The 115,343-nt window shown below is 50.5% G+C and carries 107 protein-coding genes and 1 tRNA gene (1 of these 108 running past the window's edge); 36 read left to right on the forward strand and 72 right to left on the reverse strand.

Annotated features, from left to right (window positions below):
• Positions 1-143 precede the first annotated feature (143 nt).
• From PsAD46_RS25775 to PsAD46_RS25785, 3 genes are all read right to left on the reverse strand, one after another.
• Positions 144-431: a GIY-YIG nuclease family protein gene (locus PsAD46_RS25775; protein WP_063291036.1), complete on the reverse strand. Its 288-nt coding sequence runs from the start codon at positions 429-431 to the stop codon at positions 144-146.
• A 272-nt stretch (positions 432-703) separates the two neighbouring features.
• Positions 704-1,270, reverse strand: a complete 567-nt coding sequence (locus tag PsAD46_RS25780; protein WP_063308195.1) for a hypothetical protein — start codon at positions 1,268-1,270, stop codon at positions 704-706.
• On the reverse strand, positions 1,270-2,049 hold the full coding sequence (locus tag PsAD46_RS25785) for a hypothetical protein (RefSeq protein WP_063308196.1): 780 nt from the start codon (positions 2,047-2,049) through the stop codon (positions 1,270-1,272). Before PsAD46_RS25785 ends, PsAD46_RS25780 begins: the two co-directional genes overlap by 1 nt.
• A 303-nt stretch (positions 2,050-2,352) precedes the next feature.
• Between PsAD46_RS25785 and PsAD46_RS25790 the strand changes: the two genes are divergently transcribed.
• On the forward strand, positions 2,353-3,351 hold the full coding sequence (locus tag PsAD46_RS25790; RefSeq protein ID WP_057462010.1) for a hypothetical protein: 999 nt from the start codon (positions 2,353-2,355) through the stop codon (positions 3,349-3,351).
• 3 nt (positions 3,352-3,354) lie between these two features.
• On the forward strand, positions 3,355-4,389 hold the full coding sequence (locus PsAD46_RS25795) for a peptidoglycan -binding protein (protein WP_057462011.1): 1,035 nt from the start codon (positions 3,355-3,357) through the stop codon (positions 4,387-4,389).
• Positions 4,390-4,743: 354 nt separating this feature from the next.
• Here the strand turns inward: PsAD46_RS25795 and PsAD46_RS25800 are convergent, their stop codons facing one another.
• The gene (locus PsAD46_RS25800; protein WP_063291039.1) at positions 4,744-5,853 is read right to left on the reverse strand and encodes an NADH:flavin oxidoreductase; all 1,110 of its coding nucleotides are present in this window, start codon (positions 5,851-5,853) and stop codon (positions 4,744-4,746) included.
• A 97-nt stretch (positions 5,854-5,950) separates the two neighbouring features.
• Here PsAD46_RS25800 and PsAD46_RS25805 point away from each other — a divergent pair, with 97 nt between their 5' ends.
• Complete coding sequence (locus tag PsAD46_RS25805; protein WP_063291040.1) at positions 5,951-6,853, forward strand: LysR family transcriptional regulator; 903 nt, start codon at positions 5,951-5,953, stop codon at positions 6,851-6,853.
• A gap of 442 nt (positions 6,854-7,295) precedes the next feature.
• Here the strand turns inward: PsAD46_RS25805 and PsAD46_RS28225 are convergent, their stop codons facing one another.
• The 4 genes from PsAD46_RS28225 to PsAD46_RS25825 form a co-directional block, all read right to left on the reverse strand.
• Entirely contained in the window at positions 7,296-7,451 is a 156-nt protein-coding gene (locus tag PsAD46_RS28225) for a hypothetical protein (protein ID WP_193776997.1), read from the reverse strand.
• Entirely contained in the window at positions 7,445-7,834 is a 390-nt protein-coding gene (locus tag PsAD46_RS25815; RefSeq protein WP_063308197.1) for a hypothetical protein, read from the reverse strand. Before PsAD46_RS25815 ends, PsAD46_RS28225 begins: the two co-directional genes overlap by 7 nt.
• Positions 7,835-8,188: 354 nt before the next feature.
• Positions 8,189-8,908, reverse strand: a complete 720-nt coding sequence (locus tag PsAD46_RS25820) for a cell cycle transcriptional regulator TrcR (protein ID WP_057462016.1) — start codon at positions 8,906-8,908, stop codon at positions 8,189-8,191.
• Positions 8,909-9,093: 185 nt separating this feature from the next.
• Entirely contained in the window at positions 9,094-10,101 is a 1,008-nt protein-coding gene (locus tag PsAD46_RS25825; RefSeq protein ID WP_063308198.1) for an NAD(P)H-quinone oxidoreductase, read from the reverse strand.
• 163 nt (positions 10,102-10,264) lie between these two features.
• On the opposite strand from PsAD46_RS25825, the gene PsAD46_RS25830 reads away from it, so the two are divergent.
• Together PsAD46_RS25830 and PsAD46_RS25835 are read left to right on the forward strand one after the other, a co-directional pair.
• Positions 10,265-10,459 carry a DUF1192 domain-containing protein gene (locus PsAD46_RS25830; RefSeq protein WP_063308199.1) on the forward strand — a complete coding sequence of 65 codons (195 nt, stop codon included), beginning with the start codon at positions 10,265-10,267 and terminating at the stop codon, positions 10,457-10,459.
• A gap of 443 nt (positions 10,460-10,902) precedes the next feature.
• Complete coding sequence (locus PsAD46_RS25835) at positions 10,903-11,427, forward strand: DUF1465 family protein (RefSeq protein ID WP_057462019.1); 525 nt, start codon at positions 10,903-10,905, stop codon at positions 11,425-11,427.
• A 117-nt stretch (positions 11,428-11,544) separates the two neighbouring features.
• Here the strand turns inward: PsAD46_RS25835 and rpmE are convergent, their stop codons facing one another.
• Positions 11,545-11,769 carry a 50S ribosomal protein L31 gene (rpmE, locus tag PsAD46_RS25840; RefSeq protein WP_008551475.1) on the reverse strand — a complete coding sequence of 75 codons (225 nt, stop codon included), beginning with the start codon at positions 11,767-11,769 and terminating at the stop codon, positions 11,545-11,547.
• Between the two features lie 262 nt (positions 11,770-12,031).
• Here rpmE and PsAD46_RS25845 point away from each other — a divergent pair, with 262 nt between their 5' ends.
• The gene (locus PsAD46_RS25845; RefSeq protein WP_208980560.1) at positions 12,032-13,834 is read left to right on the forward strand and encodes an ABC transporter transmembrane domain-containing protein; all 1,803 of its coding nucleotides are present in this window, start codon (positions 12,032-12,034) and stop codon (positions 13,832-13,834) included.
• A gap of 99 nt (positions 13,835-13,933) precedes the next feature.
• Here PsAD46_RS25845 and PsAD46_RS25850 read toward each other — a convergent pair whose 3' ends face one another.
• Positions 13,934-14,725, reverse strand: a complete 792-nt coding sequence (locus PsAD46_RS25850) for an SDR family NAD(P)-dependent oxidoreductase (RefSeq protein ID WP_057462020.1) — start codon at positions 14,723-14,725, stop codon at positions 13,934-13,936.
• Between the two features lie 102 nt (positions 14,726-14,827).
• The gene (locus PsAD46_RS25855; protein WP_063308200.1) at positions 14,828-16,741 is read right to left on the reverse strand and encodes a propionyl-CoA synthetase; all 1,914 of its coding nucleotides are present in this window, start codon (positions 16,739-16,741) and stop codon (positions 14,828-14,830) included.
• A gap of 203 nt (positions 16,742-16,944) precedes the next feature.
• Between PsAD46_RS25855 and PsAD46_RS25860 the strand changes: the two genes are divergently transcribed.
• The gene (locus PsAD46_RS25860; protein WP_057462022.1) at positions 16,945-17,703 is read left to right on the forward strand and encodes a sulfite exporter TauE/SafE family protein; all 759 of its coding nucleotides are present in this window, start codon (positions 16,945-16,947) and stop codon (positions 17,701-17,703) included.
• Between the two features lie 56 nt (positions 17,704-17,759).
• On the opposite strand, the gene PsAD46_RS25865 is transcribed toward PsAD46_RS25860, so the two are convergent.
• Entirely contained in the window at positions 17,760-18,332 is a 573-nt protein-coding gene (locus PsAD46_RS25865; protein ID WP_057462023.1) for a hypothetical protein, read from the reverse strand.
• A gap of 468 nt (positions 18,333-18,800) precedes the next feature.
• Here PsAD46_RS25865 and PsAD46_RS25870 point away from each other — a divergent pair, with 468 nt between their 5' ends.
• Positions 18,801-20,447, forward strand: coding sequence for an acyl-CoA synthetase (locus PsAD46_RS25870; RefSeq protein WP_063291045.1), 1,647 nt, complete (start codon positions 18,801-18,803; stop codon positions 20,445-20,447).
• 62 nt (positions 20,448-20,509) lie between these two features.
• Here PsAD46_RS25870 and PsAD46_RS27805 read toward each other — a convergent pair whose 3' ends face one another.
• Positions 20,510-20,680: a DUF465 domain-containing protein gene (locus tag PsAD46_RS27805; protein ID WP_082596622.1), complete on the reverse strand. Its 171-nt coding sequence runs from the start codon at positions 20,678-20,680 to the stop codon at positions 20,510-20,512.
• Positions 20,681-21,078: 398 nt separating this feature from the next.
• On the opposite strand from PsAD46_RS27805, the gene PsAD46_RS25875 reads away from it, so the two are divergent.
• The 3 genes from PsAD46_RS25875 to PsAD46_RS25885 all read left to right on the forward strand — a co-directional run bounded on the left by PsAD46_RS25875 (position 21,079) and on the right by PsAD46_RS25885 (position 23,094).
• Positions 21,079-21,291, forward strand: coding sequence for a DUF465 domain-containing protein (locus tag PsAD46_RS25875; RefSeq protein ID WP_057462025.1), 213 nt, complete (start codon positions 21,079-21,081; stop codon positions 21,289-21,291).
• 123 nt (positions 21,292-21,414) lie between these two features.
• On the forward strand, positions 21,415-21,918 hold the full coding sequence (gene purE, locus PsAD46_RS25880) for a 5-(carboxyamino)imidazole ribonucleotide mutase (protein WP_008551529.1): 504 nt from the start codon (positions 21,415-21,417) through the stop codon (positions 21,916-21,918).
• 87 nt (positions 21,919-22,005) lie between these two features.
• A complete protein-coding gene (locus PsAD46_RS25885) occupies positions 22,006-23,094 on the forward strand; it encodes a 5-(carboxyamino)imidazole ribonucleotide synthase (RefSeq protein WP_063308201.1) in 1,089 nt (362 codons plus the stop codon).
• A gap of 71 nt (positions 23,095-23,165) precedes the next feature.
• On the opposite strand, the gene PsAD46_RS25890 is transcribed toward PsAD46_RS25885, so the two are convergent.
• Together PsAD46_RS25890 and PsAD46_RS25895 are read right to left on the reverse strand one after the other, a co-directional pair.
• The gene (locus PsAD46_RS25890) at positions 23,166-24,566 is read right to left on the reverse strand and encodes an MATE family efflux transporter (protein WP_208980561.1); all 1,401 of its coding nucleotides are present in this window, start codon (positions 24,564-24,566) and stop codon (positions 23,166-23,168) included.
• A 184-nt stretch (positions 24,567-24,750) separates the two neighbouring features.
• Positions 24,751-25,488 (reverse strand): class II glutamine amidotransferase, encoded by a 738-nt coding sequence (locus PsAD46_RS25895; protein ID WP_244273253.1) that lies wholly within the window; start codon positions 25,486-25,488, stop codon positions 24,751-24,753.
• 742 nt (positions 25,489-26,230) lie between these two features.
• On the opposite strand from PsAD46_RS25895, the gene rpsU reads away from it, so the two are divergent.
• Positions 26,231-26,455, forward strand: a complete 225-nt coding sequence (gene rpsU / locus PsAD46_RS25900) for a 30S ribosomal protein S21 (protein ID WP_057462062.1) — start codon at positions 26,231-26,233, stop codon at positions 26,453-26,455.
• 197 nt (positions 26,456-26,652) lie between these two features.
• Positions 26,653-27,513 carry a tetratricopeptide repeat protein gene (locus tag PsAD46_RS25905; RefSeq protein WP_063291047.1) on the forward strand — a complete coding sequence of 287 codons (861 nt, stop codon included), beginning with the start codon at positions 26,653-26,655 and terminating at the stop codon, positions 27,511-27,513.
• Between the two features lie 46 nt (positions 27,514-27,559).
• Here PsAD46_RS25905 and PsAD46_RS25910 read toward each other — a convergent pair whose 3' ends face one another.
• The 6 genes from PsAD46_RS25910 to PsAD46_RS25935 all read right to left on the reverse strand — a co-directional run bounded on the left by PsAD46_RS25910 (position 27,560) and on the right by PsAD46_RS25935 (position 33,195).
• A complete protein-coding gene (locus PsAD46_RS25910) occupies positions 27,560-28,468 on the reverse strand; it encodes an alpha/beta hydrolase (RefSeq protein ID WP_063291048.1) in 909 nt (302 codons plus the stop codon).
• A 26-nt stretch (positions 28,469-28,494) separates the two neighbouring features.
• Positions 28,495-29,265: an acetoacetate decarboxylase gene (locus PsAD46_RS25915; protein WP_063291049.1), complete on the reverse strand. Its 771-nt coding sequence runs from the start codon at positions 29,263-29,265 to the stop codon at positions 28,495-28,497.
• A gap of 140 nt (positions 29,266-29,405) precedes the next feature.
• Positions 29,406-30,719: a hypothetical protein gene (locus PsAD46_RS25920; RefSeq protein WP_063291050.1), complete on the reverse strand. Its 1,314-nt coding sequence runs from the start codon at positions 30,717-30,719 to the stop codon at positions 29,406-29,408.
• A gap of 157 nt (positions 30,720-30,876) precedes the next feature.
• The gene (locus tag PsAD46_RS25925; RefSeq protein WP_208980563.1) at positions 30,877-31,161 is read right to left on the reverse strand and encodes an aa3-type cytochrome c oxidase subunit IV; all 285 of its coding nucleotides are present in this window, start codon (positions 31,159-31,161) and stop codon (positions 30,877-30,879) included.
• 136 nt (positions 31,162-31,297) lie between these two features.
• Complete coding sequence (locus PsAD46_RS25930) at positions 31,298-32,668, reverse strand: AarF/ABC1/UbiB kinase family protein (protein WP_063291051.1); 1,371 nt, start codon at positions 32,666-32,668, stop codon at positions 31,298-31,300.
• Between the two features lie 113 nt (positions 32,669-32,781).
• Entirely contained in the window at positions 32,782-33,195 is a 414-nt protein-coding gene (locus PsAD46_RS25935; protein WP_063291052.1) for a DUF3224 domain-containing protein, read from the reverse strand.
• 89 nt (positions 33,196-33,284) lie between these two features.
• Here PsAD46_RS25935 and PsAD46_RS25940 point away from each other — a divergent pair, with 89 nt between their 5' ends.
• On the forward strand, positions 33,285-34,103 hold the full coding sequence (locus PsAD46_RS25940) for a helix-turn-helix domain-containing protein (RefSeq protein WP_063291053.1): 819 nt from the start codon (positions 33,285-33,287) through the stop codon (positions 34,101-34,103).
• On the opposite strand, the gene PsAD46_RS25945 is transcribed toward PsAD46_RS25940, so the two are convergent.
• The 5 genes from PsAD46_RS25945 to purB are packed head-to-tail and all read right to left on the reverse strand — an operon-like array spanning position 34,100 to position 38,179.
• A complete protein-coding gene (locus PsAD46_RS25945; protein ID WP_063308202.1) occupies positions 34,100-35,008 on the reverse strand; it encodes a DUF3445 domain-containing protein in 909 nt (302 codons plus the stop codon). The two genes, PsAD46_RS25940 and PsAD46_RS25945, sit on opposite strands and share 4 nt — an antisense overlap.
• Positions 35,009-35,068: 60 nt before the next feature.
• Positions 35,069-35,620: an alpha/beta hydrolase gene (locus tag PsAD46_RS25950; protein WP_063290258.1), complete on the reverse strand. Its 552-nt coding sequence runs from the start codon at positions 35,618-35,620 to the stop codon at positions 35,069-35,071.
• A complete protein-coding gene (locus PsAD46_RS25955; protein ID WP_063308203.1) occupies positions 35,607-36,407 on the reverse strand; it encodes a metallophosphoesterase family protein in 801 nt (266 codons plus the stop codon). The genes PsAD46_RS25950 and PsAD46_RS25955 overlap by 14 nt, the downstream gene beginning before the upstream one ends.
• A gap of 54 nt (positions 36,408-36,461) precedes the next feature.
• Positions 36,462-36,821, reverse strand: coding sequence for a VOC family protein (locus PsAD46_RS25960; protein WP_063290260.1), 360 nt, complete (start codon positions 36,819-36,821; stop codon positions 36,462-36,464).
• Positions 36,822-36,850: 29 nt separating this feature from the next.
• The gene (gene purB, locus PsAD46_RS25965; RefSeq protein WP_057462039.1) at positions 36,851-38,179 is read right to left on the reverse strand and encodes an adenylosuccinate lyase; all 1,329 of its coding nucleotides are present in this window, start codon (positions 38,177-38,179) and stop codon (positions 36,851-36,853) included.
• 333 nt (positions 38,180-38,512) lie between these two features.
• Here purB and PsAD46_RS25970 point away from each other — a divergent pair, with 333 nt between their 5' ends.
• Together PsAD46_RS25970 and PsAD46_RS25975 are read left to right on the forward strand one after the other, a co-directional pair.
• Positions 38,513-38,890: a VOC family protein gene (locus PsAD46_RS25970; RefSeq protein WP_063291056.1), complete on the forward strand. Its 378-nt coding sequence runs from the start codon at positions 38,513-38,515 to the stop codon at positions 38,888-38,890.
• Positions 38,891-39,257: 367 nt separating this feature from the next.
• A complete protein-coding gene (locus PsAD46_RS25975; RefSeq protein ID WP_063291057.1) occupies positions 39,258-39,713 on the forward strand; it encodes a PaaI family thioesterase in 456 nt (151 codons plus the stop codon).
• 204 nt (positions 39,714-39,917) lie between these two features.
• Here the strand turns inward: PsAD46_RS25975 and PsAD46_RS25985 are convergent, their stop codons facing one another.
• Together PsAD46_RS25985 and PsAD46_RS25990 are read right to left on the reverse strand one after the other, a co-directional pair.
• Positions 39,918-40,598, reverse strand: a complete 681-nt coding sequence (locus PsAD46_RS25985) for a hypothetical protein (RefSeq protein WP_153040819.1) — start codon at positions 40,596-40,598, stop codon at positions 39,918-39,920.
• 121 nt (positions 40,599-40,719) lie between these two features.
• Positions 40,720-42,567: a M3 family oligoendopeptidase gene (locus PsAD46_RS25990; protein ID WP_063308204.1), complete on the reverse strand. Its 1,848-nt coding sequence runs from the start codon at positions 42,565-42,567 to the stop codon at positions 40,720-40,722.
• Between the two features lie 228 nt (positions 42,568-42,795).
• Here PsAD46_RS25990 and PsAD46_RS25995 point away from each other — a divergent pair, with 228 nt between their 5' ends.
• The 3 genes from PsAD46_RS25995 to PsAD46_RS26005 all read left to right on the forward strand — a co-directional run bounded on the left by PsAD46_RS25995 (position 42,796) and on the right by PsAD46_RS26005 (position 48,226).
• Positions 42,796-44,352, forward strand: coding sequence for a sigma-54 dependent transcriptional regulator (locus PsAD46_RS25995; protein ID WP_063290266.1), 1,557 nt, complete (start codon positions 42,796-42,798; stop codon positions 44,350-44,352).
• A 286-nt stretch (positions 44,353-44,638) separates the two neighbouring features.
• Positions 44,639-46,291: a L,D-transpeptidase family protein gene (locus tag PsAD46_RS26000; RefSeq protein ID WP_208982043.1), complete on the forward strand. Its 1,653-nt coding sequence runs from the start codon at positions 44,639-44,641 to the stop codon at positions 46,289-46,291.
• Positions 46,292-46,534: 243 nt separating this feature from the next.
• Positions 46,535-48,226 (forward strand): DUF882 domain-containing protein, encoded by a 1,692-nt coding sequence (locus PsAD46_RS26005; RefSeq protein WP_063308206.1) that lies wholly within the window; start codon positions 46,535-46,537, stop codon positions 48,224-48,226.
• A gap of 238 nt (positions 48,227-48,464) precedes the next feature.
• On the opposite strand, the gene PsAD46_RS26010 is transcribed toward PsAD46_RS26005, so the two are convergent.
• Positions 48,465-48,731 carry a DUF2312 domain-containing protein gene (locus PsAD46_RS26010; protein WP_057462047.1) on the reverse strand — a complete coding sequence of 89 codons (267 nt, stop codon included), beginning with the start codon at positions 48,729-48,731 and terminating at the stop codon, positions 48,465-48,467.
• 993 nt (positions 48,732-49,724) lie between these two features.
• Between PsAD46_RS26010 and PsAD46_RS26015 the strand changes: the two genes are divergently transcribed.
• Both PsAD46_RS26015 and pyk read left to right on the forward strand, forming a co-directional pair.
• Complete coding sequence (locus PsAD46_RS26015) at positions 49,725-50,219, forward strand: DUF1036 domain-containing protein (RefSeq protein ID WP_057462048.1); 495 nt, start codon at positions 49,725-49,727, stop codon at positions 50,217-50,219.
• Positions 50,216-51,646, forward strand: coding sequence for a pyruvate kinase (gene pyk / locus PsAD46_RS26020; protein ID WP_057462049.1), 1,431 nt, complete (start codon positions 50,216-50,218; stop codon positions 51,644-51,646). The genes PsAD46_RS26015 and pyk overlap by 4 nt, the downstream gene beginning before the upstream one ends.
• A gap of 123 nt (positions 51,647-51,769) precedes the next feature.
• On the opposite strand, the gene PsAD46_RS26025 is transcribed toward pyk, so the two are convergent.
• Positions 51,770-52,705, reverse strand: a complete 936-nt coding sequence (locus tag PsAD46_RS26025) for an oxidoreductase (protein ID WP_208982044.1) — start codon at positions 52,703-52,705, stop codon at positions 51,770-51,772.
• A gap of 80 nt (positions 52,706-52,785) precedes the next feature.
• Between PsAD46_RS26025 and PsAD46_RS26030 the strand changes: the two genes are divergently transcribed.
• Positions 52,786-53,325 carry a TetR/AcrR family transcriptional regulator gene (locus PsAD46_RS26030; protein WP_057461810.1) on the forward strand — a complete coding sequence of 180 codons (540 nt, stop codon included), beginning with the start codon at positions 52,786-52,788 and terminating at the stop codon, positions 53,323-53,325.
• A gap of 21 nt (positions 53,326-53,346) precedes the next feature.
• Here PsAD46_RS26030 and PsAD46_RS26035 read toward each other — a convergent pair whose 3' ends face one another.
• The 4 genes from PsAD46_RS26035 to PsAD46_RS26050 all read right to left on the reverse strand — a co-directional run bounded on the left by PsAD46_RS26035 (position 53,347) and on the right by PsAD46_RS26050 (position 55,173).
• Positions 53,347-54,201 carry a hypothetical protein gene (locus PsAD46_RS26035; RefSeq protein ID WP_208982045.1) on the reverse strand — a complete coding sequence of 285 codons (855 nt, stop codon included), beginning with the start codon at positions 54,199-54,201 and terminating at the stop codon, positions 53,347-53,349.
• A 90-nt stretch (positions 54,202-54,291) separates the two neighbouring features.
• A complete protein-coding gene (gene ykgO, locus PsAD46_RS26040) occupies positions 54,292-54,417 on the reverse strand; it encodes a type B 50S ribosomal protein L36 (protein WP_054662728.1) in 126 nt (41 codons plus the stop codon).
• A 191-nt stretch (positions 54,418-54,608) separates the two neighbouring features.
• Positions 54,609-54,683 (reverse strand) — tRNA-Val (locus PsAD46_RS26045).
• A gap of 133 nt (positions 54,684-54,816) precedes the next feature.
• Complete coding sequence (locus PsAD46_RS26050) at positions 54,817-55,173, reverse strand: response regulator (RefSeq protein WP_008551455.1); 357 nt, start codon at positions 55,171-55,173, stop codon at positions 54,817-54,819.
• 485 nt (positions 55,174-55,658) lie between these two features.
• Between PsAD46_RS26050 and PsAD46_RS26055 the strand changes: the two genes are divergently transcribed.
• Positions 55,659-56,474: an N-formylglutamate amidohydrolase gene (locus PsAD46_RS26055; RefSeq protein WP_082596602.1), complete on the forward strand. Its 816-nt coding sequence runs from the start codon at positions 55,659-55,661 to the stop codon at positions 56,472-56,474.
• Positions 56,475-56,497: 23 nt separating this feature from the next.
• Here the strand turns inward: PsAD46_RS26055 and catB are convergent, their stop codons facing one another.
• Positions 56,498-57,121, reverse strand: coding sequence for a type B chloramphenicol O-acetyltransferase (gene catB / locus PsAD46_RS26060; RefSeq protein WP_063291063.1), 624 nt, complete (start codon positions 57,119-57,121; stop codon positions 56,498-56,500).
• Positions 57,122-57,561: 440 nt separating this feature from the next.
• Between catB and hisN the strand changes: the two genes are divergently transcribed.
• Positions 57,562-58,353 carry a histidinol-phosphatase gene (hisN, locus tag PsAD46_RS26065; RefSeq protein WP_063291064.1) on the forward strand — a complete coding sequence of 264 codons (792 nt, stop codon included), beginning with the start codon at positions 57,562-57,564 and terminating at the stop codon, positions 58,351-58,353.
• Here the strand turns inward: hisN and PsAD46_RS26070 are convergent.
• On the reverse strand, positions 58,350-59,291 hold the full coding sequence (locus PsAD46_RS26070; RefSeq protein ID WP_063302802.1) for an alpha/beta hydrolase: 942 nt from the start codon (positions 59,289-59,291) through the stop codon (positions 58,350-58,352). The two genes, hisN and PsAD46_RS26070, sit on opposite strands and share 4 nt — an antisense overlap.
• A gap of 116 nt (positions 59,292-59,407) precedes the next feature.
• On the opposite strand from PsAD46_RS26070, the gene PsAD46_RS26075 reads away from it, so the two are divergent.
• Entirely contained in the window at positions 59,408-60,046 is a 639-nt protein-coding gene (locus tag PsAD46_RS26075) for a pyridoxamine 5'-phosphate oxidase family protein (protein WP_063302803.1), read from the forward strand.
• Between the two features lie 81 nt (positions 60,047-60,127).
• Here PsAD46_RS26075 and PsAD46_RS26080 read toward each other — a convergent pair whose 3' ends face one another.
• A complete protein-coding gene (locus tag PsAD46_RS26080; RefSeq protein WP_063308208.1) occupies positions 60,128-60,496 on the reverse strand; it encodes a hypothetical protein in 369 nt (122 codons plus the stop codon).
• 343 nt (positions 60,497-60,839) lie between these two features.
• Between PsAD46_RS26080 and PsAD46_RS26085 the strand changes: the two genes are divergently transcribed.
• Positions 60,840-61,304: an Hsp20 family protein gene (locus PsAD46_RS26085; RefSeq protein WP_057461817.1), complete on the forward strand. Its 465-nt coding sequence runs from the start codon at positions 60,840-60,842 to the stop codon at positions 61,302-61,304.
• Between the two features lie 576 nt (positions 61,305-61,880).
• Here the strand turns inward: PsAD46_RS26085 and PsAD46_RS26090 are convergent.
• The 6 genes from PsAD46_RS26090 to PsAD46_RS26115 all read right to left on the reverse strand — a co-directional run bounded on the left by PsAD46_RS26090 (position 61,881) and on the right by PsAD46_RS26115 (position 66,762).
• Positions 61,881-62,918: a low specificity L-threonine aldolase gene (locus PsAD46_RS26090; RefSeq protein WP_063308209.1), complete on the reverse strand. Its 1,038-nt coding sequence runs from the start codon at positions 62,916-62,918 to the stop codon at positions 61,881-61,883.
• 77 nt (positions 62,919-62,995) lie between these two features.
• Positions 62,996-63,853: an endonuclease/exonuclease/phosphatase family protein gene (locus PsAD46_RS26095; protein WP_063308236.1), complete on the reverse strand. Its 858-nt coding sequence runs from the start codon at positions 63,851-63,853 to the stop codon at positions 62,996-62,998.
• 133 nt (positions 63,854-63,986) lie between these two features.
• Positions 63,987-64,577, reverse strand: coding sequence for a DoxX family protein (locus PsAD46_RS26100; protein ID WP_057461819.1), 591 nt, complete (start codon positions 64,575-64,577; stop codon positions 63,987-63,989).
• 71 nt (positions 64,578-64,648) lie between these two features.
• Entirely contained in the window at positions 64,649-65,485 is an 837-nt protein-coding gene (locus tag PsAD46_RS26105; protein ID WP_063308210.1) for a DNA-binding domain-containing protein, read from the reverse strand.
• Positions 65,469-66,371, reverse strand: coding sequence for a DUF692 domain-containing protein (locus PsAD46_RS26110; protein WP_063290279.1), 903 nt, complete (start codon positions 66,369-66,371; stop codon positions 65,469-65,471). The genes PsAD46_RS26105 and PsAD46_RS26110 overlap by 17 nt, the downstream gene beginning before the upstream one ends.
• Before the next feature lie 97 nt (positions 66,372-66,468).
• Positions 66,469-66,762, reverse strand: a complete 294-nt coding sequence (locus tag PsAD46_RS26115) for a DUF2282 domain-containing protein (RefSeq protein WP_057461822.1) — start codon at positions 66,760-66,762, stop codon at positions 66,469-66,471.
• A 723-nt stretch (positions 66,763-67,485) separates the two neighbouring features.
• Between PsAD46_RS26115 and gltB the strand changes: the two genes are divergently transcribed.
• Positions 67,486-72,168, forward strand: coding sequence for a glutamate synthase large subunit (gene gltB, locus PsAD46_RS26120; RefSeq protein ID WP_084404546.1), 4,683 nt, complete (start codon positions 67,486-67,488; stop codon positions 72,166-72,168).
• Between the two features lie 11 nt (positions 72,169-72,179).
• A complete protein-coding gene (locus PsAD46_RS26125) occupies positions 72,180-73,613 on the forward strand; it encodes a glutamate synthase subunit beta (RefSeq protein WP_063290280.1) in 1,434 nt (477 codons plus the stop codon).
• Between the two features lie 641 nt (positions 73,614-74,254).
• Here PsAD46_RS26125 and PsAD46_RS26130 read toward each other — a convergent pair.
• From PsAD46_RS26130 to PsAD46_RS26145, 4 genes are all read right to left on the reverse strand, one after another.
• Complete coding sequence (locus PsAD46_RS26130; RefSeq protein ID WP_208982047.1) at positions 74,255-75,595, reverse strand: methyl-accepting chemotaxis protein; 1,341 nt, start codon at positions 75,593-75,595, stop codon at positions 74,255-74,257.
• A 186-nt stretch (positions 75,596-75,781) separates the two neighbouring features.
• Positions 75,782-76,942 carry a DUF459 domain-containing protein gene (locus PsAD46_RS26135; RefSeq protein ID WP_208982048.1) on the reverse strand — a complete coding sequence of 387 codons (1,161 nt, stop codon included), beginning with the start codon at positions 76,940-76,942 and terminating at the stop codon, positions 75,782-75,784.
• Positions 76,943-77,004: 62 nt separating this feature from the next.
• Complete coding sequence (locus PsAD46_RS26140) at positions 77,005-78,222, reverse strand: lytic murein transglycosylase (RefSeq protein WP_063308213.1); 1,218 nt, start codon at positions 78,220-78,222, stop codon at positions 77,005-77,007.
• Between the two features lie 203 nt (positions 78,223-78,425).
• Entirely contained in the window at positions 78,426-79,937 is a 1,512-nt protein-coding gene (locus tag PsAD46_RS26145; protein WP_208982049.1) for an outer membrane beta-barrel protein, read from the reverse strand.
• A 242-nt stretch (positions 79,938-80,179) separates the two neighbouring features.
• On the opposite strand from PsAD46_RS26145, the gene PsAD46_RS26150 reads away from it, so the two are divergent.
• The 3 genes from PsAD46_RS26150 (at position 80,180) to PsAD46_RS26160 (ending at position 83,047) form a co-directional block, all read left to right on the forward strand.
• On the forward strand, positions 80,180-81,193 hold the full coding sequence (locus PsAD46_RS26150) for a KpsF/GutQ family sugar-phosphate isomerase (RefSeq protein ID WP_063291073.1): 1,014 nt from the start codon (positions 80,180-80,182) through the stop codon (positions 81,191-81,193).
• A gap of 199 nt (positions 81,194-81,392) precedes the next feature.
• The gene (locus PsAD46_RS26155; RefSeq protein WP_008551696.1) at positions 81,393-82,163 is read left to right on the forward strand and encodes a MotA/TolQ/ExbB proton channel family protein; all 771 of its coding nucleotides are present in this window, start codon (positions 81,393-81,395) and stop codon (positions 82,161-82,163) included.
• Positions 82,164-82,186: 23 nt separating this feature from the next.
• A complete protein-coding gene (locus tag PsAD46_RS26160; protein ID WP_063291074.1) occupies positions 82,187-83,047 on the forward strand; it encodes a flagellar motor protein MotB in 861 nt (286 codons plus the stop codon).
• 2 nt (positions 83,048-83,049) lie between these two features.
• On the opposite strand, the gene PsAD46_RS26165 is transcribed toward PsAD46_RS26160, so the two are convergent.
• The 15 genes from PsAD46_RS26165 to PsAD46_RS26235 form a co-directional block, all read right to left on the reverse strand.
• Positions 83,050-83,517: an NfeD family protein gene (locus PsAD46_RS26165; RefSeq protein WP_063291075.1), complete on the reverse strand. Its 468-nt coding sequence runs from the start codon at positions 83,515-83,517 to the stop codon at positions 83,050-83,052.
• A gap of 5 nt (positions 83,518-83,522) precedes the next feature.
• Positions 83,523-84,497 (reverse strand): SPFH domain-containing protein, encoded by a 975-nt coding sequence (locus tag PsAD46_RS26170; RefSeq protein WP_063291076.1) that lies wholly within the window; start codon positions 84,495-84,497, stop codon positions 83,523-83,525.
• Between the two features lie 148 nt (positions 84,498-84,645).
• Positions 84,646-85,692, reverse strand: a complete 1,047-nt coding sequence (gene hemH, locus PsAD46_RS26175) for a ferrochelatase (protein ID WP_063291077.1) — start codon at positions 85,690-85,692, stop codon at positions 84,646-84,648.
• A gap of 173 nt (positions 85,693-85,865) precedes the next feature.
• Positions 85,866-87,110 carry an AMP-binding protein gene (locus PsAD46_RS26180; RefSeq protein ID WP_063308215.1) on the reverse strand — a complete coding sequence of 415 codons (1,245 nt, stop codon included), beginning with the start codon at positions 87,108-87,110 and terminating at the stop codon, positions 85,866-85,868.
• Between the two features lie 75 nt (positions 87,111-87,185).
• A complete protein-coding gene (locus PsAD46_RS26185) occupies positions 87,186-88,211 on the reverse strand; it encodes a ribonuclease T2 (RefSeq protein ID WP_208982050.1) in 1,026 nt (341 codons plus the stop codon).
• Between the two features lie 123 nt (positions 88,212-88,334).
• Positions 88,335-89,198 (reverse strand): ABC transporter ATP-binding protein, encoded by an 864-nt coding sequence (locus tag PsAD46_RS26190; RefSeq protein WP_057461836.1) that lies wholly within the window; start codon positions 89,196-89,198, stop codon positions 88,335-88,337.
• An 87-nt stretch (positions 89,199-89,285) separates the two neighbouring features.
• The gene (locus PsAD46_RS26195) at positions 89,286-90,599 is read right to left on the reverse strand and encodes an ABC transporter substrate-binding protein (RefSeq protein WP_063308216.1); all 1,314 of its coding nucleotides are present in this window, start codon (positions 90,597-90,599) and stop codon (positions 89,286-89,288) included.
• Positions 90,600-90,671: 72 nt separating this feature from the next.
• On the reverse strand, positions 90,672-91,748 hold the full coding sequence (locus tag PsAD46_RS26200) for a branched-chain amino acid ABC transporter permease (RefSeq protein WP_063290290.1): 1,077 nt from the start codon (positions 91,746-91,748) through the stop codon (positions 90,672-90,674).
• Between the two features lie 12 nt (positions 91,749-91,760).
• Entirely contained in the window at positions 91,761-92,744 is a 984-nt protein-coding gene (locus PsAD46_RS26205; protein WP_057461839.1) for a branched-chain amino acid ABC transporter permease, read from the reverse strand.
• Positions 92,745-92,755: 11 nt separating this feature from the next.
• Positions 92,756-93,565 (reverse strand): ABC transporter ATP-binding protein, encoded by an 810-nt coding sequence (locus PsAD46_RS26210; protein ID WP_057461916.1) that lies wholly within the window; start codon positions 93,563-93,565, stop codon positions 92,756-92,758.
• Positions 93,566-93,570: 5 nt separating this feature from the next.
• Complete coding sequence (locus PsAD46_RS26215; protein WP_084404544.1) at positions 93,571-95,553, reverse strand: AMP-binding protein; 1,983 nt, start codon at positions 95,551-95,553, stop codon at positions 93,571-93,573.
• A 450-nt stretch (positions 95,554-96,003) separates the two neighbouring features.
• Positions 96,004-97,584: a TRAP transporter large permease subunit gene (locus tag PsAD46_RS26220; RefSeq protein ID WP_063290291.1), complete on the reverse strand. Its 1,581-nt coding sequence runs from the start codon at positions 97,582-97,584 to the stop codon at positions 96,004-96,006.
• A 6-nt stretch (positions 97,585-97,590) separates the two neighbouring features.
• Positions 97,591-98,124, reverse strand: a complete 534-nt coding sequence (locus PsAD46_RS26225; protein WP_057461842.1) for a TRAP transporter small permease subunit — start codon at positions 98,122-98,124, stop codon at positions 97,591-97,593.
• A gap of 129 nt (positions 98,125-98,253) precedes the next feature.
• On the reverse strand, positions 98,254-99,342 hold the full coding sequence (locus tag PsAD46_RS26230; protein ID WP_063291083.1) for a TRAP transporter substrate-binding protein: 1,089 nt from the start codon (positions 99,340-99,342) through the stop codon (positions 98,254-98,256).
• A 704-nt stretch (positions 99,343-100,046) separates the two neighbouring features.
• Complete coding sequence (locus tag PsAD46_RS26235; protein ID WP_063308217.1) at positions 100,047-101,909, reverse strand: DUF1007 family protein; 1,863 nt, start codon at positions 101,907-101,909, stop codon at positions 100,047-100,049.
• A gap of 230 nt (positions 101,910-102,139) precedes the next feature.
• On the opposite strand from PsAD46_RS26235, the gene PsAD46_RS26240 reads away from it, so the two are divergent.
• Positions 102,140-103,228: a Glu/Leu/Phe/Val dehydrogenase dimerization domain-containing protein gene (locus PsAD46_RS26240; protein ID WP_063308218.1), complete on the forward strand. Its 1,089-nt coding sequence runs from the start codon at positions 102,140-102,142 to the stop codon at positions 103,226-103,228.
• A gap of 14 nt (positions 103,229-103,242) precedes the next feature.
• Here PsAD46_RS26240 and PsAD46_RS26245 read toward each other — a convergent pair whose 3' ends face one another.
• The 5 genes from PsAD46_RS26245 to PsAD46_RS26265 form a co-directional block, all read right to left on the reverse strand.
• Positions 103,243-104,184, reverse strand: a complete 942-nt coding sequence (locus tag PsAD46_RS26245; RefSeq protein WP_063291085.1) for a LysR family transcriptional regulator — start codon at positions 104,182-104,184, stop codon at positions 103,243-103,245.
• Positions 104,185-104,210: 26 nt separating this feature from the next.
• Positions 104,211-104,735 (reverse strand): DUF2937 family protein, encoded by a 525-nt coding sequence (locus PsAD46_RS26250; RefSeq protein ID WP_063308219.1) that lies wholly within the window; start codon positions 104,733-104,735, stop codon positions 104,211-104,213.
• 19 nt (positions 104,736-104,754) lie between these two features.
• Complete coding sequence (locus tag PsAD46_RS26255; RefSeq protein WP_063308220.1) at positions 104,755-105,732, reverse strand: WD40 repeat domain-containing protein; 978 nt, start codon at positions 105,730-105,732, stop codon at positions 104,755-104,757.
• Positions 105,733-105,738: 6 nt separating this feature from the next.
• Positions 105,739-106,830 (reverse strand): GTP-binding protein, encoded by a 1,092-nt coding sequence (locus tag PsAD46_RS26260; RefSeq protein ID WP_063308221.1) that lies wholly within the window; start codon positions 106,828-106,830, stop codon positions 105,739-105,741.
• Between the two features lie 164 nt (positions 106,831-106,994).
• A complete protein-coding gene (locus tag PsAD46_RS26265; protein WP_063308222.1) occupies positions 106,995-107,414 on the reverse strand; it encodes a hypothetical protein in 420 nt (139 codons plus the stop codon).
• A 141-nt stretch (positions 107,415-107,555) separates the two neighbouring features.
• On the opposite strand from PsAD46_RS26265, the gene PsAD46_RS26270 reads away from it, so the two are divergent.
• Positions 107,556-108,734, forward strand: a complete 1,179-nt coding sequence (locus tag PsAD46_RS26270; RefSeq protein ID WP_063308223.1) for a pyridoxal phosphate-dependent aminotransferase — start codon at positions 107,556-107,558, stop codon at positions 108,732-108,734.
• A 7-nt stretch (positions 108,735-108,741) separates the two neighbouring features.
• Here the strand turns inward: PsAD46_RS26270 and PsAD46_RS26275 are convergent, their stop codons facing one another.
• Together PsAD46_RS26275 and PsAD46_RS26280 are read right to left on the reverse strand one after the other, a co-directional pair.
• The gene (locus PsAD46_RS26275) at positions 108,742-109,188 is read right to left on the reverse strand and encodes an AprI/Inh family metalloprotease inhibitor (protein WP_063308224.1); all 447 of its coding nucleotides are present in this window, start codon (positions 109,186-109,188) and stop codon (positions 108,742-108,744) included.
• Positions 109,189-109,758: 570 nt separating this feature from the next.
• The gene (locus tag PsAD46_RS26280; RefSeq protein ID WP_063308225.1) at positions 109,759-110,823 is read right to left on the reverse strand and encodes a LacI family DNA-binding transcriptional regulator; all 1,065 of its coding nucleotides are present in this window, start codon (positions 110,821-110,823) and stop codon (positions 109,759-109,761) included.
• 184 nt (positions 110,824-111,007) lie between these two features.
• On the opposite strand from PsAD46_RS26280, the gene PsAD46_RS26285 reads away from it, so the two are divergent.
• On the forward strand, positions 111,008-111,553 hold the full coding sequence (locus PsAD46_RS26285; RefSeq protein WP_208982051.1) for a DinB family protein: 546 nt from the start codon (positions 111,008-111,010) through the stop codon (positions 111,551-111,553).
• A 51-nt stretch (positions 111,554-111,604) separates the two neighbouring features.
• On the opposite strand, the gene PsAD46_RS26290 is transcribed toward PsAD46_RS26285, so the two are convergent.
• From PsAD46_RS26290 to PsAD46_RS26300, 3 genes are all read right to left on the reverse strand, one after another.
• Entirely contained in the window at positions 111,605-112,132 is a 528-nt protein-coding gene (locus PsAD46_RS26290) for a MarR family transcriptional regulator (protein ID WP_057461855.1), read from the reverse strand.
• Positions 112,133-112,308: 176 nt separating this feature from the next.
• A complete protein-coding gene (locus PsAD46_RS26295) occupies positions 112,309-113,073 on the reverse strand; it encodes an ABC transporter ATP-binding protein (protein WP_153040820.1) in 765 nt (254 codons plus the stop codon).
• 68 nt (positions 113,074-113,141) lie between these two features.
• Positions 113,142-114,056, reverse strand: coding sequence for a hypothetical protein (locus PsAD46_RS26300; RefSeq protein WP_063308227.1), 915 nt, complete (start codon positions 114,054-114,056; stop codon positions 113,142-113,144).
• 207 nt (positions 114,057-114,263) lie between these two features.
• Between PsAD46_RS26300 and PsAD46_RS26305 the strand changes: the two genes are divergently transcribed.
• Positions 114,264-115,067 carry a creatininase family protein gene (locus PsAD46_RS26305; protein WP_063308228.1) on the forward strand — a complete coding sequence of 268 codons (804 nt, stop codon included), beginning with the start codon at positions 114,264-114,266 and terminating at the stop codon, positions 115,065-115,067.
• Between the two features lie 114 nt (positions 115,068-115,181).
• Positions 115,182-115,343, forward strand: partial view of a radical SAM protein gene (locus PsAD46_RS26310; RefSeq protein WP_063308229.1) — the 5' portion only. 1,080 nt of this gene lie beyond the right edge of the window; the window shows 162 of its 1,242 coding nt (coding positions 1-162); the start codon lies at positions 115,182-115,184; its stop codon lies off the right edge, out of view.

Genomic DNA, 115,343 nt, shown 5'->3' on the forward strand with positions numbered 1-115,343 from the left:
TTCATTGTTGAACACTCTTTCCAAGGCATCCCGGTCCCTCCCTGAATGCCATGTTAATGTGTCAACCATCTCTCCGAACACCTGTCACCTATGTCTCCGGTATGTACACGTAGACCCGGGATCCATACCCACAAACCTGCCGTCTAATGATTGAACCGCAAGTACAAATCATCCCACTTCGGGTTCAGACCTTCAATCGCATCAATCTTCCAAACCCGGCGCCACCGCTTCACTTGCTTCTCCCGGCGGATCGCGTCACTCACATCCCTGAACTGCTCAGAATAAACCAGCTTCGAAACATCAAATTTCGCGGTAAAGCGACACCTAACCTTGCTCTTATGCTCATAAACCCGACGCGCAAGGTCATTCGTCACACCAGTATAAAGCACTCCACGCGGCTTACTCGCCAATATGTACATGAAGTAAGACATGGAAGCAGTTTGACCATCACAACACGCCCCCACAATCACCCAAACACACCATCATCATTTGAGGGACCACCCCATAGATCCCGGCTCAATGGCAGGGAAGATAACGGTGTTGCGGCGGCGGCCAGTGACCAACCAACCGAGACACTTTTACGTGGTGTCCATCAACAGTCCCATTCAATTGCTGTCACCTCGGCGAAGCAAAACTCCGGAATCCCATGTAACATAGGTAATAACCTAAAGATTGCAGGGAGTAAGTCTCATATCCGTCTCACTCATTTCGCAATATCAACTATGTCAGCTTCAATAATGGCAAAAGCTATATTCTTTGCTATGGGTTGCCATTTTAGCTGATACTCGCCTTCAATGTTTAACAAGACATCTTTGCTGCCAGTTGGTTTGCAAACTGTTCCAGTCAAACATCGGTCAGACCGAAAAAAGCTATAGATACCATTGCTCAAACCGCTGTAGAACAACGGATCATCAACAACAATGACTAAATATGCACTCTGAACCCCAGCTTTCTTAAGCTGTTCAAGGAAAACTAAGTCCTTGCAAAAACTAAACATCTGTTCAGGGTACTGACCATTACGTGGAAACTTGAGCTCAATTGCAACCAGCAACTCACGCGTTTCACTTAGTACGCAGATATCTAGCTCTTTTTTAAAGAAGGCACTTTTATCAAAACCAAAATAACTAATATTTCGCTCAAACTGTACCACACTGTCGGGAAGTTGTTGCCTTAAGAAGATGCCCAACTCATGCTGAAGGCTAAACTCATTGTAGATTTCAACTTCAGCATTTTTTACAAGATTAAAAAATTCCGAGACATAAGTTTTCATCACCCTCCAATACTCTCACTACCGGATACTATCGAGCTATTGCTAGGATTAAGACCTGCCTTAACTTCCCGAATATCATTGAGTATCCTCAAGCCAATCTGTAGAGCTTCTTCTGCATATCCCTCTGGCACCTGCTGTGCATGAATTGCTGAGTTAGCAACATCATTTGCAAAACGAAATCCATCAGAAAGGTATTCCTTTTCAGGGTACCTCTTTAGGTACTCTGCCCATAGGTTGCGCAGTGATCTGAATTTAATGCTAGTCTTACGATTGATCGACGTGCGAGCTCCTAAGAGTTCACGCAACTCACTTTCCAAATTCATCCTGAGTTTAGCCAGAGCAAGGTGGCGATCATTTTCGCTCTCAGATAGAAATTCTCCGAACAAACTATCTGCATTTTTGTCCATTTCCGCAGAGTGTTCAGATATTTTCTCATAAGCTTGCTGTCCAACAGACAACGGCGGTAAATTGATTGTTGTATGTTGTGATATTTGGCTTGTTAAGGCCAGCAAATTAGAAGATTGAAGACTAAAATTACTTCTAGTCTCTTCTTTAAAAGTATCGATCTCTTTCTTCACTTCCGCTAGATTAGTCTCAAACTTAAAGAGTCCACCTAACGATAATGACTTAGAAAAAGGTAGCAAGAAGAGGAAAATAGAAAGCAAGGCTTGGAAAAATACGTGAGTATCAGAGCTTAAAGGGAAGCCGCCAGCTAAAAAAACAGACGCCCCCAAGATTGCAGCTAAGCTCCAGCAAATTACAAAAAAAAGAAATATCATACGCCGCCCCAATTTCCAAAAAAAAGCAATATACAGAACATCCCTACAGCAACTTATGGGAGAGTGCACGACCAATACGACTCCCCCACCATGACCACATCCCGCCCAAAACACGGCAGCACGCGCGCAAAAATGCGACTTATTTAAAAACTTACGCTTTTCTTGCCCAATCGCAGCGATTTGCGGTTTCCTATTAACCGGAAATCGCGTTATCTAAAGACATCATTAACTTTAAAGCGGGTTCTGCTTGATTGGTCTGACCAGACAAAGAGAAGCCGCTTTGCTTTAGATGTACGCAGGATAATGGCACGCGACTACGATCCCTACAGTCTGTCGAGCCCACAGGTTTATCTGTGGCGCATGATTATTTTTCTGGTTCTGGCAGGCTTCATCGCCTTTGTCCTGATCGGGCAAATCACCGCAGCCTTCATGGCAAACCCCGCATTGAACGGCCTGATCGTAGGCGTCGCAGCACTGGGTATACTTCTGTCTTTCAGGCAGGTCCTGCGAATTTTCCCGGAAGTATCATGGGTTAACGGCTTCCGCCTCGGCGATCCACGCCTAGAGGTGCGCCGCCCGCCGATCCTTCTGGCGCCAATGGCAACCCTGCTTGGCAACAAAGCAGGCGACATGACCATCTCGCCAACCACCATGCGCTCCATGCTCGATTCCATCGGCATGCGCCTGGATGAATCCCGCGAGATTTCACGCTACCTCACCCGCCTGCTCATCTTCCTCGGTCTGGTCGGTACCTTCTGGGGTCTGATGCAAACCGTAAGCGCTGTGGCAACCACCGTCAGCACGCTGAACGCGGCGGGCGGCGACGCAAACGTGCTGTTTGAAGATCTGGTCTCCGGCATCACCGCACAGATGACCGGCCTCGGCATCGCGTTCTCCTCCTCCTTGCTTGGTCTGACCGGTTCCCTCGTTCTGGGCTTCCTCGACCTGCAGGCAGGACAGGCCCAAAACCGCTTCTATCAGGAGCTGGAAGACTGGCTCTCCACCCTGACGGATATCGATCCGGACGAACTGGGCAACGGCACATCTGCCGATATGGCTGCGGACCTGCGCATCACGCTCGACAAGCTGCGCAAATCCATGGAAACAAAAGGCGCTGAGCCGGATGAAAATTCCAACGCCGCCATGAGCAAACTGGCAGAAGGCATTCAGGGCCTCGTCCAGCATGTGCGCTCCGAGCAGAAGATGATGCGCGAATGGGCCGAGGCCCAGTCCATGCAACAGCGCCGGATTGAACGCTTCCTGAAAACGCTCACCGCAGAGGTAGAGCGGGAGAAGGAATAAAGCATGGCTGGTGTACGCACACGCAGGTCTCAAAACAACTCAGAGGATTACTGGCCGGGTTTCGTGGACGCCATGTCCGCGCTCCTGCTGGTGTTCATCTTCCTGCTCTCCATCTTCATGATTGCGCAGTTCTTCCTCAGCCAGCAGCTGTCTGGCCGGGATAAGGTGCTCAACCGCCTCAACCAGCAAATCGCAGAGCTCACAGAGCTGCTGGCGCTGGAAAAGGCGAGTGTTGGAGATCTGGAATCCACCATCTCCTCCCTGCAACTGGGTCTGGACCAGACCGCTGAAGAACGGGATCGTCTTCAGGGCCTGCTCAACGAGCGCTCCGGCCAGATTGACGAGGCAGGTGGCGCACTGGCATCCCTGCGCGCAAAGCTGGAAGGCGAACAGCAGATCAGCGATAAGGCTCTGGCACAGGTAGAACTGCTCAACCAGCAGATCAGCGCCCTGCGCCGCCAGATCGCCGTGTTGGAAGACGCACTGGACGCCTCAGAAACACGCGACCGAGAAAGCCAGACCCGCATTGCGGACCTTGGCAAACGGCTCAACGTCGCCCTCGCCCAGCGGGTGCAGGAGCTGTCACGCTACCGTTCAGACTTCTTTGGCCGCCTGCGCGAAATCCTCGCCCAGCGCTCTGATATTGAAGTTGTCGGCGACCGTTTTGTGTTCCAGTCCGAGGTGCTGTTCTCCTCCGGTGATGACGAGGTCAACCCGCAAGGCAAAAACCAGCTGGATATCCTCGCAAGCGCCATTTTGGAACTTGAGGGACAAATCCCATCAGAGATCAACTGGGTCCTGCGCGTGGACGGCCACACAGATGCCCGCCCACTCTCCGGCACCGGTCGCCTGCGCGACAACTGGGAACTCTCAGCCGCTCGGGCTATCTCGGTGGTCAAATACCTCATTGCCAGAGGCGTGGAACCAGACCGCCTGGTCGCCGCCGGCTTCGGCGAGTTCCAACCCCTCGAAGAAGGCACCACCAATGAGGCCAACGCCAAAAACCGCCGCATCGAGCTAAAACTCACACAGCGGTAGAGACTGATAAAACTTGATAATGAAGCAGGCGTTTGAGCATCCCTCAAGCGCCTGTTTTTTTGTGCTCGTGGAAATAGGTTATATTGAGCAAAACTGCTGCCCCTCAGGGCCACTGAACAACTGATGTGCGAATAACGCCGACATTCGCTGCATCCTAATAGTTCTGCTACGCAAGATGAAACTGTAACGTAGAAGGCCTAAGCGGCCATCCAAGTACTTCTCACTGAGGTTGAAACAGGCACACCCCAAGGCTTCTACAGTCACCCTTATGAGAGATCTGGAATTACCCAACTGACCAGAAGGAACTGACGGCACCCCTCTTGTGGAGAGATGCCGTAAAGAGAATGTTCTAAACTAGATTTCGGCACAGGCAGAAAAGTAAGCATTCGCTGTCTCTAGATCAGCCAGAGGCGTGAACATTTCAAAATCAAACGGACGCCGCGCTTCGTTCTTTTGCACTTTCACAGGCCAATTCTGCGTAACAAGCGCGTCTTTACCAATCGCCACAAAATCACACTCATCTTGCAGGATCATTTTTTGTGCGATTGCAGGATCACCCAGGCCGCCATTCGCTATGACAGGTAAAGCGGTAAGATTTTTTGCATGTGCAGCTAAAGACGCTCCATGTTGAAATGCCGAGGCCTGAGCAGAAAATTCTGTAGTGTGCACGTAATCAGCACCACTCGCTTCAACCGCCTCGAAGATAACCTTTGCGTCGTCTTCTTGTCCTGCCCATTTGTGCTCGAAGTCGTTGACCTTGCTCTGTGATAGACGTACGCCAACCGTAAAGTCGCCCCCGACAGCATCACGAACAGCTTCTAGAACCTCGCATGTCAGTCGTGCGCGTTCAAATATGCCTTGGCCGTATTGGTCACCACGCTGGTTTGCGTAATCGGTTAGGAACTGATCCAAAAGATAGCCGTTGGCACTGTGAATCTCGACCCCATCTGCACCAGCTTCCTGAGCACGTTTAGCCGAGTCTGCAAAACCGCAAATTGCAGTCTTAATCTCAGAAACCGTCATTTCGGAAGGGGTAGGATACATACCAGACCCCCGATAGAACTCCATTTGATGACCTTTAGGCTGTACGGGGGAAGGGCCACGTGTCTCATTAGAGAAGCGATTAAATTGAGACAGGGCACCAGCATGCATTAATTGCATAATTATTTTTGCGCCTGTTGCCTTCACGCCTTTGATTAACTCAGCCCAACTTGCAGCTTGCGTTTTATCAGTGATCCCCGGCTGGAACTCGTATCCCTGACTAAAGTGTTGGTCAGTGTAGACACCCTCGGTAATGATTGCTCCAAAGCCGCCCTTGCCAAATCTCTCATAATACGGCTGCATAAGAGGGCCAACGCAGCCTGAAGCACTTGCACTGACGCGCGTCATTGGAGCGACAAGAGTTCGGTTGCGTAGCTCTAGCTTCCCAAGTTTTGCGCTTTCGAATAACTGAGAGTAGGTCATGGTATCTCCGTTTGCTGGTAGTCAATCGGGTATACCTCTTCCTGCTAGTATGTTAATTGGATGCAATGACTAATCACCTTTTCCAATTCGTTATATAATGACAAGCGAGAACCTATCAGATCTACTCGGTATTTTTCGGGTTGTTGTTGACTCTGGAAGCTTTTCAGCTGCCGGACGCATTCTCAATATCTCACCTGCCTGGGTTGCCAAGCAGGTTACCCGGTTAGAGGCTGTTTTAGGCGCTAGCTTATTGATCCGATCAACCCGTGCTTTGCGTCTTACAGACGCCGGGCAGGAATGCTACCGAACCGCAAGTATTGTTGCTGATGAGCTGACATGGTTGAAGGACAAGCTTTGTGCAGACTCGAAGGCCATCACGGGCGTTGTACGGCTCAATGTGCCCTCAATAATTGCTCAAGATGTTATAGCTGAGCACATTTCTGAGTTTCAGATGAAATATCCGAGCATAAAACTGGACATAGTTGTATCTGATAGCTTTTCTGATGTCTTGAATGAGGATGTTGATATCATTTTTAGGGTCTCCAGAGCCCTTGAAGACAGTACAGCTGTTACACAGCAAGTTTCGTTCGTGCCACGAGTACTTTGCGCCTCAAAAGACTACCTCTCCCGTACTCCCAAAATTGAAACAAGCCATGACGTGAAAGGCCATAAAGCTCTTGTGTTCGATAGCCCTCAGAGTTCTTCTGAGTGGTTTTTGCGCTGTCGCGAGGGGCAGGATTGGATTGCGCCAAACGTCGTGCTGCGTGCCAATAATAGTTTTGTTTTAAAACGAGCAGCGATCAGCGGCGCGGGTATCGCTTTTCTGCCTAAAGTGATTGTAGAAAGTGAACTAAGAACTGGTCAGCTGATCCATTTAGACCAAATAGAAGATGCTGACCCCTTTAAATTGTTCTTATTGCGCGCGCCCAGAAAACATCTTCCCAAGCGTGTTCAAATTGCATGGCGCTTTTTTGCCCAAGCTTGCAAAGACAAAACATAATGGGTGTAGCGCAGCAGTTGTGATGGAATGGCTGCCTCACCTACAACACTCTCAGGTCAAATTGACTTATTTATCCCTTAAGTACTGACGTCACACACTCATTGATCGTTTTTGTACTAGCACCATAAGCACGACAATGCTTTATGTTAGCTTCAACACAATGATAAGGTAGACTAAATCAATGGCAGATCGTTTTGAACGCCACCGCCAAGCGTGGACCCCTGAGGAAATTCGGAAGCTGCATTTGCTGGCGACAAAGGGGATGAGTTTAAAGGCCATAGCCAAAGCTCTCACGCGTTCTGAAGAATCCACCAAGAATAGAGCGAAGCAAGAAAAACTGAAGATCTCAAAAGCCCGCTGATTTCTTACGATCAGACTTTCACAAAAGATACTTTCATGTCAGCCTCCGCTTAATTGATACTCAAAGCCCACGTCACCCCACTCACGGACACTTCCTGCCCTCAATCCGGCTATCACACACCTTCACACGGGACAGATAAGCCGACCACTTCGCAATATCTGCCTCTCCCACGTTTGAGCGCCAGGACTTGATGGTGAAGTAGGTACTGTCATTACCCACAATAACCTTGGTCAGCACTGTCTCACTTTTGGAAGCTGGTGTGGTGGTGCAGCTGGTAAGAAAGAGGCCAAACTCGTAGCCATTCTCACGCCCCTTCTCACGAGGCGCCCATCTTGCTGCTTGCAGATAGGACTCTTCACCTGCGTATATTGCTTCTCCAGTACCTTCATTGGTACTCGCCGGGAAAAATGAATCTGAACGGTCACCATATCCTTCCAGTTCTTCAGAGATTGTCCGCGAGGGATCATCTCGGAAACCAGCAGACCATTCTTGTTTTGTGAAAAGGCAACCTTGTAGCCCTCAGGCATCCCCACCAGAAGGTTCTCGTCCTTCAGGCCAGAAGCAAACGAAACACCACTTGCAACAAGTAATGCAAATACAGCACCAAGCAATCTACGCATAAGAGCAACTATCCAAACAATCAGGAAATGAAGTGATGCTACATCATAGCCTCAAACCTCAACAAGGGGAGTAACTTCCCTGATGGAGGAGGCCAGCGTTCAGCCAACGAATGTACGCCATTCCGACCTGTATAGCGCAATCAACATAGCAACGCGGCCAGAACGTAAAAAACGCAAAATAACGCAAAGTTTCACATAGTAGCGCAAACACGAAAAAAGCCGCTCCCAGCAGGCAGCGGCTTTTCATGTTATCCAACAAAGGCAGGGCAAGCTCTTTTAGAGTTATGCCCCTTCCAAGCGCGTTCCATTTGATTGAGTCCAATCAAATGATAAGAATTCGCGCTAAAGACGCTCTTAGCGCTCGTCTTCGTCCTCATCACTGTCACCGGTAGATTTGAAGTTCGCGAACACAGCATCTGCATCCACGGCTTCTTCAACTTCACGGGTCTTCGGCGCAGGTGTCGCAAACGCAGCAGCCATTGCTTCTTCGCTTGTTGTTTCATCAACAGGCAGAAGGGATTGCGGCTCTTCACCTTCAATCGGTTTCGGAGCGTTCTTCGCAGCTTTCTCAACTTCGATGTCCAGCTCAATCTGAGAACTCAAACCCAGAGTGACCGGATCCATCGGATCAAGATGCGCAGAGTTCCAATGCGTTCTCGTACGAATTGCTTCAATCGTCGGCTTGGTTGTGCCAACAAGACGCATGATCTGAGCATCAAGCAGCTCAGGATGGTAGCGTACAAGCCACAAAATTGCGTTCGGACGATCCTGACGACGAGAAACAGGGGTGTAACGAGGACCTTTGCGCTTGTTCTCTGGAACACGCACTTTGGACTCGAAAATCTGCATACGGTAGCGCGGATCGTTCGACGCTTTTTCAATTTCGTCACGGGTCAGCTGACCTGCCAGAACAGGGTCCATACCCTTGATGCCCTGAGCAGCTTCACCATCAGCGATCGCCTTCACTTCAAGCGGATGCAGCTTACAAAACGCAGCAATCTGATCAAAGCCAAGAGCGGTGTTATCTACCAACCATACGGCTGTTGCCTTTGGCATAAGCGGCGCGTTGGACATTGTATAAATCCCTCCTGAGTGCTCCACAGCCTAATCAAAGGTGGCGAAGCCGAATTCCATAAGAGTTTTTGGGAAACTTGAGCGCACTATACGCTCACATTTTCCCAAAAGCAAACCAGATCAACACGGGCCTCCACCATCTTTAGGAAACCTGTGAGAATTCAAAACCGGCCTATGCACTTTCCCTAGGCAACCTTGAGGATGATCTTTCCGATATGGCCGGAACCTTCCATCCTGTCATGCGCGGCCTTTACATCGCTGATATCAAAGACCTTATCCAAAACCACCTTAACGCGGCTGGTCTCCAGCAATGGCCAGACCTTCTCACGAAGAGCATCAGCGATCTGACCTTTATACGCGTTGGTCCGTGGTCGCAGTGTTGAACCGGTGTGCGTCAGCCGCTTCATCATTAATCGGCTAAAGTTGACATTCTCCGAAGGCCCATGAAGCGTCGCAATCTGGCAGATACGCCCGTCAACTGCTGCAACAATCCAGTTCTTCTCAACATAATCACCACCAACCATATCAAGGATCACTTCAACCCCCTGCTTAGATGTGATGTTACCAATCTCTTTCACAAAATCGGTCGTCCGGTAGTTGATCACATAGTCCGCCCCAAGCTCGCGAACCGCCTGTGCCTTCTCATCAGACCCAACCGTCGTAAACACCTCAGCACCGAAGGCCTTCGCCAATTGAATGGCTGTTGTCCCGATCCCGGAAGACCCGCCATGAACAAGGAACTTCTCACCAGACTGAAGCCCCAAACGGTCAAACACATTGGACCACACCGTAAAGAAAGTCTCCGGAATGCCGGCAGCTTCCTCCATAGATATCCCCGCAGGCACATGCAGAACATGCGCAGCAGGCGCAACACAATACTGCGCATACCCACCACCCGGCGTCAGCGCACAAACCCGCTCTCCCAAGCTGTGAGAAGCAACACCTTCTCCCAACTCCACAACTTCACCAGAAACTTCCAATCCCAGCAAAGGAGAAGCCCCGGGAGGTGGCGGATATGCTCCCGTCCGCTGAATGACATCCGGACGATTTACCCCCGCTGCATGAACCTTGATCAGCACCTCGCCGACACCAGGCCTGGGGACTTCAACCTCTGCAATTTCAAGGACTTCCGAACCCCCGACACCGTTCATTACAACGGCTTTCATTTGTGCTGAACGATCATCTATTGTCATAAGCTGCCTCGATTTTTGCAAATAGCGAAACTGCTGCTTGCTCACCTTCTCAATTAGGTAAAGAATAGTAGCCAACAAGTGCCCGTCTACCCCACCAAAGGTGAATTCTCGCTTTTTTGATATCGAGAATTCCCCAAGGCAAACACAAGGAGTACATAACGCTATGGGTTTATTCGATGATGATGACACACCTCGCCCAGCAACCTCCGGGGTAATAGTGGGAGAGCCCCTCACGAACCTCTCAATCCACGAATTAAATGAGCGTCTTGAGCAGCTTAAGGCAGAGATCGTGCGCGTTGAGAATGAGATCGAAACAAAATCAAGCGCCAACTCATCAGCCGAAAGCTTCTTTAAGTAATCAAACAAAGTTTAAAACAAAAACTTACTCAAATTCATATAAATGCAAGCTACAAATTGTAAATAAATGAATTGGATACTTATGGTTTACGTATCGTTAACCATTTTAAATTAGAACTTAGTTATTCCAGTTGATCTGGAACCAGAGTGAACATTCACTCTGCTTGACGCCTCCCTGTTAAAACACCTCAGAGCCGCACCGATGCGGCTCTTTTTTTCTGCTCAGGCAACACCCTGCCCCGGTTTAATCACTCTATTCACAACCATGAGTTGGCACGGGCTTTGCTCCACTCAGATTGAAGTAAGATCTCTTGCTCCATTTCGAGACAGTTTTATTCTTTCCAAAAGGCTCACTTCAATTTTCGAGCCGTAATTGTTTCAGACTGGGATCTTAAAGGACGCGAGTGAGAGAAACCTAACGCAGTTATTGAAGGGATTTTTAAGATGGGTGAATTCAAAACTGAAACAGGGCCAGAGAACACCTTCAACTTCGCTCAACGGCTCATGTCCTCCCAAAACTTCACGGAGCTTTTCCGCGAAGGGATGGGCCTTATTGAAGACACTGCATCCTATCTTGATGGTCCGGGAAGAAAACAGAGCAAAGCTCTTGGCTCCGCCGCTTCTCTCGCTTACGCAACCGAGTCCATGCGCCTCACCACCCGCCTCATGCAGATGGCCTCCTGGCTTCTGCTGCAACGGGCAGTAAATGACGGTGAGATTGTACAAGCAGAAGCTCAGAATGAGAAAAACAAGATCCGCGTCGATAATGCGACCAAGGAAATGCAGAACCCGGCCTGGCCAGACCTGCCTGAAACACTTCGCACCCTGATCGAAACCTCATTCCACCTGCAAAGACGCATCAAGCACGTCGATAGCATGCTCAAGGAGGAGCTCCTGCGCGAGCAAGCGGCAAACACTTCCAATCCAGTGGGTGATCAGCTCTCTCAAATCACAGCAGCGTTTAAATAGCCTGATAAGTTTCGCTAGCGTCAAACTCCGCTAGCAACCCTGCGCACTCCTCAAACGCGCACAAAAAAACCCGAAGCAAACGCTTCGGGTTTTTTAATTTCGCAAACTTCAGAGCAATTATTTGCCCAGGAAGCCACCAAACTTGTTGGTGAAGCGGGACACGCGACCGCCACGGTCCATGAGCTGACGGTCACCACCAGTCCATGCTGGGTGGGAGCTCGGATCGATGTCGAGCTGCAGGGTGTCACCTTCTTTACCGTAAGTAGAACGGGTGGTGAATTCGGAACCATCAACGAGTTTTACAGTGATGGTGTGGTAATCTGGATGAATGTCCTGTTTCATGACTAAACTGTCCTGTCAGCAACGGCTGAGCCGCCTCAATCAAAAGATGGGCTTAGGGCTGGCCTGAAGCATCGGTAGAAAGAAGCCGCACTTTTCCAAGAACGGCGCAATTGTGAAGGCGTCTATACCCCATCCAAACCGAGGAAACAAGAGGGTACAGCCCGCAGAAAACCAGAGAAAGCGCTTGCAATTAAAACTATCGGGACACATCTACTGCATCATACGATAAACTTAAATGATTTCGCAGATATCCGGGGGTGGCATGAGCCAGCAGGACTCAAACAATCGGGAAAAGACCTTGCGTCCACTCGCAACACTTTTCCCTTATCTTTTAAGGCACAAAGCCCGTCTGGTTCTGGCAACCTTTGCTCTGCTGGCGGCAGCTGGCCTCACTTTGGTACTGCCAATTGCCGTCCGCTACATGGTTGACTACGGTTTTACCGGCGACAACCCCAACTTGATTGACGATTATTTCATTGTCATTATTTTTGTAATCGCGCTACTCGCCCTCACCAGCTCTCTTCGTTACTACATGGTCATGATGATTGGTGAGCGAGTCGTAGCGGACTTACGCTCTGACGTGTTCCGTCACCTCACTTATTTATCCCCCTCATTCTACGACAAAACAAAGTCCGGTGAGATCATTTCGCGCCTGACAGCCGATACAACCCTCATTCAGTCAGCATTCGGAGCCAGCGCATCTATTGCTCTTCGACACTTGCTGATGTTCGCTGGTTCGACGACCCTGATGGTCATCACCAGCCCGCGCCTCTCCTTGTTTGTGCTGCTTGCGATCCCACTCATTGTCTTGCCTCTGCTTGGCTTTGGCCGTGCGGTTCGCAACAGAACCAGCCATGCGCAATCCACTCTGGCAAACGCAATTGCTTATGCAACAGAAGCACTTGGTTCCATTCGCACACTGCAGGCTTTCACCAATGAAAAGAGCGTTTCAGATCGCTTTGCAGGAGATATCGAGACAACCTATGAAGTTGCTCTCATTGCCACCCGCGCCCGCGCATTCCTGATCGCTACAATCATCCTGATCATCGCCTCAAGCATTGTGGCAGTACTCTGGGTTGGCGCACTGGACGTGATTGATGGCCGTATGAGTGGCGGTCAGCTCACACAGTTCCTCATCTATTCCATCATTGCTGCCGGGGCTATGAGCGAACTCTCTCAGGTATGGGGCGAACTGGCAAAAGCCGCTGGCGCAGCAGACCGCATTACAGGACTGTTGCATGTCCCATCCGAAATCAATGCACCAGCCAATCCAGTCACTCTCCCCTCTCCTGCCATTGGCGAGCTTGAGTTTGATGATATCGACTTCCATTACCCAACAGCAAAAGAAGCTGGCGTCCTGGAGGGCTTGAACCTCTCCGTCAAGAAGGGCGAAACAGTTGCTATTGTCGGCCCAAGTGGCGCAGGCAAGTCCACGCTGTTCCAGCTCTTGATGCGATACTACGATCCGGTTGCAGGTAAGGTCACACTCGACGGCATCGAACTAAACTCTGCTGATCCAAGAGACTTACGCGAGCACATCGCTCTGGTCCCTCAGGACACCGCTATTTTCGGTAGCTCAATTGCAGAAAACATCGCATTTGGCAAAGAGATCGCGTCCAGAGAGCAAATTGTTGAAGCTGCGAAGTTCGCGTTGGCTGATGACTTCATCAACAACATGAAAAACGGCTATGACACACTCATTGGCGAGCGCGGAGTAACTCTCTCTGGAGGCCAACGACAGCGCATAGCGATCGCTCGTGCCATTCTGAAAGACGCCCCTGTTTTGCTGCTGGACGAAGCCACCAGCGCACTGGATGCCGAAAGCGAGACCATTGTCCAAAAAGCCCTCGATAAGCTTATGGAAGGCCGAACCACACTGATTATCGCACATCGTCTGGCAACGGTCCTCAAAGCAGATCGTATCGTTGTGATGGACGGCGGAAAAATCGTGGAAGAAGGCACCCACGACACACTGGTCGCTCAAAACGGCCTTTATGCAAAACTCGCCAGAATGCAATTTGAGATTGGAGCAGAAGCGCTCAACTCTCAGGAAAAAGCAAGCTAGAGCGCACTCCAGACAAGCGTATCTGGCTTTCAGACAAAACACTCATAAAAAAAGCCGCGCTTGCATCAAGCGCGGCTTTTTCAATTCTATCTGCGAAGCTTACTCAGGCTCACTCACATCCACTGTATAGTTCAGCGGCATGCGCGCACCATCAGCAAAAATGGTCTGCCCGGAAACATAACTTGCATCTTCTGAAGCAAGGAACGCAGCAATGCTCGCCACTTCAGCAGGTTGTCCCAAACGACCAAGCGGCGTCCGGGAAAGAACCGTTTCCATCTTGCTCGCATCCTGCACAACGCTCTTGAGCATCTGTGTCTCAATGGAACCAGGCCCAATACCGTTTACACGAATGCCGTGCTTTGCCAACGCCACAGCCGAAACATGCGTCAGCTGGTTCAAGCCACCCTTGGAGATCGTATAAGGAACTTGATCAGGGATCGCCAAAACACTGTTTACGGAGCTGATATTGATGATTGAGCCAGCAGAACCGCCCTCTTCAACTTTCTCGACCATATGCCGTGCAACAGCTTGAGAGCACAGGAATGCCCCCTTCAAGTTGACACGTAAAACCCGGTCAAAATCATCTTCAGAAAGCTGAAGAAAATCACCAGCTGCTGTAATGCCAGCGTTATTAACCAGCACATCAATGTCGCCAAACTCATCCAGAGTGTTTGCAACCATATTGCGCACATCAAGGCGAACGCTGACGTCGCAATGGCAGAACGCCACATGCCCAAACTCGGAAAGAGCTTCCTGAGCCGCTTCACCGGCCCGCTCATCGGAGTCGGAGATCATGACTTTGGCGCCATCTTGCAAAAAACGCTGCGCAATAGCGTAACCGATGCCTTGAGCGCCACCGGTTACAATCGCAACTTTCTTCTCTAGTTTCACTTTGAAGATACCTCTGGCAATGCCGAAATTTCGCCGACCATAATCTCAAAGCCTAAACATGTCGATGCACTTCTCCAGTAAAACTGCTTAGTTCCTCTGAATTTAGCTAACAGATGCCACCCCACGAACAGAGATCGCTTCAGCAATTTCCTCGAGAATAGCAGGGTCATCAATTGTTGCTGGCATCTTGAACTCTTCGCCATCTGCAATCTTCCGCATGGTCGCTCGAAGGATCTTGCCAGACCGCGTTTTGGGAAGGCGCTCAACGGTAATCGCCAGCTTAAAGGCAGCAACAGGACCAACTTTTTCACGCACCAAAGCAACCAGCTCTTTCTCAATCACAGCAGTTTGTTTTTCAACGCCACTCTTCAAAACGACAAAACCACATGGCAACTGGCCCTTGAGATTGTCGGCAATCCCAATCACGGCACACTCAGCCACATCCGGGTGCTCAGAAAGAACTTCCTCCATGCCACCCGTAGACAAGCGGTGCCCGGCCACGTTGATGATGTCATCGGTACGAGCCATGATGAAGAGATAACCGTCATCATCCATAAGACCGGCATCTGCCGTCTTGTAATAGCCGGGGAACTCTGTGAGATACGCTTCCTTGAACCGATCATCAGCATTCCAAAGAGTTGGCAGCGATCCCGGCGGCATCGGCAGCTTCACGACAATATTGCCTAGCTCCCCCGCTCCAAGCTCATTCCCTTCGTCATCCAGCACATGCATATCATATCCCGGCATTGGGACAGTGGAACTACCCAGCTTGATAGGCAGCTTACCAAGGCCAAGAGGGTTACCAGCGATGCACCAGCCAGTCTCTGTCTGCCACCAATGATCGATGACAGGTACACCGAGCAGGTTTTCTGCCCATAAAATTGTATCCGGATCAGCTCGCTCTCCTGCAAGGAACAGCGACCGCAGGCCAGCAATGCTGTACTTCGCCAGCTCTTTACCTTCCGGATCTTCTTTCTTGATCGCCCGGAAAGCGGTCGGTGCGGTAAACAGTGAAACCACGGAATGCTCTGAGATCACCCGCCAGAACGCGCCAGCATCCGGTGTTCCAACCGGCTTACCTTCATAAAGAATAGTCGCGGCCCCATGAAGCAGTGGCGCATAAACGATGTAAGAGTGGCCAACCACCCAACCCACATCAGACGCAGCCCAGAACACTTCACCCGGATCAATACCGTAGAGGTTTTCCATGGACCACTTGAGGGCAACCATATGCCCGCCATTGTCACGCACCACGCCTTTCGGCTGTCCGGTCGTACCAGAAGTGTAGAGCACGTAAAGTGGATCAGTCGCAGCAACAGAAACACATTCAGTGGTCATCTTCTCGGCCACCGCAGTCTCCATCAGCGCGTCCAGATCAAAGTCACGGCCTTCAATGAGGCCAGCAACCTTTTGCTCGCGTTGCTGAATAAAGCAGAAATCAGGTTTATGGGAGGACAGTTCAATGGCGCGGTCCAGCAGCGGCTTATATTCAACCACACGCCCCGGCTCGATGCCACAGGACGCGCTGATGATAGCCTGAGGCTTACAATCCTCGATACGAACAGCAAGCTCTTGAGCCGCAAAACCGCCAAATACAACAGAGTGGATCGCACCAAGCCGCGCGCAGGCGAGCATCGCAAACGTCGCTTCAGGGATCATCGGCATATAGATCAGCACCATGGTGCCTTTTTCAACGCCCTTCTCACGCAGCAGCGCTGCCATAGCTCCCACTTGCTCTTGCACATCAAGATACGTGTAGGTGCGCTTCTCACCAGTAACAGCACTGTCGTAAATGATCGCTGGCTGTCCCGGACGGCCATGCTCTACGTGGCGATCAACACAGTTGTAGCAGGTGTTGCACTCACCGCCGACAAACCATCGTCCATATGTGCCTTGCGAAGCATCGAATGTCTTGGTGTAGGGCGAGAACCAGTCAATGCCCTTAGCAGCTTCATCCCAGAAGGCTTCTTTGTTTTCTTTCCATCCATTGTAGATGTCGTGGTATCGGCTTGTCATAGCTGCTCTCCTCCCATGCACCCCTGCATAGTACCTGTCCACAGGTTCGGCTAAGACTGGGCCCTGAATGCCCTAAAGGCAAGTTTTGCTATATTAGAAAATCGGCTTATAACTAAAGATGACCATATAGTTTTCAACCCGCCTATTTCTTAGTTTCCTCTTAAATAAAAAGGACTTGCCTGCACTCCTGCGGGAAACAAATCATGCTGCCAATTACTGATCCCTTCTTCTACCTCTGTGCAATACCTGCTGTTTTCATTGTTGGCATGGCCAAAGGAGGATTCGGAGGCGGCCTCGCCCTTGTCGGTGTGCCGCTTATGTCATTGGCAATTCCACCTGTGCAGGCAGCAGGAATACTCCTCCCAATCCTGCTGGTCATGGACGCAGTCGGACTTTTCTCATACAGGGCAATCTTTTGCAGGAAAACACTGGCCATTCTTATACCAGCTGGCCTGACAGGAACTCTGATCGGCTATTTTGCGGCAGCCTACATCTCTGAAACCCACATCAGACTGGTCACTGGCGCAATCGCTTTGGTCTTTGTGCTCGATTATTGGTTCAACAATAAAGCCAACAAACCGCCAAAGCCGCAGAATGTTCTTTTAGGAGGGTTCTGGGGCACAGTTTCTGGCGTCACCAGTTTCATCGCACATGCAGGCGGAGCCCCATTTCAAATGTATGTCTTGCCGCTCAGACTGGCACCACCAGTCATGGCAGGTACCGCAGTCATCTTCTTTTCGGTCGTAAATTTCTCAAAAGTGCTGCCTTACTTCGCCCTTGGACAGTTTGACGCCAAAAACATCGCGACATCTCTTGTATTGCTACCGCTCGCCCCTCTGGCGACACTGGCAGGAATCAAGATCGTAAAACACATCAACAAAGAGCTGTTCTACAAGATCACGTATGCAGCCCTGTTTGTTATCGCACTCAAACTGATTTGGGATGGCGCATCAGGCTTTTAAGGCGTGTTATACGGTGGAGAGAAAGGATGTAGCATAAGCCATCAACTACGTGAGTATCAGTCGCGCTCACCCAAGCCGTGGTAAAGCACACTCTTGATCATGTCGATTGGCCCGTCGACCTCAAAAGCAGCATCCGGCATTGTCTTCCAGGTCACTCGGTTATGAAAGAAACCAGAGGGATCAGTCAGATCCAGATCTCCACGCGCGGGCGAAACAATCCGATACCGAACTTGCTTTGCATTATAGGCATCTGATGGATTGCCTGCATATTCTGAGCTTGGCGGCTGCCCTTCGACCCACGAGAAGAAATAAGTCCGCAGCTGATCTGCCATACTGCCTGTCGAATTGAGCTGACCGAAGTTGAGTTGGAGCCCGACAACCAGACAAACAGCTGTCGATATGGCCCAAAGATACCAATGATCCCGGAAGTGATTCAAAATGACTGCACGATTGAGATACAGCTGGATCAGAACAGGGAACGCCACCAACAAAACAAACCACTGCGCATCCTGTGATCGTTGTGGTCCGAGGGTGAAAATATAACCCGTCAGAGCCACGGTAATCGCGCAGAAAACCACGCCAAAGAATAAGGCGATCTTCCCCTGTCGATTTGGTGTCACTACGGTCATGCGAGCCCTGCTTGTTCATCACTCGCCGTATCAAACGGGTCGCGATTTATTCTTTTATCAGACAGGTCTACATTACAAATCGAAAGGCAAACGGGGAAGACTTCTGAGGTGTTGCAAATTGTCGCGAGCGTTTGTCTTGCCCAAAAACGCAACAAGATTTCACCTTTGCCGTTAAGTTAAGGCACCAGTTGCAACCACCGCATTTAAATTCGCCGAATATATCGACACCAATCCACAAAACATCTCAAAAATACTTATAGATGAAAGTCTAATAACAAGAAGACCCTCAGACTAACATCTAAGTCACCTGAACTACCCCCTGCGTCTATACTCAGATATATCAAAATATGCGACACTCTTAATTCCAAGCTCTTCATCGGAGCCAATAACTATCTTGGGAAAGCTGATAGCCAGCTCAACGGATCTTCGCAGTTCTCTTGAGCGGAAGTTGAATGCCTGGGGAATTTCATGAAAAACAATAGTCCAAACACATCATATTTCGACAAAGACCTCCCAAAAACTGAAGCAAATTACACGCCATTAAGCCCACTCAGTTTTTTGGAGAGAGCTGCAAAAGTTTTTCCAAGCCACACAGCCATCATTCACGGCAAGATTCGCAGGTCCTATAAGGAGTTCTATGAGCGCTCTATTAAACTCGCGAGCGCCCTGGAAAAGCGTGGTATCGACAAGAATGACTGCGTGTCTGTCATGCTGCCCAACACACCACCCATGCTTGAAGTTCATTACGGCGTACCAATGGCTGGAGCCGTTCTCCACGCACTCAACACCCGCCTCGATGCCGCTATCATCGCATTCCAGCTAGACCATGCAGAGAGCAAGCTCGTAATCGTTGATCGTGAGTTCTCGAAAGTCATGGCCGAAGCATTGGAACTGGCAGCGGTGAAGCCGGAAGTGGTGCTTTACGACGACAAAGAATTCCCTCAATCAGCGCCTGCAATTGGAGAGTTGGAGTACGAGGAGCTGATTGCCAGCGGTTCCGCTGATTTTGACTGGCAACTTCCCGCGGATGAATGGGATGCAATCACGCTCAACTACACGTCGGGTACAACAGGAAACCCGAAAGGCGTCGTTTATCATCATCGTGGTGCCTACCTGCTCGCACAGGCAAACATCATCACCGCAGCCATGGGCAAAAAGCCGGTCTACCTCTGGACACTGCCAATGTTCCACTGCAATGGCTGGTGTTTTCCATGGGCTTTGTCCCTCGTTGCCGGAACGCATGTCTGTCTCCGTCAAGTACGACAAGCCCCTATCTGGAATGCCTTGGCAGATGAGAAAGTCACGCACCTCTGCGGTGCTCCAATCGTGATGTCCACGCTGCTCAACACCCCCGAGGACCAAAAGCGCAAACTCACCCATGATGTCGAGTTTTTCACCGCCGCAGCACCACCGCCTGAAGCTGTTCTTGCAGCTATGGCAGAGGAAGGCTTCAATGTTACCCATCTCTATGGGCTGACAGAAGTCTATGGCCCAGCCGTCGTCAACGAATGGCACGACCATTGGAATGAACTTCCAACATCAGAACAAGCTGCATTGAAAGCCAGACAAGGCGTCAATTACGTCGCTTTGCAGGATCTCGCTGTTCTCGACCCCGAAACCATGAAGCCAGTCCCTGCTGATGGAGAAACCATTGGCGAGGTCATGTTCAAAGGCAATGTCGTAATGAAAGGGTACCTGAAGAACCCCTCAGCAACACAGGAAGCCTTCAACGGCGGTTGGTTTCACTCAGGTGACTTGGGCGTTCAGCATGAAGATGGATACGTCCAGCTCAAAGACCGCTCCAAAGACATCATCATCTCAGGAGGTGAAAACATCTCATCCATTGAGATCGAGGAGGTCCTCTACAAACACCCGGAAATCTCCGCAGCAGCAGTGGTTGCCCGTCCCGATGACAAATGGGGGGAAACTCCCTGTGCGTTTGTGGAGCTGAAAGAGAACAGCAGTGTGACGGAAGACGATATCGTAACCTACTGCAAACAGCATCTGGCCAGCTTCAAATCACCAAGAACTGTTGTCTTCACAGACCTGCCGAAAACCTCAACAGGCAAGATCCAGAAGTTCGTACTGCGCGAGGAAGCAAAAAAGATCGGCTGACCCAAAACAAAAAATGCGCCGCTAAAAGCGACGCATTCTCTATTCGGTTAAGAAAAAGGAAGCTACCCTGTCACTCGTATTCGCGAGATCTCATCCTTAAGCTTCAACTTTTGCCTTTTTAAATTGCCTAGTTCGATCTCATCCATCGATGGATGGTGCTTGGCTGTTTCCAGCTCCCTCTCAATGGTAGCATGGCGGCGTTCCAGCTCAGTCAAATGCTCACGGATGGACATAGGTTTTGATCCTCCTACATTGTCTCTGTTACAGGTGGATGATGGCACCATTTTATTGAGTTGTCGAACTATGATTAGCTGTTTTTTTGGGGCCTCTACAACGCGAGATCGCTAATTCATGAAAAACTTAGGGAACTTATAAATGACCCAGTAAATTTAATGGGTTTCATATTCCACTCAAAAGAGAACTTCACTAAGTATTCAACCCTATATATACGCTGCGTAAATCCGTCATGAGACAACACTTCCTGTAAAAATCGAGAGACTCTTGTTCATCACCGCTGCACATTCGGTATACTGTTGCCGAGCGGTGAATTGCGACAACGCGCCCCACCAGATTTGATCAATGATGGGTCTCGTTGCACACAGACCGATATGTGTCATGTGAGGACAAAACGATGACGGAAGATACTCTCGATCAGGATAGCAAGCGTTCCGAGCTCGCTGAGTTGCGACAGGAGCATCGGGATCTTGATCATTCCATCGAAGCGCTCATTGAAACGGGACGGGCAGATGTTCTCCAGCTGCAACGCTTAAAGAAGAAAAAACTGATGCTAAGAGATCAGATTCAGGTGCTGGAAACACAGCTCTTGCCTGACATTATTGCCTAAATTAGAGGCAGAGCTCTAACCTTCGTATACTATTGGCATTTCTTGTTGTAATTGGCTTGAAACACGCCGTGTTATTTCTATAATCCGCGCTTTCTTCCCAGACGCTCAGAGGGTGCCCGTTTTATGAACCGCACAGACCAGCCAGAAGTCGCTATCATCATGGGAAGCCAATCCGATTGGCCAACCATGAAAAATGCTGCAGATACGCTAGAAGCACTGGGAGTTTCCTATGATGCTCGCATCGTCTCAGCCCACCGCACCCCGGACCGTCTGGTAGAGTTTTCCAAAACAGCAAAAGAGAACGGCTTCAAGGTTGTTATCGCTGGCGCTGGCGGAGCAGCCCACCTTCCGGGTATGGCTGCATCCATGACACCGCTGCCAGTGTTTGGTGTTCCAATTGAGTCGCGCGCCCTGAAGGGACAGGACAGCCTCCTTTCCATCGTTCAAATGCCAGCAGGCATTCCAGTCGGCACTCTTGCTATTGGTCGTGCAGGTGCCGTCAACGCAGCATTAATGGCTGCCGCTGTTTTGGCACTCAACAATCCGGAGATCGCTGCCAACTTGGATGACTGGCGCGAAAAGCAAAGTCAGGCTGTGGCAGAGAAGCCAGTCAACCCGGAAGAGTAAGAGTTTCAGAGGCGCCCACTTGCAGGCGCCTCATTTGTTTCAAGCCGCCCCTAACATCTGGCCCCTAACATCTGGAAAGTTTTCGAAATGGGTTCCACACTACGTCCTGGCGACACGATTGGTATTTTGGGTGGAGGCCAGCTTGGCCGCATGATCGCGCAAGCTGCCAGCAGGATGGGCCTGAAGTGCCATATTTATTGCCCGGATGAAAACAGCCCTGCTTTTGAGGTCTCAGAAAAGAAGACCGTTGCGGCCTACGAAGACGAACAAGCACTCACCCAGTTTGCGAAAAGCGTTTCAGTCGTCACTTATGAGTTCGAAAATGTCCCCGGCGAGACAGCCCGCATTCTGGAGCAGTTTGTTCCAGTTCGCCCCGGTCCACGTGCACTGAAAGTTTCCCAAGATCGCCTGGCAGAAAAGACATTCCTTTCAGAAAAAGCGGCAACAAAGGTCGCTCCCTTCATAAAAGTCGACACGCAGGCAGAGCTGGAAGCTGCGCTCATGGAGTTGGGCGGTCAGGGTGTACTGAAAACGCGCCGTTTTGGATATGATGGCAAAGGCCAGATCATGATCCGTACACCTGAGGATATCGAAGGCGCCATGAGCAAGCTTGGCAATCAGCCATCTATCCTTGAAGGCATCGTCCCGTTTGAAAAAGAGATTTCCATCATCGTCGCTCGTGGCGTGGATGGGACGGTCAAATGCTATGATCCGGCGGACAACTACCACAAGAACCACATTCTGAAGACCTCTAGCGTACCTGCAGACATCCCGGCAGAAACCGCTCAGGAAGCCATCGATATGGCAACCCGCATCGCTGTTGCGCTCGATTATATCGGAGTGATGGGTGTAGAACTGTTTGTCGTCAGAGACGGCGAGGCTACAGAGCTGAAGGTCAATGAAATAGCGCCACGCGTTCACAATTCAGGTCACTGGACAGAAGACGCTTGTCCGGTTTCTCAATTTGAACAGCATGTTCGCGCTGTTGCAGGCTGGCCACTTGGCAGGCCAACCCGAGCACACAATGTCATCATGGAAAACCTGATTGGTGATGATGTCAACTCATGGGAATCAGCACTTCTGGAGCCAAACGCTCGTCTGACGCTCTACGGTAAAGCAGAGACACGGGAAGGCCGCAAGATGGGCCACATCAACCGCCTCTCCCCAAAATCCTGATCGCGTTATCCTACAAAGAAAAAGCCCCAAAGATCTAATCATCTTCGGGGCTTTCATTTAATTGAACCAGACTATCCTAGCCTAACCAGACCAAGTTGATCACGTTTCTGGAACCGGATCAGCAACAGGATGCCGGTGATAAAGAGACCACTGGCCAAACCAACCCAGATCCCTTCTGGGCCCCAATTAAAGGTGAACGCCATCACGTAGGAAAGCGGCACCCCAATAATCCAGTAACCAATCACCGCAATCACCATTGGTATTCGCGTATCGGAAAGACCGCGCAGAACACCGCCAGCAACCACCTGAATACCATCAACAACCATATACACCGCTGCAATAAAGACCAGCGGTACGCCAAGGCGGATTACATCGGCTGCGTCCGGATTGCTGGTGTCCAGATAGAAGGAAATCAGCGTGTCAGGGATCGCAACAAACAACACCGCACCAAGCAGGCCAATCACAATGGACCAGATCAGTGCGACCCAACCGGCTCGCGTAATAGCATCAGCATCACTACGGCCAGATGCGATACCAACACGCACCACAGCAGCGTTTGCAAAGCCAAGCGGAATCATGAACGCAATACCAGAGAGCTGAACCGCAATACCGTGAGCAGCAAGCTCAAGTGTCCCGATCCACCCCATCATCAAAGCGGCAGCTGCAAACAGCCCCACTTCAGCAACCAACATGAGGGAAATCGGCCAGCCGAGACGCAGGATTTCGAAGAACGCAGGCCAGTCAGCGCGCCAGAAGCGAACGAACACCTCATATTTACGAGACTTTTCTTCCCAAAACACATAGGCAATCAAAATTACACAGGATGCCAACGCAGTCACAACAGACGCAATCCCGGCACCTAGAATGCCAAGTTGAGGAAAGCCGTAGTAACCAAAGATCAGCACATAATCGAGAAGTGCATTGACCACAGCACTCACCACAGTCGCCCACAAAACAATCTGCGAACGTTCAATACTGGTAAGGAAGCTACGCAGCGCCGCCACAAATAGGGATGGATACATCGACCACTGCACAATGCGCAGATAATCCGCAGCAATGGCAGAAACTTCTGCGTCCTGCCCAAGAGCCAGCAAGAGGCTCTCACCGTTCCACAGCACGACCATCGCAAAAGTCGTATAAATGAGCGAAATCCAAAGGCCCATGCGCGAAGCACGTCGCACATTACGCACGTCGCCTTTACCTTCGGCTCTGGATGCCAATGGCATAACGGCTTGCAAGAACCCAAGTCCTGCCAGCCATGTCAGAAAGAACAACTGCAAAGCCAGCACGGATGCTGCCAGCTCTGTTGCGCCAAGCCAACCGATCATCAATGCATCGGTGGCATTAATTGCCATCTGCGCAAGCTGCGCACCGATCAAAGGCAATCCCAAAATAAGCGTTGCATTGGACTCCCCCCACCATGCAGACATGGATGTGGGTTTGGCAACGCTGGTGCTTTCAACCCGCGTCATCATAAGCTCCTGAAGAAAAGGGCATGGAGCCCCTCCAGAACTTGAGCCTCTCAAGAACATAAACAAGGCTGGGTCCTGCAATTGACCACAGTGCCTCGCTGGGAGGAAACTTCCTATCATAGAAACAGACCGACAAAATCCCAGTGGCTTCTTGCCTAAGCAATACCGCTAGTGAAAATGTCGATTACGCTACTTTGCAAAACTCTTCAGGAATGTCCAGAGGAATAAAGCAAGGCGCATTATCACCGCCATAGACCATGATGTGTCCGCAAGGCACTTCATGCCAACCTTGCCCGCCCTTTTCCAAAGGCTCTGAGACAACACTCAAGTTGCTGTTATGTAAGCGGTAATACAGGCTTGGAACGATCTTATCACTAGAGCAACGCACAGCATAAAGACGCTCACCATCAGTCAAGGCCATCGCTACACGCAATGGAGCAATGACATCATTGCAACGCATAATCTCAAGTGTTTTCGTGAACACCTGTTGCACAGCCCCCACAGGATCAACATCCAGACCATGACTTAGCATGGCAAGAAACAGCGCTTCACTGTCCGTTGTACCCTGCCGGTAACGATAAAAGTCGTCGCTGATCAAACTCTCAATCTGGCGGCGGATATCATCATACCCTCCAATCTGCCCGTTATGCATAAACATCCATTTACCGACAGCAAACGGATGACAGTTTGAACGGGAGGTCGCAGTGCCTGTCGATGCGCGTACATGAGCAAAGAATAAAGAGGACTTGAGGTGCTTGGTGATACTCAGAAGGTTCTCATCACCCCACGCAGGTTGCGTATCACGATAAAGTCCCGGCTCTGATTTGTGACCGTACCAACCAATCCCAAAGCCGTCACCATTAGTGTTTACCTTGGCTTCCGCACAATGCAGGCTCTGCGCAATCAAAGAATGATTGGGCATTGAAATCAGCTCTTCCATGAAAATGGGAGCTCCACGGTACGCAAGCCAGCGGCACATTACATTATTCTTTCTTCTGGTCGATTACCCAAATGAGGTCACTAGAGTATGCATGATCCATCAGCACGTATAAACCCCTTCCCTATAACTAGAGTAACGAGTTTTCTCAGGGATCGTTCCGTGGATCTAAAGAGAGCCCCTCAACCGCAGCTCTCGTGAGTAAGATGGACTCACTCGACTCATCTTCGAAATCGGACATGACGAACGACGTTTGAAGCAAATTCCATTCAAATTTCCACCTCAATTTCCACTGTTCAGAAAAGCTCCTGTGACTTTTTTCAGCAGCAAAAGAGAGACTCAACCATACACAATCAAAGGTTGTATTTTTTCAAAATAATTTCATATGTGAAGTTACAATGCATTTTGAAAGCATTTTTTACTTATCTTTTACTTCACACACGAGCGTGCCAATGCGCCATTTTGAAGAAAATGAGCAAACGCTGCTGAGATTGCCTTGTCCCACAAGAGGTATTCCCCCCTTTCCCATCTATAAATTAACATAGATTCTCAAGTAAGGAGGTAGACAGCCCCCACGCAGTCTGTTAGTTACCCCGTCAAGAAGCGACGCATCAGCGGCGACGGAGTTCTTGTGACCCGTGCATATGCGCTAAGTGTTGCTATCAATCATTTCATCTATGTCGTTCTGGATACGTAATCCAGAATGCTCGAAGGTAAGGATAAACGCGTGCAGGTTCTCGTTCGCGATAATAACGTCGATCAGGCGCTTAAAGCGCTTAAGAAAAAGATGCAGCGTGAAGGCATCTTCCGTGAAATGAAGCTTCGTGGCCACTACGAAAAGCCATCTGAAAAGAAGGCTCGCGAAAAGGCTGAAGCAATCCGCCGCACTCGCAAACTGGCTCGCAAGCGCGCACAGCGTGAAGGCCTGTTGGTCGGCAAAGGTCGTCGTTAATCCGGCGGCACTCGGGACATCACACAGCTAAGGCTCAACTATGTTTGACGAAAAGCGTGTGAGCGGACCGAAGCTAGAATTCAGAACGGACTAACCGGTAAACCGGTTGGTCCGTTTGTTGTTTTTGCTGGTTCATTTGACCTTTTTTTGCCACACTAAAGTGTAGGCTATCGTGTCATTGCAAGGACTCTTTAAGAATGGGGCACATTCTCGTGAACAATAAACTGGCTAAAGGCATCTGTGCGTGTCTGCTCGCACTTGGCGTTGCAGCATGCCAATCCAACTCATCTGGCCTTGTTTATCAGAATGTGCCCATCGACAAAGCTGTTGGCTCTTCCTCCAACATCGATAGTCTGAGTGCTGTTGTTGACGCAAATCCAACCGATGCCGACGCCTACAACAAGCGCGGCATTGCATACGCAAAAGCTGGGCGCCTTGATCAGGCCATTGAGGACTTCAACAAATCTCTTCAGCTGAGACCAAACTCTTATCAGGCTTACGCAAACCGAGCTTTGGTAGAACGCCGCAAGGGCAACACGTCTCAGGCAGTTCAGGATTACAGCTCAGCACTTTCCATCAAGCCAGATTACGTGAAGGCCCTGAACGGACGCGGCAACACCTACCGTTCTATCGGTCAGAACACAGCAGCACTTCGTGATTACAACGAAGTCATTCGCTTGAATTCCGGCGATGCACAGGCCTATCACAACCGCGGCCTCATCTATCAGGCACAAGGTTTACAGGAAGCAGCTCTCAATGACTTTTCATCTGCTGTTGGCCTGAACTCCCGCGCATATTCACCTCTGATCGCGCGCGGTGTAACTTACCTTTCTCTGAGCGATCCAAAATCTGCACTCAAAGATTTCAATGCAGCGATTGCGCTTAACGGCAAGTCCGCATCTGCTTGGGCGAACCGTGGCCGCGCAGAAGAAGCACTGGGGCAGATTACAGAAGCACGCCAGTCCTACAGCAGAGCACTGCAGATATCTTCGACAAACCAGATTGCGAAGGAAGGCTCTCAGCGCCTGTCAACGTCTTCAGGCGTTCCGCAAGCTTAGGCTCGCCAACATATCGCTTTCTAAAGGCCGGACACTCCGGCCTTTTTTATTGCCTTGTTGCCGAAGATATCGACAGCATCCAGTTAATCTCATCACGCCAGTCAATCATGCGAATGGGCGTCCCGTGAGAGCCCGTTTCGAATAGCCGAAAGCGCACCGGATACCGCTGGGTTTTGCCAATGGCTGCCTTAAACAACTGATATTGCTTCTCCCAGCTGTAGACCCTGTCAGCACTACCGTGGCCAAACACAATCGGCACGCCTGCCTTATAGGCTTCACTCGTCAACAATCGTCGATCCGTCGCTCCGCCCAATAATATGAGGCCGGACAGCGGCCCAGCAACGCCCGCCTGATCCGCAAGCCCATAGCAGACCTGTGCCCCCATGGAACCACAGGCCACAATCACTTTGGCCTGGGGGGCTTCTTTTCGGTATTGCGCAATCAGCTCGCGAATTTCCTGGGTGCCTCTGGGACTTTCGAGCTTCACATCAGGAGATAGATAAACGCCATTGTTCCGCACCATCAGGTTTTTCAAGCGATTGAAGTTACCGCCAAACGTCCAATCAGCATTCCCCTGCTTTCGATTGCCCCCCTTACCATGCAGATAAAGCAGCAACAGCTTGGTGTCGGTATCAGGTTTCCCAACTCGGATGTGCTTACGCTTACTACCCGCAAGCACAACTGAGCGCTCCCGCACATACCAGGCAGGCCTGCTGGAAACGTATCGCCCTTCAACCCGTCGTTCTGGTATTTCATCCCGGTCCCGCAAGTCACGCTGGATCTGATAGTCAAGCCGCAGGAACGCCCCGTCCATCGCCTGATCCAGAACCCGCGGATAAGCAAACAGCTCGTCTTTATAAGGCTTCAGCTCAAACCCGGCGGCCTGCGAGACCAGCAGAGCTGACATGAATAAGCTGCCAATCAAATACTCAAAGATCCTGAAGTTGCCTCGCATGGAGCACCTCCGAAATAGCGCATCGCTTAAGGCTTCAGGTAATCATACATAACCCGGCCATAAGGTAGCGTGAGGTCCGTAATAAAATGAACACCGCCGAGTGATTTAAGCATTGGCAGCTCAGCCACTGGCGCATTGGCATGGTGAAACAATTGCAAGCTCGCCGGACCAGACCACGCGCCCTTCACCGTCACATCAGACGCCTCATAAGCAACCAGTTGAGCGATAGCCAAAGAGCCATCAACATCTGGAATAAGCTTCAGATTCACCTGAGTTTTCTGCAGCTTCTTGAGGATCGCATCGGGATGACACTGCGTGCCATGCTCGACATCATAAAGAAGGTGTTGGTACTTGTACCCCATGGTCGCAATAGCAATCGTCACATCGTCAAAAACCAAATGGCCGGTCAATGTTGCGCCCGATATACTCAATTCTGGATGGCCTAGCTTTTTCGGGAAACCCCAGATCTCACGCCCACCAAAAATCGGCGGAGTATCATCAAGAAACATTTGCTGAGTGAAGTTCACAGGGTGATCTCCAAACTTGGCTGGAATCACGATGCCAGACTCGGTGTAGTCTCCAAATCCAGCAGAATCGGGCATACGGATCACTTCAAACATCACCGTGTTGGACCCATCCGGTTCCAAAGGCTCAGGCACAGCTTCACGAATAGCGTCAGGGTCACTTTCATAGGAGACCACAAAAAACTCGCGGTCGATAAACCTGTATGGCCCCTTGGGATAAGCAGGAGAAGCAATCGGCATAGAAGCCTGTTCAAGAATATCGGCAATTTTCATGGACCACCTCGATCATGAAAGAGTGTGAACCGCGGCCAAATCACAGCCAGCGCGCTCTCACCATAAGCACCGATATTTTGGATGTTGCCCCTTGGGTTTTGGGGTGACACTTTCAGAGCTCACCCCAAACACTTTTTTAATCAGCTTGTTACGTCAATTTCTTTGAAAGTAGCCAGTGGCGCTTTTTCGCGGATAACCCAGTTCAACGCACCAAGCTCCGCTTTTAACGTCGGATGAACCAGTCCCAACACGCGCAGTTCACTCGCTCCAGTGCCCGCATGGGTTTGATTTACACGGCTTGCGATATTGAGTGTGGTCGTTGATTGATCAACACTCCAACCAACACGGTCACCAGCAACAAAGGCAACTTTACGCCCGGTTCTGGTCGTACCAATCGGAATACCCTCAAACAACTCAACAGAAGCAAGACGCTCTGTATCAATATGATAATCAGCGATCATCATCAGACCCAACAGGTAATAATATCCCGCCTCTTGAGAAAGCCTCCGCCGGCTCACCTGATCAACCAGATCACTTCGCCCACGAACACCTTTCAACGAATGTAAGCTTGCAACAAAAAACATCTTTTCACCGCGCGTCATAGACGTAGCGCTCAGGAATGCTCGTGTGCTGCTCTGGCGAATAGCCATCTCACCAAGCATCTCGCGCATCGTCTCATCAGCAACGGTCGGGCTGGCCTTGAGAGCTTCACTGAAGTTGGTTGTCGCCAGAACTCCACTAACCGCCGTCCCAACACCACCCGGAATAAACACAGTTGCAAGATTGGTCAGGCGATTGGAAGTCGCATAGGCCCAGGCAGCCTTATCAAGCGCGTCAGAGAGTGGAGGAAACGTCGTGTAAGGGTCTACATTCGCAGCAACAGCAATATAGCGCCGGGCTCTATCTCGCCCTACTACAGCCGCAGCAACACTCTCAACCGCAGAAGTCTTCTTACCACTTTCTTTGGAAGGAGCAGTCGCTCCGGAATTCCCGGTAATGGTGTTCACAGTCCCATTCAGCAACAGGCCGACGCCATCAGCTGTGGAACTCAGTGTCTCTTTGGGAGAGGTTACAAGACTGCCGAGAAATGTCAGAGGCTTGGCAACGGCAGTCACAACGCCCTCACCCGCTTGAGAAACCGTATCCAGTTCTTGAATACCCTTCAGCGCATGAAGTTCATTGATGCGCTTTTGCAATGTCGCCGTACCGCGCACCTTATAAGTCTTGCCATGAACCCTGAGTCTGTAAACAAGCAATGTCCCATTCCGCAACACCGGCGGCACGATTTCGTAGTTGCTACCACTCGCAGCAACGCCTTCTTCCTTCAGGATCTGGGAGAAACCAAGATCAGTCGAGGCAGAATGAGATGGCGATGAGACAACTGCAACCACGATAAAGATTGCAAGCAGCAAGGAACAGCGCAGAAGAACGCGAACAGTTTGCGCAGTAGACATATGATACCCGAACTCAGAACAACTCTTACTAAAGGCTCTATTCTTCAATAATGATCAGAAAAGGGCAGCGCCTCTGGCAAATTTCGGGGTTGAAACGAAAAATCGCAGAAGCACGCTGCTCCTGCGATTCTCAAAACCTTTAAAACCTGAAGGTTTCTTAGATTGTCAGCACAGCTGTTACCACACAAGCAAGCAGGAATACGATTCCCGGTACAACGTGCGACCTGTCACCAGATGCCATACCAACGCCAACTGCAATCACTGTTGCGATTGTGGTGATGCTTGCCCAAACCGTCCCGGCAGTACCACCAAATCCAATCATTGCAATAACGAGTACAAATGTGAGAGCTGCAAGAATTCCAACCTTTGAGAAGTTGATAAAGTTCTTGTAGGTCTTCTCGTGTTCCTCATAGTCCATAACAGACGCGCTCCCGTCAGCCATGCTTCCCCCTCGAAACAAGTAGTTTTCCTAATATCAGTCTTTAACACCACATGGTCCGGTGACGCAACTTCCCTAAAGAACCGCTTTGGAAATAACCTAAGTGCCGGGGATAATTCCAACGGCCTGAGTATGTGCCTCAATCTTCGCCAGTCAAACCACATAAGTCCAGTTGGTGCTTTTGATGGGCACTCAACGCATCCAGCTCAAACCCATCAATCTGCTCATTAAACAGTTGATGGAAGTTAAGCTCAGCTCGTAAGTGAAGGAAAACAGATCCAAGCCCAATAGCCGCCCGGTCCATAAAAACAAAGTAACGAGGTATTTTCACCGGCCCCAGCTCTTTGAGGGACTGATGCACACGAAACGCCTCTTGCCGCCCATAAGCCGCTGGAGAAACACCATCGGCAATCGAGCGTACTCTATCGCTGAGCAACGGGCCAAAAATAAAACTCGCCCAGATATTCAAAGTCTCAATAAGCTCAGTCGTCAGCCCATCAAAACCCCATGTCTCATAAGCAGCAACCACACGGTCCTGATCATCTTCAAGCAGACCGTGATACAGATCCACCACGCCTTGCACAAAATCTGGCGGAAAGATGCGCACGCATCCGTAATCCAGCAAATTCACACCAGCCAGCTCTCCGCCATCCTCAAAGATCGTATAGTTCCCAAGATGGGGATCACCATGAATCACACCATAATGCGCAAACGGGTGCCACCATGCCTTAAACATCACTTGCGCAATCTTGTTACGCGCCTCCAGCTTTTCTTGTCGATAGGCCAGAAGCGGACGTCCTTCCAGCCAGCTCATGGAAAGCAACCGCCGCGTTGACAAATCTTCAAACACTTCTGGAATCTGGATCTGCTCATCTGCAGCAAAAACATTGGCATAGAGCTTTGAATGCCGCGCTTCCCGTCGATAATCCAACTCTTCCCGCAATCGGTCACCAACTTCCTTCGCAATTTCAGAAGTCTCGATCGCAGGCCTGAAACGTCGATGCAGAGCAAGCAACATGTCGAACTGATTCAGATCAGCTTCAACCGCACTATCCATATCCGGATATTGAAGCTTACAGGCCAGCATCGCCCCATCCTGATCATACGCTCTGTGCACCTGACCAAGAGAAGCCGCTGCTGCAGGCTCCTTCTCAAACTTATCAAACCTGCCTTGCCAGCCCGGGCCAAGCTCTGCCCGCATGCGTCGCTTAACAAAAGCCCACCCCATGGGAGGTGCGTTTGCCTGAAGGCTCGCCAGTTCTGCTGCATATTCAGGAGGCACGGCATCAGGAATCGTTGAAAGAAGCTGCGCCACCTTCATCAACGGCCCTTTGAGTTCACCAAGGGATTCTGCGATAGAAGCTGCATTCTTCGCAGGGTCTTGATCCCAGCCAAATAGCTTACCAGCTGCAAGCTTGGCTGCAATGCCACTCATATTTCCACCAACCTTGGCATAGCGGCCAAGTCGGGCGGACATTCTGTTTGCTTCCCGGTCACGAGATGAAGGCATATGGGGTTCCTGCGGCTCACACTTCTATTGCAATATATAGTGCACTGCAAAACCTAGCAGAAAACGCAGAGAACCCAAGGGCATTTTTAGAGATTACCTAATCACATCTTTGCTCAGGCTTGCTCAACACTCTCCACAAACTCCAGCTCAAGCCTGCACTCAACAGCGTTACCATGAGAAGTAACAAACTCCCCCCGACCAGAAACGCCTTCAAATTCCCCAGTCCCGGAACCGGGCACCACAGTCATCGAAGAGCGAACAGTCTGTGCATCAAACACCCCGTTCTCCTCAACGAAGAACGTGCCCTCACGCGAACTGTATCGACCTGAGACCTGTGTGTACCCCGAGCATTTGCCTTCTTTTTCAGCTACATAGGCCAGAAGGTAAAACATGTTCACCTGCCCAACAATTTCTCCGCTGACAGGTCCATGAGCACGAACCGACGTGACCTTGCTCGTCTTGGAAAGTTCTTTTGTAGTCTCTTCCTTCCATTCTTCAACTTTGTAGGTGCATTTAATCTTTGCCATGTTCAGCTCCTTGCATTCAGAGCGGAATACCTACTGCATCAAAATCAGAAGGGCTTGTAAAAGCGCGACAGCTGCTATCTTTTACGCCTATGCCAAATCAGGATGACACCTCAAATCAAATCAGCGGACTGCTAAACCAGCAACGCAGTCTCCAGCACTTCAATCTGGACTGGCTCACCCCAGCTGAACCATTGCAAGATGCCATCGAATTCTATTGGCTGATCACATGGGACCTGCGAGATAAGCCTCCTTATAAGCAAGCTAATCTTCCCCACCCATCCCAACACATTGTCATCGACACCTTGCAGACCACAGGCGTATTTGGCACCAACACAGGCGTATTCCATTATTCCTTGCAGCAGAAAGGCCGCGTGTTTGGCGTGAAGTTTCGTCCAGGAGCTTTCGCAGATTTTTTCAGATACAACCCCTCTTCGCTCCTCAACACCTACGAGAACATCGAGCCGTTTCTCAACATTTCCGAACAAAAACTAGTTTCACAGCTAAAATCAGCAGATGAGCCAGCCGCATTCGCTGTTCAGATGGACAACCTCCTGATTTCGCATAGGCATCCCCTGACATCTAAAGCGAAGGATGCCCGCGCACTCGTCGATACCATCGCGACAACTGACGAAATCAGCAATCTGAAAGATCTCTCCAGGATCTCAGGTTTCCAGCCAAGAACAATCCAACGCCTCTTCCAAAGCCACATCGGCGTTCATCCCAAATGGGTGATTGAACGTTACCGCATGCTGGCTGCAGTTGACGCTATCAACAACGGGCAAGACCTCAACCTAACAGACTTGGCCCACTCCCTCGGCTACTTCGACCAATCCCACTTCAGCAACGCCTTCAAGAAACTGACAGGCCACGCACCAAGCCATTACTTGCCAGAGTCTCTACCAGTTTAAACACGTTCTTCTGCAACCATATCAAGCGCTTGTGCGATAATTGATGCATGCGCTTTGATGCCTTTGTAGTCCAGCTGCTCTTCAGTCAGACCAAGCAACTGTGTCTTTAAACCTTGGGCCAGCTGACCACCATCCGGATGCTTTAGCAGGCTATGAACAGGATCGTGGTGAACCCTGATGGTAAAGAGGATGTCGCCACTGTCCGGCAGGCGCCTCAATGTCTGCTTCTCGACGCGCACATAGAGTTGTTCAAATGCCAGATCAGGCTTACAGAGAACTTCATCGCACAAACCTGAAACCGGATGGTGTAGCTCCGCGTCCGTATACAGAGACCAGTTCAGTCGCCAAACTGGCTTATCCGTCTCCAACCGTTCAAAGATCCGCAGAACCATGAGCCCCATGCGGTGCCCATTGAAATCCGGCACCCCTTCATGGATCGCACTCATAGAGCCGCCAAACTTTTCCGCCAATGACCAACTGGAAGGAAAACACAAGCTCGCAGCGACAAGCCTATACCCGTCATAACCTTTGCGCATCAGCACCAGATCTTCCTGCACAAGGCGGGAAATCGCGAGTAATGGCGCCTCGGAACAGGACGATAGATCAACGCACTTCCCTGTATTCTTCACGATAAGAGAGTAATCGGAGTGAAGCTCATAAATGTTGGGGAACTGGGCAGGCAGATGAGCAACAAGGAGGTCTGCCACTTCGCGCTGTGCTGCCTCTGTATCCGCCTCTGCAGCAAACACGAAGGCTTTAGGGTCAGCGATTAGCCGCTCTTTTTCATCAAGGTGCGCAGCTAAAAACTCATCAGGCTCAATCCACTCTCTCAAATCAAGAGGCTCGAGCCCAACGGTAAACGGCCTTTTAGAGCCATCATAAGGTGTGTGAGTAAATCGCGACATAAAACACCCTCCCCGCACAAAACATGCACCGGAAGGAGGGCGTTCATCAACCTATACGAGTTACCCGAGCTCTTTCATGAAATGAGCAAACGAGATGATGCCTTCTGGCCACGGCCCCTGACCGCTTTCAGAATTGATATGGCCACTTTCACCAGCATCTTGCAAACGTGCATTCCAGAGCTTGGCAAGCTGCTCAGCACGTTCATAAGTGCAGTACGGATCATTGCGGCTCGCCACAACCTTGGCATGGAACGGCAGCGGAGAGGTTGGAAACGGGCCAAAGCTATGCAACTCAGCAGGCACGCATGAGCTGTCATCAACATCTGCAGGCGCAACCAGATAAGCACCCTTCACCCAATTCTTGATGCGAGGCGCAGCATGAACCACTGCAGCAACACCAGCGGAATGTGCAACAAGCACCACCGGACGCGTAGCTTCCTCGACCGCTTTCACAACGGCATTCACCCATTCCTCAAGGTCTGGCTTGCTCCAACTGCTCTGCTCAACGCGCCGACCAGTGGAGAATTTGGTTTCCCAACGGCTTTGCCAGTGGTTTGCGTCGGAGCCATGCAGGCCGGGGACAATGAGAATGTCCGCCTCAGAAATCTTCATAGGGTTCCTCAATACGTGGTCGTGCTAAAAAGTCTGGCAGCTTAATAGGACGAAAATACCCAGTTTTCAAAGCGCCAGCCCAATCTCCACGTTGATTACGCGCAGCTTTTCTACTGGCATGGTCCCAATCGTAGTTCACCATCCGCTCTTCAAAGGACCATCGCGTCCCAACCCGGGTCACAATCATATACCGCGCATGGGGGCTTCCAACTTCCATCGTATGTGCATGAGGCTTGTCATCATCATAGGCTGGCAGCCCAACACTGCCTGCGTTCATCACGATTTGTCCGGTCGTTTCCAACCAGATGACCCGAGGGATATGGGAGTGCCCACAAACAACCAATGGAGACGTCACATTTCCAACGTGCTCTAACACGTATTCCGGTGATGCAATTTTGGTGTGGTCCCCACAAAGTTCTTCGGTGAGATAAACATTATCAGCTGACGGCGTCCCATGGCACAGGAACACATTCTCGATATGCTCCATTTGCGTTGGCAGTTGTTTCAGCCACGCTTTGGATTCGTCAGAAAGCAGCGAATAAGCATGTGCATCACTTAGCCCCATTTTGGATTGGACATGGTCCACCAAATGTCGGTCATGATTGCCGCGCACAGTCAGCCAGTTTTCCGCAATGAGGTACTGAGCCGTTTCCTCTGGCCACAACGGCCCCGAAACACAATCTCCCAGATTAAACACCAGATCCGGTGACTTCCGCTTGATGTCGCGATGAACAGCTTCCAGAGCAGGCAGGTTACCGTGAATGTCCGAAATAACCGCAATTCTCATAGTCATGACTCCTGATCGGCATTAGTGCCATTAAAACCAAGAAAGACCATGTTGTCAGCGAGGTTCGCCCAGCAGTGTCAAAACATTGCCAAACGGATCATGAAAATGTGCAAGAACTCCGCCCCACACCTGCTTTTCAGGCGGGTTGGTAAAGGCAACGCCTTTTTCACAAAGGCGCTCATAAGTATCAACAATGTCATCAACCTGAAGAGATGCACCGAGAAAACGACCAATGTATTCTTGGTCTTCCTCGTTATGCGCTTGCTCGATAATGAGCTCTGCATTGTCAAGCTTGGCACCAAACGCGCCAAGCTCTGGCATATCCCAGTTAAGAGGAAGGCCGAGCGTTTCGGCATAAAACTCCCTGGCCTTTTCGATATCACTCACGAAAATCCGCAGACCATAAAGCTTCATCTTCCCCTCCACTGCTGTGCACGGGCGCCTTAGGCTTCGCCAAAGACCCGCTTAAAGATCACATCGACATTCTTGGTGTGGTAACCAAGGTCAAAGCGCTCACGAATTTGCTCTTCAGAAAGATGCTTGCGAACGTCTTCATCCGCCAGCAATTCAGTCAGGAAGTCCACCTTAGCATCGCCAGAAACCTGGTAGCTGTCCCAGACCTTCATCGCATTGCGCTGAACAAGGCGATAGCTGTCTTCACGAGACGCACCAGCCTGTGTCAGTGCCAGCAAAATGCGCTGCGAGTGCACCAGACCACCAAGGCGATCCATGTTACCCATCATACGCTCTGGGTAAACCATCAGATTTTCCATAACGTTTGTCAGGCGCGCCAAAGCAAAGTCCAGCGTAACAGTCGCATCAGGACCGATCATACGTTCAACGGAAGAGTGCGAAATATCGCGCTCATGCCACAGTGCAACGTTCTCCATCGCTGGCAATGCGTAAGAGCGAACCATACGAGCAAGACCAGTCAGGTTCTCGGTCAGCACCGGGTTCCGCTTATGCGGCATAGCAGAAGAACCCTTCTGGCCTTTGGAGAAGAACTCCTCAACTTCCAGAACTTCTGTGCGCTGCAAATGACGAACTTCAGTCGCCAGACGCTCAACGGAAGACGCAATCACACCCAGAACTGCGAAGAACATGGCATGACGGTCACGAGGAACAACCTGCGTAGACACCGGCTCAGCACCAAGGCCCAGCTTCTCAGCAACATGCTCTTCAACACGCGGGTCAATGTTTGCAAATGTGCCAACTGCACCGGAAATAGCGCAGGTCGCGATCTCTTCACGAGCCAGTTCAAGACGCTTCTTACAGCGATCAAACTCAGCATACGCCTGCGCCATTTTCAGACCAAAGGTCACTGGCTCAGCATGAATACCGTGGGAACGGCCGATAGTTACGGTGTCTTTGTGCTCATAAGCACGGCGCTTCAAAGCAGCCAGCAGCTTTTCCATGTCGGCCAGCAGAAGGTCTGCAGCGCGAACCAGCTGAACGTTGAAGCAAGTGTCCAGAACGTCAGAAGAGGTCATGCCCTGGTGCACAAAGCGTGCTTCCGGACCAACGATTTCAGCAAGATGCGTCAGGAACGCAATCACATCGTGCTTGGTTTCACGCTCGATCTCATCAATCCGCGCAATGTCGAAGGTAGCTGGACCACCCTTCTCCCAAATCTTCTCAGCAGATTCTTTTGGGATCACACCCAGCTCTGCCAGAGCATCACAAGCATGAGCTTCAATCTCAAACCAGATGCGGAATTTCGTTTCAGGAGACCAAATAGCGACCATGTCAGGACGCGAATAGCGCGGGATCATGCCAGTCCTCGTATGCGTTACAATTCTGTCGCAGGATGTAGCAGGACAGGCTCCCTAGAACAATGCCAGAAAGCTCCGGCAATGCCGAAAAAACGCGTTTTTTAGAGAATTCAACGTTGCTATGCGCACTATGAATATTTCTTCATCGCCCGAAAAAAGAACCTGCAATCTTCAGTCAACTTGTCTGCAACGAAACACAATCAAATCCAGAATGGAAATCCCCCTTGGGTGGCATCTGTTGCATACTAATTTATGACCAACTTGAGCTCTGCAAAACTTTCCTTATGCTGAGCATCTAAGACGTTTCAAAGTGGTTCTTGAGGGGGAAGTCACATGCAGCTGGGTGCATTTTCAATCAGCCTGACGGTTAAGGACATCAAAGCATCAATCTCGTTTTATCAAAAGCTCGGCTTCGCATGCGATCCCGGTTGTGATGGTACAGATGGCTGGGCGATCATGAAAAATGGCGAGACAATCATTGGGCTGTTTCAGGGAATGTTTGAAAAGAACATGCTCACCTTCAATCCAGGATGGGATCAGGAAGCACAAGCCCTCGATAAGTTCCTCGATGTGAGGGAACTCCAAAAGCGCTTGAAAGCTGATGGCATTGAAGTTCACGGACAAGAAGCAGACGAGACCACATCTGGTCCGGCAAGCTTTACTGTGATTGATCCGGATGGAAACCCTATCCTAATAGACCAACACCGCTAGTGGGCAAAGGGTCAGCAGCAAACAAGAGAGCCAGCAAAGTCATATTATAACTCCGACAAACGTTGAGCTTCAGTAAGCTACTCAGTTCCCTCTACACTCCTCTCAATAATCCAGTGAGGTTTGTGAGTGACTGTGCCTTCAAGTGAATTAGCCAATACCAGAGCCTGTTACCTGGAGTCCGACACCCCGGACAGGCAAGCGCATTTCATCGAAAGTACATTCTTCCTCCGCGACGATGGAACTCTCTCTGCCCAAAGCAAGGGCAACTTCGCCTTCTCCCTATGCTTCGCTGCGGTTCGAACATAACGCATTAAGAACTGGCATAATCGCCACCTGACATATTCAGATAGACATTTTCGGAGATAAAATGAGTGAGTTTACGCCTCGATTTGCAGGCTATGAGAAGAAAGTAAGAGACAGCTTTGCCCGCCAGCCAGCCATGGCCTCATTGGGTATTGAGATTGCCAGAGTAGAACCCGGCATCGTCGAGCTGACCATGCCGTACAACAAAGATTTTACCCAGCAACACGGCTTCCTCCATGCTGGCATCGTCACCACAGCCCTCGACAGCGCAGCCGGATACGCAGCTTTCTCTCTGATGGATGAAGATGCTGCTGTACTTACTATCGAACTCAAAACCAATCTGATGAACCCTGCTGCAGGTGAGTATTTTGTATTCCGCGCAAAGGTCGAGAAACCAGGCCGCACAATCACCTTCGTCAACGCCACCGCCTACGCAATCAAGGACGGCACTGAAAAGAAGGTCGCCACGCTATCGGGCACTATGATGTCCATCCGCGGCAGAGCCGACGTTCAACAGTAGAGAGTTACCGAACCAATCTAAGGCTATTCATCTCGCTTGGGCTTAGCGACTAGATGGAAAGCCATAGATGCAACTTTAAAGATTAATATACAGACTACCACGATTGCCATGTAGCCAACTGTGGTAGATACCTCCACCCACAGCGCGATAGCCGAGCCACCAAAAAAGCCAGCAACTCCGGCTCCTCCCCATTTGTTAATCATCTCAGGCACTGAGCTTCACTCCAAATACTGTAAGCACGCCACTACCAAATGCATCTGCAAAAAATGCAATTTCCCGCTTAAGCACTTCGATATCTATAGTCCGATCTTTCCAGAGTTTTGGATTCTGTTCAATTCTTCTCTTCCATGCTCTCATCATCCGGTTGGCATGATCTGGCAACGTGGCACGAGAAAAATCGAGTACAAATCCCAAACGCGAGGATCCTGAATGCATAATCGATGAAAAAGCGATCAAATACGGCCCCTTACCGAAACCAAAATCTTCATTTCCAGATTGCTGGCGAACTAAATTTATGACTTCTTGAGCAACAGATAAATCGTAATGTTCAACAGCCAATTCACATAATTTTGGAGAGTAACGCGCATGATTTAGTCGTGCTGCGTCGGCTTTCGAATCTACTGGCCACCTCAACACGATTTCACTTCCCGAGGTATTAGGCCTCGAGGGGACAAGCGCAGCGAGAAAAGCTTCGCAAAACATGAGGTGACGAGAGAGAGCGGCATTTGTATATTTTTGAGGAAAAATCACAAACCCGTAACCAGGCCAGTTTTTGTCAAACGCATTTTCTGGTGCCGTGAACTCTCGTGTTTTATGGATTGCTTGATCAAAGTTCGCGCAACCGAAAAGAAGCATCAGCAATGAAAAGACAGGAAGAAATCTCATAATCAACAACCACAACTTCATTAGTAACTTAACGTAATCTAACCAAACTTTAGTATTCCGTAAACACAACAAAAAAGGCGAGAGCCAAAGCCCCCGCCTCCTAATTCAAACTAGATAGACCTTACGCCTTATCCATCTCTTCCAGTTCATCAATGAACCGCTCAATCACAGCCAGACCTTTCTGCCAGAAGGCAGGGTCGGTTGCGTCCAGACCGAAAGGCGCCAGCAGTTCGCTGTGGTGCTTGGTGCCGCCCGCTTTCAGCAGATCAAAATACTTCTGCTGGAAGCCATCCTCGGCTTCTTCGTAAACCGCATAGAGCGAGTTCACTAGGCAATCACCGAAGGCATAAGCGTAAACGTAGAACGGCGAATGGATGAAATGCGGAATGTAAGTCCAGAAGTTCTCATAGCCACCTTCCAGATCAATTGCTTCACCGAGGCTTTCTTCCTGAACACCCATCCAGATCGCAGAGATCTGCTCAGCGGTCAGCTCGCCTTCCTTACGCAGTTCATGCAACTGACGCTCAAAGGTATAGAACGCAATCTGGCGCACAACCGTGTTCAGCATGTCTTCCACTTTGGCAGCCAGCATGATCTGACGCTTTTCAGGTGTCTCTGCCTTCGCGAGCAGATCCTTGAAGGTCAGCATCTCACCAAACACTGAAGCGGTCTCAGCCAGTGTCAGCGGGGTCGGTGCCATCAGCGCACCATTTGGCGCTGCAAGAACCTGATGAACACCATGTCCAAGTTCATGCGCCAGTGTCATCACATCGCGAATTTTGCCTTGATAGTTGATCAGCACAAACGGGTGTGCGCTTGGCACGGTCGGATGAGAAAACGCACCAGGTGACTTACCCGGACGGGATGCAGCATCAATCCAGTTTTTATTGAAGAACTGCCCTGCAATTTCAGAAAGCTCCGGCGAGAATTTCGCATAAGCGTCCAGAACCGTGCCTTTTGCTTCATCCCATGGAATATCGCGCGTATCAGCTTGCGGCAACGGGGCGTTACGATCCCAGAAGTTCATTTTCTCAACGCCAAGCCACTTGGCTTTCATCGCATAATAACGGTGCGACAAACGCGGATAAGCAGCACGGACTGCATCAACCAGCGCATCAACAACTTCACGCTCAACACGGTTGGCAAGGTGGCGGCTGTCAGCAATATCATCAAAGTTATGCCAGCGGTCGTAAGTATCTTTATCTTTCGCCAGCGTGTTCATGATCAGCGTAAAGATGCTCAGATTTTTGCCGAACGTTTTCGCAAGCGCTTCAGCAGCCTTCTTGCGCATGTCCCCGTCAGGTCCTTGCAGCAAGTTCAAGGTCTGCTCAATGGAAAGCTCCTCACCATCAATCTCATAACGAGAACCAGAAATTGTCTCATCAAACAACCGGTTCCAGGCGGCAGCACCGGTCACGTGCTTCTCATGAAACAGCTGCTCAATTTCCTCACTGCGTTCATGCGGGCGTTCTTTGCGCAGGTCTTCCAACCAGGGGCGATAATACGCCAGTTTTTCAGAGTTCAGCGCTTTTTCCAGAACCTCGTCTTCAATCTTGTTCATCTCAAGCGAGAAGAACAGCATGTGAAGGCTCGCAGTCGTCAGCTTTTCCTGCACATCGCCATAAAATTTCTGACGAGCTGGATCTGTTGTGATGCTGGTGTAAGCCAGACCGGCAAAAGAGCCGATACGCCCCATCAGATCTTCAAGTTCCTCATAACGACGCACAACTTCGGCGAGCTCATCGCCAGAACGTGTTGCAATTTCAGCAAGCTTGCCTTTGCAGTCTGCTTCAAACTGCTCTGCCAGTTCTTTCGCACGCGCCATATCCTGATCAATCGCAGGATCATCAATAGAGCTGTAAAAAACTGAAAGGTCCCACTCCGGCAGTTCACCAAGGGCAGAGCCTGCCATGGCTGCATCAGCGCTTTGATAGGTGATGGAAAATGGAGTGACGTGCTTGAGTGTCATATGAGCGTCCGATTATGGGATGGCATTGCGCCAGAAAAGAAACCTGAGGTCTGCAAAACAAGTTCTGCAGTACACTGTTTTAATATGCGTCCAATCCTTACACATGCAATGGCGTCTTTTAACAAGATCCCCAAAATGAAGTGGGCAATTTGTTTACCAAATTAGGTGCAGGATGACCTGAATTGGCACACTATGCATTACTGCCCAATCGATTTGAAGGGATTTCCCATGGCACAGCGCATTTTGATCGTAGATGACGATCCGGTCCAACGACGCTTGCTGGAAGAAGCCGTAAAGCGGTTTGGGTACCGTTCTAAAAGCTGTGTCGATGGTCGCGAAGCGCTGGAAATCCTTACAGGAAGCGCACAATCAGAAATCGATCTGGTTATCCTTGATCTGATGATGCCAGAAGTTGATGGCTTTCAAGTCCTGAAAGAAACCCGCGACGCAAAGAATGCAGTCCCTGTCATTGTTCAAACAGCCAACGGCAGCATTGAAACTGTCATCGAAGCTATGCGCGCTGGTGCACAGGATTTCGTTGTAAAACCAAGCCGTCCTGAGCGCTTGCAGGTCTCCATCACCAACCTTCTCAAAGTTGCGACGCTGGAAGGTGAACTCACCCGCATCCGCAAACACACAGAGGGCACCCTCACCTTTGATAATATCGTCACGCGGTCTGAGCCGATGGATCGTGTCCTGCGACTGGGCGAAAGAGCTGCCTCCTCCAACATTCCAATCCTCATCGAAGGTGAGTCTGGTGTTGGTAAAGAGCTGATTGCGCGCGCTATTCAAGGTTCCAGCGAGCGTCGGTCCAAGCCGTTTGTCACCGTAAACTGCGGCGCTATTCCAGACCACCTGGTGGAATCCATTCTCTTCGGTCACGAGAAAGGTGCATTCACCGGCGCTGTTGATAAACACATGGGCAAGTTTCAGGAAGCCAGCGGCGGGACCCTCTTCTTAGACGAAGTCGGCGAGCTCCCACTGGAAGTGCAGGTAAAACTCCTGCGCGCGCTGCAAGAAGGGGAAGTTGACCCAGTTGGCGCACGTAAGCCGATAAAAGTCGATTTCCGCCTGATCTCAGCAACAAACCGACGTCTGATCGATCAGGTGAAAGAAGGTAAGTTCCGGGAAGATCTGTATTATCGCCTCAACGTCTTCCCTATCTGGATCCCTCCCCTACGAGATCGTAGTGAGGATATCCCTGAGCTTACCCGTCATTTCCTGGCGCGTTTTGCTGCAGAAGAAAGCAAGCCTCAAGTCACGGGCATCACATCTAACACAGTCAATATGCTTAAGAGTTATGACTGGCCTGGCAACATTCGCCAACTTGAAAACGCAGTATTCCGCGCCGTTGTCCTGTGCGATGGTCCAAGCCTGACATGCGATGACTTCCCGCAAATAGCTCAAGCGACTGATACGCCAATGAGTTACGTGGCAGCACCGCCTGCCGGAAACAAAGAACCGCAAGCTGACGTCTATTCTTCATCCCTAAGTGTAGCGAGTAAATGGGAGGAACAGCAGGACGAACGATTTCTTCAGGTCGAGGCCGTTTCAGCCTTCGACGCGGAGCAACCTCCCTTTGGATATATGCGATCACTCGATGGCGAAGGCCACGTGCGTACGCTCATCAGTGTTGAAGAGGAAATGATCCGGACAGCGATCTCCCATTACGGAGGCCGCATGACCGAGGTTGCCAAGCGTTTGGGCATCGGGCGCTCAACGCTTTATCGCAAGCTGAAGGAATACGGTCTGGAAGAAACTCCGGAAAGCAAAACTGCGCACTAAAGCTCAGTTTGCAGGATGGTTAGAAGCGAATGGGTAAGTCTCACGCAAGCCACAGGCACGCGTGCATCTCAATAAATCGATAAAGCATAGCGACTAACAAAAAACCGTGGGTTTAAGTTCATATCACTGATCCTTGAATTTAAAACATCACGCTGTCGTGCTATCTCAAAACGCATTAGTGTATATGCGTAATAAATATAAGTTTGGGCAAAACAACACTCTTAATTTTTGAGGCACTCTTCTTGTGCCTATAAAGATCAAAGAGTTATCAGGTGGGTAGTCATAAATGTTTGGTAGAACGAGCACATCAGCATTGCTCGCAGGGGCAGTTATTGCGCTTTCGTCAACTATGTATTCTGCGCAAGCCGCAATTCCTGACAATTTTGACGAGCAGCTCGAGCAAGTAAACCTCGCTAAGTCAAATCCTGTTGCGCAGGAAATTCAGCAGGCGCTTAGCAAAAAACACCGCCGCCAGAACTTCCATGCAAAACGCGAAGCAGCAGCTGCAAAACTGTTCTACGAAAACAGAAGCTTCCAGCCCGCCTGGATCCTGAAAGGCAAGCTCTCCACCAGCGCTTTGTCCGTTATGGAAACTCTGCAATCAGCCGATAAAGAAGGCCTGCACGCCGCCGACTACCCGGTGCCAGCAGCAGGCTTCAATGCAGATGGCAAAGCAACCCCAGAGCAAATCGCGGAAGCAGAACTTGAGCTGACCCATTCGATCCTCAAATACGCAGAGGATGCTCAGGCAGGCCGCGTCAGCCCCTATGCGATTTCCGAGGACATTACCCTTCGTCCGGAAAGACCAGACCCGATTGAAGCGCTGACATCCATAGCGCACTCGGTTGCTCCGGCAAAAACTCTTGCGGCCTTCAACCCTCCGCATCCAGAATACAAAGCGCTGAAAAAGCAGCTAGCCGAACTAAGAGAACACACTGAAAATGGCAGCCTTGAAAAGCAAGTTGTCATTCCAGCCGGCAAAGTCCTGAAAGTTGGAGTAAAGAGCTCCCGCGTTGCCGTTCTTCGCGAACGCCTGAGTGTTCCGACAGTGGAATCTCAGATGAACGTCTATACGCAAGATCTGGCTTATGCCGTTGAAGCCTTCCAGGCTGCAAACGGCTTGCATCCAGATGGCGCGGTTGGCCCACGCACACTGCTTGCCCTCAATGGACGCGTCAGTGGCGACCCAATCAATGACGTTATTGCAAACATGGAACGCTGGCGCTGGATGCCGCGCGAGCTGGGCGAAACCCATCTGCGCGTGAATATTCCAGAGTTCATGGTTCGTTTGAACATGGATGGCTTTGTTCTTTATGAAACCCGCGTCGTTGTTGGAAAACGCTCCAACAAAACACCGGTCTTTTCAGACAAGATGCAGCATGTGATCGTAAATCCATACTGGAACGTCCCATATTCCATCGCATCAAAAGAACTTTTGCCGGAACTGCGCGCAAGCAACCCACAAAGCTACCTGCAAAAGGGCAACTACGAGATCGTGTATGGCGGCAAGATCGTTGATCCTCGCCGTGTGAACTGGGATGCCGTGACCTTCAAGCAGATCCGCATCCGTCAGCGTCCGGGACGCGGCAACGCGCTTGGCAAAATCAAGTTCATGTTCCCGAACAAACACAACGTGTACTTGCACGACACGCCGTCCAAATCGCTGTTCAACCGGTCTGAGCGCGCCTTCTCACACGGCTGTGTTCGCGTGCAGAACCCGTTTGAGTTTGCTGACGCCTTGATGGCCACGCAAAACACGATGACGGGTAATTACATCCGCTCACTTGTCGGCAAGAAGCAGACCCAGGTGAATTTGCAAAGGGATATCCCCGTGCATATCTCCTACTTCACCGCATTTGTGGATGAAGCTGGAAAGCTGCAAAGACGTCCGGATATCTACGGACATAACCAGGCGACGATCGACGCTCTGAATCTTTAAAATTGTCACTATCCACATGTATCCACAGTAATATGACGACTTATGCGTGCGGATTCGCGCGCATTTGTCGCATGTAAATAGCGGTTTCTGGCAAAAAACTTGGATTGTTGCCGTGAAGTCACTAGTTCGCGTTAATTGTAACTAAAGTAAAGGCTCATTAACCTTGTCCGCACTAGATAAAGAGGTGGGGCTCTGGGGTAAGGTTTTAGCCGATAACGCGAAAGCGAGATTCAATTGCGTGACATGATTGCATTCGGGCGCTCGGACTTTGGTAAACGTCTGCCTGGCATTTCAATGCTGGTCGCAGCGGTTCTTTGTGCGCTCTTCCTCACCTCAATTGCTTCGGCCAGTGCGAGCACACGCACGCTCAAGCTGTACTTCACCCACACGAAAGAGCGGGCGGAAATTACCTTCAAGCGGAATGGCCGCTATGACAAAGAAGGCCTTCGCAAGCTCAATAATTTCCTTCGGGATTGGCGCCAAAAAGAGCCAACGAAAATGGATCCTGAACTGTTTGACCTCATATGGGGAGTGTACCAGAAAGCAGGCACAAGCAAGTACATCCATGTTGTCTCAGCTTATCGGTCGCCTAAAACCAACAACATGCTCCGTAAGCGCTCCAGTGGTGTGGCTAAAAACAGCCAGCACACCAGAGGCCGCGCAATGGACTTCTTCATTCCCGGTGTAAGCACAGCCAAACTACGTGCGCTTGGTTTGCGCCAGCATGTTGGCGGCGTTGGCTACTACCCACGCTCAAACACGCCGTTTGTTCACATGGACACCGGCTCTGTGCGCCACTGGCCACGCATGAGTCGCTCTCAACTGGCAAAGGTATTTCCAAAGGGTGACACCATTCATGTCCCTTCCGATGGAAAACCTATGGCGCGTTACAAGCAGACACTTGCTGCTGTAAAACGGAAAGATTCAGGCCGCTCAACCAGCGTTGCCAGTCGTTCCACGTCATCATCTAAAGCAAGTGCTCGGGCAAGCTCGTCTAACAGTGGTGGAAGCTTCTTCTCCCGCTTGTTCAGCAATTCAGGTAGCAACGAAGGAAGTAAACCGGCACCAACTCCGGCAACAAAAGCACCAAAAGTGCGTGAGCCAGATCCAAGCCGCCGGGTAGAAACCGAGTTCAACGCTATTCCGCAGCCTAAAGTGGCGTTGCTGGCAACTCAGCCAGCAGCAAGCCCGGTTCCAGAAGCAGCTTCTCCTGCCGTTTTGGCTTCAGCAACACCATATGCAAAGCCACAGGATGAGAGTGAGGCTACGCCTGCACCAACGGAGCAGAATCTCAATCTGTTTGCCTCCGCTCGTCCGCGCATAAAACCGCAACAAATCCTTCAGGTCGCCGCTTTGCCGGCGGCCACCCCTGCAGCTCAAAAGCGGGCTCAAGTCATTCCACCAAAAGTGGAAACACCGAAGGATGGCATTGCAGCGATCATTGCAGCAACTGGCGAGCAAACACCTGATAGCCTGCGTCCTCTTGTAGGCGCACAGCTTGCCTACGCCTCTCCTACCGCGACTGCAGATCTACCAAAGAGCAAGTTCAACAAAAAAACTGCGCTCTCCGCACAGGCACTCTTTGCAGAGCAGCGTCTGCCAGATTTAATTCCGAAATCACAACCAGCTCAACAGACTGTTGTGACAAAGGCCCCGGCCTACGGATCACCGTTGGTAGGTTTCCATTCAGCTCCAGAGCCAAACGCAGTGCTGATGCTTGATCCAACATGGACAGCAAGAAACCGTCGGACCATCACCATGCAGCACCCAGACCAGAACCAACTGGTAGTTCTGATGAGCCCTGTAACAACGGTTTTAAAGGACGCTCTGACCCAAACGCCATATCGCTCAATTCGCAAACGGATCAACCGCGGATCAGCAATCGCATGGCTGGACTCAATCTACACAGGCGAGATGAAAGTCTCCTCCAGATAGACGTTGTAATGAATGCTCGTCAACACGGCATCAAAATGCCGTGGAAGCACTCTCCTGTCCTCAGCTAGCTCAGCCTATATCAACAAAGCCAATCAGCACTGCCCGTTCAGGTACTGCTCAACTACGCCCCCTCGCAAACACAAAAAAGGCCCCTCACCGCAGTAAGGAGCCTCTTTCAGAACTCGTGCTAAGAAGCAGCTCGCGCATACACACGCGTTGCTCTCACCAGTTGGAGCGCTTATGCGTCTTCCATTACTGGGCCAGCCATGCCGAGCGCATGCAGGTAAAGATCGAGGATTGCCTCTTCTTCTTCACGCTCATGCGGCTTACGCTTACGCAAAGAAACGATTTTGCGCATCACCTTCACGTCAAAGCCGTTACCCTTAGATTCCGCGTAAACATCCTTGATGTCATCCGCGATAACTTTTTTCTCTTCTTCAAGACGTTCAATACGTTCAATAAATGCGCGCAGCTGATCTGCTGCTACACCACCGGCATCTGACATATGAAATCCACCTTACGTTCGTGCGAAACACCATTAACCTTGTTGTCTTGCTGCCAGAACTGAGCACACGGGTCAACCGTTCACGACCTCTTTTCAGCAACCTTTACAGGTTCTGGGGGATGAACTGAATTTCAATGGGAATATAAAACAGTTGCCTCAATTGCCGCACAATCTATTGGCACTCACCTGACGGAAATTCACCTTAGCATTGTGGCCTGTTTTCTCTATCTGACATTCATTGTCAGGTAGCCTTTACAGGTTGCCATAAAAATAAGTGCCGCTACGTACGCATTGATACCGCAGTCAAAACATACTCACAATTGTCCAAAGATAAATCTGCGCGACAAATTCGCCAGCTAAATATATCAGCGAACCAGCCTACTAACTAAAAGTCTTCACTCGGAAATTTAAGATAACAAATTCGAAATTTCCATTCAGCGGAACATTTGCCTCAATCAAAACCCGACAAAGTGTCGCAGCATCAAGAAACAACTTTCGGCTCCGCTACGTAATACGAGTTTTGCTAATCTCCTGATGCTCATTATTGAGCGGTCCAAACCGGACAATTGTCCGAAATGATGTTTATCTCTTTGTCTTATCTTTCAAAAAATCACAGCCAAAAAAGGGAGGAACTGTGGGAGGTAACACTGTTTTTTGGCTTTTCGCTTGATTCCATGTAGAACTCAGGCCAATAAAGATATTCAGATTCCTAGAGGTAAGGTCCGACTTTTGGATCATATTTCAAATGTTGACGGGGGTCGTCCACACTCATCCAGAGTAAGGGTGGCGCAACCAAAGCATGACATGTCGGGTTTAAGCCAATTCATCATCCTGCCGTTTTTGCATGGTCAATGGTGAGCTGGGGCAACGTTCTTTACTCAGAACAACCTGTATTACCCTTTAGTCGTGCTCGAAATCACGTCGGCCATGGGCTGAACCACGTTGACAAGGGCATCAACTGAACGCATTAAACTGCCGTTTGTAGCTGTACATATGACTGTTATGAGAACATCCAGAAACGACTTCGCATCTGCTGTAATAAACCGTTTTCGGAAAAATTCACTGGCTCTTGCCTGTGTTGCTTTTGGAGTTCTGAGCTTTCAGCAGATCCCCTCTGCTAAAGCGGACTTTCGTGCATGCAATAAGACCGAAAGCACAGTTAACATCGCAATAGGCTACCGCGATGGCGCCGATTGGATCACCGAAGGATGGTGGACCATCGACAAAAACACCTGCGACACACTGGTGTCCGGGGATTTGGCGTCACGCTACTATTACTTGTACGCAGTACAAACGGATCAAAATGGCGAATGGGATGGCAAGGCGTATATGTGTGTACGTCAAAAAAAGTTCACCATTCGCGGTATAGAAGACTGTGTCGCTCGCGGTTATGAGCGAACAGGTTTCTTTGAAATAGATACAGGCGAGCAAAGCAGCTGGACGGTCCAGCTGACGGAGCCGGTAGAGCAAGGAACAGGTGGACGATGAAGCGTAATAGACGGGTCAAAATTCTAGCAACTCTCGGCCCGGCGTCTTCCGAAAAAGAAGCAATCAAAAAGCTATGGCTTGCAGGTGCAGATGTTTTCCGCATCAACATGAGCCATTCCTCCCACGAAGTTCTCAACAATTTGGTTGGTCGCATCCGCGAAGTAGAAGCAGAAGTAGGCCGTCCAATCGGCATTCTCGCTGACTTGCAGGGTCCTAAACTGCGCGTTGGCACTTTCGCAGATGACGCAAAGCCAGTTCTAGAAAATGGCGCAACCTTTGTTGTAGACGCAAACGACGCTCCAGGTGACGCATCCCGCGTATACCTCCCACACCCAGAAATTCTTGGCAGCCTCGAAGTTGGCCACCGCCTTCTTGTAGATGATGGCAAAGTTTGCCTGCGTGTAACTGAAGCGTCTCCACAGCGCTGCGTGACCACTGTTGAAGTGGGCGGTAAGATCTCCAACCGTAAAGGCGTTTCTGTTCCAGATACAGAGATCCCTGTTGGTGCATTGACCGAAAAAGACCGCGCAGATCTTCTTGCAGCTCTCGATGCAAAAGTTGACTGGGTCGCACTGTCCTTCGTACAGCGCCCAGAAGACCTCATCGAAGTTCGCAACACCACTCAGGGCCGCGTTGGCGTTCTGGCAAAAATCGAGAAGCCTCAGGCAATTGATCGTCTCTCTGAGATCATCGAGCTGTCCGATGCAATCATGGTTGCCCGTGGTGACCTTGGCGTTGAAATGCCACTTGAGCAGGTTCCAGGCCTTCAGAAGCGTATGATCCGCGCATGCCGCAAAGCTGGTAAGCCAGTTGTTGTTGCAACGCAGATGCTTGAAAGCATGATCACGTCTCCGGTGCCAACCCGCGCAGAAGTTTCTGACGTGGCAAATGCAGTGTTTGAAGGTGCGGACGCAGTGATGCTTTCCGCTGAATCAGCTGCAGGTGACTTCCCGACGGAAGCCGTTACAACCATGGACAAAATCGCCGTGGAGGTTGAGCAGGACGAGAACTACCGTTCCATCATCCACGCTCAACGTACAGAACCAGAAGCAACCGGCGCTGACGCAATCACTGCTGCAGCTCACCAGGTCGCTGAAACTCTGGATCTGGCAGCGATTATTTCCTACACCGCATCTGGTGGCACAGCACTGCGCGCATCCCGCGAGCGTCCTGCAACACCAATCATTGCGTTCTCTCCTGAAATCTCCACGGTTCGCCGCCTGACCATCGGTTGGGGTCTGCACTGTGTTGCCAATCAGGATGCTGCGACTGAGGAAGATCTCATCGATCGCGCATGCTGCCTTGCAAACACTGAAGGTTTTGCAAAGCCAGGTCAGCGCGTTCTGGTTTCCGCTGGTGTTCCATTCGGCACCCCGGGTTCCACAAACATGCTGCGTATCGCATTCGTGGGTTCCAAAGACGCTTAAGTCGTCAAAGAACACATCTTAAAGCAATAAAAAGCCCGTGATTTCGTATCACAGGCTTTTTTCTTTCAATCGATTAAATGAGCTTGCTCCAACGCAACGAACTTCACAAAACACAGCCTTGCTTTAAAACGCCCATTTGAAGTCTGTGAGCCATTCACTCTCACTCCAAAGACGACGAGCAACCTCTGGGTTCAGCGCATGGCTAGCGATCTGCGCTTTTCCAACCGGTCCAACAGTCTCCATGCGCTTTGTTGGGCCATAGTAGCCATTCGGCTCAACTTCCACTCCAGCCGCAGCAAGCACCGTTGGCAATGCACCTCGCTCAGCAGACTGCGCGAACATGCTATTCATCCACTTGTACGCCATGCTCATCCAACCTGTCGGACCTGTACTCTGCAAATTAGTGGCTGAATAACCTGGATGCCCCATAGCTACAAACGAAGCACTCCCCGCATCCGACAGACGTCGCTGAAGCTCCAGTCCAAACATCAAAGTGGCCAGCTTACTTTGCGAGTAGGCTTTCATAGGCGCATAATTTTCACGCATCATCAGGTCGTTAAAGTTGATCTTCCCCATTTTGTGCACAAGGCTGGCAACCACAACAAATCTACCCTTTGCAGCTTCAACATTAGGTTTGAGCAAGCCTGACCATAGAAAGTGCCCCAGATGGTTGGTCGCAAACTGCAACTCATACCCATCAACACTCTTCAACTCCGGTGTCTGCATAATACCAGCGTTATTGATGAGAGCATCAATCTTGGTGTATCGTGAAGCGACGATTTCCGCTGCATGGCGAACAGACGAGAGATCGCTCAAGTCCAGCTGGACCAGATCTACTCTTCCTTTCGCCTGAGTTCGCAACGCTTGCTGGGCAGCTGAACCTTTTTCAGCATTCCGACAGGCAATAACAACATCACCACTCGCTTTCGCAAGCATCCTTGCCGCTTCAAGGCCAATACCGGAGTTACCGCCTGTTATGATATAAGTTTTACCCTCAAGAGAAGGCAGTTTATCCGCAGTCCAGTTGGATACTGCGCTGCTCTTGTTCACTGTGCTCATTAAATTCTCCACTGCGCGGCACCTGTTCGTGCCGCATAATAAAGTTGACAATAATTACTAAAATTGTCAACTGGGTAAACATGAAAACAAACTTTGATAAAAAGAAGGCATTGGGCGTTTTTGCTCAATATGGCTTCCGAAAGACCTCAGTCGGTGACGTTGCAAGCGCGGTCGGCCTCTCACGCCAATCGCTCTACAAAAAGTTTGGAAGTAAGGAAGAGTTGTTCCAGACCATAATCGAGGAGTATTCTGAAGAGGTTGGGCTCCAGGCACTGGATATTCTCGAAGAAAAGACCAATGACTCCAAATCTCGCATCCTACGCGCTTTGGACACGATCATAGGTCAGCATGTCGATCTGATGAGAAACTCTGTCCATGGCGCTGAACTGGTTCAGATGGGTGAGCAGGTTATGTCTGCCGTTGGTAAAGGCATCATGCCTCGGGTCATGCTCAAAATTGCGGATGTGATCCTGGAGACGCATGAGAACCGAAGCAAAGAGCAAGCAGAAGACGACGCCTTCATCCTCTACACCCTCGCCAAGGGGCTCTCTCTAACGGTCTCAAACTACGCAGAATATAAATCAGGCATCACCAGAGCTGTAAACCGCCTACTAGACTAAGAACCAGTAGTCTTTGAAAGCTTAGTGATACTGCCCCCACAGCTCCTCACGTAAGCTTTTAACAGCATCCTGAGCATTCTCCAGCAACGGATAGATGCTCAGCACATGCTGAAACACTTCAAGTGCCTTATCGTTCTTTCCAGTTTTCCGAAGGATCATGGCAAAACCTGAGAGCGCAGGATAATGGCGCGGCTCGATCCGAAGCACTTGCTCAATGTCAGCAAGTGAACGCCCCAGATCCTCTTTCAAGAAATATACGGTCGCCCGGCGGTTCCACCCTTCCACATATCCGGGATCTAAACGAACAACCGCATCCAGCAAATCAAGCGCTAAACCGTATTCTTTCCCCTCAATGGCTTTAGCAGAACGCATCATAAGCAGATCAAGCGTATGACTCCCAGACTGCATGAAGAGGCTATGTATGCGCCGTGAGATCGATTGCGCATTACCCAATGTATCCGCATCCCTCAGTTCAAGGAACAAGGCATCCAGAAGCTGCCCACGCGTGTAGTGAGCGGGTACACCATGCCCAGGTGCAGACCGCCCTATCTGAGCAGGACCGCCAGCAGGGCCATTAAGAGCAGCCTCAGGGCCGGTATTGAGCTTAGAATGCCCCTTTAGCCCACGAGTGACCTGAGCCTCTACGGGACCCACAACAGCCACAACACGCTCAAAAGCACCTAAACGCTCCACTCCCACCACAAGCAGCAGGAAACACGCAAGCGCGACAGCACCACAAGCGCCAACACAACGCCTCAACCTGTCAGATTGTCGAGAAAAAGAACCCCCTACCGAGAAACCGGAGAGCTGAAGTTGTAGAAACGTCGATGCCCCTGTGACGGAGCTGTTTGGGCGAGCAAACAAAAAAAACCGCATGGCAAAAGCATCTCACTTTTGCCATGCGGCTCGCAACTCTTAGAACCAAGGGTTTTTCGCGCTGTTTTAGTTTAAATCAGCGCAGAAAACTTAACCCTGACGTGCTTTAAAGCGTGGGTTCTTTTTGTTGATGATGTAAACACGACCCTTGCGGCGTACCATCTGGTTATCACGATGGCGGCCCATGAGTGCCTTAAGAGAATTCTTAATCTTCATTATCCTACCCCCGGTTAGGGTCAATTTTATAGGGATCCTGAAGTACCACGATCCGCCAGTGAAAAGAGGCGCTAAGCGCCTCATTAGTACAACCTCTGATCTCGCCGCGCTGCATTCTTACGAAGCGGCGCAGGACCAAGATCGAGGTCCGCTCCGCCGGATATACATCAAGGATGTTAACCGACGAAAAATGGTGGGCGTGACAAGGATCGAACTTGTGACCCCTACGATGTCAACGTAGTGCTCTCCCGCTGAGCTACACGCCCGAAACTTTCAAAGAAGCTCGTCCGTCAGCGCTTAAACGCTGCGGTGGAGAGGCGTATAAGAGGAATTTTGGGAACGTGCAAGTCCAAAAATGGAAATTTGCTATCTCTTTCCACATTCACCCCTCAAAACTAACTAAACAAGCATTTTTTCCACTTCGCGTACCAAATCTTTTAAGTGAAAAGGCTTGGAAAGAACCTTTGCATCCTGAGGTGCCTTGGAATCAGGATTAAGCGCAACAGCAGCAAATCCTGTGATGAACATAACCTTCAGGTCCGGATCAAGTTGAGTAGCTTTACGAGCCAACTCAATACCATCCATCTCTGGCATCACAATGTCAGTTAGCAATAGGGCAAAGGGCTCTTCGCAAATACGTTCGTATGCGCTCTTTCCATTATCAAAGGAAACAACAGTGTGCCCAGCCTTCTCAAGTGCCTTGGACAAGAACTGGCGCATGTCATTATCGTCTTCCGCGAGCAGAATTCGAGACATGTTCGACAACCTTAAAACTCCAGGTGCAGCGACGGGGTTCTCTTTTCAGAGCCCTCCCGTAAATAAATAGAATATGTCAGACGCACTCGCCCCTCGCAATCCGACAGATTCCGAATACTGTACGCTGTTAGGAACAGGAAACTACTCGGGAATACCTGTCAAAACAATAGGGACAAATGAAACAGGTTCACTTCTAAAGAGACTTCTGCGTCAACTGAGGGTCCAGCGCCACACCGCCCCCTCAAACTACGCAAAAACTCGCGCATCTCTTGCCTATTTCATAAGCAAACTTTCAAATGTCTAGCCCATACGCAGATCTCGTTCTATAGTGAGCGGGATTGCGGTGATTAAGGAATGTAGGCTCTGTGACAGTTTTGGAAGATCATCAGATTAAGGCGATAGCGAACTACAGCAGTGCGCTTGACACCGGAGATCAGGTACCCGCATTTGAGGTACTCTCCCCAGATGAACATTCTGTCCCTTTTATTTTTAACAGCCCCCACTCCGGGCGCGCGTACCTTTCGTCGTTCCTTCAAGCCTCTCGATTGGACACCACCCAGATCAGACAAAGCGAGGATGCATTTGTCGATCTTCTCATCAAGGATGTCGAGCAGCTAGGTGCACCGGTTCTAAAAGCCAACTTCCCGCGTGCTTACCTTGATGTGAACAGAGAGGCCTATGAGCTCGATCCAAAGATGTTTGAAGGCAAGCTCCCCAAGCACATCAACTCGCGCTCTCTGCGTGTTGCAGGAGGTCTTGGAACCATCGCCCGCATTGTGGGTGAGCGCAGAGAAATCTACCACACGCGTATTCCGGCAGAAGAAGCGCTGGATCGCATTGAGCAAGTCTACAAGCCCTACCACAACACCCTGCGTGGCCTTTTAAGCAACGTACAGGACAAGTTTGGTCTCGCAGTCCTGGTAGACTGCCATTCAATGCCATCCGCCAACTCAAACAAAAACCACGACCCCAAAGCCGACTTCGTCATTGGGGATAGGTTCGGGACCAGCTGTTCTGCCTGGCTTTCATCCTGTGCAGTCGGACTGTTGCAAAACATGGGCTATAACGTAGCTCTCAATCGCCCGTATGCTGGCGGCTACATCACAGAAAACTACGGCAAGCCAGAACGCGGCGTGCACGCGCTGCAGGTTGAGATCAACCGAGCACTCTACATGGATGAGCACACCCACCAGCCACACTCAGGTTTCCATGACCTGCGCAAAGACCTGATGGAGTTCATTACTGCCTTGGTCGAGATGGTAACGGAAAGCTTTACCAGAGAAACTCTGGCTGCAGAATAACCTGCAGCCCCAGTCCATACTGCCTAAAAACCAAGCCAGTAGTCGTAAAGCCTCTCAATATCTGAGGAACACATAAGAGGCATGGCCCCTTTCAGGACTTCATCTGTCCAATCCCACCATTTCATCTCCAATAGCATCTGAACCTGCTCTTCAGAAAAGCGGGAGCGCACAACTGTTGCAGGATTACCGGCCACAACGGCATATGCTGGTACATTCTTAGTCACGACAGCACGGCTGCCAATCAATGCGCCGTTACCGATCTGCACACCCGGCATGATCATCGCTTCAGAACCGATCCAGACATCATTGCCAACACATGTTGAACCTGCAGGCTTGAAACCGTCCTGAGCTCCTTCAAAAGCAGGCTCATCAAAATAGTGAAATGGAAACGTTGTGGCCCATTCAGGACGATGCCCCTGGTTACCGGCCATCATAAACGCTGCCCCTGAACCGATAGAGCAATACGCACCGATAATCAGCTTGTCTTGCGTCTCTTCATCTGAGCGTAGGTATCGAGCACACTCATCAAAGCTGTGGCCGTGATAATATCCAGAATAGTAGGAATGCTTTCCAACAATAATATTGGGATTAATCACCTGCTCCTGAAGCGGGATCCCCTTAAACGGACTCTCAAAAAAATTCGGCACCTTGTTCTCCCCTTGCCTGCACCTCCCTACGACGGAGAACATTAACAACCAGACAAAAAAAAGGCCGCTCTCAACTGGAGGCGGCCCTTAGTCTAGGGAGGAAACGCCCTTCGCGAAGGGCGGCGCAGACACTGAATGTCGCGCTGCAACAAGACTCGCATCGCATCGCAAACACGTCAAGCATTCAGCGCAGTAATCAAGCTGTTCCTATACGAATTGGCCAGTTTGTATCCTTGAGACAACACCCTGATTTTTCAGGGATCATAGCCGTTGGTATGAGTTTCACGCGATAGTTTAGCAGTAAGTCGTAGACACCAATGCGTGGCTTCAACAAGAGCATTCTCAAACTAAAACCGGCCTCAGAGCCATAGGCATTTGCACTTTTCCAAATCCTGACTATGGTGCGCATGCAATTGACTGCTCCTACCGGATAAATTGATATGACCTCTTCCAGTTCTGATTACGCCTTTCTTCACAAACTTGCTGACGCGGCAGATGCTAAAACCATGCAGCACTTCCGCAGCGGCTACGAAGTAGACAACAAACTGGAAGCAGGCTTTGATCCAGTCACTATCGCGGATCGTTCAGCAGAAGAAGCAATCCGCACGGTTCTGGAAGCAGAGCGCCCGGATCACGGTATCATCGGCGAAGAATATGGCAAAGTCCGCGAAGATGCCGATAATGTCTGGGTTCTTGATCCAGTCGACGGCACACGCTCTTTCATCTGCGGCACCCCGTTGTGGGGCACACTGATTGGCCTCAGAACCAACGGTAAAGCGTCTCAAGGCATCATGAGCCAGCCGTATAACAGCGAGCGCTTTTGGGGCGATTGCAACGAAGCTTTTATGACTGGTCCGCTCGGCAAGCGTGTTCTGAAAACCCGCAGCTGCGCATCCTTGTCAGAGGCAATCATCACCACGACCGAGCCAGCCTTGTTCAATGAAGTCGAGCGCCCGGTATGGGACACGATCTGCGCAGAAGCTCGCCTCACCCGCTACAGCACAGATTGTTACGGCTACGCCATGGTGGCAGCAGCAGGCTTTGATGCAGTCATTGAGACCGGCATGAACACCTACGACATTCTTGCCCTGATCCCAATCATCGAAGGCGCTGGTGGTTTTGTCACCAACTGGACCGGAGGCAATGCAGCAGACGGCGGGCAAGTGCTTGCCACAGGCGACAAGCGCCTCCACGATGAGCTGCTCACCAAACTGGCGCAAGTAGCTGTTTAATCCGCACTTCCCGGAATAAATGCATCAAATGCAGCCCAGAACTGCTCACGATAAGGATCTCGCTCCATTAGAATCTCATGGCGAGATCCTCGAATCTCCAGAAAACTCATACCTGGGCAAGAGCGACAGACTTCTTCTGCATCGTCAGTCGAGACGATCTGATCCTTTCCCGCGCCGATGACTAAAGATGGCACGCCGAATTCAATCTGAAATTCAGGCTCTCTAAAGCGCTCTGTCGCCAATCCCATAGCACGGAACCAGCTCACCGTCGGAGAACCCAGCCCCAACTGAGGCGCCTCTTCAAGAATAGCATTCATCCGCTTAAAGCGATCAGGATCAGACGTGAGCGTATTACCGTCATAGTCGACAAGGATCTTGTCATTGCCGCCGGGAACAAAAGCGTTCCCCATGCCAACCCAGACAAGCGTCTTGGCAAGCGCACCTGCCATCTTGACCATACGCCCCTTCATCGCAAGGCCGACGAGGGGAGCTGTTAGCACCGCGCGGTCAATCTTGGTCTTCAGCCGCCGGTTAGCATGCATAACCACAGCGCCACCGGTTGAGTGCGCCAGAAGGAAGTGCGGCCCAGGGCAATCAGAAAGCGAGACATTGTCCAAAACAGCGTGCAAATCCAGAGCAAACTCATCAAAGCTCTCAACGTGGCCACGTCGCTCGTTCTTCAACAAACGCTCAGAACCACCCTGCCCGCGCAGATCAAAAGCCACCACATAGAACCCACGCGCCCGCAGTTCCTCAACAACCTCAAAGTATTTCTCAATAAACTCGGTACGGCCTTGGACAACAGTCACAGTCCCCTTGAGCGGAGACGCGGTCGGAGCCCAGCGTGCCCAACGGATTTTCACGTTGTCTTCTGTCTGGATAAAACCAGACTCCGTTCCCTCTGGAACCCGATTGAAATCCGTGTTGACCAGTACCATCAGCGCGTAACCTCTAGTTCTCTCACTCTCAATTTGATAGCCTTTCCAAGCAACAGGCCGCAACCGCAATTTCTGGAAGTTTTTCCATCTCAGTACGCGGTAACAAGGATATTTACATGCAAGACACAGACCTAACATCTGTTTCCCACGAGATTACCAGCCTAGCTCAGCTCGAAGAGCTCTATGGAAGCCCGAAACAAATCTCTATCGATAAAGAAGTCGGCTATATTTCTCAGCACTACAAAACCTTTATCGAAACCTCTCCTTTCTTCGCACTCACAACTGTTTCTGAAGAAGGCACCGACTGCTCTCCACGTGGGGACCCTGCAGGCTTTGTAAAGGTCATTGATGAAAAAACCATCGAGTTTCCGGACCGTCGCGGCAACAACCGCATCGATAGTTTACGTAACATCGTTCAGGATCCACGCGTCTCTTTGCTGTTTATGATCCCTGGTGTCGGTGAAACCATCCGCATCAACGGAAAAGCCAAAATCTCTGCAGACCCATTCCGGCTGGAAGCTCATAAGATAGAAGGTAAACTGCCGAAATCTATCATGGTTGTCACAGTCGAAACCATCTACTACCAGTGTCAGAAAGCCATCTACCGCTCAGGCCTATGGACGGAAGATGCGAAGGTAGACCGCAAAACGGTTCCAACTGCCGGACAAATGGCGCAAGCACTGTCAAAAGTGGAGTTTGACGGCGACGCCTATGACAAGGCTTATCCGGGGCGCATTAAAGAGACAGCATACTAGAGCCCAAACACCGAAAGACCTGCCTTGATCGCAAAGAGGCAGGTCAGACGGACAAACAGATTAAGATCTCGGGAATGCCCCTTAGTACCCCAAATAACGGTACTTGATGATCCAACCACTATAGGCATCTACAACCAACCGTGCCCGGTGTTGCCCCTGCCAGCTGGCTTTTACAATATACACGTCGCCCTTACGTTTTACTTTTTTGAAGTTCCGGTAACCCCAGGCCCGTAGACGGCGTTTCACCTGCTTCTTGTTCAATGCATGGTGTTGCCCATGTCCCCAATGACGGTTCTTCTTATAGTGAGCCTGCGTGACCTGAACGCTTACGTTTGGTCCATCGTAGGTGAATTGAGCGCCTGCATTTGCCGGAACCGCCGCACCAGAAACTCCCAGAGCAACAACAGCTGCAGCGGCCAGTCCGGTTACTTTTTTCTTCAAAGCATTCATCTGTTCTCTCCTTGTCGGCAATAGGGTTTGCCTGAATACAAGGAGAACGTAACAAGGCGCGGATGTACGGGATCAGAAGCGCCTGTTCAGGTTCTGTTAATCTGAAAATGCGGGCATCATTCCAGCAAAAACACCTATTTTGAAAAAAACTCTTGAAACTTATTCGCCCCGTCCCCATCTCAAAATCACAGGCGCCACAGAGTGGGTCTGACACCGCTTAGAACCTTCGCCACGAATGGGAAGGCACTGTAAGCAAAAGAAAATTTCATCGTCCGCGCGCTTTGCGGCGAATGGTGAACGTTGCTCAGATGACCAGTTGGTCACACAAAAGAGGACACATAAAATGCGTCATTTCGATCTTACCCCCCTCTACCGTTCCACTGTTGGTTTCGACCGTCTTTTCTCCATGCTGGATTCAGGAACGGAACAACAGGGCTCAGCCTATCCTCCTTACAACATTGAGCGCACAGGAGAGAGCGCATACCGCATCTCCATGGCAGTCGCCGGTTTTAAGGAAGATGAACTGACGATTGAAGCTAAAGAACATGTCTTGACTGTTTCCGGCGAGAAAAAGCCTGAAAGCGACGAAAAAGAAGTTCTCTACCGGGGTATCGCCTCCCGCGCTTTTGAACGCCGCTTCCAGATCGCCGAGTATGTGAAAGTGATTGGTGCAAGTCTGGAGCACGGATTGCTCCACATTGACCTCATCAGAGAAATTCCTGAGGCAAAAAAACCGCGCAAAATCAACATCACCGCTGGAGACAAAAAAGAACACAAACAAATTGAAGGCGAAACAGTAGCTCACTAAAGCAGCCCCAAGCCCTCGCGAGGACCTTCCTCCCAAACTCCCACCCTCGCGAGTGGCCACCCTTGTAACATTCTAGATTTTCTGATGTCTCTCCAAGATTGATTGGCACGCCCCTGCCAATCAATCTCACTCAAATCAACAGGTTCCTCCTCCGCAATCCTCCTATGCGGATTTGTCTGGCTGCCTCTCCCCCCAGTAAGGGCCAGACACAATCAACGCCCCGCTTGCCCCAGCGGGGCGTTCTTTTATGCGCGCTTCAGCAAGCACAAAGATACTCTCTCTGCATCTGTTTCTATTTTCTGGAATTTCTGCGTTCCCTACGACCACTCAGCCACTTAAGAATTATCGAGTGGTAAGTTACACGCAAAATAAGAAGGGTAGGTTAGTTCACTTAAGGCCTTGCCTTGAACCCACTGGACTGACACCGCAAGGGTTGGCCTCTAACACCCTTGCTAACCCCTTGCAGGTGCCCCGCTGGTCTGCGGATTTATATCCCTCCGCAGACCAGCATTCTATGCTGCATTGCTCGACACTGCAATCATAAGATGCAATCGCGATACAGGCTGTTTGACGCAATTACCCACGCAGATGCGTCAGAAACTCGTCTACCATCTCTGGTGTGGTCGCAAAGCAGGTCACCAAGCGAAGGAACACTTCATCTTCTGAGACGAAATCCGCTGGAATATCATAAAACTTCGCACCGGCAGCTTCCAGACGTGCCGCCTGTGCTTTGGTGAACACAGGGAACAGTTCATTGGCCTGTGGTTCGATCGGCAATCGCACGCCTTCAATATCGCGCATACCATTGGCAAGACGCATACACATCGCGTTAGCGTGACGTGCTGAAGCCAGCCAGTCATCGTCCTTCAGGTAACCTTCAAATTGCGCAGAAATAAAGCGCGCCTTTGAGAAGACCTGAGCAGCCCGCTTGCGCAAATATTCAAAGCCCTCGGACTCTTCAGGGTTGAAGAACACAACAGCTTCTGCACACCAACAACCGTTCTTGGTACCACCGAAGGACAGAACATCCACGCCGGCTTTCCATGTCATCTCCGCAGGAGAGACATCCAAAGACACCAACGCATTCGCAAAACGGGCGCCATCCATATGCAACGGCACATTCCGGGAATGGGCCACATCTGCCAGTGCCTGAATTTCATCAAGCTGGTAGATGGTCCCAAACTCTGTCACCTGAGAGATGGATACCGCAGCAGGACGGCCATGCATCGGATTGTTATCCGGCACCTTGTCCATCGCTGAACGCAGCGCATCAGGCGTAAGTTTGCCATGTTCGCCACCAATACCAATCAGCTTGTTACCAGCTGTAAAGAACTCCGGAGCGTGACACTCATCAACATTGATGTGTGCATCTTCATGACAAAACACTGCCCCACCCGGCTTCGCATAGGTCGCAAGCGCCAGGGAATTGGCTGCTGTTCCTGTAGAAACCAAAAACACAGCAACTTCTTTTTCAAAGAGATCATTGAATTGCTGCTCAATAGAGCGGCTCAATGGATCAACCCCATAAGCGGTGGCAAAGCCGCTTGTATGGTTCGCAAGTGCAGTCATAACTGCACTCGTCGCACCTGCCCAGTTGTCACTCGCAAAAATCATAGGATTTGAATAACAACAAACCGAGGGAACTCAAGCCATTTTTGGCTTATAGGGCGGTGCTCTCCGCCATAAGCTCTCTAGGTCAACAGCACTTGTACAGAGTCTTTGTGCAGTCGATCCTTCTGAGCATCCGTTTTCAGTGTCAAAACAAGCGGACAATGATCAGAAACCTCAGGCTTTTGAAGCACTTGAAAGTCCATAATCTCGTCAACCCGATCGATCAGCATGTAATCGGCAAATTTTCCCGGCTTTTTGTAATGGGAGTTCCGCGTGGTTTCGATCTCATAATGATTGACCAACTCAACAAAGCCATCGTCTTCCAACAAACGAATGGTCTCACTGCCAGGCTCTACATTAAAATCTCCACACACCACTCTTAGATCACCGGGCTCAGAAACCGCCTGCGAAATATTGAGCAACCGCTTCGCTTGTTCAAAGCGTTCTAGCGTGTCCTTCTTACCATTCAAGTCACGCAGGCCATGCATATGGGTGATACTCACGGCACGATCTGTTGTATAATCATAAACACGAATTCCATGCGCACTGCGAGAGCGTGGATGGTCTCCATAACTTTCCGCAGCATAACCTTTGTGCACAAATCCCTGCACCTGACCAACGATGGGATAGGAACGATGCACAAACGTGGCCAGACCCCATTGAGATGAGATAGTCTGCTCTTCATCCCACAGCACACCCTGAGCAGCAGGACAAAAGGCGGCAACATGCTCAGGCAGTGCCGCACACACATCACGGAAGAAATTTGCCCGCTGAGGTAAGACGTGATCGCCATCCCTATAAGTCAGCCAGTCCTTATCGCTTTCCGGTGTATGAACCACCTCTTGCAGACAAAGAACATCAGGCACAGCCTGAGATAAATACGGCAGCAAGTCAGAGTAGAGCGTCCCTCCCCAACCATTCAAGCACATGATCTGCAACACGATCTCCCATAGTTCTGAGTGCGCATGCTCCAGTCATATACGCAAACGAAAAAGAGCGTATCACTTCAACAGTGATACGCTCTAATATCTATACGCAAACCCGCAGGTTTGTCAGGCTCTCAGTGTAACCTTATGCGTGGCTCTTAGTGTCTGAAACACCAGTTTCGTGGTGAATGCCAAACCATTTGCCCAGCACCCAGTCCAACGAGAACACGCCAGGACCACGGATCACAAGCACAGTTGCCAGGAAGATCCATAGCGCGCGCTGATCAAAGATCAAAGCAGATGGATGACGATCAAACAGTGCACCAATTGTTGGCATATCAACGCCATGACCAACCACATCCACTATGGACATAACAATCACGAAGCCAATGAAACCAATGCTTGCGGCACGAGTAAACAAGCCGACAACAATCAGTACCGGAATGATAACTTCACCCCAAGTTCCCAAAAGCACAATCAGGCCATATGGGAAAAACGGGATCTGAGAGATATCGTATCCAGCCGCCTCGGTAATATGCGGCAAGATCTGCGCATATGCACCGGTTGAAGGAAACAGGAATCCAAGCGCACCATCACCAAACTTGGTTAGCGCCGAATTCCAGAAGTACATAAACAGGACGCCTGCGAAAAGAAAGCGCGCAGACAAGCCGAGAAACCAGCCTTCAGTTACGCGCTCCAGCCAGCCAAATACGCCCTGGTATAAATTTACAAGCATTCTCATCGGATTCCTCCTCTGGTGCTTTCCACCACTCGGGGGCCTTACCGCCCGGCCCCTCGCAATCAATATTAAGCTTTGACGTCCACGCTCGCGAACACGCGTGCGCTCAGCAGGCAGCCCAATGCCTGCGACAGATCAAAGAATTTGTAAGAGGATGAAACCGCTTCTGCAGCTTCTCCCAATGTCTTGCCAAAGAACAGTAAATCAGCGAATGCCGCTACGTCCTGAGCCAATCCGGTCAGTGTCACGTCCATATCTGGTCGGCAAATCAAAATCACTTGATCAGCCTCTGGAGTGATGCCTTCCACATCTTCCGAGCGGTTCTGTTTCCAGATCTCGCTAAGCGGAAAACGGGAGTAAATCAGTCTATGTGCAGGGATAGGGGTAAACACCGCATCCCCTAGTTTTGCTGGATCAATCTTGGATAACACATCCGGCGCAACAGGCGTCGCATTTGGCCCGTGGTAAACACGCAGCCATGCCCATTCCAGCGCAGCAACATCTTTCAGATAGGGATAGTCCGCGAGTGGAGGAAACGCACCAATGAACTCAGAGAACTTGCCCCCAAACTCACTCAGTACCGGCTGCTCTGGCGGATGCTTACGAACGAACTCCGCAGCAAGTGCCCGGAAATAATCACGCCCAACCAAATCATATACTGCTGGAAAGTTGGCAGCCATCGCATCAATCAAGCTCGCCATTACGTTATTGCGATAAACGCCATAACGCTTCTCAGAGGGATGACCATCACGCCCTACAACCCCATCGGGCACAGGCACAGCTGGATTCATCAGCCCATCCGAAAACATGTCAAAACCTTGCATGTTCGACTGCAAATCCTGCAAAGGAACGCCAAAACCTTTCAACGCAATCTTTTCCTTAGTGCTATCAGGCGCTTGGGACATGATCACCCCGCTTCTCAGCGGCTTGAGCCTGCGTCTCAATGTGAGATTGTATCACCACATCCGCCTGTTCAGCTTCATAAGCGAGAATTTCCCAGGTCGGAATATTCGCATCCCACTCAATAAGAGTTGGCTGAGGGCCTGTCCGGTCAATTGTCCGCGCATAAAGCGCCCACACAGGATCAGCAACTTTACGATCATGTGCATCGATTAGAAGAGGATAGCCCAGCTCATCTGTTTCTGGTGCATGCCCGCCAAGGTGAATTTCCTGTACGTGCTCAACCGGGAATCGGTCCACATAATCTTCAGGAGAACCACCAGAGTTCGTCGCAGAAACAAAGACATTGTTCACGTCCAGCAGCAATCCGCAGCCAGTTCGTTTTACAATCTCGCGAAGAAACTCAGTTTCTTCATAGGTGCTCTCCTTGAAGATCACATAAGCACTTGGGTTTTCAAGCAACATCTGACGACCAAGGAAGGTCTGCACTTCATCAATATGGTCGACGACCTGCTGCAATGTCACCTCAGTGTAAGGCAGAGGCAGAAGATCATTGAAATACTCGGTGTCGTGTGTTGACCAGGCCAGGTGCTCACTGAAAAGGCCCGGATCATAACGATCAGCGACATCTTTCACGCGAGAAAGGTGCTCTTTGTTCAGCGGATCAGCTCCGCCAATAGACAACCCGACACCATGAAGAGAGATAGGATAATCACGCCGGATCGCTTCAAGGTAACCGTGTGGAGGACCACCAGCACCCATATAGTTTTCCGCATGAATTTCGAAGAAGCCCATGTCAGGCTTGTCATTGAGAATACGATGATAATGATCAGCTTTTAAGCCCACGCCACCTCGTGCAGGTAGTTTTGCATTGACTCTTTGCGCACACATATCAGTACCTCGTTCTATATTATGACTTCTTCTTAAAGAAACACCGGAGGGGAAAAACCCGCCCCGGTGCAACGCAGTATATTGTAAAGTAAAGCGATTAGTGAGGCAGATCGCGGGAAAGTTCAGTCAAAGAACCTTTACGGTCACCTGGGACTTCAATGGATTCACATGTACCGGTTGGTACGAGGGTCCAAGCATTGCCCTGATAGTCAACAGTGGAAGTACCTGCACAAGTGGTGCCAGCGCCCGCTTTACAGTCGTTTTCACCAGCAAGGGAAACGCCGTAACATTTTTCTTTAGAAGCAGCTTCAGCAACAGTAATGTTTGCACCAGCTACAGCAGCAGTAACAGCGGTTGCAAGTACAGCAGCGGACAACGTTTTTTTGGACATTTCAAAACTCCTCAAATTGAAATTCGGCGATGTGTTCAACAGGTTTGGTTCGCCTCTGAAGACAGTTCTGACAAAAAACTCGATCAATGGGAAATCAAACACATGTTATTTTCACGCGATTAAATCAATAAAATGAGATCATCGTCCTCACAGGTTCGTGAATAGTTGAAATATTATTGCATCTAACTTGAGTTTTAGATGCCAATGCGACAATCGGCCTAATAAAATTAAAAGAATAGAAATAAAGACTTTCTGAAACGCTCTTGCTCTACCCTCTGAAATCTGGCATGTTCGCGACGCGGAAAAGGACAGGAGTGCTGTCCTTATTATCCCGCATGCGTTGATGACAATCTGGAAGACAGCTTCCAAGCGATCCACCTAAGAGATCCACACAACGCAAAAGAGAAGGATGTAGGCGCGTTCCCAACGCCGCGACATTCTCCCCCAAATGTGTGCCATGCGGACATATCGCAATGCACTCGCCAAAGGGGTAAGATAGATCGGAGGAAACTCCGAATGGGCGGCCCTATGTATAAAGAGGCCGTGCTTCATTCGACAGATCCGGGGCAAGCCGTGCCGGGGCTTCGAACGAGCCGCGAGGAAGACCTCCCCGCGACCCGAACGAGGAAGTGACCTTAACCGGTCACATTGAGATGAGCGAAAGTGAGGCCAAAAATGGCAGAAAAAGGAGGAAACACGATGCATATGAGTGGGGGGGAACCTATGAAAACCCGAGCTACCACCACAGGCACCGTTACGGAAAAACTCCGCACTGCTGCCACTGAGGGGCTTTACAATCCAGCCAAAGAGCACGATGCCTGTGGCGTCGGCTTTATAGCTAACCTCAAAGGCGCACAATCTCACCACGTGGTACAAAGCGGCCTTCAGATCGTTGAAAACCTGACACACCGCGGCGCAGTTGGCGCTGACCCATTGATGGGCGACGGTGCAGGTATGCTGACCCAGGTCCCACACGAGTTTTTCAAAGAAGAATGCTCGAAGATCGGATTCGATCTTCCAGAAGCTGGCGAATACGGCGTTGCGTTCTTCTTCCTTCCACAAGATAAAAAGCTCCGCGAGCAGTGCGAAAGCATCGTTGCGGAATGTGTTTCTGATGAAGGTCTAGAAGTATTAGGCTGGCGTGATGTTCCGGTCGACAACTCTTCTTTGTCGAAAGCACCGGATATTGCAGCGACAGAACCTGTTTCCCGTCAGTTGTTTGTAACTCTACCAAACAATACTGATGGCGATATTCTGGAGCGCCGCCTCTTTATCCTGCGCAAAGTGATCTCCAACGTAGTGCGCGAGAAATCTGAGGGCGTAGAAAAAGGCTTCTACGTCGTTTCCTTCTCCAGCCGCACCATCGTCTACAAAGGCATGTTCCTCGCGTACCAGCTTGGCGCTTACTATGACGATCTGCGTGATGAGCGCTTCATCTCTGCGTTGGCGTTGGTTCACCAGCGCTTCTCAACCAACACCTTCCCATCGTGGGATCTGGCTCACCCATACCGCATGGTTGCGCACAACGGTGAAATCAACACCTTGCGCGGCAACGTAAACTGGATGGCAGCCCGTCAGGCATCTGTATCCTCTCCTGCATTTGGTGACGACATCAACAAGCTATGGCCGATCTCTTACGAAGGCCAGTCTGACACAGCATGTTTCGATAACGCATTGGAATTCCTCACCACTGGCGGCTATTCCCTTGCGCATGCAGCTATGATGTTGATCCCGGAAGCATGGGCCGGTAACCCGCTGATGGACGAAAACCGTTGCTCTTTCTATCAGTACCATGCCTCTATCATGGAACCATGGGACGGACCTGCAGCAGTAGCCTTCACAGACGGTCGCCAGATTGGCGCAACACTTGACCGTAACGGTCTGCGCCCTGCTCGTTACATCGTCACTAATGATGACTTTGTGGTTATGTCTTCTGAAGTTGGGGTTCTCGACATTCCAGAAGAGAAGATCATCCAGAAATGGCGTCTCCAGCCGGGCAAAATGCTTCTGATCGATCTGGAAGAAGGCCGCATTGTTTCTGACGAAGAAATCAAGCGCCAACTCTCCACTGCCAACCCTTATAAAGACTGGCTTCACCGCACCCAGATGGTTCTTGAAGATCTGCCATCCGTTCGCGAGCGCGCGCCGGTTGCTGGTGAAACACTTCTCGACCGTCAGCAAGCCTTTGGTTACACGCAGGAAGACATCAAGCTTCTTATGCAACCAATGGCAACCGTTGGTCAGGAAGCACTGGGGTCTATGGGTACTGACACACCTGTGTCCGTCCTCTCAGACAAATCCAAGCTTCTGTACACCTACTTCAAGCAGAACTTTGCGCAGGTAACCAACCCGCCGATCGACCCGATCCGCGAAGAGTTGGTGATGAGCCTCGTGTCCTTCATCGGACCACGTCCAAACCTGTTTGATTTGAAAGGTCTTTCTACCTCCAAACGTCTGGAAGTGCGTCAGCCGATCCTCACCAATGCTGATCTGGAAAAAATCCGCGCCATTGGTGACATTGAAGACAATCAGTTCCAAACCAAGACCCTCGACATCACCTACTCTACTGAGAAGGGGACCGAGGGCATGGAAGGTGCTCTGGAGCGCTTGTGTGCCCGTGCTGAAAAGGCTGTTCATGGTGGTTACAACATCATCATCCTGTCTGACCGTGTAATCTCACGTGCCCGCATCGCAATCCCTGCACTGCTGGCGACAGCTGCCGTTCATAACTACCTGATCCGCAAAGGCCTTCGTACGTCAGTGGGTCTTGTGGTTGAAACGGGTGAAGCACGCGAAGTTCATCACTTCTGCGTTCTGGCCGGTTATGGTGCAGAGGCAATCAACCCGTACCTCGCATTCGAAACAATCCGTTCAATGCACTCTGAAGGGTCTTTCCCTGAGGAAGTGGATGAGCATGAAGTGGTCTCTCGCTACATCAAAGCCATCAACAAAGGTATGCTCAAAGTCATGTCTAAGATGGGCATCTCCACCTATCAGTCTTACTGTGGTGCGCAGATCTTTGATGCGGTTGGCCTGAATTCAGAATTTGTAGAAAAATTCTTCTTCGGTACAGCAACAACCATCGAAGGCATCGGCCTGAAAGAAGTTGCTGAAGAGACTGTTGTTCGTCACCACGATGCATTTGAGGACATTCCTGTTCTGCGTCGCTCGCTGGACGTTGGCGGTGAGTATGCATACCGGACCCGTGGCGAAAACCACATGTGGACCCCGGACAGCATCGCCACTCTTCAACATGCAGTACGCAACAACCTGCCTGAAAAGTATCTGGAATTCGCCAAGGAAGTGAACGAAGCCTCTGGCCGTTACACAATCCGTGGCATGTTCCGCATCAAATCAGCAGAAGAGCTGGGACGCCGTCCAGTCAACATCGATGAAGTTGAGTCCGCAGAAGACATCGTCAAGCGTTTCTCAACGGGTGCAATGTCTTTCGGCTCAATCTCTCGCGAAGCTCATACATCGCTTGCGATTGCCATGAACAAGATTGGCGGTAAATCCAATACTGGTGAAGGTGGCGAAGAAGCCGAACGCTTCAACCCACTGCCGGACGGATCTCCAAACCCAATGCGCTCTGCGATCAAGCAGGTTGCATCAGGGCGCTTTGGCGTAACAACCGAATATCTGGTTAACTCTGATATGATCCAGATTAAGGTCGCTCAGGGTGCAAAACCGGGTGAAGGCGGACAGCTGCCAGGCCATAAAGTGGATGCAGTGATCGCAAAGACGCGTCACTCCACACAGGGCGTAGGCTTGATTTCACCTCCTCCGCACCACGACATCTACTCAATCGAAGATCTGGCACAGCTGATCTACGATCTGAAGAACGTAAATCCAGAGGCAGATATCTCCGTCAAGCTGGTGTCTGAAGTTGGTGTTGGAACAGTTGCAGCAGGTGTTGCCAAAGCGCGCGCAGACCACATCACGGTCTCTGGCTTTGACGGCGGCACAGGTGCATCCCCACTCACCTCTTTGAAACACGCCGGTTCTCCATGGGAGATGGGTCTTGCTGAAACCCAGCAAACACTCGTTCTCAATGGCCTGCGTTCCCGTATCGCTTTGCAGGTTGATGGTGGTCTTCGCACAGGCCGTGACGTACTTGTTGGCGCTCTTCTGGGCGCAGATGAGTATGGCTTCTCAACTGCTCCGCTGATCGCAGCTGGTTGCTTGATGATGCGTAAGTGTCACCTCAACACCTGCCCGGTTGGTATTGCGACCCAGGATCCGGTTCTGCGGAAACGCTTTAAAGGCACTCCGGAACACGTCATCAACTACTTCTTCTATGTAGCGGAAGAACTTCGCGGATTGATGGCAGAACTCGGTGTCAGGAAACTGGACGAAATCATCGGTCGCTCCGACATGCTCGACAAAGAAACTGCAATCAATCACTGGAAGTCTGAAGGCCTTGATTTCTCAAGGATTTTCTATCGTCCAGATGCGACCCAGGAACAAAGCCGCTGGTCACAGCTTCAAGAGCATCCAATCAACGAAGTTCTGGATCGTGAACTCATTCGCAACGCGATGCCAGCACTCGAAAGCAAAGAAAAAGTTGAGTTCCCGGCAAAGATCAAGTCTGTTGATCGTTCCGTTGGCGCGATGCTTTCTGGTCAAATTGCTAAACGCTACGGTGCAAAAGGCCTCAAAGACGATACCATCCATATCTCTATGACAGGTACGGCTGGTCAGGCGTTTGGTGCCTTTGTTGCCAAGGGCGTGACGATCGATCTTGAAGGCGATGCAAACGACTATGTAGGCAAAGGCCTCTCAGGTGGTCGCATTATCGTACGCCCACCAGAGAACACCCGCATCGTGCCGGAAAACTCTATCATTGTTGGGAATACCGTTCTTTACGGAGCAACCAGCGGTGAAGTGTACTTCCGTGGTGTTGGCGGCGAGCGTTTCGCAGTTCGTAACTCCGGAGCAACTGCGGTTGTTGAGGGTGTTGGCGACCACGGATGTGAATACATGACTGGCGGTGTTGTTGTTGTAATCGGTCAGACTGGCCGTAACTTCGCAGCAGGCATGTCCGGTGGTGTTGCTTACGTATTGGACGAAGATGGTACTTTTGGCTCCCGTTGCAACCTTGCAATGGTAGACATTCAGCCCGTGCAAGAAGAAGACGACCTGCTCGAAAAGCTGCATCACCATGGCGGCGACATCGAGTACAAAGGACGTGTGGATCTGTCAGCTGACATGACACGCCACGACGACGAGCGTCTGCGTCTCATTCTTGAAAACCACGTGAAGTATACTGGTTCCACCAAAGCTCAGAATATTCTGAATGACTGGGAGAACTGGCGTCCGAAGTTTGTGAAAGTTATGCCGGTTGAATACCGTCGCGCGCTTCAGGAAATGAAAGCTGCGCGTCTGGGCCTCGCGGCTGCGGAATAAGAGGGGAAGACATGGGTAAGGTAACTGGCTTTTTGGAGATCGACCGGCAGGAGCAAAACTACCAGCCGGCATCAGATCGCATCCGCCATTTTCGCGAATTCACTGTCCCGCTCTCGCAGCCGGAAGTGGAGCGTCAGGCAGCTCGTTGTATGGATTGTGGTATTCCGTTTTGCCACGGTCCTGCCGGTTGTCCAGTAAACAACCAGATCCCCGATTGGAATGATCTGGTTTTCGCTGGCGACTGGGAAGAAGCATCACGCAATCTACATTCAACCAACAACTTCCCTGAATTCACGGGCCGTATTTGTCCTGCTCCATGCGAGGAAGCATGTACGTTGAATCTGGAAGACATTCCGGTCGCGATTAAAACTGTCGAACAAGCAATCGCTGATCGCGCCTTTAAGGAAGGTTGGATCAAGCCTGAACCAGCTGCGACCAAGACAGGTAAAACTGTTGCAGTTATTGGGTCTGGTCCTGCAGGTATGGCAGCTGCTCAGCAGTTAGCGCGCGCTGGTCACACAGTTCATGTTTACGAACGCGAACCAAGTGCTGGTGGTTTGATGCGATATGGTATTCCTGACTTTAAGATGGAAAAACACTATATCGACCGCCGTGTAGCACAGCTGGAAGGAGAAGGCGTAACCTTCCACTACGGTTGTGAAATCGGCAAAGACGTAGAGTTTGAAGAGATCCACACACGTCACGATGCAACACTGCTTTGCACTGGTGCAGAACGCCCGCGCGATCCAGGCATTCCAGGCATGGACCTCAAAGGTGCGATGTATGCGATGCCTTTCCTCGTACAGCAGAACCGCCGCGTTGGTGGTGAAGATGTATCGGGCGAAGAGCCATACTGGGCTGGCGGCAAACACATTGTTGTTGTTGGCGGTGGTGACACCGCATCTGACTGCGTTGGGACATCCTTCCGTCAAGGCGCTCTGTCTGTAACCCAGATGGACATCCGTCCAATGCCACCACTGAAGGAAGATAAGAACCAGTTCTGGCCATACTGGCCAACGAAGTTCCGTACCTCAACTTCTCAGGCTGAAGGCGCAGAACGTGAGTTTTCCGCGGCAACGCTCGAAATCGTAGGTGATGAAGACGGTCACGTAACAGGCGTAAAATGTGCTCGTGTAGATGAAAAACGTGTTCCGATTGAAGGAACCGAGTTCATTCTCAAGGCAGATCTTGTTCTTGCAGCCATTGGCTTCTCAGGCCCGAACATGGAAACTTACGTCAAAGAAGCTGGTGACGACCTGGAGCTGGACCCACGCACCAACGTGAAAGCAAACACCGAAGACTACAAAACCTCCATCAAAAAGGTCTTTGCAGCTGGTGACGTGCGCAAAGGCCAGTCCCTTGTGGTCTGGGCTATCCGCGAAGGTCGTCAGGCCGCTCGTTCAATCGACGAGTTCCTGACAGGTTCCTCCAACCTGCCACGCTAAACACAGCGGACAATCAAACAACAAAGCCCCGGAAAGGCCCGCTTTCCGGGGCTTTGTTGTTGCTTCATTCTTTCTCACTCATACATTCTGAGTTGAACTTGCAAGCACTAAAAGCACCGCATGGCCTCCCATGCAGTGGTGAAACGAGAATTCCCGAAGGTCGGGATGAGCAAGGCAGCAGGCAACACCTGCGCTACTTGTTAGAAATGAGTCTTTGGCATTGGCTACGCGCCTTGCCCGGGCATTTTGATATGGACAACATCGCCTCTTATCCTGAAAGACACGATAGCCAGTTTCCTGGAAAGACAACGGCTTTGCTTTGGCAAGTTTCCCGGCCTAAACAGGTCCTCTGTCCCTGACATTTATTGCTCTGACCAGCAAATGCCACTGCGTGATGCCCCTCAAGCTTGGGCCCTTCCTCTCAGACCATGCAGTCACGTCTGAAAATCGGTTCCACCGGACCTTTGAAAGATGCGTTACCTCTCTCAAAAGCCCCACCCAGCCCACGACACGCTGACGGACGGTCCGCCAGCTGCCCGTCACGTGGGCATGGGATTAGTATGAGGGCATATTTGCGTAAGGGGGATAAGTTTTTTTCAAATACCACTCACCATCGTTTGCCCGCAGGCATGCAAAGAACATCAAGCAGCTTTCACATTCTCCAGGAAGCTTGCCACTTCAGATCGTAAATTCTCGGAGAGATGACCCAGCTTTCCAGCAGCCTGATGCAGGTCATTCGAAGCATCTTTTGTGCCCTGAAACCCACTATCCAAATCCAGCATGTCTGTCGCGACCTGCGACACATTCTGGTGCGCGCTATTCAGATCCCGAGAGATATCCTCAGTTGCCTGCTTCTGATCACCAACAGCTTCATTAATGCCAGTTGATAAGGCATTGATCTGCTCAATTGTCTCTCCAATTGAGCGGATCGCTGTCACAGCTTGCTCAGCAACCTTTTGCACCGACTCAACCTGTGTTGAAATCTCTTCGGTAGCTTTTGAGGTTTGGCCAGCAAGGTTTTTCACCTCACTTGCAACCACAGCAAAGCCACGCCCAGCTTCCCCTGCGCGCGCTGCCTCAATTGTTGCATTCAGTGCCAACAGGTTGGTCTGGTCAGCGATCTGATCAATCAGCTCGATCACCTCACCAATAGCCTTCCCGCTTTCCACCAAACGCCCAACAATCTCATTGGTCTTGTGCGCATGCACGGCAGCATCCTGCGCAAAACGGGCAGCTTGTGTGGTGTTATCACCAATCATTCCCGAAGAACGTGACACACCTTCTGCCGCTTCAGCCAATGCTTTCACTGAGGTTTGTGTAGTTTGCGCGACATCACTGGAAGATGTCATGGCACTGTGAGCACCCTGCACGCTCGCATCCAGCTCTCTGGAGCGTGTCTCCACGGCCTGACTGATCTCCAGCAAATCATGCACGACATGACCAACTGAAGCCTCAAACTCCTGTGCAACACTGGCTAAGGCCTGTTTGCGTGCATCTGCAAGTTCCAGCTCCTGCTGTATTTTTGCTTTTGCATCTGCTTCAGCCCTATCTTTCAGCACAACACGGAACTGAGCAATAGAACGAGCAATCGCCCCGATTTCATCTCCACGTTCTATGCATTTGATCTCAGTGTCCAATGCTCCTTCAGCCAGAGCATCCAGACCACGTTGCAACGCAGCCATGTTGTTTCTCATACCCCGTGCGATGACGACAGCCACAACAAAGAACAGAGCTCCTACAGGCGCACAAACCATCACAATGTACATGAGATTGTCGACAAGCAGCGACTCTAGCGCGCTTTGCCCATGATCTGACATAAGCTGCGACCTTAACGCCTCATCTCCCAAAGCAGACGTCAACGCATCGTATATTGTGACAAAGGAAAACAGCGTGCCGAGCGACATGATTGACATGGCCAGAAATACGACCAAGACAAACTTGCCTACCATCGACAGCTTAAAAACATGCGGTTGGGTAACCATCAATAGCCCCACTTCACCCATAAGTTTAATGTGAGTAATGTTACCCATGTATGTAAACAGAACACTACCATGAGGCTGTGAATTGCATACATTTTCGAAAAAACAGCGATAAAATTTAATTTTCTGCAGAGATTCTTGATTCTGCGCTAATATTCAAAGCTCAATCAATAAAAAATACTTCGAATATTAAAATCCAGTCCAACGTGTGTCGTCAGCTCGACCAGAAACTTCTGGCAGCACTTCTCCAGATACAGTCAGTTTAAACAGATCACTTCCCGCTGCAGCTTTCCCGCCTTTATCATCAGGTCCGATAAGCTTAGTTTCAGGAGACGTTAGACGACCGGTTAAAACAATAAAGTTCGGATCATCTTTCACGCCTTCAAAAATGAAGGCCGTCGCACTACCAAATATGCGTGCTATTTCTCGCTCAACAAAGTAGGCGACTTTCCGGTATCCAGCCCAGGTAAAGTAGACCCCATCCTTCGCCCTCAATCGGCGGCGCTTACCAGTAATGTCCGGGCCATGAGGCGTATATTCCCCCTCTTCACTTTGGAAGGCAGCCCAAATGTCAACAAAGATACCTCCAGCTGGTTCAACTTGCTCTTTGAACAAATCATTGAGATAGCTGAAGTTAGCACTCGTAAGATACTCTTCTGCAGGCGCAAGGCCTACCCAAATCAGAGGCAATTGCTCATTCCGGACGGCTGCAACCAAGGACGCTGTCCTGAAGCGGTATTCTTTCTTCCACTCTTCCCCTTGAAACTGCAGCTCCTCAGCGTAGCTGGCAGGTTGCCCATCAATAACACCTTGCCCTACAACTTTGATGTTTCGGTTATCGCGTGCGCCCAAAGAAACAACCACAAGACCCACATCTTCGCTCTTCAGCACAGCTGTCACGTCTTCCGGCCAGTCCGGATTTTTATCTGCAACAAGTCCGGTTTGAGGATAAACAAGCTTCTTGACCTTAATCGAAGGCGTTTCAGCATACACGGCCTTCAAACCATCAGCCAATCCCATCGCCAGATCATCACCAATGACCAGAAGGACCTTAGCGTCCTTACTCTTTTCTTTTTCAACGATCTTGGGAGTGTTGACTGCAGCAACGCCAGCACTACGGCTTTTTCGCGTTGTACTTCTGCGTCGCTTCTTCCTTGTAGGATTCGCCTGCTCGATTCTTTTATTTCCCCCACCAAACAACCAGCCAAAGAATGACTTGTTGCCTTTTTTGGGGGCGCCTGTGCTGTTGGTTCTCACCTGAGCTGCAACCTCAACGGGCACAACAGAAACACTGACAAAGCAAAGGCTTATCAGTGCCACAAACACAAAGGACAAAAAGGATCGTTGCATAATCGCGAGTCTCCAGCAGGAACCAACCACCAGCATTGGTTTCCTGCCATTAGGAAACCCGATTATGTTCTACCTTGCAACCTATTAAGAAGCTTTATTGAATCGTGACCATCTGGAACCAGTCCCGACGCTTTTTGATAAGCCTGAATAGCCTGACGGGTCCTCTGACCAATCTTTCCATCTACAGCTCCAGGTTTATAACCCTTCTCGGAAAGCCCCTTCTGAAGCGCTTTTTTCTCGCTAAATGTCAGAGGGCGATCACCACGCGGCCATTCCACAGCAAAACCAGAAAGCCCCAACAATCGATCAGAAAGGTGCCCAACCCCAAGCGCATAAGCACTTGAGTTGTTATAGCGTTTGATCACGTAGAAGTTTTTGAGCAGCAAGAACGCAGGTCCGCTTGCTCCAGCAGGTGTATAAAGCCGTGCCATGTCAGCACCACGCGGGAACTTCGAGCCATTCGCCCGCTTCACACCAAGCTTGCCCCAACTCACAACAGACTGCTGCTTGCGTTGGTTGCTTAAGCGGTAATTGAAGTTCTTCGGTAGAGTAACCTCATAGCCCCAGGTCTGCCCTGACTGCCAACCCATCTTGTTGAGATAGGCTGCTGTTGAAGCCAACGCATCAGGAATGCTATTCCAGATATCTCTTTTTCCATCACCCGTAATATCGACCGCATAGGCCTGATAAGTCGTCGGGATGAACTGCGTATGCCCCATGGCACCCGCCCAGGACCCCCGCATTTGCGTAGGCGAAACATCACCATTTTGAAGAATTTTGAGAGCAGCAATAAGCTGCTTGCGTGCATACTTTCCGCGACGGCCACCATTGTAAGCCAGTGTTGCGAGAGCACGAGGCGTTGAACGAACAATCGATGTATTATCGAGAATACGCCCATATGAACTTTCCATGCCCCAGATCGCCAGCACGACATGACGGTTTACGCCATATTTGGCCTCGATCTTATCAAGCCAACCAGACCATTCATCCACCATACGGCGCCCGTGGAGCACCCGATCCTCTGAAACGGCGCTATCCAGATACTGCCAGATAGCACGCGTAAACTCAGGTTGGTTCTCTGCACTCTTCTTAATTCGTGGATCAGGGGTCATCCCCTTGAAGACACGATCATAGAGTTGAGCGTTAACGCCTTGAGCTACAGCTGTCCGCTTATAGCTTGCAATCCATTTTTGAAACTCACTCCCTTGAGCAAAGCCGTAGGAGTTACTGAAAAATAGAAACCCAGCGCACAGGACAGCTGGCAAAGAAGAAAATCGCATACTGCTTTCTCCAGTCACCCGAATGGGAGGTTGTTAGGCGCACTTTGCGCAGTCTTTTTGCTTAGCCCTCGGAGGCATTACTGCCATGACTGTCAACCATGGTAAAAAAAAGGCCGTTTTTAATCAAAACCCCTTTTTAAGCTTGTCAATTTTTACTAGATGCATCTCTGAAAAATTAACGTGCACCAAAACACTTCAAGAATTCAGCGTCTTATCCGAAGGCCAGCTTCAATGAGGCTGCTCGTATAGTTGCTATTTGGCGAGGAGCTCTCAAACGCACGGAACGTATAACGAGAAAGCAGTGCTGCATCCTTGGAGAAAGCCCACACCAAACCAAAGGATCCAGCTCCCTCCTGCTCAACAATATCTACCCCTTGATACGTCCTGTAAGTGTAGCCAAACTGGACATCACCAACCAGGTCCTGAGTAAACTGATGTGCATACCGAACATCGCCCGCATAAAGAATTGAACCAGAAGCTCCACTGATATTGGTTCCGCTAAAGCTGGTTGCTCCACCAACGGTCACAGTATCCCGGCGTGTAGGAGACCAAACAAAAGCTCCATCGAAAATCAGCCCCTGCAAAGCATCAAGGCGATTGTCATCCAGATACTCAGCCCGATAACCAATCCCAAACTCGCCCCGAAGCTTAGGTCCACGATCAACACGAAGACCAGATTTTACAAAGTAACCACGCGATGTTCTATCGAAGCAGGATGGATCACCGCTACAATCTTGATCGTATTTCCGGACAAGAAACCCACCTTCTAAGTAAGGTTCAAATGCAGCGCCATTATCAAATGACGTACGCAGAGTTGCATCAAACACAGTATTATCGCGAGGCTGCAAACTGCTCATTTGCCCACCGTAAATCGTACGGTCCACACCAATGCCGCCACGCAGCTGAACCAACGAAACTTGCCTACTGAGTGAGAATCTACTTCCAATTTCCTGCACAGAATTGGTACGCCCGGTCGACGCCTCATTTTCAGCAGAGGACCGCTCCTCTCGCGAAAATGAATAAACACCATCAATATCGGCGGTTGTCAGGTCACTCAAATCAAGACGCACATTCCCACGGCCGGTGACAACAGGCTGGTTATTGTCAGGCTCACGAAAGAAAGCGCGAAGGCTACCCCGAAGCTCCAACCCGAGTCCGTGCCGCTCCCAATTTGAAACCACACCAACTGCCGCATCAACTTCATAAAACCCATCCGGCGTACCGCCATTTGCCTGCTCAGCATTGTCGGTCCAGCCAAGGCCAGCATCAAACGACGGCGTCAGGCGTAACGACCCAAGCTGAATGCCAACAGGTCGGTCCTGAACAGTCTCTCCATCAAAAACACCCTCATCAGAATTCCCACCTCCACCAACGGGTCGTGAAAGACGAGAAGCAGCTGCAACTCTCTCCGAAAACTTGGCCGCCCTACTCCTGCGACCAGTACCAGTGAGTTGCTGGTTAACAGTCTGGACGGGAGGCTGAGCTCCAATGCGTGGTCGTCCTTCTTCAATCAGCTGTTCAAAGGGTGCCGCATCCGTTTCAGAAGGATTTTCAAAGTCCGCACTCGGTTCATTCTCGAAAGCGAGGCTATCCCTAAACTCCAGATCACTGGTTTGCGCGACTGCATAACACCACGGAAATGCGCCCAGCATCAAAACACAGGTCAGAATTGACCTGCTTTGAATGCTCTTCAAAACGTCTGGGCGCAACCACATAAAATATTCCAGCAATCCACCTTCAAATGAAGGAAATTCAACAAGCCTCACACTCGCCGAACATGGTTAACGTTTCCTTGCAAAGAGACGCTCTACCCTTGATTGTTTTCTCAATTCAGATTTGGTAGAGGGGAAACCAAGTCTTGCCCCAGAGTGTTCACAATGCACTCTTATCTAGTGCAGGAATCTTGCTGCAAAAGCGTCATTGTGCTCCTGAGAGCAAAGCCAAGAAGTAGTGCCAAATGCATATGCCATCATTTCTAACGCATGAAGACCGTCCTCTGCGCCCGGCTGATGAGTGGATACACTCCGCTGCAAAGACGATTGAAACAGAGATTGCTGCGCTCAACGCGTTACAGGCAAGTCTTTCCAACGGCTTGGCAGAGCCTTTCACAAAAGCGGTAGAGACAATCGCTCACTCAAAAGGCCGCGTAATCGTCTCTGGTATTGGCAAGAGCGGAATCATTGGTACCAAACTGGCTGCAACGTTAGCGTCCACCGGGACGCCCGCTTTCTTCGTACACGCAAGCGAAGCAAGCCACGGTGACCTTGGTATGATCACTGAAGATGATGTGGTTATTGCCCTCTCCTGGTCTGGCGAAACCCAAGAACTTGCAAGCCTGCTCGGCTTTACACGCCGTTTTAAGGTGCCTTTGATCGCTATCACCCGCAACGCAGCTAGTGCACTTGGTCAAGCCTCAGATATCTGTCTGACATTGCCTAAAGTTCCAGAGGCCTGCCCTCATGGATTGGCTCCCACATCAAGCACTTTAATTCAACTCGCCCTGGGAGATGCACTTGCAATTGCGCTCTTGGAAGCAAAAGGTTTTACAGCTCAAGACTTTAAAGTTTACCATCCTGGCGGCAAACTAGGTGCGAGCCTGATGCATGTGAAAGATGTCATGCACACGGGTGATCATTTACCAGTCGCCCAGAACGGTATGCTCATGAAAGAAGCTCTCGTTTTGATGACCCAAAAGGGATTTGGCGTTCTCGGCATTACCAATAATGATGGAGTACTCATTGGCATCATCACGGATGGTGACTTACGTCGTCATATCAGCCCGGACTTTCTGGATAAGAAGGTCGAGGATGTCATGACACACAACCCCAAAACGATCGAAGAGACGCTTCTGGCGCCCTCAGCACTGGAAGTAATGAACTCACTCAAGATCAGCTCACTCTTCATTGTCAGTAATGATAAGCCAGTTGGAATCATACGCACACTTGATCTTCTGAAAATCGGAGCGGCCTGACCCGCACTTGGAACAAGCTCTTTGATGCCCGAGATGTGTTCACCCTCGGGCATTTTGATTCTCATAGCCATCCATTTGGTTCACATCTTCCAACAGCACAACCTGATTTTTGCCATTTATTAGGATTTGGTTAGCCTTAATACCCCAAATTAACACTAGTTAAATTGCCTCATCAAAGGCGCACATTCGGGTAAGCTAAATGGATCTAGCCACGATAATCGGCGTTATCGCTGCTTGCGTAACTGTGCTGATAGCTATCTTTCTGGGTGGAAGCTTCAGTCAGTTCGTTGACCTTCCTTCCATCTTGATCGTGGTTGGTGGCGGTCTCGCAGCCACACTCGTGAGATTCCCTCTAAATGGGTTGCTCAGTGCTTTTGGTATGGGAGCAAAACTCGCTTTCACCCATAAGAAGATCGAGCCTCGCGAGCTTGTCGAGAATATCGCTCATCTTGCAGAAACGGCTCGTAAGGAAGGCCCACTCGGTCTGGAGAATGTCGAGATTGAGGAACCGACCCTCGCCAAAGGTATGCAATATGTGGCTGATGGTTACGACTACAATCTCATTCGCGACTCCATGGAGAAAGAGCGAGACCTCTACCTGACCCGCTTGAATGAAGGCGCTCGCGTATACCGCGCGCTTGGCGACTCAGCTCCTGCCTTTGGCATGATCGGGACACTTGTCGGTCTGGTACAGATGCTAGCGACTATGGATGATCCATCCACAATCGGCCCCTCCATGGCAATTGCGCTTCTGACAACGCTGTACGGCTCACTCATCGCAAACGTTGTGTGCATCCCGGTTGCCGATAAACTGGACTCCAAATTTGAGCAGGAAGAGCTAAATCAAACCCTCGTCATCGACGGCGTTTTGCAGATTCGTGAAAGCAAAAGCCCATCGCTGATCCGCGAAATGTTGCTCGCTTACATCCCAGAAAAAGGCCGCAGCGATATGATCGAAGCGGCAGCTTAGTCCTTCGGCAAGGGAGAAACACAATGGCAGGCAGAAAAAAAACAGCTCCCGCAGGCGCACCCGCATGGATGCTTACGTTTGCTGACTTGATGTCTCTTCTTGTGTGCTTCTTTGTTTTGATTATCTCGTTTTCCGTACAGGACAAGCAGAAACTTCAAGTCGTTGCAGGTTCTATCAAAGACGCATTCGGCATCAAACAGGTGACCAAACGCGCAGGCGTTCTTGAAATCGAAGGCGTGCCACTACGCGACTTTATGAAAGACATCACCTACGAGAAGCAGATTACAGACGCTGATTTTGCGACTGAAAGCCATCCGGAAAAACGGAAACAAGGCCCGGAAGCAAACACTCACACCACCAAAAAGGCAGACATCGAGAAGCCGAGACAGTTTGCAACTGCAGTTGTTTCGCTCCGGCAGGCTTTTCAGGAAATGCCTGAGATCACAGAGATCTCCAACAACATCATTCTTGAAGAAACCGATGAAGGCCTTAACATCCTGATCGTGGATCAGGAAGGCCGTTCAATGTATCCGGAAGGGTCAAAATACCCTTATGAGATAACAAGGCAGCTACTCGCTAAAATGGCGCCTGTTCTGGCAAAAATGCCAAACCGTGTCCGCATTACCGGACACACGACGACAGGACAGCTCATCACAGCTCCAAGTGAAACTGGCTGGGAACTCTCAGCAGATCGCGCAAACACAGCACGACAGATTCTTTCCGAGTATGGTCTGCCCTCGAACAATATTCATTCTGTAGTGGGAAAAGCTGATTCTGAACCTCTCTTCCCGAATGACCCATATCTTGCAGCAAACCGCCGCATTTCAATTCTGCTGATGGCAGAAGAACCGCCGCTGCCACCAGATTTCAATCCATATCAATAGGCCTAGGCCTCTTCGCCTTCTGAAGCTGCTTCCACAATGAGAGTTGTGCCTTCTTGGCCGACGACTTTCACATGGGCACCTGCTGGTAAATCCGGGCCATTTACACGCCAAATAGAGTCACCAATCTCAAGCGTGCCTTTGCCATGAGCGAGTGCCTGCTTCAACACAAACACACGTCCTTGATATCGGCTCCCTCTTTTATTGAGATGCGGATCACCTTCTTTGTCATCGTCTTTAACAGTCAAACGACGACCAATAAGGAGGAAGCTGACAGACAAGACACCCCACAGCACAAGCTGCCAGCGCCAGTCCATATCAAAATATGCAACCAGAGCGCCAACAACGAGAGCCGCTGCCCCAAACCAGATCAGGAATGAGCCAGGAACAGCTAACTCAAGCCCAATAAGAACAAGCCCGGAGGCAAACCAAACCCAAGGTTCGATACTGTTTTGGAACAGCTCAATCAGCATATCGATCAGCCCTCTGAATTACCGGTATTTGGAATACGGCTGGAACGACGGTGTTCGTTGTCCCTCAGTACTTCTTTGCTTATTTCAGCAATACCGGCAAGGCTTCCAATCATCCCAGTTGCTTCCATAGGCAGAATGAGAGTTTTCTGGTTTGGAGACTTTGCAAGTTCACCGAACGCTTCAACATATTTGTTAGCCACAAAGTAATTGATCGCACCCATGTCACCTTTGGCAATCGCCTCAGAAACCATCATGGTAGCCTTAGCTTCAGCTTGTGCCAGACGCTCACGTGCTTCAGCATCGCGCATAGCAGCTTGCTGGCGGCCTTCCGCTTCCAGAATGAGTGACTGCTTCACACCCTCTGCCTTAGCAATCTCGGCCTGCCGGGCACCCTCAGCTTCCAGGATCGAAGCACGCTTCTCACGCTCAGCTTTCATCTGACGACCCATCGCATTCACCAGATCGCTCGGAGGGTTGATGTCCTTGATCTCAATACGGGTGATCTTCACGCCCCATGGCTCACAAGCCGCGTCAACAACACGCAGCAAACGAGCATTGATTTCATCACGATTAGAGAGCAGTTCGTCCAGATCCATGGAACCCATAACACTACGAATGTTGGTCATGGTCAGATTCAGAATCGCATTCTGCAAGCCTAGAACTTCATAGGCCGCCTGCGAGGCGCTCAACACCTGATAGAAAGTCACACCATCAGCAGTAATCGTTGCATTGTCTTTGGTGATCACTTCCTGCGCTGGAACATCAAGCACCTGCTCCATCATATTCAACTTATGACCAATCTGGTCAATGAACGGGATGATGATGTTCAGACCCGGATGCAGCGTCTTCCGGTATTTTCCAAAGCGTTCAACTGTGTAGTTGTAGCCTTGAGGAACCATCTTCGCGCCAGCAAATACAACAAAAATGATCACAGCCACTAAAATGAGGACAGTAATCGAACTACCTGTCAAAATATCCATATCTATTAATCCTTTGGAGGAATTTGCCTTAACTATCGTAGCTTTGTCCCATTAAAACCAGAGAAAACTGCACGAATAAATGCCAAAGAGCACCGCTTCCTAAAAGAAACGAGTGCTCTTCTTTACATAGTAAATTAAAACTTAACTTCTAGATCCAACCCTGAAGCTCACGGCGAACCACATTCTCCAGCACAGCCATACCTTCAGGAGCATCATTGAGGCATGGAATATGGGTAAACTGCTCCCCTCCATGTTCTTCAAAGATCTCTGCTGCTTCACCAGCGATTTCTTCCAGAGTTTCAAGGCAGTCAGCTACAAAGCCCGGATTCAAAACGGCAATCCGTTTCACACCATCTTTCGCCAGCTTCTCAACTGTCTTGTCCGTGTAAGGCTGTAACCATTCTTCTGGACCAAAGCGAGATTGGAAGGTGATCTGAAGCTTCGTCTCATCCCACCCAAGCTTCTCACGCAACAAGCGAGTCGTTTTCTGACAATGGCAGTGGTACGGATCGCCCTTATCAAAGTAGCTCTGCGGAATGCCGTGGAAAGACGCGAGAACCATCTCTGGTTCTTCATCCAGCTCACTGAGCTTGTTCTTGATCGAAGCAGCAAGCGAGTCAATGTAAGTATCGTCATCATGATAAGGCGGCACAATACGAATGGTCGGCTGCCAGCGCATCTTCAAAAGTGAACGAAAGACTTCATCGTTTACGGTCGCCGTCGTCGAAGCTGAGTATTGCGGATACAACGGGAAGACGAGAATACGGTCGCAACCCTTTTCCCTCAGCGCATCAAGACGGCTCGCAATGGATGGATTGCCATAACGCATAGCCCAATCGACAACAACATTGTCACCCAGCCCCGAAAGCATCTCAGAAAGCTTGTCAGACTGACTCCGTGTAATGGTGCGCAACGGACTTTCATCCAGCTCGTTGTTCCAGATCTCTTTGTAGGCCTCACCAGACTTTTGCGGGCGCTTGCTCAAGACAATTCCATGCAAAATGGGCAACCAGAGAAAACGCGACCACTCAATGACGCGGCGATCTGAGAGAAACTCTGCCAGATAACGACGCATGGACCAGTAATCTGTCCCGTCTGGTGTCCCAAGATTTACAAGAAGCACACCCACTTTCCCAAAGGAGACCGGAGGGTGGTTTTCTTGCTTTGTTGCGTTACCGCTTGTGCTCTGGTTCATGAGACCCCTATGCGCATCAGATCCAATCCAATTGCTAAATAGAGTTTCCCAATGCTCGCGCCAAGGTCAAACCCTATGATTTTCTGATTATTACCGTGAAACTACCCAAAATAGAAAAATGCCAGCCCACATACGCAGACTGGCATTCTCAAAATCGATCAAATCAAAAGCTGCTATGCAGTCACTTCACGTTCGTCAGAAATCACTTTGCCATCGTTTGGCAAGGTATTGGGGGCAACCAGCTCCACATCACCATTGAGGCCAGTGTGCTCTTTCAGAGATTTTTTCAAAGCCGCAATGAATTCATCACTTGCAGCTTCAGTCTCGACCTTCAGGATCATATGGTCCTGCTCACCCTGGCGCACGACTGAGAGACGCGCACGCCCGGCCTCATCACCAGCGTTTTTACGCAGGCGCTCAATCTGTGCCGGGTCAACAAACATGCCCTTCACTTTGGTACGTTGGTCTGCCCGCCCCATCCACCCTTTCAGGCGCATATTCGTACGACCGCACGGCGAAATGCCCGGTAGCACTGCAGACAAATCTCCCGTTGCAAAACGAATAAGCGGATAGGTTGGCGAGAATGTCGTCACGACCAACTCTCCCACTTCACCCGGAGCAACAGGTTCTCCCGTTCCAGGACGAACGATTTCAATAATGAAATCTTCGTTGGCGATCAGACCTTCCATGGCTTCACTTTCATAAGCCACGATACCTAGATCAGCCGTCGCATAGGCTTGCAGAACTTTCACGCCGCGACTTGCGTATTCCTCACGCAAGCTCGGATAAAGCGCCCCACCGGAAACAAGACTATATTTGATGGAACTTACATCAGCCCCCAACTCGGCAGCACGGTCCAGAATAACCTTCAGATAGTCCGGAGTACCGGCATAAGCCGTCGGGCGCAGGCTCGAGATCGCAGAAACCTGCATGTCCGTATTACCAATACCTGCTGGGAAGACCACACAGCCATATGCACGTGCACCCTGATCCAGAATGAACCCACCCGGTGTCATGTGATAGGACAGCGCATTGTGAACGATATCACCCGGACGAATTCCAGTCGCATGGAACGCACGCGCTGATTTCCATGGATCAGCTTCGGATCCCTGCGGTTCCCAGATTGGTCCCGGAGACATAAAGATGCGTTTGTATGTAGAAAAGTCACCAGCAGCGAACCCACCAAGTGGGGGCTCTTCAGCCTGAGCAGCAAGAAGGTCCGACTTTCGGAGAACAGGGAGCTTAGCCAAAGCTTCACGGCTCGTGACTTCAGCTGGGTCAACATCTGCCAGATGCTTTGCCCAACCAGACGCCTCGTTCTTTGCCATGGCAATCTGCCCCGGCAGCCGAGCCATCAAATCAGCTTCTCGTTCCTCTGGGGACCGGATCTCCAACTCATCAAAATATTGGTTTCCCATAGAAGCCCTCCCATGGCCTCAAACATCTTCCCAGCAGGAGACGAAAGCCTCCCGCAAATTTATTGGACAGGTACTCTAGTTAAACCCGACAGGATCAACGCGGCCCTGACAATCAGATTGCACCGGCTTCGCGGCCAACAGTAACTCACTCATCGGGGTATTTGGCTCAACCCTGCCCTTCAGATTGATAAAGAGCTCGGTAATTAAACCACCTTTGCAACGCACCTGAACGCGGTTCCCGGCACCAGCGCCAAAGGTTTCATCAAAAGCCGCACGAACCTGCGCTGTCGTGAGCACCTCACCGATGTTGGCGGCAAACAGATCACGGACAGCTGAACCGTTCAATTGCTCCATAAGATCAAGAGATTCTGCGTAATACTCTTCTGCATTGTCACTGTAACAAGTGCCGTGCTTCACCCATTCATAACGGTCCAGATGGGATTGAGCGCCCGGCATCACCTTGTCCAGCTCTTCACGAGTTGCATCATCCAACTCAACTGGAGGCAACTGCCCCCGTGTAGAACGCTCTTCTGCCAGACGCTTTTCTTCCCGCGTTACTCCACACCAGAAGTTGCCACGCGGTTGAGGCCACAAACCATGCAATGCAAAGTGGCTCGCATCAAACCGTCCTTCCACCTGAGAAGAACACTCTGGTATCTCTTGATGTGTTTGACAAAAAGCAGGTTGCCAGCTCGCAGCAAGCAGGAACTCAGCGTCTGCCGAAGGCCCTTTGACAGCAGGGCGAACCACATTTGATCCGGCAGAACCTCCAGAACCATTGCCAGTATTCAGCCCGCTACCATCAGCTTCAACCAGATGCAGACCACAGGAAACATCCACCCAACGCTCAGCTGGATTTACGCCATTCATGCGAATGAAGTAATGAGATGCCTGCGATTTGTTCTTCCCAAGCAGTTCATAGGCACGCATCCGTTCCACATGAACGTTTCCAGGATTTGTCTGCTTACGAATAGATTGAAATGCTGGACAGGCTTCCTCTGCAAGAAAGAAACCGTCCAATTTCACTTGAGAAGCAGCAGGCAAAACAGAGGCCACGCTCAAAAGCGCAGCCCCGACAATCACTTTAGAAAGAAAATGCATGTGGTCCTCCAAAATACCTTTTGCAGCAATAAGCAGCATGCAGATTATTCAAAACCAGATACATTGACTTCCTGTGACAGTTCACCCCCACTATTTTAGGGGCAAGTTCTCAATTAGTGTGGATTACGCCAACCACCGTTTGCGGCGTTTGTAGTGTTTGCCATCACGGAAGGATTTACGCCCCTCTCCGCCAACACCTAGATAGAACTCTTTCACGTCTTCGTTTTCGCGCAAAGAATCAGCATCACCATCCAGCACGATACGGCCAGCTTCCATGATGTACCCATAGGTCGCGTACTTAAGCGCAACGTTGGTATTCTGCTCAGCAAGAAGGAAGGACACACCTTCATTCTTGTTCAGCTTCTTCACGATCTCAAAGATTTCTTCCTGCAACTGTGGAGCAAGGCCCATGCTTGGCTCATCCAGCAAAATCATGTCTGGGCGGCTCATCAAGGCACGACCCACTGCACACATCTGCTGCTCACCACCAGAAGTATAACCCGCTTGAGAACCCCGGCGCTCACGCAAACGCGGGAAGTAGTCATACACCATTTCCAGATCGCGCTTGATCTCAGCATTGCCATCTTTGCGGGTATAGGCACCAGTCATCAGATTATCTTCAATGGAAAGGTGGCCAAAACAACGACGGCCTTCCATGACCTGAATGCATCCGCGCTGAACCAGCTCATTCGGAGAAAGCGCCTGAACTTGCTTTCCTTGGAAAATGATATTGCCCTTCGTCACTTCTCCACGCTCCGCTTGCAGCAGGTTGGAGATTGCTTTCAGGGTCGTTGTCTTACCGGCACCGTTCGCACCCAGCAGAGCAACAATACCACCCTTAGGCACGGTCAAAGAAACACCTTTGAGAACCAGAACCACGTGGTCGTAAATGACTTCGATGTTGTTGATAGACAAAATGTCTTCGGCAACCTGCAGGTTAGCGGCTGGTGCCTTGGATTTTGATGTCTGTTCTGCAATTGCGTTCATGAGATCAGCCTTAACCTGCGAACATTCCGATTGTTTGAATTTGATAAATTGGCCGGGCACCACCGCGCCCGACCAAAACAACAAGGCTTAGTTACAAGCGAGGTCGCCACGACCAGGCCAAGGAGCATTGTTTTTCGCGTAGTCAGCAGCTTTTTCCAGCTCAAGCGGCTTGATCAGTTCACGGTTTGGAGTCAGCAGGTCACTTGCCTGTACAAACTCTTCGCCGTTCCACTCAAGCATCCATGCACCAGAGTGACCTGTATGGTTGTCACAAGCCATCTTCAGTGGAGGTGTCATGCCCTTCATACCCAGCTCTTCAAGGCGAGCTGCAGTGATGTCCAGATTTTCAAGGCCCCAGCGCAGCTGTTCAGCATTGATGTTCTTCTCACCAAAATGATCTTGAGCAGTTTTCGCTGCTTCAGCCAGGATCATGGAGATGATAACACCACGCTGATAGAAGACAGTATCCATGTCAGCTTCAGATTTGATCTCTGAGTTGCCTTTGGAAACTATATGCTTACGGATGTCTTCAAGAACTGGATAGTTACCTGGAACGTTAAAGCTGACCGACTTGTAGCCCTTCGCTTTTACACCAACGTTCTGCAAGTCAGCATCAGAGCCAGACCACCAGATGCCAATGAAGTTTTCCATTGGGTAACGGGTCTTAACCGCTTCGGTGATCGCACCGGCGTTCATCGCACCCCAACCCCACATAACAACGTTGTCTGGACGCTCACGACGAATCTGCAACCACTGTGCAGACTGGTTCTGCATCTCTTTCAGACCAACAGGGATCGGAACCAGCTTGAAGTCATGCATTTCTGCAAGCTTTTCCAGAAGCGGAATTGGCTCTTTACCGAATGGGTGATCAAGATGCAGAAGAACGATCTTCTTACCCTTCAGCGAAGACATGTCACCACCAGCAATGTAGTCGAGGATCATGTACGCGCCATCCCAGTAAGACACTGGTGGGTTAAACGCCCAAGCAAACGTATCACCGTCTGACATTGGCGAGAAACCGTAACCAGGTGCCAGAATTGGAATACGGTCCACGTTGGTACGAGGCATAACCTGCAAAGTAATACCGGTTGACCATGGCTGTGTTACGAGAGCTTCTCCCTTAGTCTTCTCGTAGCACTCAACGCCTTTATTGGTGTTGTAACCAGTTTCACACTCGATGTAATCGATTGGCACACCACCGATACCGCCATCACGCTCGTTCAGCATGAGCATGTAGTCACGCTGGCCATTCATGATTGGCGTACCAGTACCCGCAAATGGGCCAGTACGGTATGTCAGGTTTGGAAAGTTAAGACCGTCTGCTGCCATTGCAGCTGTGCTCATGGCAACTGCAAGGGCACCTGCTGCAACAGCCTTACCTAAATTCGTAAAGTGTTTCATATTTTCCTCCGCGTTTGCGGCTCCCGCCGCGGACCATTTCCTCTATTCCCCAGCTGCTCCCGCAGTTCTTTGTTAGTGAGGGAATGGCCAAATGATGAGCTTTTCACGAATAAGCGCCCAGAACCGCGCAAGACCGTGAGGCTCGACAATCAAGAACATGATAATGAGAGAACCAACCACCATAACGTTGACGTGTTCCATGGTGGCAGAACCGATACTCAGGCCAAGCATTTCTGGCAGAAGGTTCAACACAACCGGCAGAGCCACAATCAGGATCGCTCCGAGGAAGTTCCCCATCACACTGCCAAGGCCACCAATGATCGCGATAAAGACGATCTGGAAACTCATTGGAATGTCAAAGAGGTTTGGCTCTGCAGCACCTTTCCAGAAGAACACCATCAGCGCGCCGGCAATACCCACGATATAGGAGCTGACAGCAAAGGCAGATAGCTTTGCACGCATCAGGTTGATGCCCACCAGTTCCGCAGCAATATCCATGTCGCGAACAGCCTTCCACGTACGGCCATATCGGCCACGTGTCAGGTTGATCATCGCAAAGGTCACAACGGATACGATGCCAAGAACAAAGTAGTACTGAACCATAGGCGATGCATTCGGACCTGTCACAACAAGACCGAAGATGTCCATGGTGCGCACTTCAATCGCGCCGGATGCATTGTAGTTGTAAAGCCACGCCCACTTCTCAAAGAGCCACACCAGAAAGAACTGCGAAGCAAGCGTCGCAATCGCAAGGTAGAAACCTTTAATGCGCAGCGACGGCAAACCAAACGCAACCCCAACCGCAGCTGAGAAGAACCCGGAAAGGAACAACGCAACAATGATGTTCATTTCCGGGAAGATCGTAGTGATCTTGTAGCAAGCATAAGCGCCAACGCCCATAAAACCCGCAGTACCCAGCGAAAGCTGCCCGGCATAACCGGTCAGAATGTTCAGGCCAAGCGAGGCCAGAGAATAAATCAGCACAGGCACAAGCAGAGCCTTGTAGGTGAACTCCGATGCGAACATCGGAAAGATCACATACATAGCGGCAAGGATCACAACCAGCAGGACCATATCCTGTTTGATTGGGAAGAGCGCCTGATCACTTTCATAGGTCGTTTTGAACTGACCAGAAGTTCTGTAAAACACGTCAGGCCTCCCTTACACGCGCTCGATGATTTTCTCACCGAACAGCCCTTGCGGACGGAACAGCAGAACAATCAAAGCAAAGATGAAGGCGAACCAGGTTTCGGTGTTGCCACCAAACAGAGGCTGACCCCAGTAGATTTCGAAGACTTTTTCAAGAAGGCCGATGGCAATGCCGCCGATAATCGCGCCGGAGACTGATTCCAGACCACCAAGCATCAGCACTGGCAAGGCCTTGTACGCAATCACTTCCAGAGCAAACGACACACCTGCACGAGCACCCCAGACGACACCAGTGGCAAGAGCAATTACGCCTGCAATAAACCAGACCAGAACCCAGATGGTACTGAGGGAGATACCAACAGACAACGCTGCTGTATGGTCATCACCCAGCGCACGGATCGCACGGCCCATCGCGGATTTGTTCAGGAACACCAGCAGGCTGATTACCAACACGATCGCCATAACAACCGCGAACACGTCTTTCTCTTCCAGAAGCAGGAAGCCGCCGAACGGTTCAAATTCAATAGCACCGGTTGGAATACCAAGCGCTTCGGTGATCATTACCTTGTTCTCACCACCGAACACGAACTCACCAAAACCGATGAGGAACATGGTGATACCGATGGTTGCCATGAACAGAATGATGTCTGGCTGCCCGACAAGCGGACGAAGCACAACACGCTCAACGCTCATTGCCAACGCATACATGATGCCAAGAGTAAGCGGCATCGCGATTGCAGCAGCAACAAACTCGTTGCCAACAAAAGGAACCAGGAAGGTATGCAGGCCAACCAAAGACAGCGCAGCAAACACAACCATAATGCCTTGCGCAAAGTTAAAGATGCGCGAGGATTTAAAGATGAGAACGAAACCAAGTGCAATCAGCGCATAAAGAACCCCAGAGACGAGACCTTCCCACAACACCTGTAGAAAGAAGTCCGGCATTCCGTACATCTGAACAAATGGATCAATTAGTACGTTATAAAGTGTTTCCATGGGGGTGCTCCCTAGTGTGACACGCCCAGATAGGCATCAATAACTTCTGGGTTGCTCTGCACTTCTTCTGGCACGCCATCAGCGATCTTGCGGCCATAGTCCAAAACAACGACACGGTCGGAAAGGTCCATCACAACACCCATGTCATGCTCAATCAGAGCAATCGTAGTGCCGAGCTGATCATTCACATCCAGAATGAAGCGGCTCATGTCCTCTTTCTCTTCCAAGTTCATCCCTGCCATCGGCTCATCGAGCAGCAGCAGTTCTGGCTCCATCGCCAACGCACGAGCAAGCTCAACACGCTTCTGCAAGCCGTAAGGAAGCGTTCCCACTGGTGTGCGGCGAATATGCTGGATTTCGAGAAAGTCGATGATTTCCTCGACCTTCTTACGGTGCTCAATCTCTTCCCTCTGAGCAGGCCCCCAATAGAGCATCTGCCAGAATAAGTTCTGCTTCATCCGCGTTGCACGTCCAGCCATGATGTTATCCAGCGTGGACATACCCTTAAACAACGCAACGTTCTGGAAAGTTCGAGCGATACCCTGACTAACCGCAAGATGCGGTTTCATGGACCTGCGCTTTTCGCCATTGAAGGTGATCACACCTTCCTGAGGCTGATAGAAACCATTGATCACGTTGAGCATGGACGTCTTGCCAGCACCATTGGGACCAATGATCGCTCGAATTTCACCCTTCTTGATGTTGAAGGAGATATTCGTGATTGCCTTAACGCCGCCAAAGGAGAGAGAAACGTTCTCAAGATCCAGCAGAACCTCGCGCTCCTCGGCCCTTTTCTTGACCTCTTCGAGCGTTGGATCCATTACAGTCATTCTGCCGCCTCCCCAATCGCGGACATTGCTTTAGTGCTATGGGTGTCCATGTCCCGGATCTCGACAGTGGCTTCAATCGTGCCTTGACGGCCATCTTCAAAGGTCACCTCGGTCACCACATGCTTGGAGGTCTCACCCGCATAAAATGCTTCAATCAGAGGCGCATATCGGTCGGCAACGAAGTTACGACGGACTTTCTGAGTACGTGTCAGCTCGCCATCATCCGGATCCAGCTCTTTATGCAAAACAAGGAAACGTTTGATCTGGGCACCAGCCATCATTGGTTCTTCAAAAAGATCCTTGTTCACCTGATCCACATGGCTTTGGATTGTCTTATAAACGTCAGGATGTGCGGCCAGTTCCTGATAGGAAGCATATGCAATGTTGTTCCGCTCAGCCCAGTTACCAACCGCAACAAGGTCAATATTCACAAAGGCACAAACGTAGTCGCGCTCGTTTCCGAAGGTCACAGCTTCTTTGATGTTCGGGAAGAACTTCAGCTTGTTCTCAATGTACTTCGGTGCAAACATGGAGCCATCAGTCAGCTTGCCTACGTCCTTCGCACGGTCGATGATCTTCAGGTGCCCATTCTCAAGGAACATGCCAGCATCACCAGTGTGAACCCAGCCATCCTCAGTCTTGGTATCCTTCGTTGCCTCATCGTTCTTGTAGTATCCAAGGAACGCACCCGGCGAGCGATACATAACCTCACCACTCTCCGCGATTTTAACCTCAACGTCCGGCATAGGAACGCCAACCGTATCAGCATAAATCTGGCCATCAGGCTGAGAGGTAATGAACACGGAAGATTCCGTCTGCCCGTAAAGCTGCTTCAGGTTCAGGCCGATTGAACGGTAGAACTTGAAGATCTCAGGGCCAATAGCTTCACCCGCAGTGTAAGCCACACGAACACGGGAAAAACCCATCTCGTTCTTCAGCGGCCCATACACGCAGAACTCACCGACAGCGTACTTCATGCGCTCAAACAGAGAGACTTTCTCTCCGTTCAAAATGCGCTCACCAACCTGGTTCGCATAATTAAGGAAGTAGTCAAACAGCTTCTTCTTCATCTTGCCCGCATCTTCCATGCGAACTGTGATGTGCGTCAGCATACCCTCAAACACCCGCGGCGGTGCAAACATGTAAGTTGGGGCAATTTCCTTGCGGTCAATCGAAACTGTTTCCGGACCTTCAGGACAGTTCACGCAGTACCCGGCTGTAAGACACTGTGCGTAGGAGAACACATGGTCACCAACCCATGCCATCGGCAGGTACGCGACTGTGTCTGCATTCTCATCCAGGTTATCAAACTTGTTCGCATTCTGAACAGCAACAACCAGGTTATTGAAGGTCAGCATCACCCCTTTCGGACGACCAGTCGTACCGGAGGTGTAAAGGATCACAGCAACGTCTTCACTCTTGCCAGCATTAACGGCATCAAACCAGTCATCCGCGAGCTTCTCATCATTGTCGAGCAGGGTCTGCCCGGCTTCCTGAACGCTCAGGTAACGATGAAGGCTTGTGTGGTCGTAATCACGAAGGCCTTTAGGGTCTTCGTAAATGATGTGCTCGAGCAGCGGTAGCTTCTCGGACATCTCAAGCAGCTTATCAACCTGCTCCTGATCTTCAACAACCGCAAAGCGCACTTCTGCGTGGCCAAGCACGTAGCCGATCTCTTCTGCCACTGAGTCAGAATAGACTGGGATCGGAATACCACCCAGCGCCTGCACGGCGGCAAAAACCCAATAAAGATGCGGACGGTTTGCACCAATCACCGCAACCTTGTCGCCCTCTTTGCACCCAAGGCTCTTGAGCCCAAGAGAAAGCTTGTGCACTTCTCCAAGGACCTCACGCCAGGTCCAGCTCTGCCAGATCCCGAGGTCCTTTTCGCGATACGCGGGACGATCCCCCCATTCCCGCGCATTCCGAATAAGCAACTGCGGAAATGTGTCCATACCCGCTGACGGAGGCACCTGCATCTTTGAATCACCTCTCACCAAAGGTCATCTTGTGCCTTTGGTCTGCCTGTTTACTCTGAGGAAATACGAAAGACTAATAGCCCCGCCTCGCAAGTCCTCCACCTGCGAGTTCCTCCCTGGACTTATTCTTAGCAAGATACGAAAGCTTTTTTAATGGGTTTTATTCATTGCGCATTGCAACCTTGAGCACTTGTGCAATGCAAAACTGTGATATTTCAACGAGTTACATTCAAAAAACTCTATACTAAGGTATACATGCATTATATTTGTCACGCATAAGCGAAATACTACAGGTAAATCAATGCCCAATACTTTTGAATAGGTTTCAATTCCTTTTTGTAGATCATTGGACTAAGTCAAAAAAGAATCACTACTTTGGGCTATGGGCACTGCAACAAAAAAGGGGCGCGAATACTCGCGCCCCTTACATATACTAAGCGATTAATACTTTTAGCCGTAGATCACTTTTGGCAACCATGTTGCCATTTCCGGCAGGTACCACAGGATGATCAGCATCAGAACCTGAATGAGAACAAACGGGATGATACCGAAGTAAATGTCTGAGGTTTTCACTGACGGTGGTGCCACACCCCGCAGGTAGAACAACGCAAAGCCGAACGGAGGCGTCAGGAACGATGTCTGCAAGTTTACAGCCATCATCACACCCAGCCATGCAGGGCTCATCGGTTCACCATTAGGCATCTCAAGCTGCAGCAGAATTGGTGCAACAAGCGGAACAACCACGAACACGATTTCCAGGAAGTCCAGGAAGAAGCCCAGCACGAACATTACAGCCATAACCGCAATGATCGCACCCAGCGCACCACCCGGCAGACCGGTCAGCGCTTCCTTCACCAGTTCCTCACCACCCAGATCACGGAAGATCAGAGAGAAGAACGTTGCACCGATCAGGATCACAAACACCATACAGGTGATCTGCGTGGTCGACTGCATCACTGGCATAAGCACTTTCTTCGCCATCACGCGGTAAAGCGAAACGAGCAACCCATAAGCAAGCACTGCGCAGGCAAAACCAGCAACCCAGATACCAATCATATCACCGGTTGGGATCTCGTTACGTGCAACACGCAGATCCATGAAGGATGTCAGAACCAACATCACAACAAGAGACAGCACAGCCAGATACACCGGCCAAGGCTTGTCTTCTTCCATGCGGTATCCAGCAAGCAACAACGCACCAACTGCACCCACAGCAGCAGCTTCAGTTGGTGTCGCAATACCTACGAGAATTGAACCAAGCACCGCGATAATAAGCGCAATTGGCGGCACAAGAGCATGAAGAACCTGACTGAGGGTTGGCCCCGCAGACCCGTCATCACGCATTGGAGGCGCTTTGTGCGGCTGTGTGAACGCAACAAACAGCTGATACACAATGTAAAGGCCAACCAGTGCAAGACCTGGAATAAGCGCCCCTGCAAACAAATCCCCTACAGAGAATGGATCTGGTGCAAAGTTACCCATCTCACGCTGAGCGATCTGGTATCCGTTGGAAAGCTGGTCAGCAAGGAACACAAGCACGATGGAAGGCGGAATAATCTGCCCCAGCGTACCCGAGGCCGCAATCGAACCGCAGGCAAGACGCGGGCTGTAACCGTTACGCAGCATGGTCGGCAGAGACAAGAGCCCCATGGTGACCACAGTTGCGCCAACAATACCGGTTGAGGCAGCAAGCAGAGCGCCCACAATCGTTACAGAAAGCCCCAGACCGCCCGGCATACGCCCAAACAACCGGCCCATGGTTTCCAGCAGCTCTTCCGCAACCTTGGAACGCTCCAGCATCACACCCATAAAGATGAAAAGCGGAACCGCAATCAGGGTTTCGTTGGACATGGTGCCGAAAATTCGGCTCGGAATTGCGCCTAGCGTCACGCTGCCGCCAAAGAACGACGCGATCAGAGCGAAAATCAGTGCGACACCAGCAAGAGTAAATGCAACAGGGAAGCCCGCCAACAAACAAATACAGGCAACCGCAAACATCAAAATATCAAGAGTATGAAGAAGTCCATCCATCTCCGATTACTCCTGGATCTGACGAAATGAGTCGAGTGCCTTCTTGTCACCGCGAAGGGCAAGAACACTTCGAAGAATAATGGCGACACCCTGTAAGGAAACCAGAACGGCAAAGGCAATAATCGCACTCTTCAGAAGATACCGTCCTTGAATACCGGATGCCTCCTGAGACCCTTCCCAGATTGCCCAGGAACTGAGCACATAGCCCCAGGACCAGTAAATAATCACCGCACACATCGGAAGAAGGAAGAACACCGAACCGAGCAGATCAACCATCGCTTTGATACGTGGGCGAGCATCCCGGTAAAAGATATCGACCCGCACGTGCCCATCTACGCTTAGCGTATAAGCAGCAGCCGACATAAACAGGAAACCGTGCATGTAGGTGATGGATTCTTGCATCCAGATGGAACCGATACCAAAAACGTATCTCATCACCACCACTGTAAATTGGACAAGCACAATGCCCAAAGTCAGCCAGGCGCAGCTCTTGCCGATGCCACGATTGACTGAGGTAATCAGGTTCATTAGGGCGCGCATGCCCGCCTCTTCGTCTTGGTCTAAACCAAGCCTCTAGGATTATTATTGGGCCCCAAAGGCCAAGATAGAGCTCTTGAAAGAAAAGCTCCCCGCAAGGATTGCGGAGAGCGTGTGCAGCAATAAGTAAAATTAACCCAGGATACGATCGCGAGCTGTCAGGTAGTTACGCTCAGCAAGGCTGGACCATGCAGAGGTTTCCTTACGAGATTTGAGGTAGCTTTCGTAGATGCGCTTGGAGAGGTCATCTGTTTCAGCCACTTCAGCAACAACTTCTTCAGCTTTACGGCCGATTGCATCGAACACGTCATCAGAGAAGTCACGAACCTGAACGTTGTGCTTGGTCAGGAGAGTTTCCAGAGCAGCACCGTTGTTGTGGTTGTACTCAGCGAACATGTAGTTGTTCTCTGCCATACATGCAGAACGGATCAACTCCTGCTGACCAGGTGTGAAGCTTTCCCAAACACCTTTGTTCATGCCGAAGGACAGACCAGCACCTGGCTCATGGAAGCCTTTGGTGTAGTAGTACTTAGCAACTTTATAGAAACCAAACGCCATATCGTTCCATGCGCCAACCCACTCGGTTGCGTCGATCGCGCCGGACTGCATTGCAGGGAAGATTTCAGAGCCAGGAAGCGCAACAGCTGATGCACCAAGACGGCGAAGAACTTCACCACCCAGACCAGGCATACGCATTTTCAGGCCTTTGAGGTCTTCAAGAGATTTGATCTCTTTGTTGAACCAGCCACCTGCCTGCAGACCGGTGTTACCAGCCAGGAAGGATTTAACGTTGAACTGACCAGCAAGCTCATCCCAAAGCTGTTGACCGCCACCGAAATGCATCCATGCTTCCAGCTCAGCAGCTGTCATGCCCATTGGAACGGCAGTGAAGAAGCCAAATGCTTTGTGCTTGCCGAGCCAGTAGTAGTCAGCAGCGTGGTACATGTCAGCTGTACCATTGGAAACAGCGTCGAAGCTCTCAAATGCAGGAACAAGTTCACCGGCAGCAAACAGCTTTACAGTCAGCTGACCTTCACTGGCAGCAGTGATGCGGTCAGCGATGCGCTGTGCGCCAGTACCGAGACCCGGGAAGTTCTTAGGCCAGGTGGTGACCATTTTCAGTTCGCGCTTACCAGCTGCGAGTGCTGGAGCTGCAAGAGTAGCTGCGCCAGCGGTTGCACCTGCCAAACCAGCATTTTTCAGAAAACTACGGCGGTCCATAAAAACTCCTCCCAAGAGCTTCTTAAATCAAATCTCTTTATGCCTCCGCAGAATTGAACCTCTTCCATTGAGATCTCTGCGACAACATGACCAACTTCTTATAACCCTAAAACTACGTGAAAATACAAGGAAATCTGCACTCTATTGGACAAATTAATTATTCTTGGATCAACTGAGCGTACCTCATCTATGCGTTTTCAACCGAAACCAGCCGCAACGTAACTATCGAAACATTTTTAGGAATCTCCGCCCTTGAGGGCTAACAATCAACCTCCAAAATCGGAATTCATAGCCTTTTATTTCAATGTTAATAAGTCAGCCTACATGACCTAACTGGCTTGAGCATTGCTCCATTAATTTTCTGGGTGAATTAAGCCACACAGGTGGTAGATGCTTTAAAATACAATAATTTAGAGGAAACTAATCTACAGTTTCAGTTGAAACTGAGCAGAGGTGCGCAGACACGATGCCACCCGATAAATCCGAGACCTTAGACCTCAATCAGATCGGCATTGCAAAGCGAAGACAGCTAACATTTAAAGATGCGTTCCGATGCACAAACAACTATCCACACGAAGGTGTGGTTTTCTACAGGTTCGCGCATTAACGATAGCGCGAATTTCTTCGAAAACGCCCATACGAAATTGCTTGAAAGCAAATTTCTCAGGCATTTCGAGAGCGATTCTTCCAAAAACTGCCGTAATCTAGAACAGACCTGCCGTTGCGCCACCATTCAGCCCAGCAATCAGCATCAACGTTCCCATTAGCAAAATAGTCAGAGCGCCAACCACCTCACAACCGCGCAGAATAACCGTACCAGCCTGACTGTCAGCACCCCAGATCCGCAAGGCAACCTCACGCGAGAGCACTGCGAGACTCGCCAGAATAGAAACGGTAATACCTGTCCCCAATGCCATCACGAGCGTGGAGGCCACACCAGCCCAAATCATGCCCTGAGAAAACGCAAACGCAAGCACGATCAAAGCACCGGTGCATGGGCGAAGCCCCACTGCCAAAATGATCGACCAGATGCTTGTGAGTGTCATGGCTGAGTTCTGAACCATCTTCGGATCCGGCGCATGCGCATGCCCACAGCTGGAACAAACCTCTCCATGCTCCGAATGCTCATGTTGATGATGGTCGTGATCATGGTCATGTGAATGACCGCAGCTCGAAGCAGGCTTTTTACCAAACCATGGCTTCAAAACACGTTGCCAAACAAGGTAGAGGCCAAGCAGGAAGACCAACACATAAGAGCCAAGCTCAAACCAGCGGGCTGTCGCATTAATCGCCGTACTGGTCAGATGCAACAAAACGCCTGCCCCACCAACCAGCACAATCGCAGTCACCGCCTGCGCAAAGGCAGAAGCAAAGGAGAGCGCGATCCCTTTCTTCAAAGTCTGTTCATCTGCAATCACGTAAGAAGAAATCACTGCCTTACCATGCCCCGGCCCTGCAGCATGAAACACGCCATAGGCAAAGCTGATCAGCATCAGAAGCCACCCGGCAGAAGGGTTGTTGCGGAAGTTTCTCAGCGTGCTTGTCAGCTTAAGATAAAACTCATTCTGCAACCGGGTAATGGTCGCCATGCCTTGCTGGAAAATATTCATATCCGGGCCACGAAGCTCAGCAGAATCCGCAGTCTCACGCTCAGAAACGGAAGACAGCGTCATCGGCTCACCACCTTGCGCAAGCGCAGCCACTGCATCTTCTGCAGACGCAGGTGCACTCTCAACTGGCCCAGGTGTAATCTCGGAAATGAATTTAGTATTGCCCGTAGAAGCTGTTGTAGTCGCCACACCATCGCAAGACACAATCACCTGATTGACAAGCGCTGCTGTGTATCCCTGCAACTCTTCAGGAACATTACGCTGGTCAGCACCGATCGTTGCCAACTGGGCAGCAATTTGCCCGTCCAGCTCAGGAGGATGGACCAGCTCAACAGAACATTTTCCGGGAGCATTCTTCAGCGTCACGGCCATATCTGCCTTGGGCCATTTAAAATCGATGTAGTAGGTTGGGTCATAAACATCGAGTGTGATCGGCTTGTCAGCTTTGATCTTCTCTTTGAGCGGCAGCGTAAAGCTCAATTCCACCAATGACACGGGGCTCGTGTCTGGCTGACTGCGACCAGCTGCAATCTCTTCAGCAATTGCTGCTCGGTCTTCATCGCTGATCAACCAGTAATCATCAAAGGCCACCTTGATCATTTTCATGGACGGATCAAATGGCTCGGAGAAATCTATCTCCGCTTTGCTATCATCCCCAAACGTGAAGTAACCGTACTCTCCAAGACCCTCAATGTTGATCTTAGCCAGCTCATCCAGCTCATTTCTCTCGAAAAATCCATTCTGATTGGCATCCAACCCCTGCACGGCATAGGCCGTGTACAGGTCATCAAACAGCCATTTGTGCCGAATGTGGGTCAGATACCCGTCATCATCAAACACCAACTCGGCGCGCGCTTGCACAAACATATGCGGATGTGCTGCAACCTGTTGAGAAGGCAACAGAAATACCAGCAGCATGCAGAATGCGGTCAAAAACCGTAGGAGCTTATGAGACATGGCGCCTTAACAAAATATGAGAACCCGACACGACAAGTGTAATAAAATAACGGCAAATTCAAGACCCATTTATTGAAGGTCCTGAGATACGTTTTTCCCGTAATTTAGAACCATTCGGATAATTCTTCCGAATTTGATGCCCATCACCTACGAAATAAACCGGATATTGCTTTAAGAATAAACCAATATCCCCGCAACGCTTCTTGTTCAATTTCGTTTGGGAGGGCTGAATGAACGTGCCATTGCATAATAAAATAACGATCGATACCTACATGACCCCATTGGATCATCCAGAATTCGCTGGCCACGAGCAAATCGTATTTGCAACAGACAACGAAACGGGCTTGAAAGCGATCATCGCGGTTCACAATACCAACCGCGGTCCCGGTCTCGGTGGATGTCGCATGTGGAACTATGCAAGCGCAAATGAAGCTCTGACTGATGTTCTCCGCCTCTCAAAAGGCATGACCTATAAGAATGCATTGGCTGACCTTGCTTTGGGAGGAGGAAAGTCAGTCATCATCGCAAACCCGCGCACTGATAAGACCCCAGAGCTTCTCAGAGCATTCGGCAGACACATCAATCGCCTTTCCGGTAGCTACATCACCGCAGAAGATGTGGGCATCAGCTCTGATGATATGGAAATCATTGGTAGCGAAACTCAGTTTGCCCGCGGGACAGATGCCACTGGTTTTGGCGATCCTTCGCCGTACACTGCATTGGGAACCTTCGTCGGCATCAAAGCAGCTGCCAAGCACAAATTCGGCTCTGAAGACCTCTCTGGCCTGACGGTATCACTCAAAGGTCTGGGTCATGTGGGATATGACGTAGCTCGTCAGCTGCATGAAGCAGGTGCTAACCTGATTGTCTCCGACATCTATGATCCGGCAGTGACACGCGCAATCGAAGAGCTCGGTGCATCCAGCGTATCTCCAGACGACGCACATCTCGTCAAAGCGGATATCTTTGCTCCATGTGCCCTTGGCGGTGGCCTGAATGCTGCAACAATCCCGGAACTGAAAGTAGCTGTGGTCGCAGGAGCTGCAAACAATCAGCTGGAAACACAGGAAGACGGCGCAGCTCTCATGAAGCGCGGCATCCTCTACGCTCCAGACTACGCTATCAACGCAGGCGGCGTCATCTCTGTGGCTTTGGGTGAGCCTGGTGCATCAGACTCAATCGTGCGTCAGAAGACCCTCGCGATTGGTGGCACGCTTGCTCAGATCTTCGATCGGGCCGATGCAGAAGAGCGCCCAACCAACATCATCGCAGATGAGTTGGCTGAAGAGCGCTTCCAGCATCACCATAATCCAGCTTAAAACAGAGGGTTGATCTAGCCCTCTTTTGGCAGAGGTCCATCAAGCATTTTGGGGCAGTCACCATGCTGCTCCAATTGCTTGTGCCAGTTGACCATATAATCAACAAAGGCACGCACCTTCGCTGACAGATGCCTACGATGCGGATAGACCGCGTACATCGCAGGCCCCGGCACTTCGTAGTCTTCTAATGCCGGTATCAGCGTACCTGCCATCAACTCTTCCAGCACATAAAAGATCGGCAAACGCACAACGCCAAGGCCTGCCAGCGCTGCTGCAACCGCAGTCTTCGCACTGTTCACATGCATCGGCCCTTTAACGGGAACAGAAAATCGCTCTCCATTTGCCAGAAACATCCAGTTGGTCTTGTGCTTGTAGTTGGTATCAATGATGCAGGGCATACTCGCCAGATCACTTGCCTTCTCAGGCATACCATGTGCTTCCCAATACGCAGGAGAGGCACAAACCACGACACGAACGTCACGAATCTTCCGCGCAATCAGGCTTGAATCCTCAAGCTCGGCCACACGAATGGCAACATCATATCCTTCCTCGACAATGTCGACGAAACGATCTTCCATCTCGATGTCCAGTTCAACGCGCGGGTGTTCCTGCAAAAACGAAGCAAGCACTCTGCCCAGCGTCGCCTCAGAAAAAGAACGCGGCGCACTCAGCCGTAACCGGCCACGCACCTCCCGATGGTCTTGCTGTACAGCATCTTTCAGGTCATCAAACCGCTGCAACAGCTCACCTGCTTCACGGAAGTAGGCTTCACCAACCTGGGTCAGAGAAATCTGACGGGTCGTCCTGTTCAGCAGGCGCACGCCCAGTTCGTCTTCCAGCTCGCTCACGTACTTGGAAATAAGCGCCTTGGAGCGCCCCATATCCCGTGCTGCAGCCGAAAAGCCACCGCTTTCTACCACCTGCAAAAAACATCTAATTCGTGTGATGGAATCCATCGATCAAACCTCATAGGTGGTCGCACTCAACGAGCATCAGCCTGTTGTCTTTGTAGGCGCTTCCGGCGACGTCTCACACGTCCTGTTATGCCAACCATCCGCAAAAGAAACAAACCCGCCGCAAACCCAAGCCCAGCCAGCACTCCACCTTCAATGGTCACAGGCACAGCAGGCTCAAAGTCTTCCCAGGTTGCCTTGGAAAGCTTGGTGTCCGGCTCTTTCATGAAGATCCAGACACGCTCAAACACAGCAGCGGTTTCCATCGCCAATTGCTGTTCTGTCAAAGCCTCAAGGCGATCCAATGACCGCTCAACGCTCATCCCGCGCAACTGCACAAACTCATCCGCGCTCTGTGCCATATGCGTTAATGCAGCAGAAGCGCTTCGGTGGGTTGCAGTCGCATCGGCAACAAAATCGGCTTTCACTTCCTCCAGCGCATCAATAGCGCCGCCCATACGTTGACGGTATTGCTGGGCAAACTCAGGAAGCTGAGAGGTCACAGTGCCGCTTACAAGCGCAACGCCAAGCGTCAATACCCTTGCAAACATCATTGCAAACCTCCCCTCTAAGTTAATCGACCAGAGTGATCACTCCAGCAGCACCTTCTTCTGTACCAAATGCCAGCCGGTTCCCCTTCTTATCCCAGGCAAGGGCAGAAACAGGACCAGCACCCGGACGGCGCAACAGCACTTCAGCATTATCGTGGAACCGAACGGCCATCACCATGCCATCCTGATAGCCAATCGCCACCATTTCTTCAGTTGGATGGCAGCAAACAGTCGTCACCATGCTGTCCCCGCGCACGCCAAGCTCCAGAGGTGCCTGCCCCATAGGACCACTCTTGCCCATAAACGGCCAGAGGATCGCAGCCTGAGCGCCAGAGGTCGCTAGATATTTACCCTTGGCAGACCAACTCACGGACTTCACCTTGCCCGGATAACCGGTCATGCGCATGTCTTGACTGTCAGCCAAACGCCATCCGTGCAGAGCGTTCTCCTGCATAGTGGTCACAAGGTACTTTCCTTCAGGAGAATACGTGACCAGACTATGCGCACCTTTCCAGCTCAGTTCCTGCGGATCACCAGCAGCATTCACCCAAAACAGTGTCACACCATCATAGCGAGAGGCCGCAAGGCGCATGCCCTTTGGAGCAAACGCCAAACCAGCAAAGGCACGCGGCAGCTGAAATTCTTTGATCTCGCCGCTCTTCAGACGAACCCAGGCCGTACGACCAGATGCATAGGCTACACTGTCCTGCGGACCAGCTGCAATAATGTCGATCCATTTACGCGGCTGCTCAGCAAGCTCTTCAACACTTCCATCAGCGCTAACTTTACAAATCTTGCCATCACCGCCACCGGTGATCAGAGACTTGCCATCTAAAGAAGGCGTCGCACAAAGCAGGCCGTTTTTGTGAACCGGTGTCTGGGTTTCCGGCCCACCAGCAAAAAAGACAGAACCTTCACCACTGGCAAAGGCAGCTACATCACCCAGAAATGTCGCAGAAACAACAAATCCATCGGTATCAAGAGGAGCAGTTACAGGCACCAGAACTTACTCCGCAACACAGGCTTCAAACGCAGTTTTCAGCGCAGCACCATCCAGCTCACGGCCGATGAAGACAATGCGGCTTTCACGCTTTTCATCATCTCGCCAGTCGCGCTGATGGTTGCCCTCTACGATCATATGAATGCCTTGCACCACATAGCGCTGCGGATCATCCTTGAACGACAGAATTCCCTTCATGCGCAAAATGTTTGGCCCTTGAATCTGCGTAATCTGATTGATCCAGTCAAAGAAAACCTTCGGATCCAGATCGCCAACCGTGAAGGAATAGGACTTCACAGAATGCGTGCCCTCATGATCGTGATCACAATCTGGGCCGCACTCATGGTCAGGGTGGTCATGATCATGTTTGTGGTCGTGGTGGTGGTGATCATGGTCGTGATCGCAGTCCGGGCCGCACTCATGATCGTGCGCGTGCTCAGCCTTTTTCAAAAACTCCGGATCAAGATCAAGAATACGATCCAACTCAAAGGCCCCACGATCCAGAACATCTGCAATTGCGATCTGACAACGCTCTGTGTGGTGGATCTTCGCATACGGGTTGATCTTACGGATCGTCGCCTCAACACCAGCCAGTTCCTCTGCTGAAACAAGATCGGTCTTGTTCAGCAAAATCACGTCAGAAAACGCAATCTGATCTTCTGCTTCCTTAGTGTCTTTCAAACGCTGCTGGACATGGCGGGCATCAACAACCGCAACAACAGCATCAAGCTTAGCCGCATCGCGCACGTCATCATCCATGAAGAACGTCTGTGCAACAGGAGCCGGATCAGCAACACCCGTGGTCTCCACGATGATCGCATCAAACGCACCCTTGCGTTTCATCAGGTTCTCAACGGTGCGGATCAAATCACCACGAACTGTACAGCAGATACAGCCGTTGTTCATTTCATAAACTTCCTCGTCAGACTCAACGAGAAGGTCATTGTCGATACCAATTTCGCCGAACTCATTGACGATCACAGCATAACGCGTGCCATGGTTTTCGCTCAAAATACGATTCAGCAAAGTGGTTTTACCTGCGCCCAGATATCCGGTCAGCACGGTAACAGGAATACGGCTATCAGCAGCCTCGGACATTTACGTCTCCTTGGATGGGTGTGCGCTCACTTAGTGTGCGCATAAATCTCGTGCCCTCAATATAGACAGTTGATCTGCCAGCAAAAGAGCAGAAGTGCTCTTTTGCCATGAAACACGCACATCAATTTGGAGAATTCGCCAAACTTAACTCGGAACAAAAATGACTAATCGGGAGAGTAAACATGATGAAGAGGTACATCGATATCTTTATTTTGAAGCCTGATCCTTACATTATTACCTTCTATCTGAAGCACCTCCATTGGCCTCATCCTTGGGTTTGAGACGCCCAGATCACTACGGAAGTAAACAAAATTACCTGCAACTAAGGGCTTGTTAAAGTCATTCCTTAGGGTTTCTACGTCAGCATCCCAGAATTCAATGTCAGACAATGGCACTTCTTCAAGAGCGGGCGGGCAATCAAGACATCCCGTCATATTATAACGAACACATTTTGCTGTTTCGTCATGCACAAAATCAACAATCAATTGCCCGCAATATAGATCAGTCTCAGGATCCCCGTCAGCGTTTTCAATCTCATCAACCCGTACTTTCCAACGAACAACATCACCAATTTGAAAATCCATTTCACCCTCTAATCTTAACACCTTATGAGTGCGTACCTTACATAACTCAACCTAACTCTCAACTAATTTCCGTTTGCATTCAATCGTTTCCATCCCTTACCATCCAGCCGATCGTTTTGGGGAACTGGGAGGCCAACCATCATGCTGAAAACCATAGAGGCGTTTGACCGCATCGGGGACGAAAACGCATTCGCCGTTTTGGCACGTGCAACTGAGCTTGCTCAGCAGGGCCGCAATATCATCAATCTTGGCATCGGCCAGCCAGACTTCAAAACGCCGGAACACATCGTAGAGGCAGCCGTCAAAGCCCTGCGCGATGGCCACCACGGTTACACCGGTGCAACGGGCATTCTCCCTCTCCGCGAAACCATCGCATCAAGCCTGCATGCGGTAACAGGCACGCATGTCTCGCCAGACAACGTCATGGTCGTTCCCGGCGGCAAAGTTACCATGTTCATGGCAATCCTGATGTTTGGTGAGCCTGGCAAAGAGATCCTCTATCCTGATCCCGGCTTCCCGATCTACCGCTCCATGATTGAGTTCACTGGAGCAACCCCAATCCCAGTGCCAATCCGTGAAGAAAACGACTTCGCTTTTTCTGCGGAAGAAACTCTCAATCTGATCAATAAACGCACAGCACTGCTTATTCTCAACTCCCCAGCCAACCCAACAGGCGGCGTGACACCGCGCTCTGAGATAGAGAAGCTGGTAAAGGGATTGGAAAACCATCCAAACCTGCCAGTCCTATCTGACGAGATTTACTCCCGCATGACCTATGATGGGCTCAAGCACACATCCTTGATGGAGTTCGAGCAGCTCAAAGACCAACTCATCCTGCTCAATGGCTGGTCCAAAACATGGGCCATGACTGGCTGGCGCATGGGGTACTCTGTCTGGCCTACATCCCTGATCAACAAAGCCCGCAAGCTTGCCGTGAACTGCTGGTCATGCGTCAACACACCAAGCCAATACGCAGGCATTGCCGCCATCGAAGGCCCGCAGGATGCAGTTGATCAGATGATGCTGGTTTTTGACCGCCGACGTAAGCTCGTCGTGGAGGGACTAAACGCCCTGCCCGGCATCTCCTGCAACACGCCCAAAGGCGCCTTCTACGCTTTCCCGAATATCAAAGAAACAAAATGGCAAGCCAAACCTTTAGCTTCAGCATTATTGGAAGGAGCAGGCGTTGCGCTCATCGGTGGACCTGATTTTGGTATTCTGGGAGAAGGATATCTGCGCTTCTCCTACGCCAATTCAGAGGAGAACATCAACCGTGCATTAAGCCATGTAGGTGATTTCCTAAGCACCCACACCAAGTAAGAAAGCTCTAACGCTGCGCAGTCACCACAATGGCCTTTTCGATCAAGTCGGAAAGGTCTGGGGCCTTACTGTCCTGATGCACAGGCTGCATGATGAGGAACAGCGAGGAAGGCCCAATTGAGGTCAATCCATCAAGCTCATCAATATCAAACTGAAGCACGACTTTCCCGTCTGCATCCAGCAGCGACAAGCCATCATCAAAGCTCCACTGCCACGCAGTAGCTTTGGAGATGGGCGCATAAAGCCCCTGACAATTCTTGGTCTCAAACGAGTTGCCATATCCACTTGCAGCAGGCTCAGAACCAAGTTGCGCTGAGCAGGTTTTAGACGACAACACATCAGAAATTGACCAGTGACCAGAAATTACACTGGCTTGACCGGATAGGACGCCAAAGCTAGCTAACGCCAGGGTTGCGCTGGCAGCTACTACTGTTTTTCTCAAAATCCCATGCATACGAACAGCCTCCAGGATCTGTTTTATGTACAGATTCTGGGCGCAATCAGTTAACTCAAGGTTAACAGGAAATTAAGTGAGAGATAACAGATCTAAAAACATAACTTATTCATGGATTTAACTCAAAAACAAATACACGCATTACTTGTTGAGTACAGATACAATCTAAAATAAATCTAATTACATACTAGTTATTATTTACATAAAGTGCAAAACGCACTCGTTTTAGGTGATTTGCATTTCGCATCAAAAGACAGCCAAGCAAGGCAAGCCAACCAAAGCTCAAAGGCCACCGCGAGGAGCACTCAAAAATGAGCATTCCTCTCAACCTAGCGAAGCGAGTCGATTTAGAGAGTTAGCCAACGAGAAGAACCATACATGTCATGGCGAGTGTAAAAAAACCAAACATCTTCAAGTCTTTATGATCTTCGATACTTCCACGAGAACTGACCATGACGAAACTCCAAACGCAATACAAGGTGCCGCTTAGATAAGCGCGGCATAGTAAACATAGAGTTTCAATGAGGCAGTTTCACGATCACCAAACTGCCTTTTGATTTCAAATGGCAGTTACTCAGGGTTCGCGCACAGCCCATCCACTGACACCAGCCGCTCACCCGGAGGAGGCGCACTCTCACGAATTCGCAGCTTAGGCTCGATTAACGTCAGTTCATTACTGAGCTTTTCGCCATTCATCTGCGATAGCATGAGTTCTGCAGCATTCACACCAATGGTTCCGGCCCCATTGTCCACAGTGGTCAGGGCTGGCGTCCGATTTTCCGTTCCCTCGGTGTCATCATAGCCAACAATTGCCAGGCCCGGCCCCGGCTCAACGCCAAGTCGGCGAACAGCACTCATCACGCCCAGTGCCACAAGGTCGTTGAAACACACCACAGCCGTTGGCCGAGGATCCGTCTGCACAACCTGCTTGGCAATGGATCGGCCATCATCCTGCGTCATCAACTCAGGAATATCCAGCTGCTCATCCGCATTGATCCCCGCATCCTCAAGCGCTGAGCGCCAGCCGCGGTTCCGGTCGCGTCCGGCAGAACTGCCACGCCGGCCACCAACCATCGCGATCTGGGTATGCCCTTGCTCAATCAGATGTTTTGTAATCCGGTAGGACCCAAGAAAATCATCACCACGAACACAAGGCGCATCCGCTCCAGCCACATCGCGGCAAACCAGCGTGACCGGCACTCCTTGCCGCACAATGGAATTGATGTCCTTGTCAGTCGTGCCAACCGAAGCGCACAGAATAAGCCCATCAACCCGATGCTGCAGCAGCGTATCGGTGAAATGTTTCTGCCGCTCGACAATATCGCGGTGATTACAAATCAGAATGGTCTTGTTGTGCAGCGCCAGAGTTTCTTCCAGCCCACGAAACACCTCGGCAAAATATGGATTGAGAATATCGTGAACCGCCACCCCAATCATATTGGATTGAGATGTCCGCAAAGATGCAGCTGACCGATTATAGATATAGCCCACTTCCTCAGCATAGGCTTTCACCCGTGCTTTCGTGGTTTTAGCGATCAAAGGGGAATCTCTCAAAGCCAAAGAAACTGTAGCCGTCGAAACGCCCAGTTTCTCAGCAAGATCGCCTAATCTCAATGGTTTACCTGTGCCGCTCAATGCCGATGTCCTCGCATATCCAGCCGGATCCAGTTTGTATTCTTAAGCACTTATGCACAGCAACATTAGCAAATAGCAATACTCCACACTGCCAACAAAGAGAATTCATTATGAATTCTCAAGTTTTAGCCACTTGCCAAACCCATCAAACATGCTGATATTTTTTAGCGAAATACATAAGCAAATGACAGGTTTCGAGAAAATGTATTCAGACTTCAAATTATTGGCCCAGTACAACACCTGGATGAATGCACAGCTTTATGAATGCGCGGAACAACTGAGCGATGCGCAACTCAAAGAAAACCGCGGTGCGTTCTTCAAATCAGTCTTCGCGACCTTCAATCATATCGTGGTGGGAGATCTGGCCTGGCTGCGCCGTTTCGCAAAGCATTCCCAAACATATGAGAGCCTGCAGCAACTTGATCAGTTTCCAGTGCCAAAAGCACTCACATCTATTCCATACGACAGCTGGTCAGACTTGAAGGCTGCGCGGCAAAAGCTGGACGCGATCATTGAAGAATTTGCAGGGGACATCACCGCCACCCAAACGGAGAACGCTCTCACCTATGCCAACATGAAAGGCATACCTGCAACGAAAAACTTTGGGGACTTGGTGCTGCATTTCTTCAACCACCAAACCCACCACAGAGGGCAGATAACAACCCTGCTCACCCAGTTTGGACTGGAAACACCAGATACAGACCTGCTGTTTCTCTGCCAGGACGCTTAAATCAATAAAAAATCATTGGCCTGTGTTTAACGCAGGCCTTGCGCCTTCAGCTTAATCAGCAGCTTCCAGCTCTACCTTCTTCGCAGCCTGCTCTTGCGCAGTTTTATCTTCGTTCTCCAGCTCATCTTCCAAATCCGGATCATCTTCAAAGCTGGCAGACAGGTTCTTCTCAACCTGACGCAACAAGCGACGAAGCTTCTTGCGGTCTTTGTCATCCATACCTGCAAGCGCTTCTTTCTCAAGACGCTTCCATGCACGATCTACCAGTAAGATCCGGTCACGGCCTTCCTCACTCAGGAACACGCGCGCAAGCCTGCCGTCTGTTTCCGAGATGCGGCGGAAAACAAGCCCTTGAGCTGTCAGGCGTGTCACCATTTTTGTCACGGTTGGTGGCTGAACACCAAGCGCCAGAGCCAACTGGCTCATGGTCTTGCCATCAGTCTCGCTCAAAACTTTCAGAACAGCTTCCTGCCCCGGATGCAATCCGATGCGCGAAAGGTGTGCCCCAGAACGCGCCCGCTGCGCCTTCGCTGCCTGCGCAAGACGAAATGTCGTGCTTTTTTTAAAATTAAAACCCATGGTCTGGCTAATCTCGCTGCTGTCCTAATCAACGTAAAACGCCCGAAAAAAAGCGCCGTACAGCAGTGATAGCCGCCGAATATATAACTCAGATGACAGTTCGATAATTATTTAGTGACCTAATGAGATTTCTTAGGTGTTTAAGCTCTTTAGTTCTACTCAGTGGGATTTTGAGGTTACGCGGATACTTTTATCTGCTGTCCCATCGCCTGCTCCAACGCATCCACCGCTTCACGGCAATACGACGCGTACTGTGATTCCATACGGTAGTTCAGCGAGCGTGGGTAAGAAGCATCAAGCGTCATATCATGGGTAATACGCCCTGGCCCCGCCGCCATCACAACGATGCGGGAAGACAGAAACACACTCTCATAAACAGAGTGCGTCACGAACAGGATCGTCCAGTCATGGGCAGACTTCAGCTCAAGTAGGTCATCATTGAGCTTGTTGCGGGTAATCTCATCCAGAGCCGCAAACGGCTCATCCATCAGCAACAGCTTCGGCTTGGTCACCAGGGCTCGTGCAATGGAAACCCGCATCTTCATGCCGCCGGAAAGCTCTGAGGGCATATGCGTCGCAAAATTGGAAAGCCCAACCATCTCCAGTGCGTCTTCAACGCGATCCTTCGCATCACGCTTGGAAACACCCTTCACCTTCAACGGCCAGTAGACATTCTCAAAGGTATTCGCCCACGGCAGCAAGGTCGGTTCCTGAAACACAAACCCAACCTCTTCCTGCCCGGACCGGATAATCTCACCTGAGCTGGGCTCCTCCAACCCGGAAATGAGCCGCAGAATAGTAGACTTCCCACACCCTGACGGCCCAAGAATACTCAAAAACTCCCCCGCCCTCACATCCAAGTCAAACCCATCGATAGCGGTGGTGCCATTCTCAAAGGTCTTGGAGATGTCCTTTAGGGACAGGAGGGGGGAGTTTTTCATTTTCATTGGGACCTAAGAAAGTTTATTTCTCCTAGTCGACCTATCATAAGATTGATCTCACGCCCACCTTATTGAACAACAGCCGTATTGAAGTTTTTGTTGACTGGATGATTGCATGGAACCGCTGTTCCGGCACCATCAATATCAGCACCACATACCTTTGCGTTGTCTTGATAGTCCAAAAGCTGATGCCCCCAGCCCAAGACAGTGCTTCCAGGCATGTTCGGAACCACCTCACCTGTCAGAACGGCTCGCGAGGCAGCGATTGTCTCAAGCATTCGTGTCTTCAGATCTTGATCATTGCCAGATCCAACAGCCAGATTACAAGCTGCCTGCACTGAACGTAAGGGAGCACCTATAGGAGCGGTAATCTTCGTATTCCAAAGGTAGTCCATATCGACAATACGCCCACGAGCTTCATGTTCGCGCGAAGGATTCACGAATGCGAAATCAGAACCGCTAGTATACTGAGCATTAGAAAAATCCGCATCATCTGAACCAGAGAAATAACCACTTCGCGGCCAGCCGACAATTTTCTTGGTGCCCGGGAATTTTGTCCCGACTTCATCAATCAAACTGTGCCCAGACACACCAGTTGCCGCAGAAGAGCATGAGAAAAACACGAGTTTATCGAAGTCAGCGCCAACATCTCTTGCCGTTTTGAGATGTTGCGCAAATACATCTTTGTCAAATGGCCCAATTCCATTGCAGTTTCCATGGGCAGTCGCAACCAGATTATCGACCTGCGAGATAGGAGTACCTCCAGAAAGTTGAATAACACTGCCATTATCCTTCATATAATAAACGTTACCGGCTCCGAGGTTATCCTCGGTCCAGATTTGATTTCGAGAATTTGTAAAACGGTCGCAATAGGTTGAGGTTATCAGGACGCCCGTTGTTGCAACCGCCTCACCAGCCATCACCCCAGCCAGTGCCAGTGCAACGCCACCAAGTAGTCCTTTTCGTGTCTTTCTAGAAAACATAATCGGCTTCTCCTTCTTGTTATTAGCCACCAAGAAGGACGGGGCATTGCGCCTCACGTGAGCCATTAGCCCCAACTGCCAGTCACCAGAGTAAACGCCTCCCTACCCACTACCTCTGAAAAACCAGAGCATCCCGTTCCTTCCCCCATGACGGCTGCGCTTCAACACGCTACTCTGCACGCAAGACAACAAGCACCGGAAAACCATATGAGCGCCCTGCCCCGCCGTTATTGGCACGAGATGACAACAACGGACTTCTCTGAGAACGACACCAGCGACTGGATCGCTGTGTTGCCGATTGCGGCGATTGAGCAGCATGGCCCGCATCTGCCGGTCTACACGGACACTTGCATCGCTAAAGGGCAAGTCGCTCGCACGGTTGAGCTGTTGCCCGATGATCTGCCAGTCACATTCCTCCCCGTTCAGGCCGTCGGCAAATCAGATGAGCATCATTCGTTCCCGGGCACACTCAGCCTCACATGGGAAACTGCTGTTAAAGCCTGGATTGAGATCGGGGAATGTGTTGCCAGAGCAGGTATCCGCAAGCTGGTGCTGGCCAACTCCCACGGCGGCAACTCACCGCTGATGGACATCATCACCCGTGACTTGCGCCTCAAACACAACATGCTGGCGGTCGAATCCAGCTGGCTCCGCTTTGGCCAACCAGAAGGCCTCTATGCTGAGGAAGAGTTCACCTACGGCATTCACGGCGGAGATATCGAAACCTCCATCATGCTCTCCTTACGTCCTGATCTGGTACGCATGGATCAGGCGATAGACTTCACCTCCACTCAAACCGACCACATCAACAACGATGCTTATCTGCGCGCGCATGGCCGCCATCAATATGGTTGGATGAGCGAGGATCTGAACAAGACCGGCGCACTCGGCAACGCGGCCCTCGCCACTGCAGAAAAAGGCCAGTCATCCCTCACACACGCCTCTCAGGAGTTCATCAAACTCCTGCGCGATGTGCAACGTTTTGATATGTCATCCTTCAACAAAAGCTAGATCATACCTTCAATTAATGACGTAATTTCAATGCGGTAACACCTCATAAAAATTCCTCTTGCTATAAACTGTTATTTATGACAGTTTATTCAAAACAAACACATGAGGTTGGCAATGAAGATCTGTCTCATCAAAGCATCTGCACCAAGCTATTTTAAAGATTACAAGAAAGCGCGTGGAGGCCCGCCTCAGTCCATCTTCTCAGCTGCGGCAGCAACCCCCCGCCATTTTCAGCTGGAGATGCATGACGAAACCATCAGGATGGTCGATCCCCGC

The sequence above is a fragment of the Pseudovibrio sp. Ad46 genome, from assembly GCF_001623065.1.
In the GTDB taxonomy this organism is placed as follows: domain Bacteria; phylum Pseudomonadota; class Alphaproteobacteria; order Rhizobiales; family Stappiaceae; genus Pseudovibrio.

Bases quoted from the DNA above. Each gene is read 5' to 3' on its own strand.
- PsAD46_RS26160 (WP_063291074.1), top strand. From the start codon at position 82,187: ATGGCAGGCAGAAAAAAAACAGCTCCCGCAGGCGCACCCGCATGGATG.
- PsAD46_RS26300 (WP_063308227.1), bottom strand. From the start codon at position 114,056: ATGTTTTCTAGAAAGACACGAAAAGGACTACTTGGTGGCGTTGCACTG.
- PsAD46_RS26100 (WP_057461819.1), bottom strand. From the start codon at position 64,577: ATGCTTGTAAATTTATACCAGGGCGTATTTGGCTGGCTGGAGCGCGTA.
- PsAD46_RS26000 (WP_208982043.1), top strand. From the start codon at position 44,639: ATGTTTGGTAGAACGAGCACATCAGCATTGCTCGCAGGGGCAGTTATT.
- PsAD46_RS25815 (WP_063308197.1), bottom strand. From the start codon at position 7,834: ATGCGTAGATTGCTTGGTGCTGTATTTGCATTACTTGTTGCAAGTGGT.
- PsAD46_RS25800 (WP_063291039.1), bottom strand. From the start codon at position 5,853: ATGACCTACTCTCAGTTATTCGAAAGCGCAAAACTTGGGAAGCTAGAG.
- PsAD46_RS26180 (WP_063308215.1), bottom strand. From the start codon at position 87,110: ATGGGAAACCAATATTTTGATGAGTTGGAGATCCGGTCCCCAGAGGAA.
- PsAD46_RS26140 (WP_063308213.1), bottom strand. From the start codon at position 78,222: ATGCGATTTTCTTCTTTGCCAGCTGTCCTGTGCGCTGGGTTTCTATTT.
- PsAD46_RS25940 (WP_063291053.1), top strand. From the start codon at position 33,285: ATGCCAAATCAGGATGACACCTCAAATCAAATCAGCGGACTGCTAAAC.
- PsAD46_RS26075 (WP_063302803.1), top strand. From the start codon at position 59,408: ATGCAAGACACAGACCTAACATCTGTTTCCCACGAGATTACCAGCCTA.
- PsAD46_RS26250 (WP_063308219.1), bottom strand. From the start codon at position 104,735: ATGATGTTTGCAAGGGTATTGACGCTTGGCGTTGCGCTTGTAAGCGGC.
- PsAD46_RS25925 (WP_208980563.1), bottom strand. From the start codon at position 31,161: ATGGCTGACGGGAGCGCGTCTGTTATGGACTATGAGGAACACGAGAAG.
- PsAD46_RS25905 (WP_063291047.1), top strand. From the start codon at position 26,653: ATGGGGCACATTCTCGTGAACAATAAACTGGCTAAAGGCATCTGTGCG.
- PsAD46_RS26290 (WP_057461855.1), bottom strand. From the start codon at position 112,132: ATGGGTTTTAATTTTAAAAAAAGCACGACATTTCGTCTTGCGCAGGCA.
- PsAD46_RS26015 (WP_057462048.1), top strand. From the start codon at position 49,725: ATGACTGTTATGAGAACATCCAGAAACGACTTCGCATCTGCTGTAATA.
- PsAD46_RS26025 (WP_208982044.1), bottom strand. From the start codon at position 52,705: ATGAGCACAGTGAACAAGAGCAGCGCAGTATCCAACTGGACTGCGGAT.
- purE (WP_008551529.1), top strand. From the start codon at position 21,415: ATGAACCGCACAGACCAGCCAGAAGTCGCTATCATCATGGGAAGCCAA.
- PsAD46_RS26030 (WP_057461810.1), top strand. From the start codon at position 52,786: ATGAAAACAAACTTTGATAAAAAGAAGGCATTGGGCGTTTTTGCTCAA.
- PsAD46_RS25825 (WP_063308198.1), bottom strand. From the start codon at position 10,101: ATGACAATAGATGATCGTTCAGCACAAATGAAAGCCGTTGTAATGAAC.
- PsAD46_RS26185 (WP_208982050.1), bottom strand. From the start codon at position 88,211: ATGCATTTTCTTTCTAAAGTGATTGTCGGGGCTGCGCTTTTGAGCGTG.
- PsAD46_RS26205 (WP_057461839.1), bottom strand. From the start codon at position 92,744: ATGGAAACACTTTATAACGTACTAATTGATCCATTTGTTCAGATGTAC.
- PsAD46_RS25890 (WP_208980561.1), bottom strand. From the start codon at position 24,566: ATGACGCGGGTTGAAAGCACCAGCGTTGCCAAACCCACATCCATGTCT.
- PsAD46_RS26105 (WP_063308210.1), bottom strand. From the start codon at position 65,485: ATGTCCCAAGCGCCTGATAGCACTAAGGAAAAGATTGCGTTGAAAGGT.
- PsAD46_RS25860 (WP_057462022.1), top strand. From the start codon at position 16,945: ATGCTGCCAATTACTGATCCCTTCTTCTACCTCTGTGCAATACCTGCT.
- PsAD46_RS26145 (WP_208982049.1), bottom strand. From the start codon at position 79,937: ATGTGGTTGCGCCCAGACGTTTTGAAGAGCATTCAAAGCAGGTCAATT.
- PsAD46_RS26110 (WP_063290279.1), bottom strand. From the start codon at position 66,371: ATGTGTGCGCAAAGAGTCAATGCAAAACTACCTGCACGAGGTGGCGTG.
- PsAD46_RS26295 (WP_153040820.1), bottom strand. From the start codon at position 113,073: ATGAAAAACTCCCCCCTCCTGTCCCTAAAGGACATCTCCAAGACCTTT.
- PsAD46_RS26135 (WP_208982048.1), bottom strand. From the start codon at position 76,942: ATGCAACGATCCTTTTTGTCCTTTGTGTTTGTGGCACTGATAAGCCTT.
- PsAD46_RS25805 (WP_063291040.1), top strand. From the start codon at position 5,951: ATGACAAGCGAGAACCTATCAGATCTACTCGGTATTTTTCGGGTTGTT.
- PsAD46_RS25775 (WP_063291036.1), bottom strand. From the start codon at position 431: ATGTCTTACTTCATGTACATATTGGCGAGTAAGCCGCGTGGAGTGCTT.
- PsAD46_RS26275 (WP_063308224.1), bottom strand. From the start codon at position 109,188: ATGCATGGGATTTTGAGAAAAACAGTAGTAGCTGCCAGCGCAACCCTG.
- hemH (WP_063291077.1), bottom strand. From the start codon at position 85,692: ATGAACCAGAGCACAAGCGGTAACGCAACAAAGCAAGAAAACCACCCT.
- PsAD46_RS25875 (WP_057462025.1), top strand. From the start codon at position 21,079: ATGACGGAAGATACTCTCGATCAGGATAGCAAGCGTTCCGAGCTCGCT.
- pyk (WP_057462049.1), top strand. From the start codon at position 50,216: ATGAAGCGTAATAGACGGGTCAAAATTCTAGCAACTCTCGGCCCGGCG.
- PsAD46_RS26170 (WP_063291076.1), bottom strand. From the start codon at position 84,497: ATGGATATTTTGACAGGTAGTTCGATTACTGTCCTCATTTTAGTGGCT.
- PsAD46_RS25865 (WP_057462023.1), bottom strand. From the start codon at position 18,332: ATGACCGTAGTGACACCAAATCGACAGGGGAAGATCGCCTTATTCTTT.
- PsAD46_RS26130 (WP_208982047.1), bottom strand. From the start codon at position 75,595: ATGGTTACCCAACCGCATGTTTTTAAGCTGTCGATGGTAGGCAAGTTT.
- PsAD46_RS26285 (WP_208982051.1), top strand. From the start codon at position 111,008: ATGACAGGTTTCGAGAAAATGTATTCAGACTTCAAATTATTGGCCCAG.
- PsAD46_RS26245 (WP_063291085.1), bottom strand. From the start codon at position 104,184: ATGGATTCCATCACACGAATTAGATGTTTTTTGCAGGTGGTAGAAAGC.
- PsAD46_RS26235 (WP_063308217.1), bottom strand. From the start codon at position 101,909: ATGTCTCATAAGCTCCTACGGTTTTTGACCGCATTCTGCATGCTGCTG.
- PsAD46_RS26210 (WP_057461916.1), bottom strand. From the start codon at position 93,565: ATGGATCCAACGCTCGAAGAGGTCAAGAAAAGGGCCGAGGAGCGCGAG.
- PsAD46_RS25915 (WP_063291049.1), bottom strand. From the start codon at position 29,265: ATGAAAATTGCCGATATTCTTGAACAGGCTTCTATGCCGATTGCTTCT.
- PsAD46_RS26260 (WP_063308221.1), bottom strand. From the start codon at position 106,830: ATGTCCGAGGCTGCTGATAGCCGTATTCCTGTTACCGTGCTGACCGGA.
- hisN (WP_063291064.1), top strand. From the start codon at position 57,562: ATGACCTCTTCCAGTTCTGATTACGCCTTTCTTCACAAACTTGCTGAC.
- PsAD46_RS26265 (WP_063308222.1), bottom strand. From the start codon at position 107,414: ATGGATTTTCAAATTGGTGATGTTGTTCGTTGGAAAGTACGGGTTGAT.
- PsAD46_RS26190 (WP_057461836.1), bottom strand. From the start codon at position 89,198: ATGAACGCAATTGCAGAACAGACATCAAAATCCAAGGCACCAGCCGCT.
- PsAD46_RS25785 (WP_063308196.1), bottom strand. From the start codon at position 2,049: ATGATATTTCTTTTTTTTGTAATTTGCTGGAGCTTAGCTGCAATCTTG.
- PsAD46_RS25950 (WP_063290258.1), bottom strand. From the start codon at position 35,620: ATGAAGATTTCTGAGGCGGACATTCTCATTGTCCCCGGCCTGCATGGC.
- PsAD46_RS25855 (WP_063308200.1), bottom strand. From the start codon at position 16,741: ATGACAAGCCGATACCACGACATCTACAATGGATGGAAAGAAAACAAA.
- PsAD46_RS25910 (WP_063291048.1), bottom strand. From the start codon at position 28,468: ATGCGAGGCAACTTCAGGATCTTTGAGTATTTGATTGGCAGCTTATTC.
- PsAD46_RS25885 (WP_063308201.1), top strand. From the start codon at position 22,006: ATGGGTTCCACACTACGTCCTGGCGACACGATTGGTATTTTGGGTGGA.
- PsAD46_RS25945 (WP_063308202.1), bottom strand. From the start codon at position 35,008: ATGTCGCGATTTACTCACACACCTTATGATGGCTCTAAAAGGCCGTTT.
- PsAD46_RS25935 (WP_063291052.1), bottom strand. From the start codon at position 33,195: ATGGCAAAGATTAAATGCACCTACAAAGTTGAAGAATGGAAGGAAGAG.
- PsAD46_RS25895 (WP_244273253.1), bottom strand. From the start codon at position 25,488: ATGCCCAATCATTCTTTGATTGCGCAGAGCCTGCATTGTGCGGAAGCC.
- PsAD46_RS25780 (WP_063308195.1), bottom strand. From the start codon at position 1,270: ATGAAAACTTATGTCTCGGAATTTTTTAATCTTGTAAAAAATGCTGAA.
- PsAD46_RS25955 (WP_063308203.1), bottom strand. From the start codon at position 36,407: ATGAGAATTGCGGTTATTTCGGACATTCACGGTAACCTGCCTGCTCTG.
- PsAD46_RS26010 (WP_057462047.1), bottom strand. From the start codon at position 48,731: ATGTCAGATGCCGGTGGTGTAGCAGCAGATCAGCTGCGCGCATTTATT.
- PsAD46_RS25820 (WP_057462016.1), bottom strand. From the start codon at position 8,908: ATGTCCAACGCGCCGCTTATGCCAAAGGCAACAGCCGTATGGTTGGTA.
- PsAD46_RS26155 (WP_008551696.1), top strand. From the start codon at position 81,393: ATGGATCTAGCCACGATAATCGGCGTTATCGCTGCTTGCGTAACTGTG.
- PsAD46_RS26305 (WP_063308228.1), top strand. From the start codon at position 114,264: ATGAGCGCCCTGCCCCGCCGTTATTGGCACGAGATGACAACAACGGAC.
- PsAD46_RS26220 (WP_063290291.1), bottom strand. From the start codon at position 97,584: ATGGATGGACTTCTTCATACTCTTGATATTTTGATGTTTGCGGTTGCC.
- PsAD46_RS25995 (WP_063290266.1), top strand. From the start codon at position 42,796: ATGGCACAGCGCATTTTGATCGTAGATGACGATCCGGTCCAACGACGC.
- PsAD46_RS25795 (WP_057462011.1), top strand. From the start codon at position 3,355: ATGGCTGGTGTACGCACACGCAGGTCTCAAAACAACTCAGAGGATTAC.
- PsAD46_RS26195 (WP_063308216.1), bottom strand. From the start codon at position 90,599: ATGAAACACTTTACGAATTTAGGTAAGGCTGTTGCAGCAGGTGCCCTT.
- PsAD46_RS25975 (WP_063291057.1), top strand. From the start codon at position 39,258: ATGAGTGAGTTTACGCCTCGATTTGCAGGCTATGAGAAGAAAGTAAGA.
- PsAD46_RS26070 (WP_063302802.1), bottom strand. From the start codon at position 59,291: ATGGTACTGGTCAACACGGATTTCAATCGGGTTCCAGAGGGAACGGAG.
- gltB (WP_084404546.1), top strand. From the start codon at position 67,486: ATGAAAACCCGAGCTACCACCACAGGCACCGTTACGGAAAAACTCCGC.
- PsAD46_RS25930 (WP_063291051.1), bottom strand. From the start codon at position 32,668: ATGCCTTCATCTCGTGACCGGGAAGCAAACAGAATGTCCGCCCGACTT.
- PsAD46_RS26080 (WP_063308208.1), bottom strand. From the start codon at position 60,496: ATGAATGCTTTGAAGAAAAAAGTAACCGGACTGGCCGCTGCAGCTGTT.
- PsAD46_RS26225 (WP_057461842.1), bottom strand. From the start codon at position 98,124: ATGCGCGCCCTAATGAACCTGATTACCTCAGTCAATCGTGGCATCGGC.
- PsAD46_RS26050 (WP_008551455.1), bottom strand. From the start codon at position 55,173: ATGTCTCGAATTCTGCTCGCGGAAGACGATAATGACATGCGCCAGTTC.
- PsAD46_RS26125 (WP_063290280.1), top strand. From the start codon at position 72,180: ATGGGTAAGGTAACTGGCTTTTTGGAGATCGACCGGCAGGAGCAAAAC.
- PsAD46_RS25920 (WP_063291050.1), bottom strand. From the start codon at position 30,719: ATGTCTACTGCGCAAACTGTTCGCGTTCTTCTGCGCTGTTCCTTGCTG.
- PsAD46_RS25845 (WP_208980560.1), top strand. From the start codon at position 12,032: ATGAGCCAGCAGGACTCAAACAATCGGGAAAAGACCTTGCGTCCACTC.
- PsAD46_RS27805 (WP_082596622.1), bottom strand. From the start codon at position 20,680: ATGTCCATCCGTGAGCATTTGACTGAGCTGGAACGCCGCCATGCTACC.
- PsAD46_RS25790 (WP_057462010.1), top strand. From the start codon at position 2,353: ATGGCACGCGACTACGATCCCTACAGTCTGTCGAGCCCACAGGTTTAT.
- PsAD46_RS26005 (WP_063308206.1), top strand. From the start codon at position 46,535: ATGATTGCATTCGGGCGCTCGGACTTTGGTAAACGTCTGCCTGGCATT.
- PsAD46_RS26090 (WP_063308209.1), bottom strand. From the start codon at position 62,918: ATGATTTTTGCGAGTGACAACTGGGCAGGTGCGACGAGTGCAGTTATG.
- PsAD46_RS25970 (WP_063291056.1), top strand. From the start codon at position 38,513: ATGCAGCTGGGTGCATTTTCAATCAGCCTGACGGTTAAGGACATCAAA.
- PsAD46_RS26240 (WP_063308218.1), top strand. From the start codon at position 102,140: ATGAACGTGCCATTGCATAATAAAATAACGATCGATACCTACATGACC.
- PsAD46_RS26115 (WP_057461822.1), bottom strand. From the start codon at position 66,762: ATGTCCAAAAAAACGTTGTCCGCTGCTGTACTTGCAACCGCTGTTACT.
- PsAD46_RS26165 (WP_063291075.1), bottom strand. From the start codon at position 83,517: ATGCTGATTGAGCTGTTCCAAAACAGTATCGAACCTTGGGTTTGGTTT.
- PsAD46_RS25835 (WP_057462019.1), top strand. From the start codon at position 10,903: ATGGGTGAATTCAAAACTGAAACAGGGCCAGAGAACACCTTCAACTTC.
- rpmE (WP_008551475.1), bottom strand. From the start codon at position 11,769: ATGAAACAGGACATTCATCCAGATTACCACACCATCACTGTAAAACTC.
- ykgO (WP_054662728.1), bottom strand. From the start codon at position 54,417: ATGAAGATTAAGAATTCTCTTAAGGCACTCATGGGCCGCCATCGTGAT.
- PsAD46_RS25990 (WP_063308204.1), bottom strand. From the start codon at position 42,567: ATGACACTCAAGCACGTCACTCCATTTTCCATCACCTATCAAAGCGCT.
- PsAD46_RS26035 (WP_208982045.1), bottom strand. From the start codon at position 54,201: ATGCGGTTTTTTTTGTTTGCTCGCCCAAACAGCTCCGTCACAGGGGCA.
- PsAD46_RS26215 (WP_084404544.1), bottom strand. From the start codon at position 95,553: ATGCAGGTGCCTCCGTCAGCGGGTATGGACACATTTCCGCAGTTGCTT.
- PsAD46_RS26230 (WP_063291083.1), bottom strand. From the start codon at position 99,342: ATGGACCGCCGTAGTTTTCTGAAAAATGCTGGTTTGGCAGGTGCAACC.
- PsAD46_RS25870 (WP_063291045.1), top strand. From the start codon at position 18,801: ATGAAAAACAATAGTCCAAACACATCATATTTCGACAAAGACCTCCCA.
- PsAD46_RS26150 (WP_063291073.1), top strand. From the start codon at position 80,180: ATGCATATGCCATCATTTCTAACGCATGAAGACCGTCCTCTGCGCCCG.
- PsAD46_RS25960 (WP_063290260.1), bottom strand. From the start codon at position 36,821: ATGAAGCTTTATGGTCTGCGGATTTTCGTGAGTGATATCGAAAAGGCC.
- PsAD46_RS25830 (WP_063308199.1), top strand. From the start codon at position 10,265: ATGGGTTTATTCGATGATGATGACACACCTCGCCCAGCAACCTCCGGG.
- purB (WP_057462039.1), bottom strand. From the start codon at position 38,179: ATGATCCCGCGCTATTCGCGTCCTGACATGGTCGCTATTTGGTCTCCT.
- PsAD46_RS25985 (WP_153040819.1), bottom strand. From the start codon at position 40,598: ATGAGATTTCTTCCTGTCTTTTCATTGCTGATGCTTCTTTTCGGTTGC.
- PsAD46_RS26270 (WP_063308223.1), top strand. From the start codon at position 107,556: ATGCTGAAAACCATAGAGGCGTTTGACCGCATCGGGGACGAAAACGCA.
- PsAD46_RS26085 (WP_057461817.1), top strand. From the start codon at position 60,840: ATGCGTCATTTCGATCTTACCCCCCTCTACCGTTCCACTGTTGGTTTC.